The organism is Catellatospora aurea (genome assembly GCF_042663325.1).
Lineage (GTDB): Bacteria > Actinomycetota > Actinomycetes > Mycobacteriales > Micromonosporaceae > Catellatospora > Catellatospora aurea.
In genome coordinates this window covers 111,946-223,434 of the sequence record NZ_JBHTAC010000005.1, presented here as the reverse complement: position 1 = coordinate 223,434, position 111,489 = coordinate 111,946, and the positions used below count along the sequence as shown (strand labels likewise).

The 111,489-nt window shown below is 72.4% G+C and carries 108 protein-coding genes, 1 pseudogene and 1 riboswitch (2 of these 110 cut by a window edge); of the genes and pseudogenes, 54 read left to right on the top strand and 55 right to left on the bottom strand.

Annotation, left to right across the window (positions count from 1 at the left end):
• Together ACFQO7_RS07565 and ACFQO7_RS07560 are read right to left on the bottom strand one after the other, a co-directional pair.
• Positions 1-1,434, bottom strand: the 5' portion of a protein-coding gene (locus ACFQO7_RS07565) for a S8 family peptidase (protein ID WP_376805740.1). The gene continues 525 nt to the left of window position 1, outside the view; 1,434 of the gene's 1,959 nt are visible here — the first part of the coding sequence; its start codon is at positions 1,432-1,434; its stop codon lies beyond the left edge, outside the window.
• A gap of 305 nt (positions 1,435-1,739) precedes the next feature.
• Entirely contained in the window at positions 1,740-1,970 is a 231-nt protein-coding gene (locus tag ACFQO7_RS07560) for a hypothetical protein (RefSeq protein WP_376805739.1), read from the bottom strand.
• A gap of 231 nt (positions 1,971-2,201) precedes the next feature.
• Here ACFQO7_RS07560 and ACFQO7_RS07555 point away from each other — a divergent pair, with 231 nt between their 5' ends.
• From ACFQO7_RS07555 to ACFQO7_RS07535, 5 genes and pseudogenes are all read left to right on the top strand, one after another.
• Positions 2,202-2,426 carry a winged helix-turn-helix domain-containing protein gene (locus tag ACFQO7_RS07555; protein WP_376805738.1) on the top strand — a complete coding sequence of 75 codons (225 nt, stop codon included), beginning with the start codon at positions 2,202-2,204 and terminating at the stop codon, positions 2,424-2,426.
• A 123-nt stretch (positions 2,427-2,549) separates the two neighbouring features.
• A complete protein-coding gene (locus ACFQO7_RS07550; RefSeq protein ID WP_376805737.1) occupies positions 2,550-3,455 on the top strand; it encodes a helix-hairpin-helix domain-containing protein in 906 nt (301 codons plus the stop codon).
• A complete protein-coding gene (locus ACFQO7_RS07545) occupies positions 3,455-5,917 on the top strand; it encodes a ComEC/Rec2 family competence protein (RefSeq protein WP_376805736.1) in 2,463 nt (820 codons plus the stop codon). Before ACFQO7_RS07550 ends, ACFQO7_RS07545 begins: the two co-directional genes overlap by 1 nt.
• 43 nt (positions 5,918-5,960) lie before the next feature.
• Positions 5,961-6,944, top strand: a complete 984-nt coding sequence (gene holA, locus ACFQO7_RS07540; protein ID WP_376805771.1) for a DNA polymerase III subunit delta — start codon at positions 5,961-5,963, stop codon at positions 6,942-6,944.
• Positions 6,941-7,204: pseudogene (locus ACFQO7_RS07535) on the top strand (hypothetical protein); the annotation flags it as partial. The gene holA and the pseudogene ACFQO7_RS07535, both read left to right, overlap by 4 nt.
• Positions 7,205-7,956: 752 nt before the next feature.
• Here the strand turns inward: ACFQO7_RS07535 and rpsT are convergent.
• The gene (rpsT, locus tag ACFQO7_RS07530; protein ID WP_360533534.1) at positions 7,957-8,223 is read right to left on the bottom strand and encodes a 30S ribosomal protein S20; all 267 of its coding nucleotides are present in this window, start codon (positions 8,221-8,223) and stop codon (positions 7,957-7,959) included.
• A 361-nt stretch (positions 8,224-8,584) separates the two neighbouring features.
• Here rpsT and ACFQO7_RS07525 point away from each other — a divergent pair, with 361 nt between their 5' ends.
• The 5 genes from ACFQO7_RS07525 to ACFQO7_RS07505 all read left to right on the top strand — a co-directional run bounded on the left by ACFQO7_RS07525 (position 8,585) and on the right by ACFQO7_RS07505 (position 14,327).
• The gene (locus tag ACFQO7_RS07525) at positions 8,585-9,151 is read left to right on the top strand and encodes a DUF4240 domain-containing protein (protein WP_376805735.1); all 567 of its coding nucleotides are present in this window, start codon (positions 8,585-8,587) and stop codon (positions 9,149-9,151) included.
• Between the two features lie 162 nt (positions 9,152-9,313).
• A complete protein-coding gene (gene lepA, locus ACFQO7_RS07520) occupies positions 9,314-11,185 on the top strand; it encodes a translation elongation factor 4 (RefSeq protein WP_360533528.1) in 1,872 nt (623 codons plus the stop codon).
• On the top strand, positions 11,182-11,688 hold the full coding sequence (locus ACFQO7_RS07515; protein WP_376805734.1) for an NUDIX hydrolase: 507 nt from the start codon (positions 11,182-11,184) through the stop codon (positions 11,686-11,688). Before lepA ends, ACFQO7_RS07515 begins: the two co-directional genes overlap by 4 nt.
• A 437-nt stretch (positions 11,689-12,125) precedes the next feature.
• On the top strand, positions 12,126-13,277 hold the full coding sequence (locus ACFQO7_RS07510; protein ID WP_376805733.1) for a hypothetical protein: 1,152 nt from the start codon (positions 12,126-12,128) through the stop codon (positions 13,275-13,277).
• Positions 13,278-13,418: 141 nt separating this feature from the next.
• On the top strand, positions 13,419-14,327 hold the full coding sequence (locus ACFQO7_RS07505) for a hypothetical protein (protein WP_376805732.1): 909 nt from the start codon (positions 13,419-13,421) through the stop codon (positions 14,325-14,327).
• 69 nt (positions 14,328-14,396) lie between these two features.
• Here the strand turns inward: ACFQO7_RS07505 and ACFQO7_RS07500 are convergent, their stop codons facing one another.
• The 3 genes from ACFQO7_RS07500 to ACFQO7_RS07490 all read right to left on the bottom strand — a co-directional run bounded on the left by ACFQO7_RS07500 (position 14,397) and on the right by ACFQO7_RS07490 (position 17,276).
• On the bottom strand, positions 14,397-15,323 hold the full coding sequence (locus tag ACFQO7_RS07500; protein ID WP_376805731.1) for a phytanoyl-CoA dioxygenase family protein: 927 nt from the start codon (positions 15,321-15,323) through the stop codon (positions 14,397-14,399).
• A gap of 173 nt (positions 15,324-15,496) precedes the next feature.
• A complete protein-coding gene (locus ACFQO7_RS07495) occupies positions 15,497-16,369 on the bottom strand; it encodes a hypothetical protein (protein WP_376805730.1) in 873 nt (290 codons plus the stop codon).
• Between the two features lie 88 nt (positions 16,370-16,457).
• Complete coding sequence (locus ACFQO7_RS07490) at positions 16,458-17,276, bottom strand: enoyl-CoA hydratase-related protein (protein ID WP_376805729.1); 819 nt, start codon at positions 17,274-17,276, stop codon at positions 16,458-16,460.
• 17 nt (positions 17,277-17,293) lie between these two features.
• Here ACFQO7_RS07490 and hemW point away from each other — a divergent pair, with 17 nt between their 5' ends.
• Entirely contained in the window at positions 17,294-18,508 is a 1,215-nt protein-coding gene (hemW, locus tag ACFQO7_RS07485; protein ID WP_376805728.1) for a radical SAM family heme chaperone HemW, read from the top strand.
• Between the two features lie 6 nt (positions 18,509-18,514).
• Here the strand turns inward: hemW and ACFQO7_RS07480 are convergent, their stop codons facing one another.
• The gene (locus ACFQO7_RS07480; protein ID WP_361051585.1) at positions 18,515-19,015 is read right to left on the bottom strand and encodes a DUF4870 domain-containing protein; all 501 of its coding nucleotides are present in this window, start codon (positions 19,013-19,015) and stop codon (positions 18,515-18,517) included.
• A 229-nt stretch (positions 19,016-19,244) separates the two neighbouring features.
• Between ACFQO7_RS07480 and hrcA the strand changes: the two genes are divergently transcribed.
• From hrcA to ACFQO7_RS07465, 3 genes are all read left to right on the top strand, one after another.
• Positions 19,245-20,267 carry a heat-inducible transcriptional repressor HrcA gene (gene hrcA, locus ACFQO7_RS07475; RefSeq protein ID WP_360533501.1) on the top strand — a complete coding sequence of 341 codons (1,023 nt, stop codon included), beginning with the start codon at positions 19,245-19,247 and terminating at the stop codon, positions 20,265-20,267.
• Between the two features lie 42 nt (positions 20,268-20,309).
• A complete protein-coding gene (dnaJ, locus tag ACFQO7_RS07470; protein WP_360533498.1) occupies positions 20,310-21,440 on the top strand; it encodes a molecular chaperone DnaJ in 1,131 nt (376 codons plus the stop codon).
• 90 nt (positions 21,441-21,530) lie between these two features.
• On the top strand, positions 21,531-22,265 hold the full coding sequence (locus tag ACFQO7_RS07465; RefSeq protein ID WP_376805727.1) for a 16S rRNA (uracil(1498)-N(3))-methyltransferase: 735 nt from the start codon (positions 21,531-21,533) through the stop codon (positions 22,263-22,265).
• A 117-nt stretch (positions 22,266-22,382) separates the two neighbouring features.
• Here the strand turns inward: ACFQO7_RS07465 and ACFQO7_RS07460 are convergent, their stop codons facing one another.
• Positions 22,383-23,147, bottom strand: a complete 765-nt coding sequence (locus tag ACFQO7_RS07460) for an SDR family NAD(P)-dependent oxidoreductase (protein ID WP_376805726.1) — start codon at positions 23,145-23,147, stop codon at positions 22,383-22,385.
• Between the two features lie 23 nt (positions 23,148-23,170).
• Between ACFQO7_RS07460 and ACFQO7_RS07455 the strand changes: the two genes are divergently transcribed.
• From ACFQO7_RS07455 to ACFQO7_RS07430, 6 genes are all read left to right on the top strand, one after another.
• Positions 23,171-23,524, top strand: coding sequence for a histidine triad nucleotide-binding protein (locus ACFQO7_RS07455; protein ID WP_376805725.1), 354 nt, complete (start codon positions 23,171-23,173; stop codon positions 23,522-23,524).
• Between the two features lie 10 nt (positions 23,525-23,534).
• On the top strand, positions 23,535-24,908 hold the full coding sequence (locus ACFQO7_RS07450) for a serine hydrolase domain-containing protein (protein WP_376805724.1): 1,374 nt from the start codon (positions 23,535-23,537) through the stop codon (positions 24,906-24,908).
• Between the two features lie 142 nt (positions 24,909-25,050).
• Positions 25,051-26,094, top strand: a complete 1,044-nt coding sequence (locus tag ACFQO7_RS07445; RefSeq protein ID WP_376805723.1) for a PhoH family protein — start codon at positions 25,051-25,053, stop codon at positions 26,092-26,094.
• Positions 26,095-26,111: 17 nt separating this feature from the next.
• Positions 26,112-26,663: an rRNA maturation RNase YbeY gene (gene ybeY, locus ACFQO7_RS07440; RefSeq protein WP_203692514.1), complete on the top strand. Its 552-nt coding sequence runs from the start codon at positions 26,112-26,114 to the stop codon at positions 26,661-26,663.
• 40 nt (positions 26,664-26,703) lie between these two features.
• A complete protein-coding gene (locus tag ACFQO7_RS07435) occupies positions 26,704-28,020 on the top strand; it encodes a hemolysin family protein (RefSeq protein ID WP_360533479.1) in 1,317 nt (438 codons plus the stop codon).
• Complete coding sequence (locus tag ACFQO7_RS07430) at positions 28,013-28,366, top strand: cytidine deaminase (RefSeq protein WP_360533476.1); 354 nt, start codon at positions 28,013-28,015, stop codon at positions 28,364-28,366. The genes ACFQO7_RS07435 and ACFQO7_RS07430 overlap by 8 nt, the downstream gene beginning before the upstream one ends.
• Before the next feature lie 63 nt (positions 28,367-28,429).
• Here ACFQO7_RS07430 and ACFQO7_RS07425 read toward each other — a convergent pair whose 3' ends face one another.
• Genes ACFQO7_RS07425 through ACFQO7_RS07415 form a run of 3 tightly spaced genes read right to left on the bottom strand, consistent with a single transcriptional unit; the run spans position 28,430 to position 31,448 of the window.
• Entirely contained in the window at positions 28,430-29,239 is an 810-nt protein-coding gene (locus ACFQO7_RS07425) for a sugar phosphate isomerase/epimerase family protein (RefSeq protein WP_376805722.1), read from the bottom strand.
• Positions 29,236-30,306 (bottom strand): dihydrodipicolinate synthase family protein, encoded by a 1,071-nt coding sequence (locus ACFQO7_RS07420; protein WP_376805721.1) that lies wholly within the window; start codon positions 30,304-30,306, stop codon positions 29,236-29,238. The genes ACFQO7_RS07425 and ACFQO7_RS07420 overlap by 4 nt, the downstream gene beginning before the upstream one ends.
• Positions 30,303-31,448, bottom strand: a complete 1,146-nt coding sequence (locus ACFQO7_RS07415) for a Gfo/Idh/MocA family protein (protein ID WP_376805720.1) — start codon at positions 31,446-31,448, stop codon at positions 30,303-30,305. The genes ACFQO7_RS07420 and ACFQO7_RS07415 overlap by 4 nt, the downstream gene beginning before the upstream one ends.
• Before the next feature lie 133 nt (positions 31,449-31,581).
• Between ACFQO7_RS07415 and ACFQO7_RS07410 the strand changes: the two genes are divergently transcribed.
• The gene (locus ACFQO7_RS07410; protein ID WP_376805719.1) at positions 31,582-32,607 is read left to right on the top strand and encodes a LacI family DNA-binding transcriptional regulator; all 1,026 of its coding nucleotides are present in this window, start codon (positions 31,582-31,584) and stop codon (positions 32,605-32,607) included.
• Between the two features lie 93 nt (positions 32,608-32,700).
• The gene (locus ACFQO7_RS07405) at positions 32,701-33,999 is read left to right on the top strand and encodes a hypothetical protein (RefSeq protein WP_376805718.1); all 1,299 of its coding nucleotides are present in this window, start codon (positions 32,701-32,703) and stop codon (positions 33,997-33,999) included.
• Positions 34,000-34,086: 87 nt separating this feature from the next.
• Here ACFQO7_RS07405 and ACFQO7_RS07400 read toward each other — a convergent pair whose 3' ends face one another.
• From ACFQO7_RS07400 to ACFQO7_RS07385, 4 genes are all read right to left on the bottom strand, one after another.
• On the bottom strand, positions 34,087-35,376 hold the full coding sequence (locus tag ACFQO7_RS07400) for a PKD domain containing protein (RefSeq protein ID WP_376805717.1): 1,290 nt from the start codon (positions 35,374-35,376) through the stop codon (positions 34,087-34,089).
• Positions 35,377-35,445: 69 nt separating this feature from the next.
• Positions 35,446-35,832, bottom strand: a complete 387-nt coding sequence (locus tag ACFQO7_RS07395; protein WP_376805716.1) for a hypothetical protein — start codon at positions 35,830-35,832, stop codon at positions 35,446-35,448.
• Positions 35,829-36,017 (bottom strand): hypothetical protein, encoded by a 189-nt coding sequence (locus tag ACFQO7_RS07390; protein WP_360533452.1) that lies wholly within the window; start codon positions 36,015-36,017, stop codon positions 35,829-35,831. The genes ACFQO7_RS07395 and ACFQO7_RS07390 overlap by 4 nt, the downstream gene beginning before the upstream one ends.
• Before the next feature lie 47 nt (positions 36,018-36,064).
• Positions 36,065-36,898 (bottom strand): phosphoribosylaminoimidazolesuccinocarboxamide synthase, encoded by an 834-nt coding sequence (locus ACFQO7_RS07385; RefSeq protein ID WP_376805715.1) that lies wholly within the window; start codon positions 36,896-36,898, stop codon positions 36,065-36,067.
• Positions 36,899-37,008: 110 nt separating this feature from the next.
• Between ACFQO7_RS07385 and ACFQO7_RS07380 the strand changes: the two genes are divergently transcribed.
• The 4 genes from ACFQO7_RS07380 to ACFQO7_RS07365 all read left to right on the top strand — a co-directional run bounded on the left by ACFQO7_RS07380 (position 37,009) and on the right by ACFQO7_RS07365 (position 40,870).
• Positions 37,009-38,211 carry an ImmA/IrrE family metallo-endopeptidase gene (locus ACFQO7_RS07380; protein ID WP_376805714.1) on the top strand — a complete coding sequence of 401 codons (1,203 nt, stop codon included), beginning with the start codon at positions 37,009-37,011 and terminating at the stop codon, positions 38,209-38,211.
• A gap of 15 nt (positions 38,212-38,226) precedes the next feature.
• Positions 38,227-39,114, top strand: a complete 888-nt coding sequence (era, locus tag ACFQO7_RS07375; RefSeq protein ID WP_203692503.1) for a GTPase Era — start codon at positions 38,227-38,229, stop codon at positions 39,112-39,114.
• A 130-nt stretch (positions 39,115-39,244) separates the two neighbouring features.
• Positions 39,245-40,000: a DNA repair protein RecO gene (gene recO / locus ACFQO7_RS07370; protein WP_360533442.1), complete on the top strand. Its 756-nt coding sequence runs from the start codon at positions 39,245-39,247 to the stop codon at positions 39,998-40,000.
• Positions 40,001-40,054: 54 nt separating this feature from the next.
• The gene (locus ACFQO7_RS07365; protein WP_361051636.1) at positions 40,055-40,870 is read left to right on the top strand and encodes an isoprenyl transferase; all 816 of its coding nucleotides are present in this window, start codon (positions 40,055-40,057) and stop codon (positions 40,868-40,870) included.
• Between the two features lie 91 nt (positions 40,871-40,961).
• Here ACFQO7_RS07365 and ACFQO7_RS07360 read toward each other — a convergent pair whose 3' ends face one another.
• From ACFQO7_RS07360 to ACFQO7_RS07350, 3 genes are all read right to left on the bottom strand, one after another.
• Positions 40,962-41,735 (bottom strand): energy-coupling factor transporter transmembrane component T family protein, encoded by a 774-nt coding sequence (locus tag ACFQO7_RS07360; protein WP_376805770.1) that lies wholly within the window; start codon positions 41,733-41,735, stop codon positions 40,962-40,964.
• 94 nt (positions 41,736-41,829) lie between these two features.
• Positions 41,830-43,170, bottom strand: a complete 1,341-nt coding sequence (locus tag ACFQO7_RS07355) for an ABC transporter ATP-binding protein (protein WP_376805713.1) — start codon at positions 43,168-43,170, stop codon at positions 41,830-41,832.
• Positions 43,170-43,754 (bottom strand): ECF transporter S component, encoded by a 585-nt coding sequence (locus tag ACFQO7_RS07350; RefSeq protein ID WP_376805712.1) that lies wholly within the window; start codon positions 43,752-43,754, stop codon positions 43,170-43,172. The genes ACFQO7_RS07355 and ACFQO7_RS07350 overlap by 1 nt, the downstream gene beginning before the upstream one ends.
• Positions 43,755-43,852: 98 nt before the next feature.
• Positions 43,853-43,958: riboswitch (TPP riboswitch) on the bottom strand.
• Positions 43,959-44,067: 109 nt separating this feature from the next.
• Here ACFQO7_RS07350 and ACFQO7_RS07345 point away from each other — a divergent pair.
• The 3 genes from ACFQO7_RS07345 (at position 44,068) to ACFQO7_RS07335 (ending at position 47,981) form a co-directional block, all read left to right on the top strand.
• On the top strand, positions 44,068-45,093 hold the full coding sequence (locus ACFQO7_RS07345; protein WP_376805711.1) for a permease: 1,026 nt from the start codon (positions 44,068-44,070) through the stop codon (positions 45,091-45,093).
• Positions 45,090-45,929: a TIGR03943 family putative permease subunit gene (locus ACFQO7_RS07340; protein WP_376805710.1), complete on the top strand. Its 840-nt coding sequence runs from the start codon at positions 45,090-45,092 to the stop codon at positions 45,927-45,929. The genes ACFQO7_RS07345 and ACFQO7_RS07340 overlap by 4 nt, the downstream gene beginning before the upstream one ends.
• Before the next feature lie 153 nt (positions 45,930-46,082).
• Positions 46,083-47,981 carry an acyl-CoA dehydrogenase family protein gene (locus ACFQO7_RS07335; RefSeq protein ID WP_376805709.1) on the top strand — a complete coding sequence of 633 codons (1,899 nt, stop codon included), beginning with the start codon at positions 46,083-46,085 and terminating at the stop codon, positions 47,979-47,981.
• An 88-nt stretch (positions 47,982-48,069) separates the two neighbouring features.
• On the opposite strand, the gene ACFQO7_RS07330 is transcribed toward ACFQO7_RS07335, so the two are convergent.
• The 7 genes from ACFQO7_RS07330 to ACFQO7_RS07300 form a co-directional block, all read right to left on the bottom strand.
• A complete protein-coding gene (locus ACFQO7_RS07330) occupies positions 48,070-48,681 on the bottom strand; it encodes a hypothetical protein (RefSeq protein ID WP_360533424.1) in 612 nt (203 codons plus the stop codon).
• A gap of 43 nt (positions 48,682-48,724) precedes the next feature.
• On the bottom strand, positions 48,725-49,135 hold the full coding sequence (locus tag ACFQO7_RS07325) for a Fur family transcriptional regulator (protein ID WP_360533421.1): 411 nt from the start codon (positions 49,133-49,135) through the stop codon (positions 48,725-48,727).
• A gap of 22 nt (positions 49,136-49,157) precedes the next feature.
• Positions 49,158-49,496, bottom strand: coding sequence for an ArsR/SmtB family transcription factor (locus ACFQO7_RS07320; RefSeq protein WP_155374867.1), 339 nt, complete (start codon positions 49,494-49,496; stop codon positions 49,158-49,160).
• Positions 49,493-50,362, bottom strand: coding sequence for a metal ABC transporter permease (locus ACFQO7_RS07315; RefSeq protein ID WP_360533640.1), 870 nt, complete (start codon positions 50,360-50,362; stop codon positions 49,493-49,495). Before ACFQO7_RS07315 ends, ACFQO7_RS07320 begins: the two co-directional genes overlap by 4 nt.
• A gap of 11 nt (positions 50,363-50,373) precedes the next feature.
• Entirely contained in the window at positions 50,374-51,135 is a 762-nt protein-coding gene (locus tag ACFQO7_RS07310; protein WP_376805708.1) for a metal ABC transporter ATP-binding protein, read from the bottom strand.
• A gap of 37 nt (positions 51,136-51,172) precedes the next feature.
• On the bottom strand, positions 51,173-52,096 hold the full coding sequence (locus ACFQO7_RS07305) for a metal ABC transporter substrate-binding protein (protein ID WP_376805707.1): 924 nt from the start codon (positions 52,094-52,096) through the stop codon (positions 51,173-51,175).
• A 273-nt stretch (positions 52,097-52,369) separates the two neighbouring features.
• Positions 52,370-52,633 carry a hypothetical protein gene (locus tag ACFQO7_RS07300; protein ID WP_376805706.1) on the bottom strand — a complete coding sequence of 88 codons (264 nt, stop codon included), beginning with the start codon at positions 52,631-52,633 and terminating at the stop codon, positions 52,370-52,372.
• Positions 52,634-52,719: 86 nt separating this feature from the next.
• Here ACFQO7_RS07300 and ACFQO7_RS07295 point away from each other — a divergent pair, with 86 nt between their 5' ends.
• The 7 genes from ACFQO7_RS07295 to ACFQO7_RS07265 all read left to right on the top strand — a co-directional run bounded on the left by ACFQO7_RS07295 (position 52,720) and on the right by ACFQO7_RS07265 (position 58,667).
• Positions 52,720-53,043, top strand: a complete 324-nt coding sequence (locus ACFQO7_RS07295; RefSeq protein ID WP_120316467.1) for an antibiotic biosynthesis monooxygenase family protein — start codon at positions 52,720-52,722, stop codon at positions 53,041-53,043.
• 82 nt (positions 53,044-53,125) lie between these two features.
• Positions 53,126-53,629, top strand: a complete 504-nt coding sequence (locus tag ACFQO7_RS07290; protein WP_376805705.1) for a hypothetical protein — start codon at positions 53,126-53,128, stop codon at positions 53,627-53,629.
• A gap of 172 nt (positions 53,630-53,801) precedes the next feature.
• Positions 53,802-55,181, top strand: a complete 1,380-nt coding sequence (locus ACFQO7_RS07285; RefSeq protein WP_376805704.1) for a glycine--tRNA ligase — start codon at positions 53,802-53,804, stop codon at positions 55,179-55,181.
• A gap of 112 nt (positions 55,182-55,293) precedes the next feature.
• Positions 55,294-56,253, top strand: coding sequence for an endonuclease/exonuclease/phosphatase family protein (locus tag ACFQO7_RS07280; protein ID WP_376805703.1), 960 nt, complete (start codon positions 55,294-55,296; stop codon positions 56,251-56,253).
• A gap of 220 nt (positions 56,254-56,473) precedes the next feature.
• Positions 56,474-57,292 (top strand): SigB/SigF/SigG family RNA polymerase sigma factor, encoded by an 819-nt coding sequence (locus ACFQO7_RS07275; protein WP_376805702.1) that lies wholly within the window; start codon positions 56,474-56,476, stop codon positions 57,290-57,292.
• Positions 57,293-57,347: 55 nt separating this feature from the next.
• The gene (locus ACFQO7_RS07270) at positions 57,348-57,491 is read left to right on the top strand and encodes a GPGG-motif small membrane protein (RefSeq protein WP_170213016.1); all 144 of its coding nucleotides are present in this window, start codon (positions 57,348-57,350) and stop codon (positions 57,489-57,491) included.
• A gap of 108 nt (positions 57,492-57,599) precedes the next feature.
• Positions 57,600-58,667 (top strand): NADH:flavin oxidoreductase/NADH oxidase, encoded by a 1,068-nt coding sequence (locus ACFQO7_RS07265; protein ID WP_376805701.1) that lies wholly within the window; start codon positions 57,600-57,602, stop codon positions 58,665-58,667.
• 41 nt (positions 58,668-58,708) lie between these two features.
• Here ACFQO7_RS07265 and ACFQO7_RS07260 read toward each other — a convergent pair whose 3' ends face one another.
• Positions 58,709-58,915, bottom strand: coding sequence for a DivIVA domain-containing protein (locus ACFQO7_RS07260; protein WP_376805700.1), 207 nt, complete (start codon positions 58,913-58,915; stop codon positions 58,709-58,711).
• Positions 58,916-59,124: 209 nt separating this feature from the next.
• Here ACFQO7_RS07260 and ACFQO7_RS07255 point away from each other — a divergent pair, with 209 nt between their 5' ends.
• Positions 59,125-61,458, top strand: coding sequence for a polyprenyl synthetase family protein (locus ACFQO7_RS07255; protein WP_376805699.1), 2,334 nt, complete (start codon positions 59,125-59,127; stop codon positions 61,456-61,458).
• A gap of 58 nt (positions 61,459-61,516) precedes the next feature.
• Here the strand turns inward: ACFQO7_RS07255 and ACFQO7_RS07250 are convergent, their stop codons facing one another.
• Positions 61,517-62,215, bottom strand: a complete 699-nt coding sequence (locus tag ACFQO7_RS07250; protein WP_376805698.1) for a hypothetical protein — start codon at positions 62,213-62,215, stop codon at positions 61,517-61,519.
• Between the two features lie 233 nt (positions 62,216-62,448).
• On the opposite strand from ACFQO7_RS07250, the gene ACFQO7_RS07245 reads away from it, so the two are divergent.
• Positions 62,449-63,108, top strand: a complete 660-nt coding sequence (locus ACFQO7_RS07245) for a hypothetical protein (protein WP_376805697.1) — start codon at positions 62,449-62,451, stop codon at positions 63,106-63,108.
• 133 nt (positions 63,109-63,241) lie between these two features.
• Here ACFQO7_RS07245 and dusB read toward each other — a convergent pair whose 3' ends face one another.
• From dusB to ACFQO7_RS07230, 3 genes are all read right to left on the bottom strand, one after another.
• Positions 63,242-64,369, bottom strand: coding sequence for a tRNA dihydrouridine synthase DusB (gene dusB, locus ACFQO7_RS07240; RefSeq protein WP_376805696.1), 1,128 nt, complete (start codon positions 64,367-64,369; stop codon positions 63,242-63,244).
• Positions 64,370-64,524: 155 nt separating this feature from the next.
• Positions 64,525-64,791: a DUF6158 family protein gene (locus ACFQO7_RS07235; protein WP_376805695.1), complete on the bottom strand. Its 267-nt coding sequence runs from the start codon at positions 64,789-64,791 to the stop codon at positions 64,525-64,527.
• Between the two features lie 68 nt (positions 64,792-64,859).
• Positions 64,860-65,537: a hypothetical protein gene (locus ACFQO7_RS07230; protein ID WP_376805694.1), complete on the bottom strand. Its 678-nt coding sequence runs from the start codon at positions 65,535-65,537 to the stop codon at positions 64,860-64,862.
• Positions 65,538-65,654: 117 nt separating this feature from the next.
• On the opposite strand from ACFQO7_RS07230, the gene ACFQO7_RS07225 reads away from it, so the two are divergent.
• Complete coding sequence (locus tag ACFQO7_RS07225) at positions 65,655-67,028, top strand: FAD-dependent oxidoreductase (protein ID WP_376805693.1); 1,374 nt, start codon at positions 65,655-65,657, stop codon at positions 67,026-67,028.
• Positions 67,029-67,119: 91 nt separating this feature from the next.
• Here ACFQO7_RS07225 and ACFQO7_RS07220 read toward each other — a convergent pair whose 3' ends face one another.
• On the bottom strand, positions 67,120-68,079 hold the full coding sequence (locus ACFQO7_RS07220; RefSeq protein ID WP_376805692.1) for a TIGR03557 family F420-dependent LLM class oxidoreductase: 960 nt from the start codon (positions 68,077-68,079) through the stop codon (positions 67,120-67,122).
• 87 nt (positions 68,080-68,166) lie between these two features.
• Between ACFQO7_RS07220 and ACFQO7_RS07215 the strand changes: the two genes are divergently transcribed.
• On the top strand, positions 68,167-70,302 hold the full coding sequence (locus tag ACFQO7_RS07215; RefSeq protein ID WP_376805691.1) for a RecQ family ATP-dependent DNA helicase: 2,136 nt from the start codon (positions 68,167-68,169) through the stop codon (positions 70,300-70,302).
• An 81-nt stretch (positions 70,303-70,383) separates the two neighbouring features.
• Here ACFQO7_RS07215 and ACFQO7_RS07210 read toward each other — a convergent pair whose 3' ends face one another.
• Positions 70,384-70,659: a DUF1876 domain-containing protein gene (locus ACFQO7_RS07210; RefSeq protein ID WP_376805690.1), complete on the bottom strand. Its 276-nt coding sequence runs from the start codon at positions 70,657-70,659 to the stop codon at positions 70,384-70,386.
• 94 nt (positions 70,660-70,753) lie between these two features.
• Here ACFQO7_RS07210 and ACFQO7_RS07205 point away from each other — a divergent pair, with 94 nt between their 5' ends.
• A complete protein-coding gene (locus ACFQO7_RS07205; protein ID WP_376805689.1) occupies positions 70,754-71,725 on the top strand; it encodes a quinone oxidoreductase family protein in 972 nt (323 codons plus the stop codon).
• 1 nt (position 71,726) lies between these two features.
• Here the strand turns inward: ACFQO7_RS07205 and ACFQO7_RS07200 are convergent, their stop codons facing one another.
• Positions 71,727-72,479 carry a carbohydrate-binding protein gene (locus ACFQO7_RS07200; RefSeq protein WP_376805688.1) on the bottom strand — a complete coding sequence of 251 codons (753 nt, stop codon included), beginning with the start codon at positions 72,477-72,479 and terminating at the stop codon, positions 71,727-71,729.
• Positions 72,480-72,683: 204 nt separating this feature from the next.
• Between ACFQO7_RS07200 and ACFQO7_RS07195 the strand changes: the two genes are divergently transcribed.
• Complete coding sequence (locus tag ACFQO7_RS07195; RefSeq protein ID WP_376805687.1) at positions 72,684-73,907, top strand: YncE family protein; 1,224 nt, start codon at positions 72,684-72,686, stop codon at positions 73,905-73,907.
• On the opposite strand, the gene ACFQO7_RS07190 is transcribed toward ACFQO7_RS07195, so the two are convergent.
• Positions 73,882-75,282, bottom strand: coding sequence for a hypothetical protein (locus ACFQO7_RS07190; RefSeq protein WP_376805686.1), 1,401 nt, complete (start codon positions 75,280-75,282; stop codon positions 73,882-73,884). The genes ACFQO7_RS07195 and ACFQO7_RS07190 overlap by 26 nt on opposite strands.
• 59 nt (positions 75,283-75,341) lie before the next feature.
• Here ACFQO7_RS07190 and ACFQO7_RS07185 point away from each other — a divergent pair, with 59 nt between their 5' ends.
• Together ACFQO7_RS07185 and ACFQO7_RS07180 are read left to right on the top strand one after the other, a co-directional pair.
• The gene (locus tag ACFQO7_RS07185) at positions 75,342-77,006 is read left to right on the top strand and encodes a hypothetical protein (RefSeq protein WP_376805685.1); all 1,665 of its coding nucleotides are present in this window, start codon (positions 75,342-75,344) and stop codon (positions 77,004-77,006) included.
• A gap of 182 nt (positions 77,007-77,188) precedes the next feature.
• Positions 77,189-78,739, top strand: a complete 1,551-nt coding sequence (locus ACFQO7_RS07180) for an AMP-binding protein (RefSeq protein ID WP_376805684.1) — start codon at positions 77,189-77,191, stop codon at positions 78,737-78,739.
• A 147-nt stretch (positions 78,740-78,886) separates the two neighbouring features.
• Here ACFQO7_RS07180 and ACFQO7_RS07175 read toward each other — a convergent pair whose 3' ends face one another.
• Positions 78,887-80,065: a macrolide family glycosyltransferase gene (locus tag ACFQO7_RS07175; protein ID WP_376805683.1), complete on the bottom strand. Its 1,179-nt coding sequence runs from the start codon at positions 80,063-80,065 to the stop codon at positions 78,887-78,889.
• An 82-nt stretch (positions 80,066-80,147) separates the two neighbouring features.
• On the bottom strand, positions 80,148-80,756 hold the full coding sequence (locus tag ACFQO7_RS07170) for a GNAT family N-acetyltransferase (protein WP_376805682.1): 609 nt from the start codon (positions 80,754-80,756) through the stop codon (positions 80,148-80,150).
• A gap of 90 nt (positions 80,757-80,846) precedes the next feature.
• On the opposite strand from ACFQO7_RS07170, the gene ACFQO7_RS07165 reads away from it, so the two are divergent.
• The 4 genes from ACFQO7_RS07165 (at position 80,847) to ACFQO7_RS07150 (ending at position 83,731) form a co-directional block, all read left to right on the top strand.
• Positions 80,847-82,226 carry a pyridoxal phosphate-dependent decarboxylase family protein gene (locus ACFQO7_RS07165; RefSeq protein ID WP_376805681.1) on the top strand — a complete coding sequence of 460 codons (1,380 nt, stop codon included), beginning with the start codon at positions 80,847-80,849 and terminating at the stop codon, positions 82,224-82,226.
• 151 nt (positions 82,227-82,377) lie between these two features.
• Positions 82,378-83,130: a polyphosphate--glucose phosphotransferase gene (gene ppgK / locus ACFQO7_RS07160; protein WP_360533330.1), complete on the top strand. Its 753-nt coding sequence runs from the start codon at positions 82,378-82,380 to the stop codon at positions 83,128-83,130.
• Positions 83,131-83,193: 63 nt separating this feature from the next.
• The gene (locus ACFQO7_RS07155; RefSeq protein ID WP_360533327.1) at positions 83,194-83,316 is read left to right on the top strand and encodes a hypothetical protein; all 123 of its coding nucleotides are present in this window, start codon (positions 83,194-83,196) and stop codon (positions 83,314-83,316) included.
• Positions 83,317-83,329: 13 nt separating this feature from the next.
• Positions 83,330-83,731 (top strand): hypothetical protein, encoded by a 402-nt coding sequence (locus ACFQO7_RS07150; RefSeq protein WP_376805680.1) that lies wholly within the window; start codon positions 83,330-83,332, stop codon positions 83,729-83,731.
• Positions 83,732-83,743: 12 nt separating this feature from the next.
• Here ACFQO7_RS07150 and ACFQO7_RS07145 read toward each other — a convergent pair whose 3' ends face one another.
• Together ACFQO7_RS07145 and ACFQO7_RS07140 are read right to left on the bottom strand one after the other, a co-directional pair.
• The gene (locus tag ACFQO7_RS07145) at positions 83,744-84,970 is read right to left on the bottom strand and encodes a cytochrome P450 (RefSeq protein ID WP_376805679.1); all 1,227 of its coding nucleotides are present in this window, start codon (positions 84,968-84,970) and stop codon (positions 83,744-83,746) included.
• Between the two features lies 1 nt (position 84,971).
• Entirely contained in the window at positions 84,972-86,270 is a 1,299-nt protein-coding gene (locus ACFQO7_RS07140; RefSeq protein ID WP_376805678.1) for an SGNH/GDSL hydrolase family protein, read from the bottom strand.
• A 356-nt stretch (positions 86,271-86,626) separates the two neighbouring features.
• On the opposite strand from ACFQO7_RS07140, the gene ACFQO7_RS07135 reads away from it, so the two are divergent.
• From ACFQO7_RS07135 to ACFQO7_RS07125, 3 genes are read left to right on the top strand one after another with little or no spacing between them, the layout of a single operon-like run.
• Positions 86,627-88,201 (top strand): AMP-binding protein, encoded by a 1,575-nt coding sequence (locus tag ACFQO7_RS07135; RefSeq protein ID WP_376805677.1) that lies wholly within the window; start codon positions 86,627-86,629, stop codon positions 88,199-88,201.
• On the top strand, positions 88,201-90,126 hold the full coding sequence (locus tag ACFQO7_RS07130; RefSeq protein ID WP_376805676.1) for an MFS transporter: 1,926 nt from the start codon (positions 88,201-88,203) through the stop codon (positions 90,124-90,126). The genes ACFQO7_RS07135 and ACFQO7_RS07130 overlap by 1 nt, the downstream gene beginning before the upstream one ends.
• Positions 90,119-90,814 carry an SGNH/GDSL hydrolase family protein gene (locus tag ACFQO7_RS07125; protein WP_376805675.1) on the top strand — a complete coding sequence of 232 codons (696 nt, stop codon included), beginning with the start codon at positions 90,119-90,121 and terminating at the stop codon, positions 90,812-90,814. Before ACFQO7_RS07130 ends, ACFQO7_RS07125 begins: the two co-directional genes overlap by 8 nt.
• A gap of 107 nt (positions 90,815-90,921) precedes the next feature.
• Here ACFQO7_RS07125 and ACFQO7_RS07120 read toward each other — a convergent pair whose 3' ends face one another.
• Positions 90,922-91,410, bottom strand: coding sequence for an isochorismatase family protein (locus tag ACFQO7_RS07120; protein ID WP_376805674.1), 489 nt, complete (start codon positions 91,408-91,410; stop codon positions 90,922-90,924).
• Between the two features lie 227 nt (positions 91,411-91,637).
• Here ACFQO7_RS07120 and ACFQO7_RS07115 point away from each other — a divergent pair, with 227 nt between their 5' ends.
• Complete coding sequence (locus ACFQO7_RS07115) at positions 91,638-92,693, top strand: S1 family peptidase (protein WP_376805673.1); 1,056 nt, start codon at positions 91,638-91,640, stop codon at positions 92,691-92,693.
• A 59-nt stretch (positions 92,694-92,752) separates the two neighbouring features.
• Here ACFQO7_RS07115 and ACFQO7_RS07110 read toward each other — a convergent pair whose 3' ends face one another.
• The 14 genes from ACFQO7_RS07110 to ACFQO7_RS07045 form a co-directional block, all read right to left on the bottom strand.
• Complete coding sequence (locus tag ACFQO7_RS07110; protein ID WP_376805672.1) at positions 92,753-93,727, bottom strand: alpha-ketoacid dehydrogenase subunit beta; 975 nt, start codon at positions 93,725-93,727, stop codon at positions 92,753-92,755.
• Positions 93,727-94,713 carry a thiamine pyrophosphate-dependent dehydrogenase E1 component subunit alpha gene (locus ACFQO7_RS07105; protein WP_376805671.1) on the bottom strand — a complete coding sequence of 329 codons (987 nt, stop codon included), beginning with the start codon at positions 94,711-94,713 and terminating at the stop codon, positions 93,727-93,729. The genes ACFQO7_RS07110 and ACFQO7_RS07105 overlap by 1 nt, the downstream gene beginning before the upstream one ends.
• The gene (locus ACFQO7_RS07100) at positions 94,710-95,702 is read right to left on the bottom strand and encodes a methyltransferase (protein WP_376805670.1); all 993 of its coding nucleotides are present in this window, start codon (positions 95,700-95,702) and stop codon (positions 94,710-94,712) included. The genes ACFQO7_RS07105 and ACFQO7_RS07100 overlap by 4 nt, the downstream gene beginning before the upstream one ends.
• Positions 95,703-95,850: 148 nt before the next feature.
• Positions 95,851-96,639, bottom strand: a complete 789-nt coding sequence (locus ACFQO7_RS07095; protein ID WP_376805669.1) for a DUF3050 domain-containing protein — start codon at positions 96,637-96,639, stop codon at positions 95,851-95,853.
• Positions 96,640-96,668: 29 nt separating this feature from the next.
• On the bottom strand, positions 96,669-97,580 hold the full coding sequence (locus tag ACFQO7_RS07090) for a phytanoyl-CoA dioxygenase family protein (RefSeq protein ID WP_376805668.1): 912 nt from the start codon (positions 97,578-97,580) through the stop codon (positions 96,669-96,671).
• A gap of 58 nt (positions 97,581-97,638) precedes the next feature.
• Positions 97,639-98,760: a 4-hydroxyphenylpyruvate dioxygenase gene (gene hppD / locus ACFQO7_RS07085; RefSeq protein WP_376805667.1), complete on the bottom strand. Its 1,122-nt coding sequence runs from the start codon at positions 98,758-98,760 to the stop codon at positions 97,639-97,641.
• A gap of 334 nt (positions 98,761-99,094) precedes the next feature.
• Positions 99,095-100,363, bottom strand: a complete 1,269-nt coding sequence (locus tag ACFQO7_RS07080; RefSeq protein ID WP_376805666.1) for a beta-ketoacyl-[acyl-carrier-protein] synthase family protein — start codon at positions 100,361-100,363, stop codon at positions 99,095-99,097.
• Positions 100,360-101,976: a class I adenylate-forming enzyme family protein gene (locus tag ACFQO7_RS07075; RefSeq protein ID WP_376805665.1), complete on the bottom strand. Its 1,617-nt coding sequence runs from the start codon at positions 101,974-101,976 to the stop codon at positions 100,360-100,362. Before ACFQO7_RS07075 ends, ACFQO7_RS07080 begins: the two co-directional genes overlap by 4 nt.
• A gap of 5 nt (positions 101,977-101,981) precedes the next feature.
• On the bottom strand, positions 101,982-102,530 hold the full coding sequence (locus ACFQO7_RS07070; protein ID WP_376805664.1) for a beta-ketoacyl synthase chain length factor: 549 nt from the start codon (positions 102,528-102,530) through the stop codon (positions 101,982-101,984).
• A 115-nt stretch (positions 102,531-102,645) separates the two neighbouring features.
• Complete coding sequence (locus ACFQO7_RS07065; RefSeq protein WP_376805663.1) at positions 102,646-103,800, bottom strand: beta-ketoacyl-[acyl-carrier-protein] synthase family protein; 1,155 nt, start codon at positions 103,798-103,800, stop codon at positions 102,646-102,648.
• On the bottom strand, positions 103,793-104,089 hold the full coding sequence (locus ACFQO7_RS07060) for a hypothetical protein (protein WP_376805662.1): 297 nt from the start codon (positions 104,087-104,089) through the stop codon (positions 103,793-103,795). Before ACFQO7_RS07060 ends, ACFQO7_RS07065 begins: the two co-directional genes overlap by 8 nt.
• A complete protein-coding gene (locus tag ACFQO7_RS07055) occupies positions 104,089-104,346 on the bottom strand; it encodes an acyl carrier protein (protein WP_120316423.1) in 258 nt (85 codons plus the stop codon). Before ACFQO7_RS07055 ends, ACFQO7_RS07060 begins: the two co-directional genes overlap by 1 nt.
• 75 nt (positions 104,347-104,421) lie before the next feature.
• Positions 104,422-105,834: a class I adenylate-forming enzyme family protein gene (locus ACFQO7_RS07050; protein WP_376805661.1), complete on the bottom strand. Its 1,413-nt coding sequence runs from the start codon at positions 105,832-105,834 to the stop codon at positions 104,422-104,424.
• Positions 105,835-105,989: 155 nt separating this feature from the next.
• Complete coding sequence (locus ACFQO7_RS07045; RefSeq protein WP_376805660.1) at positions 105,990-107,582, bottom strand: MFS transporter; 1,593 nt, start codon at positions 107,580-107,582, stop codon at positions 105,990-105,992.
• A 168-nt stretch (positions 107,583-107,750) separates the two neighbouring features.
• On the opposite strand from ACFQO7_RS07045, the gene ACFQO7_RS07040 reads away from it, so the two are divergent.
• Together ACFQO7_RS07040 and ACFQO7_RS07035 are read left to right on the top strand one after the other, a co-directional pair.
• On the top strand, positions 107,751-109,049 hold the full coding sequence (locus tag ACFQO7_RS07040; protein WP_376805659.1) for an ATP-grasp domain-containing protein: 1,299 nt from the start codon (positions 107,751-107,753) through the stop codon (positions 109,047-109,049).
• A 65-nt stretch (positions 109,050-109,114) separates the two neighbouring features.
• A complete protein-coding gene (locus ACFQO7_RS07035; protein ID WP_376805658.1) occupies positions 109,115-110,050 on the top strand; it encodes an alpha/beta hydrolase in 936 nt (311 codons plus the stop codon).
• A gap of 103 nt (positions 110,051-110,153) precedes the next feature.
• Here the strand turns inward: ACFQO7_RS07035 and ACFQO7_RS07030 are convergent, their stop codons facing one another.
• Together ACFQO7_RS07030 and ACFQO7_RS07025 are read right to left on the bottom strand one after the other, a co-directional pair.
• Entirely contained in the window at positions 110,154-110,867 is a 714-nt protein-coding gene (locus ACFQO7_RS07030) for an SRPBCC family protein (protein ID WP_376805657.1), read from the bottom strand.
• 4 nt (positions 110,868-110,871) lie between these two features.
• Positions 110,872-111,489, bottom strand: the 3' portion of a protein-coding gene (locus tag ACFQO7_RS07025) for an ArsR/SmtB family transcription factor (protein ID WP_376805656.1). 12 nt of this gene lie beyond the right edge of the window; only the last 618 of its 630 coding nucleotides appear in the window; its start codon lies beyond the right edge, outside the window; its stop codon occupies positions 110,872-110,874.

The following is a 111,489-nucleotide window of genomic DNA, read 5'->3' as shown; positions in this document are numbered from 1 at the left end:
GACCGTCACCGTGACGTTCGAGGTGCCCGCGGTGGTCGGGGTGCCCGAGATCAGGCCGCTCGACGAGCTGATCGACAGCCCGGCCGGCAGACCCGACGCGCTCCAGGTGTACGGCGACGTGCCGCCGCTGGCCTGCATCTGCAGGCTGGCCGCCTGCCCGACGACGCCGCTGCGGTTACCCGGGTTGGTGACCGACGGGTTGTCGGGGTTCGTCCCGCCGTTCATGAAGCCCGTGTAGAGCAGCCGGTTCGGCGAACCCGAACCCGGCGAGGTGACCTTGCCGGTGGTGGCGTTGTTGACCAGCGCGTCGCGCACCTGGGCGGGGGTGGCGTTGGGGTTCAGGCCCAGGTACACCGCGGCGGCGCCGGCCGTGTGCGGCGAGGCCATCGAGGTGCCCGTCATCGTGGCGCTGCCGTTGTTGCTGGAGTACGACGCCGACACGATGCTCGTGCCCGGGGCGAAGATGTCCAGGCAGGAGCCGTAGTTGCTGCTGCTGTTGCGGGCGTCGGAGCTGTTGGTGTTGCCGACGGTGACCGCCGCCGCGACGGCCTGCGGGCTGTAGTAGCAGGCGTCGTCGGACGAGTTGCCGGCCGCCTGGACGAACTGCACACCCGACGAGATCAGGCTCGACACGGCGCTGTCCATGGCCTGGCTGGTGCACCGGCTCTGGCAGCCGATGCTGTAGTTCACCACGGCCGGCTTCTGGGCGTTGGTGCGCACCCAGTTGATACCCGCGATCAGGTCGTCGTTGGTGCCGCTGCCCTGGCAGTTCAGCACCCGGACGGCCACGACGGAGGCCTTCTTGGCCACGCCGTAGCTGGTGCCCACGGCGGTGCCGGCCACGTGGGTGCCGTGTCCGTGGCAGTCCGTCGGCGAGCTGTCGTCGTCCACCATGTCCGTGCCCTGCTTGACGCGGCCGGTGAACTCGACGTGGCTGGCGTTGATGCCGGTGTCGAGCACATAGACCGTCACCCCCTGACCCGGGTTGGTGGGGTACGTGTAAGCCTGGTTCAGCGGCAGGTTCGCCTGGTCGATCCGGTCGTCACCCCAGTTCGGGGGGTTGTTCTGGGTGTCCAGCACGCCGATGCGCTGCACCGCCTCGACCGAGGCGACCGCGGGGTCGGCGGCCAGCTTGCGCGCCTGCGCCGCGGTCATGCCGACCGAGAAGCCGCGCAGACCGGCGGTGTAGACGTGGCGCGCCTTGCCGCCGAAGCGGCCGGCCAGGTCACGGGCCTTGGTGCCGACGGTGCTCGCGGGCACCGCGGAGTCCTTGAAGACCACGATGTAGCGGTCGGCGACAGCGCTCGGGCTGTCGGCGTACATGATGCTGCCTTCGGCCCCGGCGGGAGCGGCGTTGGCCGTCCCACCCGCGCCGAGCGCCCCGGCGAACGCGACGATGATCGCGAAGCCGAGAGCGGAGACTCGATGCCGCAAGGTTCTCTCCTCCCAGAGATCCCCACTGCGCGGCCGGGTCCCGATGACACCGACCGCGTAGGGGTGACGCAGAACCTAGGAGCGGATGAATCCGTTGCGGCAGAGTCGTTAACAGCGATCGATGATTCGTAACGTCAAAACTGTTTATAGAACGTGCGCCATGTCGTCGGTCGTGATCGGACGATCGGTGCGATGCGCTGAGGCGGTTACACCGCCTGGGTCGTGATCAGGTCGTTGTCCGGCACCGGCCCGCCGTCGGGAGACAAGAGAATTGAGGGTGTACGCCTGTGCGGTCCCGGCGTGCGTCAGCGGCGTCGGCGCAGTTGCCGGACGATCCTCCAGTGCCGGGCATGCGGCTGTGTGGCGTCGCGCCCGGCCATGGCCAGTTCCGCCGTCGCCTGCCGGGCTGCCGAGCAGTCCGCGTGTGAGCAGACACGACAGCGGCCCGTCCGCTTCCTGTTTCGGTGGCGGTGCAACTCCTTGTAGAGGAAAGCCGCCCGCTTGTCGGTGATCGGCTCGATGTACGAGGTACGCACGGCACCACCCCAAACGATGAAGCCCCGCCGCACGGAGTCAGCTGTCACGTACGGCGGGGCACCCCTGGACGAGACGGATTGGGGTGCGATGCCAGCCCGTCACGCGAGCCCTGGATATGCCGACCCGGGACTCCTCTGCAACCTACTGTAAGAGGTTGAAGAGGTTCAAGACCTAGTTGCTTTAAATCAACCAGGCGTGATCGACTCGGAGAGCCGACCCGAGGAAGAGTCATGCCAGCCATCCCGATGTCGTCCACGCAGATCGCGCAGGACATCACCGCCCGCATCCAGTCCGGGGAGTACCCGCCCGGTTCCCAGCTGCCTACCATCGCTGCGCTGGCGGACCTCTACAACGTCAGTGACGGGACCATCTCCCGCGTGATGATCGTGCTACGCACACAGGGCACCGTGATTGGCGTGCCAGGACGCGGCACGTTCGTGCCAGACAAGGAATGATCCCGGGCGTCCGCCATAGCACGCAGGAGGCTTGATCAGGCGGTTGTCCACAAGCGGCGCGCTGTCCACAGGCAAGAGATTTGAGGCGTACGCCCACTGCCTGCCCGCCCCTAGCGTGGCCGCGTGCCGTCCTCCCGCAAGCCGCCGCCCGTCGAGGCCGACCTCGACCGGCTGCATCGCGTGCTCGCCCAGTCCCCATCGCCGGCCCGGCTGCCGCTCGCGCCCCCGCCCTGGTCGGACGCTCTCGACGCGCCATTTCTCGACGTGCTGCCGGACTTCGCACTGTCGCGGACCATTCCGAAGACGTCGCCGTCGGACCCGAGCGTCTTACGAGACGCTCATGTGTATGCGGCCGTGCCATCGGGCACCGCAGCACCGGACGCCGATGGGTTGCCGACCACGGACACCCCGCCGAGCGCGCTGCCCGGCCGTGCGGCGTTCGATCCGGGGCGGCGCGGACTGCGGGCGCTGGCGGTGGTGGCCGCGCTGGTGGTAGCCGTCGCGGCATACCTGGCCTGGCAGACGCGTCCGTCCGTGGAGCCCGCACCTGAACCGGTGACGGTGCCCGTCGCGGAATCGAGACGGCCGGCTGCCTCAACTTCGGCGGCGACGCTGGTCGTGGCGGTCACCGGGCGGGTACGCAAGCCGGGCCTGGTTCGGCTACCGCCCGGCGCTCGGGTCGCGGACGCCATCGAGGCCGCAGGTGGGGTGCTGCCCGACACCGACCTGTCCGCAGTCAACCTTGCCCGCAAGGTCACCGACGGCGAGCTGATCGCGATCGGGGTGCCGGGCATGGCCGGTGCGGAGGCTCCGGCCGCTGGGGCGGGACCAGGTGCGGGTCCGGTGAACCTCAACACCGCGACGCTCGCCCAACTGGACGCCCTGCCCGGGGTCGGCCCGGTGCTGGCGCAGCGCATCCTCGACCACCGGGCCCGGCACGGCGACTTCCGCAGCGTCGGCGACCTGCGCCAGGTCGAGGGCATTGGCGAGTCGAAGTTTGCCCAGCTCAAAGATCTGGTGACGGTCTGATGGAGGGCCTCGCCGGACCGGCGCACCGAAACTCGGACGGCCCCGATCTGCGGCTGGCTCCGTTCGCGCTGGGCTGCTGGGCGGCTTCACTCGCTGCGCTCTTCACGGGGCTGGGCGTCACCCTCGTGCTCGGCGCAGCGGGCGCGCTCGGAGCGACGCTGGCTGCGGCCGGTCGGACCGGTTCACGCCGGGTGGCGCGTTCGCTGAACGGGTGGTCGGGGGTGCCGCTGCCGGTCTGGTGGTCAGGAATGTGGCCGCGCGGCCGTGAGCCTAGGCGGTGGATGGTTCGGCGGCAGGCCGGGGGAGCGAGGCAGGGCTCGTGGCGGTGGATCGTGGCGGGGGCCTTCCTCGGGGTGGTGTGCGGGGCGGCGGCGACCGGGGCGCGGCTGGCGGCGAGAGATGCCGAGGAGATCACCGCTCTGGTGGTCGGGCGGGTATCGGTGACGGTGACGCTGGTCGTGCGTGATGATCCGCGCCAGTCGCCCGGAATCGTCGGCCGTCCGGCGACCTGGGTGGTGGCGGCGGACCTGGAGCAGGCCGGTGACCTGCGGGCCGACGTCGGGGTGCTGGTGCTGGCGAGCGGCGACGGCTGGGCGGGGCTGCTGCCGGGGCAGCGGGTGCGGGTGCCCGCCCGGTTCGGCCCGTCCCGGGGCGGCGACCTGCGGGCCGCAGTGCTGTCCACGGAACGGCCACCGGAGCTGCTGGGAAAGGCGTCGTGGGCGCAGCGGGCGGCGGGCGGCCTGCGCGCGGGTCTGCAACGGGCCTGCGCACCGCTGGACGCCGCCACCGGCGGCCTTCTCCCGGGACTCGTCGTGGGCGACACCAGTCGCCTGGATCCGGCGGTCGAGCAGTCGTTCCGCGACACCGGGATGACTCACCTGACGGCCGTCTCGGGCAGCAACGTCGCCATCGTCACCGGCGCGGTGCTGCTGCTGGCCCGGCGGACCAGGGCCGGGCCGCGGCTGACCGCCGTGGTGTGCGCGGTGTCCGTGGTCGGGTTCGTGATCCTGGCCCGGCCGTCGCCGAGCGTGCTGCGGGCCGCGGTGATGGGCGGGATCGCGCTGCTGGCGCTCGCCTCGGGCCGGTCCCGGGCGGCGCTGCCCGCGCTGTCGGCGGGTGCGGCGGTGCTGCTGATGGTCGATCCCGAGCTGGCCGCCGACGCGGGCTTCGCGCTGTCGGTGCTGGCCACGGCCGGGCTGCTGCTGCTCGCGCCGCCGATGCGCGACGCGCTGCGCCGCCGGGGAATGCCGGGCGGGGCCGCCGAGGCGCTGGCCGTGCCCGCCGCGGCGCAGGTGGCCTGCGCCCCGGTGGTCGCGGGCATCAGCGGCACGCTGAGCCTGGTCGCCGTACCCGCGAATCTGGTCGCCGTGCCCGCGATCGCGCCCGCGACCGTCACCGGAGTCGCCGCCGCGCTGCTGTCGCCGGTGTGGCCGGGCGGCGCCGAGTTCGCGGCCTGGCTCGGCAGTTGGCCCGCGTGGTGGCTGGTCACCGTGGCCAGGGTCGGTGCGCAGGTGCCGGCCGGGGTGTTGCCGTGGCCAGGCGGGCCGCCGGGCGCGCTGCTGTTGGCCGGGTTGACCGTGCTGCTCATGGTCGGTTTCCGGCGGCCCGCGGTGCGTCGGCTGGCGGCCGTCGTGGCGCTCGCCGGCGTCCTGGGCGCGCTGCCGGTGCGCGTGCTCACCGGCGGGTGGCCGCCCGACGGCTGGCTGGTCGTGGCCTGCGACGTGGGCCAGGGCGACGCCACCGTGCTCAACGCGGGCGGCGGTGCGGCCGTGGTCGTCGACGCCGGGCCCAAGCCCCGCGACGTGGACCGCTGCCTGCGCGAGCTGGACGTGGACGAGGTGCCGTTGCTGCTGGTCAGCCACTTCCACGTGGACCACATCGGCGGCCTCGACGGGGTGCTCGCCGGGCGGCGGGTCGGTGCTCTGGTCAGCACGCCCTGGCCGGAACCCGCCACCGGTCGGGAGGCGGTGACCCGGGCCGCCGCCGCGCACCGGGTGCCGGTGTCGGACGCCCCGGAGTCCGGTGGCTGGACCGTCGGCGACGTACGGCTGGAGGTGCTGCCCGCGCCGCCCGAACGCGGCACCCGCAGCGACCCGAACAACAACTCCCTGATGCTCGTCGCGACGGTACGCGGGGTGCGGGTGCTGCTGACCGGTGACGCCGAGACCGAGCGGCAGCAGGCGCTGCTGGCGGCGGGCGTGGACGTGTCGGCGGCCGTGCTGAAGGTCGCCCACCATGGCAGCGCCTTCCAGGAACCGTCCTTCCTGGACGCTGTCGCACCGAGGATCGCCCTGGTCAGCGTGGGGGAGGGCAACGACTACGGGCATCCGAGCGGCTCCGTGCTCGCCCGGCTGTCGGGGCGGGGCGCGCGGGTGCAGCGCACCGACGTCAGCGGCGACCTCGCGGTGGTGCTCGACGCGGGCAAGCTTTCCGTCGTGCTCCCGACGCGCCCGTTGGAGTGACGGTGGGCGGGTGCCAGTTCGCACGTGCGACGATAGCGAGGTGGTGAGCCAGGTTCCGTCCCCCGTCCTGACACCCGTGGTCCTCGTGCTGGGCGACGAGGAGCTTCTGGTGGCGCGCGCGATCGCCGACGCGGCCGCGCAGGCGCGTGCCGCCGATCCGGCGGCCGAGGTCCGCGAGGTGGAGGCGGGCACGATGCTCGTCGGCGAGCTCGCCGAGTTGCTCAGCCCGTCGCTGTTCGGCGGGGTCCGGGTGGTGGTGCTGCGCGCCGCGCAGGACGCCAAGAAGGACGTGTCGGCGGTGCTGCTCGACTACGCGAAGTCGCCCGACCCGGACGTGAGCCTGGTCGTCGCGCACGCGGGCGGCGCGAAGAACAAGGCGCTGGCGGACTCGCTGGCCAAGGCGGGCGCGTCCGTGGTGTCCGCGGCGAAGCTGAGCAAGCACCGCGACCGGGTGGACTTCGTCACCGGCGAGGTGCGCCGGCTCGGTGGGCGCTGCGCGACCGACGCCGCCGAGACGCTGATCGAGGCCGTCGGCAACGACCTGCGTGAACTCGCGGCGGCCTGTTCGCAGTTGATGGCCGACACCGGCGGGCGGATCGACCAGGCGACGGTGGCGCGTTACTACCGGGGCAAGGCCGAGGTGAGCGGGTTCGCCGTCGCCGACGCCGCGGTCGCCGGGGACGTGCCGGCGGCGCTGGAGGCGCTGCGCTGGGCCCGGCACAGCGGCGTGGACCCGGTGCCGATCGCGGACGCGCTGGCCGACGGCGTGCGCACCGTGGCGCGGGTCGCCTCGGCGGGGCGCGGCAACGCGTACCAGCTGGCTTCGACGCTCGGCATGCCCGCCTGGAAGATCGAGAAGGCGCAGCGGCAGGCGCGCGGCTGGACCCCGGACGCGCTGGTGCTCGCGATGCGGGCGGCTGCCGACTGCAACGCCGCCGTGAAGGGCGGCGAGGAAGACCGCGACTACGCGCTGGAACGCGCCATCGTGGCGTTCGCGCAGGCCAAGCAGGCGGGAGGTGGGCGATGACAGCGGGTGTCCGATCCCGGCGCGCCGGCATCAGTCCCGAGGAGGCGCGCAACCGGCCGCTGTACGCCCGGGTCCTGGGCCTGCAGTACGTACGCCCGAGCAGCCTGCTGTGCTTCCTGTACTTCGAGGGCACCGTGGCGCTGGCCGTCCTGCTGTCCCTGGCCGAGCTCACCGGCTGGTGGGCGGTGGCCGTGCTGCCCGCCTCGGTGGCGGTGATGGTGAAACTCAACGACGTCATCGCGGGTGCGACGACCCGGTCGGGCGGTGCGGCGACCCGGTCCGGTGGCCAGGCGACCCGGCCGAAGTCCGCCACGCGACGGGCCCTCGCCCAGCCGACCGTGCGGCTGCGGGTGGCCGCCCCGGCCGAGGACACCCAGCCGCCCCGGCGCGATGACCGACTCACGGATGACGAGCGTGACCCATTCCCGAGCGCTGCCGGGTACCACGACCCGTCGCCGGAAAGCCGTCCAGGCAACGGCTTCCAGGACCCCTACCCGAGCCGTACCACCGCCGGGGAACAGGGCATTCGGGGCTACGCCGACCACACCGTGTACGGCGGACAAGGCATCCACGCCTCCGACGCGTATGCCGACCAGCCGACGTACGCCGGGCTGCCTGATCACGGTGCGCCGGCACAGCCCGCGTCGACCGGTCCGGACGCCGACGAGCCCTGGCTCAGCACGGCGGAACAGCGCGCCCGCCAGTCCGCCGCTCACCGCTACGAGTAGCTCGCCCCGCCACGCGCAGCGCCGCGTTGATCATGAACCTATGGCACGGCTCGACGGCGAGTCGTGTCCACAAACTCATGGTCACCTGACACGCGGTCCGCGTGCGTCATCGATCATGAAGTTGTGCCACCGACACGCCGCTGAGCCGTGCCATAGGTTCATGATCAGCGCGGCGCGGCGCGGGCCCGGCGGGGGAGGGCGGTGGAAACACCGATGCCCGGTCTCCCCTGGGGAGCCGGGCATCAGGTGATGTCTTGGCGGTGCCGGAGGGCACGCTGCGACGATCAGGCAGAGAGCGAAGCCAGCTTCTTGGCGATCGACGACTTGCGGTTCGCCGCCTGGTTCTTGTGGATCACGCCCTTGCTGACGGCCTTGTCCAGCTTGCGCGAGGCGTCGCGCAGCAGCGCGGTGGCGTTCTCGACGTCACCGGCGGCGCTCGCCTCGTGGAACTTGCGGACAGCGGTCTTCAGCGACGACTTGACCGACTTGTTGCGCAGCCGGGCCTTCTCGTTCTGCCGGTTGCGCTTGATCTGGGACTTGATGTTCGCCACGCGACAGCCTCGTCCTGCTCGTTTCGGTTGACTGGTTCGGATGGGCCGGCGCAACGAAGCACCAGCCGCGACGTGCCAGGTTACCAGGTGGCCTGGGCATCGGCCAAAACAGGCCGAGGTGACACCCGTCGCGGTGCCCGACCCGGACAGCCTACCGCCCCGCCTTCACCGCCTCTGCGGGGCGGTTGATGATCGTCGTTTCGGGGCGAAAAGTGAAGTCGCACCGCACTTTCCGACCGCAAACAACGATCATGCGCGCCGCCGGGTGGCGGCCGGGCCGGGTGACCTTTCCGGGTGATGGGACGCGACACCCGCTCGTAGATCGAGGGCGGGCGGGGTCCGGGTGGCAGACTGTGCTGTCGTGGACATCGAGCGGTTCTGGGCTCTGATCGAGCAGGCGCGTACGGACGTCGAGGGTGACATCGGCGAGGACGGCACCGGGCTGGCGAAGGCGCTGACCGCGCGGCTGTCGGCGCTGAGCCTGGCGGACATCGCCGGGTTCGCGACGCGGTTCGAACAGCTGCGTGCCGCGGCCGACCGCTACGACCTGTGGGGGGCCGCGCACCTGATCGGGGGCGGCTGCTCCGACGACGCGTTCGTCGACTTCCGCAGCGGGCTGATCGCGGCGGGCCGCAAGTGGTACGAGGCTGCGCTGGCCGACCCGGACGCGCTGGCCGGGCACCCGTCCGTGGTCGAGGCCGTGGAGTGGGACGACGACAGCGCGATCTTCGCCGAACTGGTCGGGTACGCGGCCGCCGACGCGTTCCGGGAGGTCGCCGGGGCGGAGCTGGTGCTGCCCGAGACGGCGAAGGCGCCGATCGCGGGCGAGGACTGGGACTTCGAGGACGACGACCAGATGCGCCACCGGCTGCCCCGGCTGAGCGCGCTGGTGCTGGGCTGGCCCGCGAACGAGGGCTGCCGCTGCTGAGCGAGCCCGCCGCCGGAGCGCCTGCGGCGGTAACGTTGAAGCCCGCTTCGGCACGGTCGGCGGGCGTGGGATCATAGGGGCGGCAATAACCGCCTCACGCCGAACGCGGCCCGTCGCCAGCGACCCGCTTTCCGCGCCTCACGCCCTATAGAACGGATCACCGTGCCTCCGCTGCTCGGATCGAACAAGCCCGGCGACACTGACCCGGCCGCCATCCGCAACTTCTGCATCATCGCCCACATCGACCACGGCAAGTCGACGCTGGCCGACCGCATGCTGCAGATCACCGAGGTGGTGGACCCGCGGCAGATGCGGGCGCAGTACCTCGACCGGATGGACATCGAGCGCGAGCGCGGCATCACCATCAAGAGCCAGGCGGTACGCCTGCCGTGGACCGTGCGCGAGGGCGAGCGGGCCGGCGAGCAGGTCGTCCTCAACATGATCGACACGCCTGGCCACGTCGACTTCACCTACGAGGTGTCGCGCAGCCTGGCCGCCTGCGAGGGCGCGATCCTGCTGGTGGACGCCGCCCAGGGCATCGAGGCGCAGACGCTGGCCAACCTGTACCTGGCGATGGAGAACAACCTCACCATCATCCCGGTGCTCAACAAGATCGACCTGCCCGCGGCGCAGCCGGAGAAGTACGCCGAGGAGCTCGCGCACCTGATCGGCTGCGAGCCGGAGGACTGCCTGCGGGTGTCCGGCAAGACCGGTGACGGCGTGTCCCACCTGCTCGACGAGATCGTCCGGCAGCTGCCCGCTCCGACCGGCGGCGACCCGAAGGCCCCGGCCCGCGCCATGATCTTCGACTCGGTGTACGACGTCTACCGCGGCGTCGTCACCTACATCCGCGTGATCGACGGCCGCCTGGACGCCCGCGACCGGATCAAGATGATGTCCACCGGCGCGGTGCACGAGCTGCTGGAGATCGGTGTCATCTCCCCGGAGCCGATCAAGTCGCCGTCGCTCAGCGTCGGCGAGGTCGGTTACCTGATCACCGGTGTGAAGGACGTGCGGCAGTCCCGGGTCGGCGACACGGTCACCCTGAACGCCAAGCCGGCCACCGAGCCGCTCGGCGGCTACAAGGACCCCAAGCCGATGGTGTACTCCGGCCTCTACCCGCTGGACGGCTCGGACTACCCGGAGCTGCGCGACGCCCTCGACAAGCTGAAGCTCAACGACGCGTCCCTGGTGTACGAGCCGGAGACGTCGGCGGCGCTGGGCTTCGGCTTCCGCTGCGGCTTCCTCGGCCTGCTGCACCTGGAGATCATCCAGGAGCGGCTGGAGCGCGAGTTCGGCCTCGACCTGATCGCCACCGCGCCGAACGTGGTGTACCGCGTGGTCACCGACGACGGCAAGGAGATCACGGTCACCAACCCGAGCGAGTACCCGCACGGCAAGGTCGCCGAGGTGTACGAGCCGGTGGCGCGCGCCACGGTGCTGACGCCCAACGACTACGTCGGCGCGGTGATGGAGCTGTGCCAGGGCCGTCGCGGCGTGCTGCAGGGCATGGACTACCTGTCGGCCGACCGCGTCGAGCTGCGTTACACGCTGCCGCTCGGTGAGATCATCTTCGACTTCTTCGACCAGCTGAAGTCGCGTACCAAGGGTTACGCCAGCCTGGACTACGAGCCCAGCGGCGAGCAGGCCTCCGATCTGGTCAAGGTGGACATCCTGCTGCAGGGCGAGCCGGTCGACGCGTTCAGCGCGATCGTGCACAAGGACAAGGCGTACACGTACGGCACGACGATCGCCTCCAAGCTGCAGAAGCTGATCCCGCGCCAGCAGTTCGAGGTGCCGATCCAGGCGGCCATCGGCTCCCGGGTCATCGCCCGCGAGACGATCCGCGCGATCCGCAAGGACGTGCTGGCCAAGTGCTACGGCGGTGACATCAGCCGCAAGCGCAAGCTGCTGGAGAAGCAGAAGGAAGGCAAGAAGCGCATGAAGATGGTCGGCCGGGTCGAGGTGCCCCAGGAGGCCTTCATCGCCGCGCTGTCCACCTCGGAGGCACCCGAGGGCGGCAAGAAGAAGTGACGTTCGCGGGACACTGCTTCCGCTGCGGCGCGGCCCTTCCGGCCGCGCCGCCGTCCGTCTGCGGGACCTGCGGGTACGAGCAGTACCTCAACGCCCGCCCGACGGCCAGCCTGATCGTGCTCGACGGCGCCGGGCGCTTCCTGGCGCTGCGCCGCTCGCGGCCGCCCCGCGAAGGGCTGTGGGAGACGCCGGGCGGCTTCTGCGACGCCTGGGAAGAACCCGCCGACGCGGCCCGCCGGGAGGCCCGCGAGGAGCTGGGCGTCGACGTCGAGCTGGGCGCGTTCGTCGGCATGTACGTCGGCGACTACGAGTTCCAGGGCGAGCGCCTGCCCGTGCTCGACTGCTTCTTCCTCGCTACCCTGCCGGCCGGCGCCCACCTGCGCCTGGACCCCGACGAGTCCTCCGAGTCCGCCTGGCTCCCGCTGGCCGACCCGCCCGTCATGGCCTTCACCACGATGGACCGCGCCCTCCGCGACGCTGCCACCCTCCTCCCTACCCGCTGACCCGCCCCCGCCGCAGACACGGTCCTGCGGCGGCCACCGGCCTGCAGTTTCAAGGAAAGTGCAGGAATCCAGCCTACGGTTCGTGCAGTTTCCAGGAACCTGCACCGTGGCGCTGCTCGCTGCGGCGGTCGCGGCCCTGCCCGAGCCAAGATCGCCCGACTTGCCAGGCAGGTGGGCGACCGGCGGGCCAAGATACGCGCGTTTTCCGGGCAAGTCGGGCGATCATGGAGGTGGTCTCCGGCGGGGATGCGCCGTCGCTCGTGTGGGTTATGGCTGTTCGGTTGGCGGGGGTGCACGGTCGGCCAAAGATCTGCCGACAAAAGGCCTGGAGCCGTAGTAACTGGGCAATCTACCCATCGTTACCCCAAGTGCAGTGTTTTGCCGCTTTCGCCCGATATGAGGGCATAGCAGGTTCCAAAGTCGCACAAGGAGTGACGATGCAGATGAAGAAGGCCGGAGCCGTCGCCACGGGCGCTCTCGCTACGATGGCGATCATGGGGGCTCCTGCCGCTGCGGCGCCCAGCACGGACGCCTCTGCGCTGACCCAGGCCGGTGCCTCCACCACCGAGGGCAAGACCACCTCGATGCGCCAGGTCGGGGCCAACCAGCTGAAGCTCGCCCGCGGCGGCGGCTTCGACAACAACGGCTGGGACGCGCCGTGGGACATCGACTCGGCGTCGGTCGTCGCGCTGCTCAACGGTACGGTCGTCAACGTGGCCGCCCTCCAGCAGTGTGGCTCCACCAGCGGCAACGTGGTGGGCATCTCGGTGCCGATCACCTCGCCGAACACCGTGGTCTCGGGCTTCGGTCACGACGACGGCTACGGCCACAAGAACGACATCGCGTGCGCCAACGCCAACGTCAAGATCAAGCAGACCGACAAGCAGGCGGCGATCCTCGGCGTCGGCAACGACTCGGCGGTCAACATCGCGTCGATTCAGTCCTGCGGCTCGACGGACGCAAACGTCATCGCCCTCGCGGTGCCGATCACCTCGCCGAACACGGTCATCGGTGACTGCCAGAACAGCAACATCGAGATCAACGGCAACGACGAGTGGGACAACGACGACCACTGGCAGGAGTCGGCTCGCACCGAGGCCATGCCGATGGGTCAGTCCCTGGCGATGGACAAGGCCCGGCAGGCCCTGGTCAAGAAGGTCAGCGCGCTGAAGAACCGCAGCGCGTGGGCCAACCGCGCCAACGCCCGCGTCGCCCCGCAGGCGCGCGGTGGCGGCTGGGACGCGCCGTGGGACCAGGACTCGGTCAGCCTGATCTCCGCGCTGAACGGCACCGCCGTGCAGCTGATCACGGCCCAGGCCTGTGGTTCCACCTCGCCCGACGGTCTGGCGATCGCGATCCCGATCACCTCGCCGAACACCGTCATCGGTGACTGCAAGAACGCCAACGTGAAGATCAGCAAGGACGACCCCAAGGGTGTCATCTCCGCCCTGGACAACACCTCGCTGAACGTGCTCCCGCTGCAGTCCTGCGGCTCCACGAGCGCGAACATCATCGCCGCGGCGGTTCCGATCACCTCGCCCAACACGGTCATCGGCAGCTGCTACAACGCCAACACGGTCATCGACTAGTCGCTGAACCGGCACGGCGGACGGGGCGGGTCGCGCCAGCGCGACTCGCCCCTTCGAATGCTCGCCAACGACAACTCATGCCGCGCTGACGTGTGCCTGCGACTCGGGCGCCGGCGGCCAGAAATCCTACAAGGAGTGACGATGCAGATAGGAAAGGCCGGGGTCGTCGCGGCCGGAGCGCTCGCTACGGTGGCGGTGATGGGTTCGGCGGCGACCGCCGCGCCCGCGGCCGGACCGGCGCACGTGGATCCCGTCAGGACCGCCGCGACCACCTTGAAGCAGGCGGCGGTGCAGCAGGCCGCGGGACAGGCGCTCGCTGCCGTGAAGACCGTCAAGGACGTCGCCCGCGGCCCCCAGCGGGAGGTGCGCCAGCCGCTGATCTCCATCGCCAACGGCAGCGCGCTGACCACCGGTGCGTGGCAGGCATGTGGTTCCGCATCGGCTCAGGTCGTATCGGCCGCGGTCGCCCTCCGCTCCCCGAACACCGTGCTGGGCGACTGTGCCAACGGCAACGTTCTGATCCGGCAGAACCAGGTGCAGGGGGTCATCTCGATCCTGGACGACACCTCGGTGAACGCGCTGCCGATCCAGGTCTGCGGCTCGAACGCGGCCATCGCCGGCGTCACGGCCGCGATCGCCTCACCCGCCACCGTGGTGGGCGACTGCTCCAACGCCAACACGTTCATCGCCGCGCCCAAGGACAGCGCGCAGGAAGGGCCGCAGAGCCTGGTGTCGCTGCTCAGCGGCTCGGTCGTGAACGCCGCGGCGGTTCAGGTCTGTGGTTCGACCGCATCGATCGTCGGGGTGTCCGCGGCCGTGACGTCGCCGACCACCGTGCTGGGTGACTGCTACAACAGCAACAGCACCATCCAGAAGCGCAAGAACCCAGCAGTGCTCCCGCTGCTCAGCAACCAGGTCCTGGACATCGTGCCGCTGCAGACCTGCGCGTCGTCCGGCCTGCTCGGCCAGCTCGGCCCGGCGCTGCCGATCAGCAGCTCGGCGTTCGTCGCCGGCCAGTGCGTCACCGGCGGGCAGAAGATCCTGGACTGACCGCCCGTCAGCAGCAGTGAGGCCGGGCCGCGAGATGCGGCCCGGCCTCACTGTCGGTTCATGCGCTGGTCAGCGCAGCCAGGGGACGTTGCGGTCCAGCAGGCCGCGCTCCTTCAGTTCGGCGCGCAGCGGGATCGTGTCGTCGATCCAGCCGCCCTCGCCGACACCCCACATGTTCTGCACCTTCAGGTTGCCGAACGCCTCGCCGATGAGCTGGCGCTGCACCGGGGTGAGGCCGGCGTACCACGCGGACTCGCGGTCGATCGGCATGTCGTCGACCGGGCGGATCCAGCGGTAGGTGTAGCTCATGAAGAGCATCTTGCGCGTCACGTCCGAGCGGTTGCGCGAGCGCGAGTGCCACAGGCGGCGGTCGAAGATGAACGCGTCACCGGGCTTGGCCAGCCACGGCACGGCGCCCTCCGGACCCTTGGCGATCTCGGCCGGGTCGGTCGGCCGGTACATGTGGTTGTTCAGGTGCGAGCCCGGGATGCACAGGGTCTGGCCCCGGCCCGGCTCCGAGATGTCGCTGAGCACGATGGCGACCTTGATCGACAGCATCGGCCGCGGGATGTCGCCGTAGTACGGGGCGTAGTACTCCGCGTCGGAGTTCTGCCGCCAGCCGTCCTGGTGCCACTCCCAGCGCGGGGTCTCGTCCTCCTCGTACGGCGGGTTGACGTCGAGGTGGTTGTGCTGGGAGTAGATGTTCCAGCCGGCCAGACCCCAGACCCAGCGGAAGGTCGGGGAGTAGTCGAGCATCCGGGCGAAGGCCGAGCTGTGGCTGACGGCGCCGAGCAGGTGCAGCGAACCGGTCTTGTCGATGTGACCGGTGTCCTTGTTCGCGGCGTACAGGCGGTCGGCCTCGGCCTGGAGTTCGGCCACGATCTCGGGGCTGACGACACCGGGGAGGTGCTTGTACCCGTTCTCGTGGAATTCCTTGCGCTCGGCGTCGGTGAGCGGCGCGTAGTCCGTCGCCGGCTCCTGAGAGGTGATGGTCATGTCCTCCCCTTGCGTCCTTCCAGACTTGGGCACAGTCGAAGGCAGGATCGGGGCGCGCGACTTGGGGGGTGGCGTGCCGGGATGAGCAACCTTCGCGAACGAGTGCCGATACTAACTCGCGTTCCCGAGTGACGTCGTCGCGCGGGGACCGTCAGCGCGGCCTGCCACCAGGGTCACCCGCCCGCGACGACCTCGGCCACCACCTGTTCGGCCACTTTCTCGGCGCTCGACCACGCGGGGTCACCGGCGGACCACTGCTGGTCGGCGAAGGTCACCCGGGTGACCCCGGTGATCGGCGCCTGGGCCACCAGCCAGTGCGCGAACTGCCAGCCCGCCTTGCTGTTCGCGGCCGGTACGCGCAGCGCGGCGCCCTCGGCGGTGACGCCCTTGGCCTTGGCGGTGCCGAAGTCGGCCTTGATCCGGTCGGCCAGCGCCTTCGCGGTCGCGGCGTCGGCCGGCGGCTCGTCGCTGTACGTGTCGCAGGTCACACCGCCTGCCTGCTGCCCGGTCAGCACCTTGGCCAGCACGGTCGCCTCCTCGGCCCACTTCTCGTAGGCCTCGGGGTAGGCCGACCGCTGCACCCGCTGGGCGGCCTCGGTGACCCGCATCTTCTGCCACCCCTTGACCTTCAGCAGGCTGGTGTAGAAGCGCTTGGCGGCGTGCCGCGGATCCATGATCTGCTTCGCGGTGCCCCAGCCCTGGCTGGGCCGCTGCTGGAACAGGCCGAGCGAGTCGTGGTCGTTGCCCTCGCCGAGATGCTCCAGGTTGCGCAGCTTCGACTCCTGCAGGGCGGTGGCCAGCGCGACGATCACCGCGCGGTCGGGCACGTTGCGGCTGATCCCCACGGCGGCGATGGTCGCGGCGTTGGCCATCTGCTCCGGGTCCAGGCGCACCTCGCCGTCGGCGCGGGCCACGCACTCGGGCGCGCCGAGCCGGGGGAGCGGGATCTCCAGCTTGCCGTCGAACTGCTGCCGGGCGAGGTAGCCGCCGACGCCGAACACCACGGCGAGGATCACCAGGACGGTCAGCGCGTGCTTGCCCTTCACAGCGGCCTCCTCGACATGTGCGCGAGGGCGGGCGGCTTGTCGAAGTCCCCAAGCCGCCCGCCCCCGCCGCAGGCTCGTTCAGGCCACCCTACGGGGTGGCCGCCGCCACGGCACCGTCCTCGTCGGACCGCGGAACCCAAGCGGCATCCCGTTTCTCCCGGAATGCGGCGACTCCCTCGCGGCCCTCGGCGGAGCCGAAGAAGCGCAGCGAGATTTCCGACAGGTGGGCCAGCTCGGCGTCCAGGTCCGGCTCCGCGCGGCGGCGCAGCAGCTCCTTCGTCGTCGCCAGCGAGGCGGGCGCGCCCCGGACCAGGCTCTCGCACCAGCGCGCGGCGACCGCGTCCACGTCGTCGTCCGGCGCGGTCGCGGTGACCAGCCCGATCGCGGCGGCGCGGGGGCCGTCGAAGACGTCGCCGGTCAGGTACAGCTCCGCGGCGGCGCGCGGGGCGAGCCTGGGCAGCACCGTGGCGGAGATCAGCGCGGGCACCACCCCCAGCCGCACCTCGGTGAAGGCGAACGTGGCCCCCGCCGTGCACACCGCGAGGTCGGCGGCGGCGATCAGACCCAGCCCACCGGCGCGGGCCGGTCCCCGCACCACGGCCACCACGGGCTTGGCCGACCGGGCCACCGCGCCCAGCACGTCACCCAGCAGCGCGGCCGGCATCTGCCCGGACTTCGCCGCGGCGGCGGTCTCGGCCAGGTCGGCGCCGGAGCAGAAGACCGGGCCGGTGTGGTCGAGCACGATCACCCGTACCCGGTCGTCGGCGTTCGCCTCGGCCAGCGCCGCCAGCAGCTCGGTCATCAGCCGGTGCGACAGCGCGTTGCGGTTGTGCGGGCTGTCGAGGGTGATCGTCGTTACGCCGCGGGCGTGGGTGACCCGGACGAGGTGGGAGTCAGGTGAGGACATGAGGGCAGACTAGAGCCGTGGCCCAGCTTCCCGACGGTGAACCCGTACCCGACACCGGTGTCCTGCCCGAGTCCGCGCTGGCCGACGTCGGCGGGCGCGGCTTCGGCGTGTACCTGCACGTGCCGTTCTGCGCCAGCCGCTGCGGGTACTGCGACTTCAACACCTACACCGCCTCGGAGCTGGGCGGCGCGGACACCGAGGGCTACGTCGAGGCGGTGCTCGCCGAGCTGGCGCTGGCCGCGAAGGTGCTGCCCGCCCCGCCGCGCGTCGACACCGTCTTCGTCGGCGGTGGCACGCCCACCCTGCTCAAGCCGGCCCAGCTCGGCCGGATGCTGGAGGCGATCGACGGCACGTGGGGGCTCGCCGCCGGCGCGGAGGTGACCACCGAGGCCAACCCCGAGTCGGTCGACCCGGCGTCGCTGCGCGAGCTGCGCGCCGCCGGGTTCACCCGGATCTCGCTGGGCATGCAGTCGGCCGCGCCCGGGGTGCTGCGCATCCTGGACCGCAAGCACACCGCCGGGCGCGCCCCGGCCGCCGCGATCGAGGCGCGGGAGGCCGGGTTCGAGCACGTCAACCTGGACCTGATCTACGGCACGCCGGGGGAGACCGAGGACGACTTCGCCGCCTCGCTGGCCGCGGTGGTCGGCGCGGGCGTGGACCACGTCAGCGCGTACGCCCTGATCGTGGAGGACGGCACCCGCCTGTCGGCCCGCATCCGGCGCGGCGAGCTGGCGTCCCCGGACGACGACGTGGCGGCCGACCGCTACCTGGCGGCCGAGGCGGCGCTCTCCGCCGCCGGGCTGGGCTGGTACGAGGTCTCCAACTGGGCCGCCGACCAGGCCGCCCGCTGCGCGCACAACCTGCTCTACTGGCGCGGCGGCGACTGGTGGGGCCTCGGGCCCGGCGCGCACAGCCACGTCGGCGGCGTGCGCTGGTGGAACGTCAAGCACCCGGCGAAGTACGCGGCCCGGCTGGGCGAAGGGCTCTCCCCGGGCCTGGGCCGGGAGGTGCTGACCGAAGAGCAGCGCCACACCGAGGACGTGCTGCTACGGCTGCGTCTGAGCGAGGGCCTGCCACTGGACGTGCTGGACGAGGCCGGGCGTGCCGCCGCGGGGCAGGCGCTGGCCGACGGGCTGCTCGAGCCCTCCGCGTACGCAGAAGGCCGCGCAGCGCTGACGCTGCGCGGCCGTCTCCTCGCGGACGCGGTGGTCCACTCCTTGCTGGCCTGGTGACCCGACTTACTTGATCAGGCTCATGGTCAGCGGGTACTTCGGCAGCTCGCCGTTGTTGGCCTTGACACCGGCCATGACGCCCATGATCAGCGGGAACAGCGGCACGAAGAACAGCACCATGGGCAGGATCAGCCAGCTCAGGCAGCTGCCGACGCAGAGGCTCACGATGCTGATGACGCCCCAGAGGATCTGGAAGTTCAGCGCGGCGGTCGCGTGCGCCTTGACCGTGGGCGACTCGTTGCCCTTGACGAGCAGGGCGACCAGCGGAGCGACGAACCAGGTCAGCGCGCCACCGAAGTGGGCGACCAGGGCCCAGGTCTTGTCGTCCGGGTTGGCGTAGCCGACCGGGGCGGGGCCGCCGACCGACGGCGGAGGGGTGTAGCCGCCGGGTGCGGACGGCGGGGGAGACGCGGGGGCCGACGGCGGCGCTGCCGGGGCCGGCGGCTCGTAAGAGGGGGCCGAAGGAACCGGCGGCTCCGAGGAGCCGGGCGGGGTGGGTTCACTCATGCCCGACAGGCTAGGTCTGTGGATCAATCGGCGCCAGTCAACACCCGTGACCGATAGGCGACACACTGCGAGCCGATCGGCCGAGTTTACCCGCTGTCCACTTTGCCGATGTCCGCGCTGGGTGTCGGATGCCGCGTGGTGTCGACCCCGTCACCACGCCTATGCCGTCCGGGTGACGGCCCACGTAGACTGGCACTCACTCACGACGAGTGCCAGCCGGGAGGTGCGTATGGGTCTGGATGACCGCAAACTCGAAGTGCTGCGTGCCATCGTCGAGGACTACGTCGCGACGCAGGAGCCGGTGGGGAGCAAGGCGCTGGTCGAGCGGCACGCCCTGGGGGTGTCGCCGGCGACCGTGCGCAACGACATGGCCGTGCTGGAGGAGGAGGGTTTCATCCGCCAGCCGCACACGTCGGCCGGCCGGGTGCCCACCGACCGGGGTTACCGCCTGTTCGTCGACCGGCTGTCGCGGGTCAAGCCGCTCTCCCCGGCGGAGCGCCGGGCGATCGAGCGTTTCCTGGTCGGCGCGGTCGACCTCGACGACGTGGTGCACCGCGCGGTCCGGCTGCTCGCCCAGCTCACCCGCCAGGTCGCCGTGGTGCAGTACCCGAGCCTGACCCGCTCCTCCGTACGCCATCTGGAACTGGTCCCGGTCTCCACCACCCGGCTGCTGCTCGTCATGATCACCGACACCGGCCGGGTCGAGCAGCGGGTCGTCGAGCTGCCCGGCCCCGTGGAGCCGGACGAGATCACCGAACTGCGCCGCACCCTCAACGCGACCCTGGTCGGCGTGAAGCTGGTGGACACCCCGCCGCTGGTGCAGGGCCTGGTCGAGCGGGCCGAGCCGCAGGGCAAGGCAACCATGAGCACGCTGGTCAGCGTCCTGCTGGAGACCCTCGTCGAGCGGCACGAGGAACGGCTGGCCCTGGCCGGCACGTCGAACCTGGCCCGGATGGGCCCGCTGGACCTGACCACCGGCGCGCTGCGGCCGATCCTGGAGGCGCTGGAGGAGGAGGTCATCCTGCTCAAGCTCTTCGACGAGGTGAAGTCGGGCGCGGCCCGGGTGCGCATCGGCGACGAGAACGAGGTCGTCGACCTGCGGGCCACCTCGGTGGTCAGCACGGGCTACGGTCCGGGCGCGACCGTCGTCGGCGGGATGGGCATCGTCGGCCCGACCCGCATGGACTACCCCGGCACCATCGCCACCGTTCGCGCCGTGGCGCGTTACGTGGGCGAGATGCTGGGACATTGATTCCGAATTTCCTGTTGTTGCTGAACGAGGCTTGAGGACAGCGTGGCCAAGGACTACTACGGCATTCTCGGCGTTCCCAAGGACGCCGACGCCGACGACATCAAGCGGGCTTACCGCAAGCTCGCCCGTCAGTACCACCCGGACGTCAATCCGGACCCGGCCGCGGCGGAGAAGTTCAAGGACATCAACAACGCGTACGAGGTCCTCTCCGACGACCAGAAGCGGCGCATGGTGGACCTGGGCGGCGACCCGCTCGCGCCGGGCGGAGGCGGCGCGGGTCCGGGCGGCCCCGGCGGCGGCCCGTTCGTCGGCTTCCAGGACATCATGGACGCCTTCTTCGGCGGCAGCGGCTCGCGCGGCCCGCGCCCGCGCACCCGGCCGGGTGCCGACGCGATCCTGCGGCTTGACCTCGACTTGTTCGAGACCGCGTTCGGCGTCGAGGCCCCGATCACCGTGGACACGGCCGTGCTGTGCACCACCTGCTCCGGCGCCGGCACCGCGGCGGGCACCCATCCGCAGACCTGCGACACGTGTGGCGGGCGCGGCGAGGTGCAGTCAGTGCAGCGCACCTTCCTGGGCCAGGTCGTGTCGTCGCGTCCGTGCAACGCCTGCCAGGGCTTCGGCACCACCATCCCGCACCCGTGCCCGACCTGCGCCGGCGACGGCCGCGTCCGCACCCGGCGCAGCCTGACCGTGAAGATCCCGGCCGGCGTCGAGGACGGCATGCGGATCCGGCTGGCCAACCAGGGCGAGGTCGGCCCCGGCGGCGGCCCGTCCGGCGACCTGTACGTGGAGATCCACGAGCGGGCCCACGACGTGTACGCGCGCAAGGGCGACGACCTGCACTGCAAGGTCACCGTCCCGATGACCGCCGCCGCCCTGGGCACCCGCCTGACCATCAAGACCCTGGACTCCGAGGAGCAGGTCGAGGTCAAACCCGGCACCCAGCCGAACTCGACCCTGCGCATCCGCGCCAAGGGCGTCCCGCACCTGCGCGGCACCGGCCGCGGCGACCTGTTCGTGCACCTCGACGTCCGCACCCCCACCCGCCTCGACGGCGAGCAGGAGCGCATGCTCCGCGAGTTCGCCCGCGCCCGCGGCGAGGAGGTCGCTGAACTCTCCAAGCAGGGCGGCTTCTTCTCCCGAGTCCGCGACGCCTTCAACGGCCACTGACCGTTTTCCCGCGTTGATCATGAACTTATGGCACGGTTCGACGGTGTGTCGGTGCCATAAGTTCATGATCGCCATTGGAGGGTGTCTGCCGTGAGCGCGCCGCTGTTTCTTGTCGACGAGCTGCCCTCGGGGCGGCTTTACACACTCGGCGGGGCGGAGGGCCACCATGCCGCGACCGTGCAGCGGCTGCGGGTGGGTGAGGCGCTGCTGCTCGCCGACGGGCGCGGCGGCATGGCGTCCGCGGTGGTCGCGGCCGTCGGCAAGGGCACGCTCGACCTCATCGTGACCGAGCTGCGGTACGCCCACGCGCCCGACCCGCGCCTGGTCGTCGCCCAGGGCATCGCCAAGGGCGACCGGGGTGAGCTGGCCGTGCAGGCGATGACCGAGGTCGGCGTCGACGAGATCCTGCCCTGGGCCGCGGCGCGCAGCGTGGCCCAGTGGCGCGGCGATCGGGGCGCGAAATCCCGAGAGAAGTGGGCGGCGGTCGCCCGCGAGGCCGCCAAGCAGGCCCGCCGCACCTTCCTGCCCATGGTCGGCGGCGACCCCGACCTGTCCACGAAACAGCTCGTCCAGCGCCTCGCGACGGCCTCGGCCGCGTACGTGCTGCACGAGGAGGCGACCGAGCGGCTGTCCCAGGTCGAGCTGCCCGCCGCCGGGGAGATCGTGCTGGTCGTCGGCCCCGAGGGCGGCATCGACGATGCCGAGCTGAAGACGTTCACCGCGGCCGGCGCGCTTCCGGTACGCCTCGGCGACAACGTGCTCCGCACCTCGACCGCCGGCGTCGCCGCCCTCAGCGTCCTCGCCACCCGCCTCGCCCGCTGGTAACCCCACCCCCGCCCCGCGCGCCGGGGGGGTCGCAACTCTGAAGGAGTTGCGGCCTCACGCGCGGGTCGATGGCGCGAGGTGTTAAGAGTTGCGGCAGAAGGGGGGTGGGCGAGGTGGTCAGCGGAGGTGGGAGGCGCCGTTGAGGTCTAGGACGGCGCCGGAGGCCCATTCGGCGGCGGGGTCGGCGAGCCAGAGGACGGCGGCGGCGATCTCCTCGGGGCGGGCGACCCGGCCGAACGGGCTCTGCGCGGCGTGTTCGGCGCCGCGGGGGACCTTGTAGGCGGCGTTGGTCTCGTCCTCCTGGACGTAGCCGGGGGCGACGGTGGCGACGGCGATGCGGTACGGGGCCAGCGCGACGGCCAGGGACTGACCCATGGCGTGCAAGCCGGCCTTGGCGGCGCCATACGCAGGCTGGCCGGGCTCGCCGCGGTAGGCCCCGCGCGAGCCGACGTTGATCACGCGGGCGGCCGGGGAGCCCGGGGGACGGGCCAGCATGTGCCGGACCGCGCAGTAGGTGGCGTTCGCCGGGCCGGTCAGGTTCACCGCGAGCGTGCGCGTCCACAGCTCCTGCCACTGCTCGTAGGTGACCCCGGTGATCGGGTGCGGGTAGGCCTGCCCGGCGTTGTTGACCAGCACGTCGAGCCCACCCAGCGCCTGCGCGGCGGCGTCGACCATCGTGGCGACGGCGGCCGGGTCGGCGAGGTCCGCGCGTACCACCGCGTGCCCTTGACCGGGCAGCGATGCCCGCAGCGACTCGGCGAGGTCGGCGGAGTCGCGGTGGTGGATGGCGACGCGGTCGCCGCGGGCGGCGAACGCGGCCGCGACGGCCCGGCCGACGCCGCGCGACGCCCCGGTGACCAGCACCGCTCGTGAATCGGACATGGAGGCAGCCTACGATCTGTCTCGTGACCGTTGCCGACTGCCTGTTCTGCCGCATCGTGGCGGGGGAGATCCCCGCGACCGTGGTCGCCGAGACCGAGCGCACCCTCGCCTTCCGGGACATCGCGCCGAAGGCCCCCACGCACGTGCTGGTGATCCCGAAGGAGCACTACGCCGACGTCGCGACGCTGGCCGTGGGCGATTTCGCGCTGGCCGGCGAGGTGCTGGCCACCGTCGCCGACGTGGCCGCCGCCGAGGGCCTGGACGGCACGGGCTTCCGGGTGATCTTCAATACCGGCGCGTCGGTGGGGCAGACCGTGTTCCACGCGCACGCGCACGTGCTCGGCGGCGTCGACATGGACGGCGATCTCACCGGGTAGTCTCGCCGCCGTGGCAGACCTGAACCGCACTCTCGAACGCCTGGTCCGCGCCGTACAGGCCGAGGCCCGGGTGCCCGCCCTCAGCGTGGCGCTGCGCCGCGACGACCGTCCGCTGTGGACTTTCCAGGTGGGCGGGTCCGGCAACCCCGGCGCGCCCCTGGACGCCGACACCCCGTTCCGGATCGGGTCGATCACGAAGACCTTCACGGCGGTCCTGGTGCTGCAGTGCCGCGACGCGGGCCTGCTGGACCTCGACGACCCGATCGGCGCCCATCTCGACGTGCCCGCGCACGGCGGGCTGACCATCCGGCGGCTGCTGTCGCACACCGCGGGCCTGCAGCGTGAGCCGGTCGGCGACGTGTGGGACACGCTGAGCCCGCCGGACCTGCCCGGCCTGCTCGACGACCTGACCCGCACCGAGGCGATCCACCCGCCCGCGCGCCGCTTCCACTACTCGAACCTGGGCTTCGCGCTGCTGGGGCACCTGGCCGCGCGGCGGCTCGGCGGCGACTGGTGGGACCTGGTGGAGGAGCGCATCTGCCGCCCGCTGAACCTGTCCGCCACCACGTACGCCGTGCCCGCGCACGCCGCGACCGGTTACCTGGTCGACGAGTACTCCGACCACGCCCGGCCGGAGCCGCCGACCGACTTCGGCGCGGTCAGCCCGGCCGCGCAGCTGTGGAGCACCGCCGCCGACCAGGCCCGCTGGGCGGCGTTCCTGACCGACCCGGCCTCGGTGGACCCGGACGGCGCGGTGCTGTCCGCGGACACCCTCGCCGAGGCCCGCTGGCCGCTCACGCCGCGCAACGAGACGCTCTGGGGCTCGGGCGTCGGCCTGGGCCTGATGCTGTGGCCCCGCGAGGGCCGCGTGCTGCACGTCGGTCACAACGGCGCGATGCCCGGCTTCCTGGCCGCGGCGTGCGGCCGCCACGGCGGCCCCGGCAATCCAGGGGGTATGGCCGCAGCCGTGCTGGCCTCGTCCGGCACCGCCTCGGCGATCATCGACCTGCCGCACCGGCTGATCGAGGAGGCGCTCGCCGCCGACCCGGTCGACGTCGCGCCGTGGACCCCGGGCGAGCCCGCCCCCGAGCACCTGCGCAGCGTGCTGGGCCGCTGGTGGGGCGAGGGCTACGAGTACGTGTTCCGCTGGGAGGGCGGCGTGCTGACCGGCCGTGGTGCCGACGACCCGGCCGACGCGGCCCCGGCCGTCTTCGCGGCGCTGCCGGGCGAGCCGGACGTGCTGCGTACCGTGTCGGGCCGCGAGGTGGGCGAGCGCCTGCGGCTGACCCGCGACGCCGCCGGCGAGGTGGTCCGCATGCACTGGGCCACCTACCGCTTCACCCGCCGCCAGGAGACCTTCGACGGCGTATGGGTGAGTGAGTGACCCGGGGTCCGGATTCGGGCACGCCGTCATAACCACTGGCGGCGATGGTGGGATCGGTGACTACGATGGGACCAGCGGGCGGCGACCTGAGCCGGTCCGGTGAGTGCGGAGAGCAGGTGGCGGAAGGCCGGTCGGCCGACTTATGAGCGTTGGTTCTTCTTCGAACGCGGTGCAGACCAAGATCACCGTGTCCGACCCGAGTGTCATGGTCCAGTTGCTGGGCACCGGCGATCGCGTGCTCAAGCTCATCGAGAAGGCCCTGTCCAGCGACATCCTGGTGCGGGGCAACGAGATCACCATCACCGGCCCGGCGGCCGAGAACGCGCTTGCCGAGCGCGTCTTCGGTGAGCTGCTGGAGCTTATCGAGAAGGGCGAGACGCTGACCGAGGACGCCGTCCGACGCACCGTCGGCATGCTGACCGATGAGGGCACCACCGAACGGCCTGCCGAGGTGCTCACCCTCAACATCCTCTCCCGCCGCGGGCGCACCATCCGCCCCAAGACCCTCGGCCAGAAGAAGTACGTGGACGCGATCGACGCGAACACGATCGTCTTCGGCATCGGCCCGGCGGGCACCGGCAAGACCTACCTGGCCATGGCCAAGGCGGTCCAGGCCCTGCAGGCCAAGCAGGTCACCCGGATCATCCTGACCCGGCCCGCGGTCGAGGCGGGCGAGCGGCTGGGCTTCCTGCCCGGCACGCTCAACGAGAAGATCGACCCATACCTGCGCCCGCTCTACGACGCGCTGCACGACATGATGGACCCCGAGTCGATCCCGCGCCTGATGACGCAGGGCACGATCGAGGTGGCTCCGCTGGCGTACATGCGCGGCCGCACGCTCAACGACGCCTTCATCATCCTGGACGAGGCCCAGAACACCACGCCCGAGCAGATGAAGATGTTCCTGACCCGCCTCGGCTTCAACTCCAAGGTCGTGGTCACCGGTGACGTGACCCAGGTCGACCTGCCGGGCGACCAGCGCAGCGGCCTGCGGGTCGTGCAGGAGATCCTGGACGGCCTGGAGGACGTGCACTTCTCCCGGCTCACCAGTGCCGACGTGGTGCGGCACCGGCTGGTCGGCGAGATCGTCGACGCATACGAGAAGTGGGACAACGACCAGCAGCGTGAGACGCTGCCGGCGAACGTCCACTCCGTGCCGCGACGCGGCGCGGGGCGACGCCGCTGACGACCAAGGAATAAAAAGTGTCTATCGAGATCGCCAACGAGTCCGGAATCGACGTCGACGCGGACAACATCGTCGCCGTCGCCCGGCACGCCCTGGTCCAGATGGGGGTCAACCCGCTCGCCGAGCTGTCGGTGCTGCTGGTCGACTCCGACTACATGGCGGAGCTGAACCACCGCTGGATGGACAAGGACGGCCCCACGGACGTGCTGGCCTTCCCGATGGACGAGGACACCATCGACCACGGCCCGTCGGAGTCCTCCGGCGGGCAGCCGTCGCTGCTCGGCGACATCGTGCTGTGCCCGGAGGTGGCCGCGGCGCAGGCGCTGCGGTACGGCTCCGCCGACCCGCGCATGCGCACCGGTGATAGCGTGCCGGATGCGCCCGCCCCCGGGCTGCACGGTGACTACAGCACCGCGGACGAGCTGAGCATGCTCACCATCCACGGCGTGCTGCATCTGCTCGGCTACGACCACGCCGAGCCAGAGGAGGAGCGGGAGATGTTCGCCCTGCAGGGCAAACTCCTGGACAGCTGGCAGGCTCGGGCAGCGGGCGGGGCGAGCGGATCATGAATCCTGCCCATACCGTCCCGGCTCCGGGCGGAGCATTACGGTGACCGAGCTGGGCGGACTGCCCGACGTGCCGCTGCTGTGGTCGGCGGCCGGTCTGGTGGTGCTGGCGGGGCTGTTCGCGATGACCGAATCGGCCCTCGCCGTGATCTCTCCCGCCCGCGCGGCGGAGCTCAACCGGGAAGGCCAACGCGGCGCGGCGGCGCTGCAGGCGGTGGCGGCCGACGCGGTACGCCACATCAACCTGCTCCTGCTGCTGCGGCTGCTGTGCGAACTGACCGCCACCACGCTGGTGGCCCTGGTCGCCGTGGACACGTTCGGGCCCGGCTGGACGGCCGCGCTGGTCACCGCCGGCGCGATGAGCGTGATCAGCTTCGTGGTGGTGGGCGTGGCCCCGCGCACGATAGGCCGCCAGCACGCGTACGAGGTGGGCCGCTACACCGCCCCCGTGCTGCGCTGGCTCGGCCGGGTGCTCGGCCCGCTGGCCAGCCTGCTGATCATCATCGGTAACGCGGTCACCCCCGGCAAGGGCTTCCGCGAGGGGCCGTTCGCCAGCACCCAGGTGGAGCTGCGCGAGCTGGTCGACCTCGCCGAGCAGCGCGGTGTGGTCGAGCACGGCGAGCGCGAGATGATCCACTCCGTGTTCGCGCTGGGCGACACCATCGCCCGCGAGGTCATGGTGCCCCGCACCGAGATGGTCTGGGTCGAGTCCACCAAGACCGCCGAGCAGGCGCTGGCGCTGGCCTTGCGCTCGGGCTTCTCCCGGGTGCCGGTCATCGGCGAGTCCGTCGACGACGTACTCGGCGTGGTGTACCTCAAGGACATGGCCCGCCAGGTGCAGGAGGGCGGCGCGGCGACGCCGGTCGAGCACCTGATGCGGGTCGCGGCGTTCGTGCCGGAGTTCAAGCCCGTCGACGACCTGCTGTCGGAGATGCAGGCCGCCCGCACCCACCTCGCCATCGTCATCGACGAGTACGGCGGCACCGCCGGCCTGATCACCATCGAGGACATCCTCGAGGAGATCGTCGGCGAGATCACCGACGAATACGACGTCGAGCGGCCCCCGGTGGAGCGCCTGGAGGACGGCGCGGTCCGGGTGACCGGCCGGCTGCCCATCGAGGACCTCGGCGAGCTGTTCGACGTCGAGCTGCCCGCCGACGAGGTGGAGACCGTCGCCGGCCTGCTCGCCCAGGCGCTGGGCCGGGTGCCGATCCCCGGCGCGCGGGTGTCGGTGGGCGGGCTGACCCTGGTCGCCGAGGGCACCACCGGCCGCCGCAACCACATCGACACGGTGCTCGTGAAGCGCGAGGAGCCGGCCGACGAGACGACCCCCTCCGAAAGGCACATGGCAGATGTCTGACGTCACCGGAGAGTCCGTCTCCGCCGAGGACCGCAAGCTGCTCACCATGGCCCGCTCGGCCCGCGCCCGGATCGGCGCGATCGAGGGCGCGGCGGTGCGCGACGGCGACGGGCGCACGTACACCGGCGTGAGCATCAACCTGCCCTCGTTCTCGGTGTCGGCGCTGCGGCTCGCGGTGGCCTCTGCGGTCGCCGCGGGTGCGAGCACGCTGGAGGCGGCCCTCGTGGTCACCGAGGCGTCGAAGGTCGACGGCCAGGACCTCGCCGCCGTCCGCGACGTCACCACCGGCATCCCCGTCTACCTGGCCACCCCCGACGGCAGCATCGCCGCCGCAGGCACCGCCTGACAGCCGAAAGGAAGGGCGCCTTCCACAACGCATGGCGTTGTGAAAGGCGCCCTTCCTTCGTTCTCAGACGGGGCCGAGGTGGGTGAGGTGGCGGTCGACGACCGTTTTCACGGTGTCGGCGGGGTCGGTGTCCCAGATCGCCTGGTTGAAGATCTCGACCTCGACGTGGCCGGTGTAGCCGGCGCGGCGGACCGCGTCGGTGATCGGGGCGAAGTCGATGTGGCCGTCGCCGACGTGGCCCCGGCCGAGCAGCATGTCCGCGGGCAGCGGGACGACCCAGTCGCAGACCTGGTACGCCGAGATGCGGCCCTCGGCGCGGCTGATCTGCGCGAACAGCTGCGGGTCCCACCACACGTGGTAGGTGTCGACGACGACACCGACCTCGTGCGGGGCGAACGGCTCTGCCAGGTCCAGGGCCTGGCCGAGGGTGGAGACCACCGCCCGGTCGGCGCAGAACATCGGGTGCAGCGGCTCGATCGCCAGGCGTACGCCGAGGCCGCTCGCATACGGCACGAGCTGCTCCAGGGCGCGGGCCACGTTGGCGCGGGCCGCGGGCAGGTCCTTGGAGCCCTCGGCCAGACCGCCGACGACCAGCACCAGCTCGGCGGTGCCGAGGTCGGCGGCCTCCTCGACGGCGCGCCGGTTGTCGTCGAGCGACGCGGCCGAGCCGGTGGTGACGAAGCCGCCCCGGCACAGGCTGGTGACGGTCAGCCCGTGCTGGTCGAGCAGCAGTCGGGCGGCCTTCGCCCCGCCCGCCGCCTCGACCACGTCCCGCCACGGGCCGATGCCGGTGATGCCGTTCTCGGAGCACAGCCGGGCGGCCTGCGCCAGCGTCGCCTTCTTGATCGTGGCGGTGTTCAGCGACAGCCTCATGCGGTGCCGTCCAGGTAGCGCGCGAGCCGGTCGGCGGCCAGGTCGGGGTCGTCGAGCACGCCCGCCTCACCGGCCAGGCGGTGCAGCTCCAGCAGGTGGTCCCGGGAGCGGGAGTGCTCCTGGCCGCCGACCATGACGAAGCGGTCCTGGTGGCCGTTGAGCCAGGCCAGGAACACGATGCCGGTCTTGTAGTGGTAGGTCGGCGTGCCGAAGATGTGCTTGGCCAGCGGCACGGTCGGGTCGAGGACCGCGCGGAACCCGGCGGTGTCGCCCGCGTCCAGCAGCTCCAGCGCCTTCGCGGCGGGGACCGCGATCGCGTCGAAGATGCCCAGCAGCGCGTCCGAGTAGCCGACCTCGTCGCCCGCGATCAGCTGCGGGTAGTTGAAGTCGTCGCCGGTGTAGAGGCGTACGCCCGCGGGCAGCCGCCGCCGGATCGCCACCTCGCGGGCCTCGTCGAGCAGCGACACCTTGATACCGTCGATCTTGCCCGCGTTGGCGTGGATCAGCTCCAGCGCGCTCTCGGTCGCCGCGTCCAGGTCGGCCGCGCCCCAGTAGCCGGCCAGCGCCGGGTCGAACATGTCGCCCAGCCAGTGCAGGATCACCGGCTGCTCGGCCTGCGCCAGCAGCTTGCCGTAGACGGCGTGGTAGTCGGCCGGACCGGTGGCGGCCGCGGCCAGCGCCCGCGACGCCATAAGGATGACCTTCGCACCGGACTCCTGCACGACGTCGAGCTGCTCGGCGTACGCCGCCTCGATGGCGGCCAGGCTGTGCGCGCCGGGCGCGAGCTGGTCGGTGCCCGCGCCGCAGGCCAGCCGACCGCCGACGGACCTTGCCTCCGCGCCGCTGCGGCGGATCAGTTCCGTGGTCGCGGCCCAGTCCAGGCCCATGCCGCGCTGCGCGGTGTCCATCGCGTCGGCGATGCCCAGCCCCAGCGACCAGAGGTGGTGCCGGAACCGCATGGTGGCGTCCCAGTCGACGACCGCTGGGCGGCCCGCCCCGTTGTCGGCGTTCGGGTCGGCGACGACGTGCGCCGCCGCGTAGAAGACCCGGCTGCGGGTGGCGCTCACAGGTCACCGACCACGATCTTGCGGCCCTCGCGGGCCGACTGGAGACCGAGCTCGGCCAGCTGCACGCCGCGGGCGCCGGCGTACAGGTCGTGGTCGTACGGCGCGTCGGCGACCACGTACGCCAGGAACTCCTCCCACTGGCGCTTGAAGCCGTTGTCGTACACGTCGTTCTCCGGCAGCTCGCTCCACTGGTCGCGGAAGTCGTGGCTGACCGGCAGGTCCGGGTTCCAGACCGGCTTCGGGGTGGTGGCCCGGTGCTGGATGCGGCAGTTGCGCAGGCCCGCGACGGCGCTGCCCTCGGTGCCGTCGACGTGGAAGGTGACCAGCTCGGTGCGGTCCACGCGGGTGGTCCAGGAGCTGTTGACCGAGGCGACGATGCCACCTTCCAGCTCCAGCACGGCGTACGCGGCGTCGTCGGCGGTGGCCGGGTAGGCGTTGCCCTGCTCGTCCCAGCGCTGCGGGATGTGCGTGGCCATCTGGGCGTAGACCGAGCGCACCGGGGCGATCACGTGGTCGAGCACGTACCGCCAGTGCGGGAACATGTCGAGGATGATGCCGCCGCCGTCGGAGGACCGGTAGTTCCAGCTCGGACGCTGCGCGGCCTGCCAGTCGCCCTCGAACACCCAGTAGCCGAACTCGACCCGCACCGACAGAATGCGGCCGAAGAAGCCCGACTCGACCAGGCGGCGCAGCTTGAGCAGGCCCGGCAGGTAGAGCTTGTCGGCGACGACGCCGTGCTTGATGCCCGCAGCCCGCGCCTCGTCGGCCAGCGCGACGGCGTCGGCCAGCGACTCGGCGGTCGGCTTCTCGGTGTAGACGTGCTTGCCGGCGGCGATGGCCTGGCGCAGCGCGGCGACGCGGGCGGTGGTCACCTGCGCGTCGAAGTAGATCTCGTTGCTGTCGTCGGCCAGCGCCGCGGCCAGGTCGGTCGTGTAGCGGGTGAGCCCGTGCAGCTCGGCGAGCTGCTCCAGCTTCGCGGCGCTGCGGCCGACGAGCACCGGCTCCGGCCACACCACCGTGCCGTCGGCGAGGGTGAGGCCGCCCTGCTCGCGGATGGCCAGGATGGACCGCACCAGGTGCTGGCGGTAGCCCATCCGGCCGGTGACACCGTTCATGACGATGCCGACAGTTCTGCGGTCCATGCTCGTACCTCTCGGTCTGGCAGGTCGTGACGCGCGCACGACCTGTCGGGATCGGGGGCCGCCTCTCGGGAGGAGTTGCGGCGAGGGCGGGGGTGGAAAGCGCTTTCCGCCTGCGAGGCGGTACCCTACGCCCATGCCTCGAACCTCGTCAACCAGAGCGCCCGGCGGCGCCGTCACGCTGCAGCAGGTCGCCACGGCGGCCGGTGTCTCGCTGGCCACCGCGTCCCGCGTGCTGCACGGCAGCGGCGGGCGCAGAGTCGCCGAGGCGCTCGCCGAGCGGGTCACCACCGCGGCCGCCGAGCTGCGTTATGTCGCGCACGCCCCGGCGCAGTCGCTGGCCCGCTCACGCAGCACGGTCGTCGGGGTGCTGGTGCACGACATCGCCGACCCGTACTTCGCCGCGATCGCGGCCGGCGCGATGGACGTGGCTCGCGAGCACGACCTGATGGTGCTGGTGGCCAACACCTTCCGTGATCCGGGTCTGGAACGCGATTATCTGGCCCGGCTGCGCGCGCAGCGGGCCCGCGCGGTGCTGCTGGCGGGTTCGGCGTTCGTCGGCGAGCCGTTCGCCGAGGAGGTGGCGGCGTTCGCGGAGTCGGGCGGGCGGGTGGCCGCGATCGGCGCGCACGGCGCGGGCATCGACACCGTCGAACCCGACCAGTACGGCGGCGGCCGCCTCATCGCCGAGCACCTGGTCGGGCTGGGGCACCGCGAGATCGGGGTGATCACCGGTCCGGCCGGCCTGGCCACGGTCGCCCAGCGGCTCGCGGGGTTCACCTCGGTGGTGGCCGAGCCGCCGCTGGTCCACGCCGACTTCACCCGCGAAGGCGGCCGCACCGCGACCCGTGAGCTGCTGACCCGCCACCCCCGGCTGACCGCGATCTTCGCGCTGAACGACCTGATGGCGGCCGGCGCCCTGGCCGCCCTGCGCGAGTTGGGCCGCCCTGTGCCGGAGCAGATCTCCGTGGCGGGCTTCGACGACCTGCCGGTCGCGACCGACCTCACTCCGGCGCTGACCACGGTGCGGTTGCAGCTGGCCGACATCGGCGCGCGGGCCATGCGGCTGCTGCTCGACGACGAGCCGGGCGGACGGCTGGTGCCCGCCCCTGCTGAGCTGGTGGTACGGGACAGCACCGGGCGGGCCAGCACGGTGCACTGATCTCCCATTTTTCCCAAAAAACCTGATTAGTCCGGTTTGAGGCAAATCGGCATGGGTAGTCCCTGGGCTGCGTCGAGCTCAGTGGAGGTATGCATGCGACGTCTCAACTTCCGACTCATCCGGCCTGGACACCGGCCACTCGCCGCCTGCGGGATGGCGGTGCTGACCTTCGGGATGGCGCTGGTGTTCGCGGGGACCGACCTCGGCGGGCAGCCCGCGAAGGCGTGGGCGAACGCACCCGTCGACATCCTGCCGGCCAGCCTCGGCTTCACCGCCGCGGCGTTCGAGAACCACGTCTGCGATCCGGCATTCGGCGGCGGGCCGCTGTCCGGTCAGGACGTCTGGGTGTTCAAGCTGCCCGGCGACCACGCGAAGACCGGCGACTTCGTCAGCGTCACGGCCACGTTCGGCACCCCCGAGGGCACCGAGGCCACCGCGGTGGTGCCCACCGAGGGCGGCGGCATCGTGCTGCGGGCGAACACCAGCAAGGCGTGGATCGCGGTGCCGGAGGGCTGGACGCTCACCGGAGCGAAGGCCGAGATCACCGGCACCGCGCCGCTGTTCGTGCTGGCCCGCACCTGCCCGGCCGAGGGCACGGTCCTGCCGCCGGTCGCCCCGGACCCGTCCGACTCGCCTACCCCGGACCCGTCCGCGTCAGCCGCCCCGGATCCGTCCGCTTCACCGGACCCGTCCGCTTCGGTGGACCCCGGTGCCGCCGGCCCCGGGCCCTCGGCATCGGCCGACCCGGACCCGTCGGGTTCGGCTTCCGCGTCGCCGGACCCCTCGGGGCCACCGTCCGACGGACCCTCCGCACCTCCGTCCGACGGGCCTTCCGCGGCACCGTCGGTGGCACCGGAGCCGTCGGGCCCGCCCTCGGCGGAGGCCAAGCCCGCCAAGGGCACCGGGCTGCGGGTGAAGGCCTTGACGCCGACCGCGGAGCCGTCGCCGGACCCGGTGGAGCCGCCGATCGTGGACCCGTCGGCACCGCCGGTGGACCCGTTCACCCCGCCTGTCGATCCGATCACGGATCCGTCCGCGCCGCCGGTCGAGCCCATCGTGGATCCGTCTGCGGGTCCGGTGGACCCGATCGTCGACCCGTCCGCGCCGCCCACCGACCCGATCGTGGACCCGTCCGCGGGACCGGTGGACCCGTCCGCGCCGCCGGTGGACCCTATCGTGGATCCGTCTGCGGGTCCGGTGGACCCGATCGTCGACCCGTCGGCACCGCCGGTGGACCCGATCGCGGACCCCTCCGCGCCGCCGGTCGAGCCCTCGCCGGAGCCGGAGCCGCCGGTCGGCCCGGGGCACCGGCCGCGTCCCGCCGAGCCCGGTCCGTCCTTCGTGAGTGCCCTGATCGGCCTCTGGGATGACATCGCCAACGCGTTCCGCTGAGGTGGTGCGGCACTGAGGTGCGCGAACTCGGGGCCCCGTGCCCGCCGACCCACGCGGCGGAAACGGGGCCCCGTCCCGTCGAGCGGGTCAGGCGGGCGCGGACAGCGTCGGGTACGGGAACAGGCCGACACGGGCGTGGTACTCGCGGGCCAGTTCGTCGGTGTCGGAGCCGACCAGCAGGCCCTGCGGGCAGGTCACGAAGGCGCGTACGCCCTGGCCGCGGCTGCGGGTGGGGTTCCAGTCCAGGGCCCGGCCGGTCACCGGGTCGAGCGCGGCGATGCCGGGCCGGTCCACCGCGCCGGGGCCCTTCGTCTTCTGCCCGTACGTGTTGTCCTGCCACAACTGGTGACCACCGACGTAGACGGCCGGACCGGTGGCCGCCACGGCGTACAGGGAGTGGCCGCCGGTGTGGTTGATCCAGGTCGGGACGTGCTCGCCGCCGCCGGCGGTCTCGAACCGCGCGGCCGTGGTGCAGGGCAGGTCCGGTCCGGAGTCGTGGCCGGTGGTGACCACCACGAAGTAGGAGCCGTCGGGCGAGTGGTCGATGCCGCGCACGTAGCTGTCGAAACGGGCGTCGCAGCGGTCGACGCCGTAGAAGGCGGTCGACCAGTCGCTGACCACGGCCTGCGGGCCGGTGATGTCCAGGCTGACCAGTTGCTGGCGGTCCAGGCCCTGCACCCGGGCGAAGTTTCCGATCACGACGAGCCGGGTGCCGTCCGGGGACAGGCTCATCGCCTCCGCGCGGGGATGGTTCTCCACCCCTTCGGCCAGGCCCGCGTCGAAGCCCTCGTCGAGGCGGCCGGACAGCGCGTCGACCCGGGCCAGCCCGGCGCGGGGCACGCCGTTGACGGAGCGGTAGTAGCCGCCGACGTACAGCTCGCCGCCCAGTACGGCCAGGGTGCGCACGTCGCCGTCGACCGGCGCGTAGAAGCTGCGGTGCAGCCGGCCGGTGGCCAGGTCGAGGCGGGCCAGCGAGCGGCGGTGCCGACCGTTGACCGTGGTGAAGTCGCCGCCCACGAGCAGGCTGCCGTCGGGGCCTTCGGCCAGCGCGTAGACCGGCCCGTCGAGTTCCGGGCCGAAGTCGGTGATCTGGCCGTCGGACAGGCGGAACGCCATCAGGTGGCGGCGATTCACCGTGGCCTGGCGGCGGGCGTCGGCGGTGCTGGTGAAGTCGCCGCCCACCACGACCGTGTCGCCGATCAGGGCCATGGCCCAGACCTGCCCGTCGGTGACGTGCGGGGTCCAGTCCACCGGGTCCGCGGACACGACCCGCGGCATCGGTGGCCCCACGCCCGCATCGGCGCCGGCCGTAGCGGGCGCGGGCACGCCGAGCAGGACGGATGACATGACAAGCGACACGCCGAACAGAGAACGCATGTATCTATGATCGGTGTGATATAGCGCTAATGTGAAGAAATGCGACAAAAGCTGAAAACCCGTTCGGGTTCACACCTCGCGCAGCAGGTCCGCACCGAGGATCTTGCCGGCCAGCGCCGGTTCCGTGGTCATCAGCGGCACCCGCAGCACCGCCGCCAGCAGGCACGCGTGCGACATCCCGAGGGTGCCCAGGTGGTGGGCCAGCCCGCCGACGGCCTGCGCGTCCCCGGCGCTGAGCGGGACGACCTCGACCTGCGGCAGCGTGCGCAACACGTCCAGCATCGGCTCGTCGGCGCGGTCGGCCATCCAGTACGCCTCGCTCAGGCACAGCGCGGGCACCAGTGCCGTGAACCCGCCGGCCTCCAGGCCCGCCAGCGCCGCGCTGACGGTCAGGCTGTCCGCGGCCGCGTAGCGCCGGATCGCGCCCGTGTCCAGGACACGGCCGGCCGGTCTCACCGGGCCTTCCGCTGCAGCCGCGCCAGCACGGCCTCGTAGTTGGCCTCCTGCTCGGCGATCCACTCCGGATCGTTGCGGCGCTGCTCCTCCAGCTCCAGCTGGGCGCGGAACTCGTCGAGCAGCTCCTGCGGGATCTCGGGCAGGCCGAGCCGCCGCCGGGTCTCCAGGTAGGTCTCGCGGGCCATATGGCCAGGCTAGCCCGGCCCGCGCGGGCCGGGCAACGACCGTCGGGTCAGGACCAGGCCAGGCCGGTGAGCCGCTCGTACGCCTCGATGTAGCGCGCCCGGGTGGCCGCGATGATGTCCTCGGGCACCTCGGGTGCGGGCGGCGTCTTGTCCCAGCCGGTGCCGACCGCCCAGTCGCGGACGAACTGCTTGTCGAAGCTCGGCTGCACCCGGCCGGGCGCGTAGCCGTCGGCGGGCCAGAACCGCGAGGAGTCGGGGGTGAGCACCTCGTCGCCCAGCATCAGCGTGCCGTCGGCCGCCCAGCCCAGCTCGATCTTCGTGTCGGCCAGGATGATGCCCCGCTCGGCGGCGATGTCCCGCCCCCGGGCGTACACGGCGAGCGTGATGTCGCGCAGCCGCTCCGCGGTCTCCGCGCCGACCTTGTCGACCACCTCGGCGTACGGCATCGGCATGTCCTTCTCGCCGACCGGAGCCTTGGTGGACGGGGTGAACACCGGCTCGTCCAGCTTCGACGCCTCGGTCAGCCCGGCCGGCAGCGCGACCCCGGACACCGACCCGCTCGCCTGATACTCCTTGAGCCCGCCGCCGGTCAGGTAACCCCGCGCCACGCACTCCACCGGCACCATGCTCAGCGAGCGGCAGCGCACCGCGCGCCCGGCGAACTCGGCGGGCACGTCGTCGCCGGAGATGACATGGTTCGGCACGATGTCCTTGAGCTGCTCGAACCACCACAGCGAGAGCTGGGTCAGCACCCGGCCCTTGTCCGGCACCGGCGTCGGCAGGATCACGTCGTAGACCGAGAGCCGGTCCGACGCCACCAGAATGATGTCATCGCCGTCGCGGTAGACGTCCCTGACCTTGCCCGAGTGCAGCAGCTCCACGCGGATCACCGTACCGGAGCCGGGGTGCGCGCCCGTGACCGCGGGCGGGTGTGTGTCAACCGTCCTGACGGCCGTTGCGATTATCGCGACCCCTCATTACGGTGATGGCCATGGATGAAGGCGTGATCGACCGCGTCCGTTCGGTGATCACCCGGGTGTCGCCGAGCCAGGCCGCCTTCAGCGAGCTGGTCGGCATCGGCGCCGACAAGCTGTCCAAGTCGCTCAACGCGGTGCGCCGCTTCACCTCACTGGAGCTGGCCCTCATCGCCGACGCGGGCGACGTCAGCGTGGACTGGCTGCTCACCGGCCGCACCCGCGAACCCGCCCTGCCCGGGGCTGAGCCGAGCGCCGGGGACGAGATCCGCGCGCTGGTCGACCGCTACGCCACGGCGTACGAGCGGCTGCGCCTGCTGGGCCGGCGTCCGGCGCTGCCGCCCCTGCCCGAGCCGCCCGCGGGACCGCCCGCGGTCGCGGGCCGCGCCCTGGCGGAACAGGCCGTCGCCGCGGTGCGCGACAGCGGCATGCCGAGCCTGGGCACGCTGCCCACCGCCGAGCTGGCGGCCGTCGTCGAGCAGGTCTTCGCGGTTGACGTGGCGTTCACTCCGTTGCCCGGTGGCGCGGACGCCCTGGCCTGGCAGAGCCCTTACGGCCGGTTGGTGCTGGCCAACGTCACCAGCCAGTTCACCCGGCAGCGCTTCGCGCTCGCACACGCCCTCGGCCACGTGCTGGCCGGGGACGCCACGCAGCCGCTGCTCGACCAGCGCCTCGCGCCCGGACGCCAGCGGGCCGCGCTGGAGCAGCGTGCCGACGCCTTCGCCGCGGCGTTCCTGATGCCTGCCGCCGAGCTGCAGGCGGTGGCCGCCATGCCGCCTGCCGACCCCGCGTGCACCGAGCCGCACAGCACCCCGGCTGCCGACCCCGCCACCCTGCGGGCTCCGGTGACCGACGGCGTGTTCGCCGAGCTGGTCGGGGTGTTCGGCGTCTCGGCCGGGGCGATGGCGGCCCGGCTGCGCGGGCTCGGGCTGCTCGACGCGGCCCGCCAGGCCGAGCTGAGCCTGTGGACGGCGGCTCGCTGCCAGCATGGCCCCACCGGCAGGCGGGCGCTGCTGGCCCGGCTGAGCGCGGCGCAGGCTCCGCGGCAGCCCGCCCGGCTGGTGGCCGAGCTGTTCGGGGCGTACGCGGACGGCGCGACGACCCTGGTCCCGCTGGCCGACCTGCTGCAGACCCCGGTCGACGACCTGTTCGCCGCGCTCGTCGCCGAGCAGCCCGCCGCTCGCCGGGGGTACGCCGATGAGCCTGCCTTCCTGCCCTGACGGTAGGTTGAGCAGGTGGCGGATAACTCATACCGTGCCGGGTTCGCCTGCTTTGTCGGGCGGCCGAACGCGGGCAAGTCGACTCTGACGAACGCGATCGTCGGGCAGAAGATCGCGATCACGTCGAACAAACCGCAGACCACGCGGCACGTCATCCGCGCCGTGCTGCACCGCCCCGAGGCGCAGCTGGTGCTCGTGGACACCCCCGGGCTGCACCGCCCGCGCACCCTGCTGGGCGAGCGCCTCAACGACCTGGTCCGCGCGACCTGGAGCGAGGTCGACGTGATCGGCCTGTGCATCCCCGCCAACGAGCCGGTCGGCAAGGGCGACACCTTCATCGCCGGGGAGATCGCCGGGCTCAAGGCGACCGTGGTCGCGGTGGTCACCAAGACCGACCTGGTGGACAAGAAGACCCTGGCCGAGCAGCTGCTCGCGGTCAACGCACTCGGCGAGTTCGCCGACGTGGTGCCGGTCAGCGCGGTCGCCAACTCCCAGCTCGACACGCTGGTCGACGTGATGGTCGGGCACCTGCCGAAGTCGCCGCAGCTCTACCCGGACAGCATGCTCACCGACGAGCCCGAGCACGTGCTGATCGCCGAGATGATCCGCGAGGCGGCCCTGGAAGGCGTGCGCGACGAGCTGCCCCACTCGATCGCCGTGCTGGTCGAGGAGATCATCCCCGAGGACGGCCTGACCAAGGTGTACGCCGACGTGTACGTCGAGCGGCAGTCCCAGAAGGCCATCATGATCGGCGCCCGCGGCTCCCGCCTCAAGGAGGTCGGCACCAAGGCCCGCGCCGACATCCAGGAACTCCTCGGCACCAAGATCTACCTAGACCTCCACGTCCGCGTCGCCAAAGACTGGCAACGCGACCCCCGCCAACTCCGCCGCCTCGGCTTCTGACCCCCACCCCGCCGCCACCCCGTGCCGCAACTCTTAAAGAGTCGCGGCATCGGGGGGCCTGGATTGGCGCAAGTCTTTAAGAGTTGCGGCAGGGGGTGGGTCGTCGGCGGGGGGCGGTAGGGTCGTCGGCATGCCGGGGATGCGCCGACCGCTGTATCGCGATGACGCGATCGTGCTGCGGGTGCAGAAACTCGGCGAGGCCGACCGGATCGTGACGCTGCTGACCCGCCAGCACGGGCGGGTGCGCGCGGTCGCCAAGGGGGTGCGCCGCACCACGTCGCGCTTCGGGGCGCGGCTGGAGCCGTTCGGGCACGTGGACGTGCAGTGCAGCGAGGGCAGCTCGCTGGACACCGTCACCCAGGTCGAAGGCCGTGACCTGTTCGGCCGCCGCTTCCTGACCGACTACCCCCGCTACACGGCGGCCAGCGCGATCGTGGAACTGGCCGAGCGGCTGACCCCGGTCGAGCGGGAACCCGCGCTGCGGCTCTACCAGCTCACCCTGGGCGCGCTGCGGGCGCTCGCGGAGGGGCTCCGGCCCGGCCCGCTGGTGCTCGACGCCTACCTGCTGCGGGCCATGGCGCAGGCCGGCTGGGCCCCGGCGCTGCGAGACTGCGCGGTGTGCGGGGAGGCGGGGCCACACCGGGCGTTCTCCGTACCCGCCGGTGGGGTCACCTGCCTGAACTGCCGCCCACCCGGGGCCGCCCATCCCGACCCGGCCACCCTGGATCTGATGTCGGCCCTGCTGGAAGGGGACTGGCCCGCGGCGGAGAAATCCGAGCCGCCGGTGCAGCGCGAGTGTGCGGGTTTCGTGGCGGCGCATTTGCAGTGGCACCTGGAGCGGCAGCTACGCTCTCTGCCGTTGGTTGATCGCCGGGAGCCGGGCTGAGCCCCGGACCTGGCCGGATCGCCGGTGGCGACCGTGAACAGACAGGGGAGCGCCTTGATCAGAATCCGGCAGGCTCGGGAGCCGAAGGCGCCGACGCCGCACCCGTCCGGCGCGACCCCGCCCAAGCTGCCCGGTGAGGCGCTGCCCAAGCACATCGCCATCGTCATGGACGGCAACGGCCGCTGGGCCAAGGAGCGCGGGCTGCCCCGCACCGAGGGCCACAAGCGCGGCGAGTTCTCCCTGTTCGACACGATCGAGGGGGCGCTGGAGATCGGCGTGCCGTACCTGTCGGCGTACGCGTTCTCGACAGAGAACTGGAAGCGCTCGCCCGAGGAGGTCCGCTTCCTGATGGGCTTCAACCGCGACGTCATCCGCCGCCGCCGCGACATGCTCAACGACCTGGGCGTACGCATCGTGTGGTCGGGCCGGCGCGGGCGGCTGTGGAAGAGCGTCATCGACGAGCTGGAGACGGCCGAGCAGATGAGCCGCCACAACACCAAGCTCACCCTGCAGTTCTGCGTGAACTACGGCGGCCAGGCGGAGATCGCCGATGCGGCGGCCGCGATCGCCCGGGACGTGGCCGAGGGCCGGCTCAAGGCCGACAAGATCAATGAGAAGACGTTCGCGAAGTACCTCTACCACCCCGAGGTGCCGGACGTGGACCTGTTCCTGCGCCCGTCGGGCGAGCAGCGCACCAGCAACTACCTGATCTGGCAGTCCGCCTACGCCGAGCACGTCTACCTGGACACATTGTGGCCCGACTTCGACCGCCGCCACCTCTGGTACGCCTGCGAGCTCTACGCCCAGCGCGACCGCCGCTTCGGCGGCGCCCTGCCCAACCCGGTCGCCCCACCCGCCCCCGCGGCCTGACCCCGTCCCAGCCGCAACTCTTAAAGACTTGCGGCCTCCGGCCTGCGCGGAGACCGCGAGTCTTTAAGAGTTGCGCCAGGAGGGGCGGGGGTCAGTGGTGGGCGATGAGTTGGATGGCCAGGGCCAGCAGCGCGCCGGCCGTGATCAGGAGCCAGTCGGCGAAACGCCAGGGCATCGGGCGGGCGACGGTGCGGGGTAGGCCGGAGTCGAAGCCGCGGGCGTCCATCGCGACGGCCAGCCGGGTGCCGCGCCGGATCGCGCCGACCAGCAGGCCGAACGCGGTCCCGGCGAACAGTCTCAGCCAGCGCAGCGGGTTGTGCCCGGCGTCGATGCCGCGGGCCCGGCGCGCCATCGCGATCATCTGCCACTCCTCGCCGAGCAGGCCGACCAGCCGGAACGCGGCCAGCGCGCCGATCGCGAAGCGTGGCGAGACCCGGGCGTGCTGGATCAGCGAGTCGGCCAGGTCGGTCGGGTCGGTGGTGCTGAACACCAGGATGCTGGGCAGTGCGATGGCCAGCAGCCGCAGCGCCAGCGACAGCGCGTTGCCGAGCACCGTCGTGGTGATGACGACCGGCCCGAAGTCCACCAGCACGGTGCCGGACCGGTCCGCGGCGAACAGCGCCAGCGACAGCACCACGGTCGCCGCGCCGAGCAGCGCCGGCCAGCCGCGCCGCAGCAGCCCCCACGGCGTGATCCCGAACAGCGGCGCGGCCAGGAACGTCACCACCAGCGCGAAACCCAGCGCGGCCACGTCCCGGGTGAACAGCGCGGCGGTGGTGAACAGCGCCAACGCGACGATCTTCGCGACCGGTGTGCGGCGCGCCAGCAGCGCGTCGCTGCGCTGCAGCGCGGTGGCGGCGGGCAGGGTCACGGTTTGCTTCGATCCGGGCTGACCGCCCTGGCGCCGGTGCTGCGGCAGACGCCGCCGCGGAGTCGCCGGATGGTGACGTTCCGGACGGTCATGAGCGCTCTCCCAGGTCGAGGGCGCGGTCGGCGAGGGCGGTGACCACGTCGGGGTCGTGGGTGACGGTGACGATGCCGTGGCCGTCGTCGCGGAGTGCGGCGAGCAGGTCGACCAGCTCGATCCAGGTGCGGCGGTCCTGGCCGAAGGTCGGTTCGTCCAGGATCAGCAGGCGGGGCCGGGCGGCCAGCGCGGTCGCCACGGACAGCCGCCGCGCCTCGCCGCCGGAGAGGGTGAACGGGTTCGCCCCGGCCAGGTGGTCCAGCCGCAGCCGGGTCAGCAGCTCGTCGACCCGGCCCGGGGCGGTGCCGCCGAGCGCCAGCTCGTCGCGCACGGTGGCGGTCACGAACTGCTGCTCCGGGTTCTGGAACACCGAGCCGATCCGGCCCGCCAGGGCGCGGGCCCGCCACCGGTGCGGCGACCCGTCCGGGCAACGCACCTCGCCCGCGGCGGGTTTGAGCAGGCCGCCCAGGGCCAGCGCGAGGGTGGACTTGCCGCAGCCGTTGGGGCCGGTCACCGCGAGCGCCTCCCCGGCGCGGACCGTCACGTCGGGGTAGGACAGGTGCCGTACCCGCAGGTCGTGTGTGGTGAGCAGGACGTCGCCGGGCGGGTTCGCGGCGGGCCGAGGGGGAGCGGGGTGGCCGGGCACCCAGACCCCGGCGGCGGCCAGTTCCGCGCCGAGGGGGCCGGCCAGCAGGTGAGGTGGCACGTCGTCGCGCACCCCGCCGCCGGGCTCCAGGACGACCACCCGGGTGACCAGGTCCAGCACCTCGGCGATGCGGTGTTCGATGAGCACGACGGTGGTGTCGGCGGCGACGGCGTCCCGCAGCGCCCGGCGGACCAGCGCCGCCCCGGCCGGGTCCAGGTTGGCCGTGGGCTCGTCGAGCAGCAGCAGTTCAGGACGCGGGGCCAGCGCCCCGGCCAGCACCAGGCGCTGCTGCTCGCCGCCGGACAGGGCGTCGGTGGCCCGGTCGCGCGGGTAGCCGAAGCCGACCTCGCGCAGCACCTCGTCGACCCGGGGCCACACCCGGTCGGCGGGCCAGGCGAGGTTCTCCAGGCCGAACGCGACCTCGTCGCCCGCCCGCGACATCACCAGCTGCGACTGCGGGTCCTGGAAGACGATGCCGATCCGGTCGGCGTCGACCTTGCACGCGCCCTCGGCCTCGCCCGAGTCCTCGGGCAGCAGCCCGGCCAGCGCGTGCAGCAGCGTGGACTTGCCCGCGCCCGAGGGGCCGAGCAGCAGCACCCGCTCGCCGCGCTCGATGCGCAGGTCGACCCCGCGCACCGCCCACGCGCGGCGGCCGGCGTGCCGCCACCCGTACCCCTCGAGCTCGATCATCAGACCAGGTCGCGGCTGCGGCCGGACGGGAACCGGTCCAGCGCGCCGGTGCCGGCCAGGGACTTGGTCAGGTAGTAGCCGCCGACGCCCGCGAACAGCAGCGTGCTGGCCACGACGATGGCGACGTAGGCGACCTTCCAGTCGAAGGTCCAGTCGCCGTAGTAGTAGTACAGGTCGAGCCCGGCCGCGGTGGCTCCCGCGAAAGCGGCCGCGACCAGCGACTGGCCGAGGTTCCAGCGGCGGTACGCGCCGAGCAGGAAGCCCAGCTCGCCGGCCGCGCCCTGGGCGAGGCCGTACCAGAGCACGCTGATGCCCCACGAGGTGCCGAGCAGCGCCGACACGATCGCGGCGACCAGCTCGGTGTAGATCGCCGCGCCCGGCTTGCGGATGATCAGCGGGGCGAGCACGGCGGGCAGCAGCCATACGCCGTAGATGGCGGCCGCGGCCGGCGGGAACGTCGAGCCGAAGATCGCCCCGGCCGGTCCGTTCCACAGCAGGCCCCAGGCCCAGAAGACGACGCCGAAGGCGACGGCGAGGATCGAGGCGACGACGATGTCGACCGTCCGCCAGCGATAGCTTGTCATGAATAACTCCAGGTCCGTTGAGGGTACGAACGAGGAGAAGTGCACACGCCGCCCCCGTGACATCCCTTTTCGGGGGTATCACGAAAGCAGGCGTGGCGGTGAGGTGTTGACCGAACTCCCTGCGCTGGCATTACCCAGATCAGGTTCGAGGGTCTGCGGCCGTGTGCCGCACTCTCAGCGCTGTGCGCTCCCCTGTCGTTACTTGTTCATATGAGGCCGCTGGACAGCAGCGCTTGTGCCGGAAAGGCTAACACCGAACGCACGCCCGGTAACCTGTGCCGGTCGGCACACCCCGATACCGCGAAGGATCCGTGTGACCTCCGTCGATCAGCGCCCGCCCGCGGCGCCCCCGTCGCCGCCCGCCGGGCCCGGCCGCACGCCGCTGTTCGGCGGCCGGATCGGCTCCGTCGAGGTGCTGGCGGCACTGCTCATCGCACTGCTGATCTTCCGTGAGCCGATCGCCGCCGCGATCTCCACTCCGCTGCTGCAGACCTGGACCACCGTGTTCGTATCGGTGATGGTGCAGGCCATGCCGTTCCTGGTGTTCGGCGTCGCGCTCTCGGCGGTGATCGCGGTCTTCGTGCCGCGCTCGTTCTGGTCGAAGGCGCTGCCCAAGCACCCGGCGCTCGCCGTGCCGGTGGCCAGCGCCGCCGGGGTGGTGCTGCCCGGCTGCGAGTGCGGCTCGGTGCCGATCGCCGGCTCGCTGATCCGCCGCGGCGTCACGCCCGCCGCCGCCCTCGCCTTCCTGCTGGCCGCGCCCGCGATCAACCCGATCGTGCTGACCGCCACCGCGGTCGCCTTCCCGAACAACCCGGAGATGGTGGTCGCCCGTGGCGTGGCCAGCATCATCGTGGCGATGGTGATGGGCTGGCTCTGGCTGCGCCTGGGCAAGCAGGAGTGGATCCGGCTGCCGCACCGGCCCGAGCTGGACGACCTGTCCCGCTGGCGGGCGTTCTGGGCGGCCTGCCGTCACGACATCGTGCACGCGGGAGGCTTCCTGGTGCTCGGCGCGATGGCCGCGGCCACCATCAACGTGCTGGTGCCCGAATCGGTGCTGCAAGCCGTCGCCGACCAGCCGGTGCTGTCCGTGCTGGCCCTCGCCGCGCTCGCCGTGCTGTTGTCGATCTGCTCTGAGGCCGACGCGTTCGTCGCCGCGTCACTGAGCCAGTTCTCGCTCACCGCGCGCCTGGCGTTCCTGGTCGTCGGCCCGATGGTCGACCTGAAACTGATCTCCATGCAGGCCGGGGTGTTCGGCCGCCGCTTCGCGATGCGCTTCGCCCCGGCCACGTTCGTGATGGCGGTCGGAGTCGCCGCCGTAGTCGGGATGGTGCTGCTGTGAACCGTCAAGCCCAGGGCGTGGTGATGCTGCTGCTCGGCGGCGCGATCCTCAAGGCCAGCCTCACCGACATGTACCTGCGCTACGTCAAGGCGGGACTGCAGCCGTTCCTGATCGGCGCGGGCGCGCTGCTGGTGCTCGCGGCCGTGATGACCCTCTGGTACGACATCCGCCACGGCTCGGCCGTGGACACCGAGTGCGCCGAGCACCCGGAACCGGTCGGAGCGGCGGTCGGCGGCCGCGACCTCGGCCGGCCGGGCGATGACCACCGCGCCGGCACCGACCAGGGGCACGGCGGGCATGGGCACAGCGGCCGGGACGGCGACCACGGCCACGGGCACCGGGAACCGCGGGTCGGCTGGCTGCTGATCGCGCCGGTGCTGGGCCTGCTCCTGGTGGCCCCGCCCGCGCTCGGCTCCTACGCCGCCGGGCAGGCCGGTTCGGCGCTCTCGGCGCAGCAGGTCTCCGACTTCCCGGCGCTGCCCGACGGGGACCCCGCCGAGATCAGCGTGCTCGACTACGCCACCCGGGCGATCTTCGACAAGGGACTGTCCATCGGCGAGCGCCGGGTCCGGGTCACCGGTTTCCTGTCCGACAACCCCGAGGGCGGGCAGCTGCTCACCCGCATGATCCTGTCCTGCTGCGCGGCCGACGCCCGCCCGATCAAGGTCGGCATGAACGGCAGCGTGCCGACGGGGCTGCCCGCCGACAGCTGGGTGGAGATCACCGGACAGTACACCGACCAGCAGGGCACCGACCCGGTCAACGGCGACAGCATCCCGTTCATCGAGGTGCTGGAGTGGCGGCCGGTGCAGGCTCCCGCGGAGCAGTACGAATAGCCGGTGTCGGCCGGTTTGCCAACCGCTACCGCTCGGTAGTACTGCGGAGTAGCGTGATTTCAGGGCGCAAACCACCGAACACGGCTCGTCGCGGCGCGCTCATGAGGCGGCCCCGGCGACCCCGCGTTCGACCGGACGACAGGGGTGTCGACGATGACGACGGTGCAGCGTGAGGTGAGCGCGGAGCAGGCCCGGCAGGTCGCCGAGGCCGCCCGCGAGAGCGAATGGCGCAAGCCCAGTTTCGGCAAGCAGTTGTTCCTGGGACGGCTGCGGATGGACCTGATCCACCCGTGGCCCCAGCCCGCCCCGAACCCCGACGCCGAGCAGTTCCTGGCGAAGCTGGGGGAGTACGTCAGCACCGAGGTCGACGGGGCCGCCATCGAGCGCGACGCCCGCATCCCGGACGAGGTCTTCCACGGCCTGGCCGAACTCGGCGCGTTCGGCATGAAGATCGATCCCGCGTACGGCGGGCTCGGCCTGTCCCATCTCGACTACTGCCGAGCGCTGACGCTGGCCGGCTCGGTCAGCCCGGCGATCGGCGCGCTGCTGTCGGCGCACCAGTCCATCGGCGTGCCGCAGCCGCTCAAGCTGTTCGGCACCAAGGAGCAGAAGCAGCGCTTCCTGCCGCGGCTGGCCGCGGGCGAGGTGTCGGCGTTCCTGCTCACCGAGCCCGACGTCGGCTCCGACCCGGCCCGCATGGGCGCGACCGCCACCCCGGTCGAGGGCGGCTACCGCCTGAACGGGGTCAAGCTGTGGGCCACCAACGGCACCGTGGCGACGCTGCTCGTGGTCATGGCGATGGTGCCGAAGGCCGAGGGCCGCCGCGGCGGCATCACCGCGTTCGTGGTCGAGGGCGACGCCGAGGGCGTCACCGTCGAGAACCGCAACGCCTTCCTCGGCCTGCGCGGCCTGGAGAACAGCGTCACCCGCTTCCACGACGTGTTCGTGCCCGCCGAGAACGTCATCGGCGGTGAGGGCCAGGGCCTGAAGATCGCGCTGAGCACCCTCAACACCGGCCGCCTCTCGCTGCCCGCGATGTGCGTCGGCGCGGCCAAGTGGTCGCTGAGCGTCGCCCGGCAGTGGTCCCAGCAGCGCGTGCAGTGGGGTCGGGCGGTCGGCCAGCACGAGGCCGTCGCCACGAAGATCGCGTTCATCGCGGCCACCGCGTACGGCATGGAGTCCATGCTCGACCTGTGCTGCATGCTCGCCGACGACGACCGCAACGACTTCCGCATCGAGGCCGCGCTGGTCAAACTGTACGGCTCCGAGCTGGCCTGGCAGGTCGCCGACGAACTGGTGCAGATCCGGGGCGGGCGCGGATACGAGAGTGCCGACTCGCTGGCGGCCCGCGGCGAGAAGGCGATCGGCGTCGAGCAGCTCCTACGCGACCTGCGCATCAACCGCATCTTCGAGGGCTCCACCGAGATCATGCACCTGTTCATCGCCCGCGAGGCCGTCGACCAGCACCTGTCCGTCGCCGGGGCGCTCATCGACCCGAAGTCCCCGCTCGGCGCGAAGGGCAAGGCCCTGCTCCGCGCCACCGGCTTCTACGCCCGCTGGCTGCCCACCCTCGCCGTCGGCCGGGGCACCTTCGGCGGCTACCGCAAGTTCGGCCCACTCGCCAAGCACGTGCGCTGGGCCGAGCGCGCATCCCGCCGCCTGGCTCGCAACACCTTCCAGGGCATGGCCCGCTGGCAGGGCAAACTGGAGCACCGGCAGGGCTTCCTGGGCCGGGTCGTCGACATCGGCGCGGAACTGTTCGCCATCGCCGCCGTCTGCTCCCGCGCCACCGCCTCCGGCCGCCCCGAGGAGATCGAACTCGCCGACCTCTTCTGCCACCAGTCCCGAGGCCGCATCGCCATCCTCGAACACGCCCTCTGGAACAACACCGACGCCGCCGACGTCGCCCTGGCCCGCAAGGTCCTGGCCGGCGAGCACACCGCCCTGGAGTCGGGCATCATCGCACCCCCCGACCAGGGCGAATGGGTCTCCACCTGGACCCCCGGCCCGTCCACCGCCACCGACGCCCGCCGCCGCATCCCACCCCGCTGAACCCCAAGGAAGGGCACCTTCTTAACGCTCCGCGTTATAGAAGGTGCCCTTATTGACGGCGACCAGGCGGTGAGCTGGGCGCGAGACGTCAGCGGCGAGGGCTGCCGCGCAGACCGAGGCGGCGCAGTTCCAGCGCGGCCAGCTGCTCCACCGCCTCCGGATCACCGGTACGCCATCCCGCCACGACCCCGCTGTCCAGCGAAGCGAGCCGCCGCAGCGGCGCCGTGGCCAGCGCCCGCAGCGCGAGCAGCTCACCCCCGCCCGGATACCGGCGCACCTTCGCCGCGACGCTGGCCGCGCGGATCCACGACAGCCGCAGCGGCAGCCACAGCGCCAGCGCCATCAGCACCGGGATGCCCGCGGTCAGCCAGGCCAGCACCGTCGCCAGGTTCGCGATGGCGTCCTGCTGGTCGCGCCCCGCCTCGGCGATCGAGTTCGCCGCGTTGGCGGCGCTGCCGAACGGCGCGCCCACCTCGTCACCGACCAGCGGGATGCGCCCCGCGCGCGCCTGTGCCTCGGCCATGTCGGCGGCCAGGTTGGTGCCGGCGCTCTCCAGCTTCTGGCCGGGCACCGCCAGCTTCTGGACCAGCTCGTACAGTGTGATCGCGGCCCAGATCCAGATCGCGCTCCACACCAGTGCGGTGACATCGGCGATGATCTGCCGAGTGAACCGCCACGGCTTCTCCGCATAGAGCTTCATGAGAGCATTGTGATCGACGCGGGCGATCGATAAACGCCCCGCGTCACACCCGGGGCGCCGCGCAGCCCTGGCAGGTGCCGAAGATCTCCAGCGTATGGCTGACGTCGACGAACCCGTGCTGCGCCGCCACCCGGTCGGCCCAGGACTCCACGGCCGGTCCCGCCACCTCGACGGTACGGCCGCAGGTGCGGCACACCAGATGGTGGTGGTGCCCGTTGGAGCACCGCCGGAACAGCTGCTCGCCGCCCGGCGGGCGCATCACGTCGATGTCCCCGCCGTCGGCGAGCGCCTGCAGCGTCCGGTACACGGTGGTCAGGCCGACCCGCTCGCCCCGGTCGCGCAGCATGGCGTGCAGCTCCTGCGCGCTGTGGAAGCCCTCCACCTCGGACAGCAACGTCGCCACCGCGGACCGCTGCCGCGTGTTCCGCGCCGCGGTTCCCTGTGGGCTGGTCATGCCATCTCCTCGTAACACCTGTTCATGGGCGCTGCTCCGCGGCGTGGGTGACGGCGTCGGCGACGATGTGCGCGACGTGTTCGTCCACCAGGGAGTATGCGATCTCGCGGCCGTGCCGTTCGGCGCGGACCACACCGGCCGCCCGGAGCACCCGCAGGTGCTGGGAGACCAGCGGCTGGGCCACTCGCAGCCGTTCCACCAGCTCGTGCACGTGGCGTTCGCCGTTCGCCGCCAGCTCGGTCACGATCGCGATCCGGACGGGCGCGGCGAGCGCCCGCAGCAGCTCTCCGGCTCGGGCGTAGGACTGCGTCTGGCTCACATCGACCACCGTAGCCCCGCGTGTCGGTGCATACCCAATCATGAGTCCAGGACGCACTCGGGCGGCTCACACACCGCCGCCGGCCCCGTGTCGGCGCGCCGCCGCCGACGCAGCACCGCGCCCACCGCCGCGACCAGCATGAACAGTGCGATGGCGGCGAGCACGATGGTCGCGCCGGGCGCGGTGTCGTACCCGGCGGACATGAGGATGCCGGCCCCGGCGCTGATCACGCCGCCGAGCATGGCCAGGGTCATGGTGCCGCCGAAGCCGCGCGAGACCAGCTGCGCGGCCGCGACGGGCACCACCATCAGGGCGCTGACCAGCAGCAGGCCGACCGAGCGCATGGCCACGGTGACGGTCACCGCGGTCATCACGGCGAGCAGCAGGTTCAGGGTGCGCACGGGCAGGCCGGAGACCTTGGCGTACTCCTCGTCCTGGCAGATCGCGAACAGCCAGGGCCGCAGCCCGACGGTGACCGCGAGCACGCACGCGCCGAGGATCGCGATCGTGATCAGATCCGTGGCCGACGTCGTGAGCAGCGAGCCGAACAGGTACGACGTCAGGTTCGCGCTGCCCTTGCCCGGGGCGAGCCCGACCAGGAAGACGCCGCCCGCGATGCCGCCGTAGAACAGGATGGCCAGCGCGATGTCGCCCGAGGTGCGGCCGCGCTCGCGGATCAACTCCACCGCGACCGCGCCCAGCGCCGACACGATGATCGCGGTGAGCACCGGCGAGGTGCCGGTGAGCAGGCCGACGCCGACGCCGGTCAGGGCGATGTGGCCGATGCCGTCGCCGATCAGCGACATGCGCCGCTGCACCAGGTAGATGCCCAGCGAGGGGGCGATCAGGCCGGTGATCAGCGCGCCCAGCAGCGCCCGCTGCATGAACGGCAGGGACATGATCTCGATCAGGTTCACGTTCATTCGCGTCCCCAGATGCTCGGCGGGTCCTGCGGGGCGTGCGGGTGCACGTGGTCGTGGCCGGGCTCGGCGTGGTGGCCGGCCGGGTGGGGCACCGCGCCGTCGTGCGCGATGACCCCGTCGTGCACGACCACGGCCCGGGTGATGACCGGCTGCAGCGGGCCCAGCTCGTGCGCGACCAGCAGCACCGTGCCGCCGTGCCGGACGAAGTCGCGCAGCGCCTGCGCGAACGCTTCCTGCGACTTGGCGTCCACGCCCGCCGTGGGCTCGTCCAGCACCAGCAGGTCGGGTTCGCCGGCCAGTGCCCGCGCGATCAGGGCGCGCTGCTGCTGGCCGCCGGACAGGGAGGCGACCGGGTCGTGCACGCGGTCGGTCAGGTCGACGGCGGCCAGGGCCCGCGACACGGCCTGCCGGTCACCGGCGCGCAGCAGCCCGGGGAAGCCGCGTCGGGCCAGCCGGCCCGAGGAGACGACCTCGCCGACGGTGGCGGGCACACCGCCGCCCGCGCCCAGCCGCTGCGGCACGTACCCGATGCGCCGCCAGTCGCGGAAGCGCCGCAGCGGGACGCCGAACAGCTCGACCTGGCCGTCGGCCAGCGGCACCAGGCCGAGCCCGGCCCGGATCATGGTGGACTTGCCGCTGCCGTTCGCGCCCAGCACGGCGACGACCTCGCCGCCGCGTACGGTCAGGTTGACGTCGCGGAGCACGGGACGGTCGTAGGCGACCGCCCCGTGCTTGATTTCGAGAACCGGGGAGTTCACGTCTGCTCCTAGTCCCGTTCGTCGGCGGCGCGTGCGCTCATGAACAGCCCAACGCGGTGCGCAGCGTAGCGAGATTGGCCCGCATGACCGAGAAGTAGTCACCCGTCCCGCCCTCGGCGAGCCCCTCCAGCGGGTCGAGCACGGCGGTCTTCGCGCCGACCTGCTCGGCCAGCGTCTGGGCGACCTTCGGCGAGACCAGCGTCTCGAAGAAGATGGTCGTCGCGCCGTACTGGCGAGCTTCGGCGGCGACGGCGGCGACCTGCTGCGGGGTGGGCTCGGTGTCCGGGGTCAGCCCGGACAGCGCGATCTGCTTGAGCTTGTACCGGTCGGCGAGGTAGCCGAACGCGGCGTGGCTGGTCACGATCTCGTGGCGTTGGCAGTTCGCCAGCCCGGCGGTGAACTCGGCGTCCAGCTTGGTCAACTCGGCGACCAGGGCGTCGCCGCGCTCGGTGTAGGCCGCCGCGTGCGCCGGGTCGCGTTCGGCCAGCTTCTTCGCGACGTCCTTGGCGACCACGGCCAGGCGGGTCGGGTCCAGCCAGAAGTGCGGGTCGGGGGCGTTGCCGCCCTCCTCGTTCGCGCCCTGGTGGTTGGGGCCGCCGACGAGCGGGGTGACCGCCGCGACGTCGAACGCGCGATCGGCGGCGTTCTGCGTGACGGCCTCGTCGAGCTGCGGCTGGAAGCCCTTGAGGTAGACCACCAGCCCCGCGTTGGCGACCTGCGCGACCTGGGCCGGGGACAGCTCCATGTCGTGCGGCTCGGCGCCCGGCTGGGCGAGGTTGACCACGTCGACGTCGGGGCCGCCGACCTTCTCGGTGACGAACTGCAGGGGGTAGAAGCCGGTCACGACGGTGGTGCGGCCGGTGCTGTCGGTGGAGGAGTCGGAGCAGGCGGTGAGGGTGCCCAGGGCCAGCAGCGCGGCGACGCCGGCGACGGCGGCGCGCTGGAGAGATCGGCTCAGCATGGCGTCAACTCTCCCTGAAAATGAGAACGATTGTCAAAAACGCATAGGTGCATATCCCTGCCCTGCGTACACCCCTCCCGCCTCCATGATCCACCGCCCACGACAAAGGAAGGGCACCTTCTTAACGCTCTGCGTAGAGGAAGGGCACCTTGTTAACAGTTGAGGTGCACAGGCGCAGGTCAGCCCGGTGCGAGGCGAGGCTCGCGGACCGTGCGCGATCCACCAACGGCCCTTGTCGTTGCCGGTGACCGCCTCATCGCCGCAGCGGTGGAGTCAGAACAGGCGGGTCAGGGCCGCGGCGGTGAGCAGGGTGAGGACGATCACGCGCAGGGCTCGGGTAGCCGGGGGCTGGACCGGCCAGGTGGTGACCAGCAGCGCGGCCAGGGCGGCGGCCAGCGCCAGGAGAAGGACTCCGCTGTACGGGTTCGGCAGCAGCACCGCCACCAGCAGCAGCGCCAGCGTGCCCAGCAGCGCGGTGGTCTTGGGGATCCGGGCGAGCCGGCGCAGCAGGGGGTTGTTCGCGACATCCTGGGGCACGGCGGCGGTCCTCTCCGGCAAGCGTTAAGAAGGGCACCCTTTACCCCGTAAAACGATAAGAAGGTGCCCCTCCTTACTGTAGTGAGGTGCTGATGCTCAATCGATTCGTGATCGCCGCCAACGAGGAGGCGTTCGTCGAGCGCGCCCACGCGGCGCTGGCGGCCCTGGCGGCCCGCCCCGGTTACCTGCGCGGGGAGCTGACCCGGTCGCTCGACGAACCGGAGCACTGGTGCCTGCTCACCGAGTGGGAGAGCGTCGGGGCGTACCGGCGGGCGCTGGGCGGTTTCGACGTGAAGATGACCGCGACGCCCCTGCTGGCCGAATCGCTGATGGAGCCGTGCGCGTTCGAGACCCTCGCCGAGGCCGAGCCGGGCGGCGAGGTGCAGACCCGGGCCAGCGACCGGGCCTGATCCGACGACCCGGGACGTGGGCGGTCCGCCCGGTTTCGGGCACGGCGGCGGCGGGTGGGAAGAACGCAATATGATCGCGGCCATGACCCATGCGCCCGCGCCCTCGCCCGTGCCGCCCGGTCCGGGCGCCGCGCCGCCGTTCCCGGCCGCGCCGTCGGAGGGCGGCGGGACCCGGTTGGGCTGGGCGCTCGGCATCGCGGGCGGCCTGATCGCGCTGTGCTGCGGCGGCGGCCTGGTGGCCGGGGTCGGCCTGGCCGTCACCGGGGTCCAGGCGATCAACGAGCGGGCCCACGTGGCGGTGGGCACCTACCTCGACGCGCTCAAGGAGAAGAAGTACGACCAGGCCTATGAGCTGCTCTGCGAGGACGAGCAGCGGCGCCTGGACCTGGAGCGCTTCACCAGCCAGGAGCAGTCCCGGCCGGAGCGCATCCAGTCGTACGAACTGGGCGAGGTCGAACTGCAGGGCACGTCGGGGATCACCCTGCCGGTCACCGAGCGCTACACCGACGGGGACACCGAGCAGGTCGTGTACCGCCTCGCGCAGGACCCGAAGACGACCGACCTCGAAGTCTGCGGGCGCGAGTAGCCGGGGTGTCGGCGCGGCGCACCGGCGGACTCACCACGTTGCGTGTGCAGTAGCGTTTAACCGCATGCGGGTTGCGCGAGTGGCCCGTACCGTATCCACGTCGTGCGGATCTTCCGCCGACCTCCGCCGACAGCCAGCCGGCGGCAACCTCCAACGGAATGGAGACCTGATCATGCCCGCGGACCGCATCGACTCCGTCGTCAGCCTGGCCAAGCGCCGGGGCTTCGTCTACCCGTCGAGTGAGATCTACGGTGGCACCCGTTCGGCCTGGGACTACGGCCCGCTGGGCGTGGAGCTCAAGGACAACGTCCGCCGGCAGTGGTGGAAGACGATGGTCCAGCAGCGCGACGACATCGTCGGCCTGGACTCCGCGGTGATCCTGGCCCGCCAGGTGTGGGAGGCCTCCGGCCACATCGAGGCGTTCGTCGACCCGCTGACCGAGTGCACCAGCTGCCACAAGCGCTTCCGGGCCGACCACCTGGAGGAGGCGTTCCTGGAGAAGAAGCCCGGCGCCACCTTCGTGCTGTCCGAGCTGAACTGCCCCAACTGCGGCAACAAGGGCACCTTCACCGAGCCGCGCATGTTCAACGGCCTGATGAAGACCTTCCTCGGCCCGGTCGAGAGCGCCGAGGGCGTGCACTACCTGCGGCCGGAGACGGCCCAGGGCATCTTCGTGAACTACGCCAACGTCGCCACCACCGCGCGCAAGAAGCCGCCGTTCGGCATCGCGCAGGTCGGCAAGAGCTTCCGCAACGAGATCACGCCGGGCAACTTCATCTTCCGTACGCGGGAGTTCGAGCAGATGGAGATGGAGTTCTTCGTCGAGCCCGGCACCGACGAGACCTGGCACGAGTACTGGCTGAACGAGCGCTGGAACTGGTACCTCGACCTGGGCATCTCGGCCGAGAACCTGCGCTTCTTCGAGCACCCGCAGGAGAAGCTGTCGCACTACTCCAAGCGCACGGTCGACATCGAGTACCGCTTCCGGTTCGGCGGCACCGAGTTCTCCGAGCTGGAGGGCATCGCCAACCGCACCGACTTCGACCTGACCACGCACAGCAAGCACTCGGGCACCGACCTGTCGTACTTCGACCAGGAGAAGAACGAGCGCTGGGTGCCGTACGTCATCGAGCCGGCGGCGGGTCTGACCCGGGCCGTGCTGGCGTTCATGCTGGAGGCGTACGACGAGGACGAGGCCCCCAACACCAAGGGCGGCGTCGACAAGCGCACCGTGATGCGCTTCGACAAGCGCCTGGCCCCGGTGAAGGTGGCCGTGCTCCCGCTGTCGCGTAACGAGCAGCTCTCGCCGAAGGCTCGTGGCCTGGCCGCGGACCTGCGCAAGCGCTGGGTGGTCGACTTCGACGACGCCCAGGCGATCGGCCGCCGCTACCGCCGCCAGGACGAGATCGGCACGCCGTACTGCGTCACGGTCGACTTCGACACCTTGGAAGACAACGCGGTGACCGTGCGTGATCGTGATTCGATGGTCCAGGAGCGCGTCTCGCTGGACCAGGTGGAGCGCTACCTGAGCGAGCGCCTGCCCGGCTGCTGAGAACGGTTGACGTGCGTGAAGTCCCCCGAACCGGTGGTTCGGGGGACTTCGCACACGGGTAGTGCGACGTTTGCCGAGTTTGATTCGGGTCCTCCCCGGTAACATACGGACAGTGACCACCATCGAGCTGAAGAAGACGCCCGGAGGCCCGGCCGAGCCGCCGCCCCGGCGCCCGGCCTGGCGTGCGGGGCTGGTCATCGCGGCCGCCCTGCTGCTGGCGGCCGTGCTCGCGGGTCACCGGCTCCTCCCCAACGTGCACGGCATCGGCAGCGTGCTCGACACCATCGCCCCGCTGTTCGGCCTCGCCGTGCCGGTGCTCGCCGTCGCCGCGCTGCTGGCCAGATCGGGCAAAGCGCTGCTGGTGGTGCTGCTGCCGGCGGTGATCTGGGCGGCGATGTTCGGCCGGGCCCTGCTGCCGTCCCCGGGCGGGCCGGTGCAGCTGAGCGTGGTCACGCAGAACCTGTACGCCGACAATCCCGACCCGCAGACCACGGTCGAAGCGCTGGCCGCGGGCGGCCCCGACCTGATCGCACTGCAGGAGGCCTCCGGCGGGACCATCGAGACGGTCGCCGAGCGGCTGGCGAAGACCTACCCGCACTACGCGGTCCGCTCCACGGTCGGGCTGCTCAGCCGGTATCCGATCACGGGTGTGACCGGGGTGGACACCGGTCTGGACTGGACCCGCGCGCTGCGTGCCGTGGTGAAGACCCCGCAGGGCGACGTCGCGGTGTACGTCGTGCACCTCGGCTCGGCCCGGATCAACGACACGGCTGTCCGGGACCACACCATCGACATGCTGGCCCAGGCGGTGCGCGAGGACGAGGCGCAGCGCGTGCTGGTGCTGGGCGACCTCAACACCGCCGCCACCGACCGGGCCATCGCGCCGCTGTCGGCGCTGCTGAGCGACGCGCAGGCCGACGCCGGCTGGGGTTGGGGCTTCACCTGGCCGTCCTCGCTGCCGGTGATGCGACCCGATCACGTGCTGTACCGAGGGCTGACCGCGACGCAGGCCGGGGTGGTGCGTACCCCCGGCACCGACCATCGGGCCGTGACCTCGGGTTTCTCGTTCTGAGTCCACCGGCTCAACCCCGTAACGTGTACGTTCCTCTTCTTGGACTAGTACTTTCGGTCAGCCTCTTGTAAGGTCTTCAGTGCTCGGCTTGCCGAGTCGGCTGCCTAGCCGTCTGCAGCGCTCAAGAAACGGGTGCTGTGACCGTCACAGGCGAACCGTGTCCGAGGGCGACCCCCGTCGCTCCGGGTTCACACGCGGTTCACTGCGCCGGAGGCCTGCAATGACTGCAACACTGGTTCGCGAGACCGAAGCGTCCGCGTCCCCCTCGTCCCTGACCGACACCCTCGACGCGACTGCCGGCGATCTGCTGCTGCGCCGTCTCGGCGAGCTGAGCGAGCAAGACCCCGCACATGAGGACGTGCGGCAGGAGGCTATCTGCGCCTGGCTGCCGCTGGCCGAACGCCTGGCCCGCCGCTTCCGCCACCGCGGCGTGGACGGCGACGACCTCGTGCAGGTGGCGACCATCGGCCTGATCCAGGCCGTGGACCGTTTCGACCCCGCCCGCGGCAGTGCCTTCGTGCACTTCGCGGTGCCGACGATCGTCGGCGAACTCAAGCGCTATTTCCGCGACCGGGGCTGGAGCATGCGGGTCAGTCGCCGCATGCAGGAGCTGTACCTGGACATCAACCGGGTGTCCCCGCAGCTCTGCCAGGACCTCGGCCGGTGGCCGAGTGCCGAGGACCTCGCCGGGCATCTCAACGTCACCGTCGAGGACGTGGTGGCCGGGATGCACTGCGCGCAGGCCTACCGCATCAACTCCCTCAACGTCGCGGTGAGCGGCGAGGACGGCGATGTGGAGCTCGGTGAGCTGATCGGCGAGACCGACAATGTGCTGGAGTCCATTCCGGACGTGCACGCGGTCCGGCAGTACGTCAAGGAGCTGCCGGAACGTGAGCAGAAGATCCTGATGCTGCGCTTCGTCCAGGGCCACAACCAGGCCCAGATCGCGGAGCAGATCGGGGTCTCCCAGATGCACGTGTCTCGCCTGCTCAGCCGGTGCCTCGCGCAGCTGCGCGAGCGCATGCTGGCCGAGGACTGAATCAGCAGCGGACAGTAGCGGTTTCGTCACCGAGTTCGTGGGGCAGGAAGGAACCATGGAGCTTTTACTGTGGATCCTCGCCGTGGTCCTGGTCGTTTCCGGGATCGTCTCGCTGGCACGTCGTCAGATCCTGTGGGGCATCGTGCTGATCGTGATCGGTCTGCTGGTCGGACCTGGAGGCGTGAGCATCTTCTCGTAGGACGTCACGCAGAAGCCGAAGGACCGCGAAGACCTGGTCTTCGCGGTCCTTCGCCGTGTGCGACCCGCGTCACAGGACGACGCCCGCGGCCGGCCGTACTGTTGCGCCGTGACGGTACTCGGCCAGCCCCTCGAACTGCGCGGCGTGACGCTGCCCAACCGCATCGCGATGTCGCCGATGTGCCAGTACTCCGCAGGCCCGGACGGGCTGCCCGGCGACTGGCACCTGAACCACCTGGGCGCCCGCGCGGTCGGCGGGGCCGGGCTGGTCATCGCCGAAGCCAGCGCGGTGCTGCCGGAAGGCCGGATCTCGCCGCGCGACGCCGGCATCTGGTCGTCGGCGCACGTGGACGCCTGGCGGCCGGTCACCGCGTTCGTCGCCGCGCAGGGGGCGGTGCCCGCGATCCAGTTGGCCCACGCCGGGTTCAAGGCCTCCACGTACTGGCCGTTCGCGCAGGAGCGGGGCGGGGTGCCCGACACCGACGGCGGCTGGCAGCCGGTCGGGCCGGGCACGGAGCCGTTCGTGCCGGCGTACCGCACGCCGAAGGCCCTCGACGAGGCCGGCATCGCCGCGGTGATCGCCGCGTTCGCGCAGGCCGCGGTGTACGCGGTCGACGCCGGCTTCCAGGCTGTGGAGATCCACGCCGCGCACGGCTACCTGCTGCACGAGTTCTACTCGCCGCTGACCAACCAGCGCACCGACGGCTGGGGCGGCGATCATGCCGGGCGTACCCGACTGGCGGTGGCCGTCGCGGCGGCGGTGCGCGACGCCGTCGGCCCCGACGTGCCCGTGCTGGCCAGGGTGTCCGCCACCGACTGGGTCGACGGCGGCTGGGCCGTGGCCGACACCGTGGAGCTGGCCCGCGCCCTGTTCGCGGCCGGTGTCGACCTGATCGACTGCTCCTCGGGCGGGGCGGTCGCCCACGCCGACATCCCGGTCGGCCCCGGCTACCAGGCCCCGCTCGCCGAGCGGGTCCGCCGGGACGTCGGTGTGCCCACCGGCGCGGTCGGCCTGATCACCGAGCCGGAGCAGGCCGAGCGCATCGTCGAGGACGGGCAGGCCGATTTGGTGCTGATCGGGCGGGAGCTGCTGCGCGACCCGTACTGGCCGCGGCGGGCACTGGCCAAGCTCGGCGGGCAGCCGCACTGGCCGGACCAGTACGCCCGCGCCTTCTGAGCCTCAGCGGCCCTCGGCCCGCAGCCGGGTCACGACCGCGCTCAGCCGTCGGCCGCGTGCTGCGCGGCGAGCAGGCCCAGGTACGCGTGGACCTGCTCGCGGTCGTAGCCGCGCAGCACGACGGTGAAGTCGATCCGGGGATTGTCGGCGAGGCTCAGCTCGCCCCGGTCCACCTGGGCGAGCAGGGCGTCGACCTCGGTGCGCTCGAAGCCGCGCAGGACGACCGTGAAGTCAGGGTGGGGCTGCATGGCGGACATCCTGGCAGATCAAGGCAAGGGCGAGGTCATCACGGGGGAGAGCGCCCGGTGGCGCGGCTGTCCGGTTAGGAAGGGCACCTTCTACAACGCGGAGCGATGTGAAGGTGCCCTTCCTTTCTGTCCGGGCGGGGCGTGGCGCGGGGGTGGGATCATGGGGTCGCGGGGTCGTCAGGGGATCCCGCGGGGAGGTGGTCGGCCTCATGAGTGTCGCTACGGAGCTGCTGGGGCCGTTCCCGTTCCGGCAGGAGGACCTCGAACACGGCAGGCTTGAGCAGGGTGTGCGGCAGACGCTGGCGCACTACGCCGGTTGGCGGGACACGAATCCGGCGGCGATCGGCTCGCATGTGGACCGGTACACCGAGCGGCTGCGGTCGATCGCCGGGCGGCACACCCCGGCGGCGACGCTGCTGCGCGGGGTGTACGCGCCGCGGCGGCGGCGGGAGCTGCGCGAGCAGGCGCTGCTGGAGCTGAACTACTTCGGCGTCTACAACCTCAGCGAGGTGCCCGACCCGGCCGACGTGGCCCGGGGTGAGGTGCTCGCGCGGGCGCACGCCCGTACGGTGCGTGAGGTCGTCGAGGGCATCGAGCGCGGGCGCGGCGTGGCGGGTGTCGTGGAGTCGCTGGAGCGGCGCTTCCCGGCGCTGCGCGGCATCGCCGAGACCCGCTGGCTGGCCGAGCGGCTCGACCGGCTGCACCGCACGCTGCCGGAGACGGTGGTGCAGGCGGGGGCGATGGGCAAGGTGGTCCGCACGCTGGTGGGAGTGCTGGCCATCGGGGGGTACGACACCCGCGACGCGGGCCGGGCCGCGGTGCGCGAACACCTCACCCGGATCCTGCCCGGCGCGTACGCGTACGGGGCCGCGTACGCCGTCATCGACGACAGCTTCCAGGACCTGCCCGGCGAGCACATGCTGCCGCGCGAGCGGGACCGGCTGCACCGGCTGATCCTGCGCGGCCTGTCCACCGGCGGCGCGATCGACGCCAGGCAGGTGCCCGACCACCCGCTCGCCGAGGAGATGCACGAGCTGTACGGCATCGCGCTGCAGGTCTACCCGTTCGGCACGCACCGGCACCTCTACCACGCGGCCGAGTCGATGTACCTGGCCCAGCACCGCGACGCGAGCCGTGGGGCGGACGAGCCGCTGGAGTCGGCGTACCCGGACATCTTCCTCAAGGCCGGGCTGAGCCGGGTGGTGGCCAACATCCTCGGCCGGCGCAGTCTCGACGAGGGCTTCTACGCCCGCTGCCTCAACACGATCTTCCTGAGCCAGTTCAAGGACGACCTCGCCGACCGCGACGAGGACCGCCGCGCGGGGCGGATGACCCCGTTCACGCATCCCGGCGACGGCCGCACCAACCCGCTGCTCGACCTGTTCGCCTACGACGCGTACGTGGTGGACCAGGTGTACGGCGGCGACCCGGTGGCCCGCGACGCGCTGACCGGCGTCGGCGCGATCAAGCTGGGCATTCACCTGTGCGCCGACCCGGAGAACACGCTGCGGCTGCTCGACCAGTACCCGGTCACCCCGGAGATCGCCACGTTCCTGCGTACGGCGGCCGGGGTGCCGCGCCGGGTGCTGCCCCAGCTGACCACCGGCGACCTGCGGCTGAAGCGGGAGGCGGCGGCGGTGATGGGCCGCCGAGACCCGAACAGCGTCGACGCGCGCACGTTCGTGCTCGACCGGCTGCCGCGCATCAACGAGATCGTGCACAACTGCCACGCCGAGGTCAACGCCGCCGAGCTGGCGCCGATCCTGGCGTACACGATGGACGGTCCGGCCAAGCGGCTGCGGCCCGCGCTGACGCTGATGCTGGCCGAGGGGCTCGGCGTGCGCGGGGACATGCCCGAGTCGCTGCTCGGCGCGATCGAGCTGTTCCACACCGCCAGTCTCATCTTCGACGACCTGCCCGCCCAGGACGACGCCACGCTGCGCCGGGGCCGCCCGGCCGCGCACACCGTGTTCGACGAGGGCAGCGTGCAGCTCGCCGCGATCTCGATGCTGTCCTCCGGGTTCGGCATGCTGGCCCGGCTCGACCGGCACTACCCGGCGCACCGGGTCACCGACGTCGTCGCGTACGTCGGCACGGTGCTGGGCCCGCAGCGGCTGTGCCGGGGGCAGTACCTGGATCTGCGCTACGCGCGCGACGCATCGCCGGTCACCGGCGAGGACATCCTGGAGATGTACCGGCTGAAGACGTCGACCATGGTCGAGGCCGCGCTGGTGCCGCTGCTGATGCTGCTGGACCGGCCCCGGGTCGAGATCGAGCTGATCACTCGGTACGCCGACCACGCGGGCATCGTGTTCCAGGCCCGCGACGACATCCTCGACGCGACCGCGTCGGCCGAGCAGCTCGGCAAGGACTCCGGCAACGACGTGGGCAAGGCCAACCTGGTCCGGGTGTACGGGCTCGCGCAGGCGCGCCGGCTCATGGAGCAGCACCGCGACGCGGCGGTGGACAGCTGCGCCGCGCTGCCCTTCGACACCCGCCTGCTACAGGGCATCGTCGAGCACTTCGCCGCCCGCGGCCGCTGACGGTGCGGAGGCGGCGGGGCAGGTGGCCGTCCACCGGCCCCGCCGCTCCGACGGGCGGTCAGGACGGAACTTCCCAGGCCTTCAGCTGGAGGGTCACCTTGGCGTTGCTCGACAGTGCGGCCACCTTGAGGACCACGATGCGCTGGGGCTGACCGATGGCGCGGGCCTGCTCCGGCGATGTCGCGACGCACATCATCAGCTCCCGCTGGGCTGCGGTCTCGGCGCGCTGCGGCACCGGGCTCTTGCGGATGAGGTCCGCGCAGTCCTCGGGCTGCGGGTCGGACATGGTCTTCGGGACCACGGCGCCCTCGACCCCGTCCAGCAGGATGATCACCGGCACGGTGCTGTTGTAGGGCAGTTCCAGACGGACATCGTCCTTGTCGCTGCCTTGCTGGACCACGCGCGGCTCGTTGAGGTCCAGGTAGGCGCTGGCCTGGCTGGTCACCTGCGGAATCAGTTCCTGGTCCTTGTACGCCGGGGAGAACACCGCCTGCGGGTTGAGCACGCCGAGCACGGCGGTCGGCGACGGCTGCGCCTGCGCTTCGGTGGTCGCCGGAGCGGCGGGCGCGTCGGCGCCGGCAGAGGCCGGAGCGCTGTTGGCGGCTCCTGGCGCGGCCGTGGTGTCCGGAGTGTCCTCACCGGAGCGGACCAGCGCCACCCCGGCCACGCCGACCGCGACCAGGGCCACGACGAGGCTCACCGCGGCGACGAGCAGCGCGAGGCGAGCCGTGCCCTTGCCGGGAGGTGCCGCTGCCACCGGCCGCAGGGTGGCGGTCTGGGCAGAAGAGCTGGTGGAGGCGGGTCCGGTGGGCGGTTCGGGCGCAGCGGGGGGCGTGGAGAGGGTATCGGCCATGAAAGGGCATTCTGCCCTCGGGGAACACCAAGGCAGATCCCCGATGTTGTCGGATATCAGTTCCGCTGGGCCGATTCTCATCTATCCGACCCCGTGCGAAAATCGTCGTTCCTCCCCTTGACTTCCTCAGGAGCAGCGTGTCCACCCCTATCGAGCCCCCTGGACCGCGCAAGATCCGGTGGGCGACCATCGGCGCGTTCGCCGTCGGCGCCGTGACCATCATCGGCACGTTGACGCAGACCTGGACTCTCCTCTTTCCCGCCGGCGCGGCCCCGCAGTCGCCGCAGCCCGCTGCCGGGACGAGCCCGATCGCCGTGTCCGCAGCGCCTGCGCCCACGACCCGAGCGCCCGCGCCCGTCCAGGGCGGCACCTATCTGGACACCCTCCCCGCGGTGACCGGGTCGAGCCTGCTGGTCCCGTTGCCGAAGGACCTGGCCGGGCTGCCTGAGTACGCCCACGCGCTCGCGGTGAAGTGCCCGCCGAACACGACCGGCAACACCATGGCGGAGGTCGCCTACGTGATCCCCCGCAACCTGACCACGTTCACCGCGACCCTGACGGCGCACCAGACGTCGGTGCCGACCAACCAGCTCGTCCAGCTGAGCGTGTTCCCGGCCCCGAAGGATCTGCTGCCCAACGGAGGCAACGAAGGCAAGCCCGCCATCGTGCAGGCGGAGATCGGCGCGAAGACGACGGTCAAGGCCGATCTCACCGACGCCTTCCACGTGCGGCTGCGCATCCAGTGCAACCTGCCCGGGGCGGTCGCGGTGATCGTCGACCCGCTGCTGCGACCCTGATCGGGACCCCGGTTGTCGGGGGTGGCGGCGAAGATCGCTGTCTGCGGTCATGAGCTGCGGTGGGACCGCAGGTTCTGACCGCAGACAGCGATCTTCGCGCCGAGGCGGCGCGGATGGTTCGCGCGGGCCGGGGTCAGCCGCCGGAGTCGTCGTGTTCGGCGTCTTCGGGGACGGTTTCGGAGTCGCGATCGTCGAGCCAGCCGTAGGGGAGCACGACCCTGGCGGGGGAGTTGGTGCGGCCGCGCGGCTGGCCCAGGTTCGCCACCGGGAACGGTGCGGCATGGTCCAGCTTGCCGAGCAGGTCGTCGAGTTCCATCAGCGACGACGCCATGGCCATCGAGCGGCGCAGCTCCGAGCCGACGGGGAAGCCCTTGAGATACCAGGCGACGTGCTTGCGGAAGTCGGTGACGGCTTCGCGCTCGGCGCCCCACCAGTGCACGAGCAGTTCGGCGTGCCGGCGCATGACCTGCGCGACCTCGCCCAGGTCGGGCATGACCCGCTCGGGGCGGCCGGCGAACGCGGCGGCCAGGTCGGCGAACAGCCACGGCCGGCCCAGGCAGCCCCGGCCGACCACGACGCCGTCGCAGCCGGTCTCGGCCACCATGCGCAGCGCGTCGTCGGCCTCCCAGATGTCGCCGTTGCCGAGCACCGGCACATCCAGGGCCTGCTTGAGGATGGCGATGGACTCCCAGTCGGCCTCGCCGGAGTAGCGCTGGGCGGCGGTGCGCGCGTGCAGCGCCACCCATTTCGCCCCGGCCTCCTGCGCGATGAGACCGGCCTCGACGTACGTCAGATGGTCGTCGTCGATGCCCTTGCGCATCTTGATGGTGACCGGGATGCCCGCCGGCGCGGCCGCGTCGACGGCCGCCTTGATGATCGAGCCGAACAGGCGGCGCTTCCACGGGATCGCCGACCCGCCGCCCTTGCTCGTGATCTTCTTGACGCTGCACCCGAAGTTGAGGTCGATGTGATCGGCCAGGTTCTCGTCGACCACCCGCCGCACCGCCTTGGCGGTGATGTCCGGGTCGACGCCGTACAGCTGCATGCTGCGGGGGTTCTCGTCCGGCCCGAACTCGATCATCTTGTCGGTCTTGGGGTTGCGCACCGCCAGAGCGACCGTCGTGATCATCTCGCAGACGTAGATCCCGGCCCCCTGCTCCCGGCAGAGCTGCCGGAAGGCGACATTGGTGATGCCCGCCATCGGCGCGAGCACCACGGGCGGGTCGACGGGGTATCGCCCCAGCAGCAAGGTCGCAGTCACGCCCCCAAGAATCTCACGCCCCACCCCACCGCCCCGCCTCCCCGTAACCCGCCCCACATCCGCGCCGCCCATGATCACGAGGATCTTGCGGGAACTGTTGCCTTTATGGGTGATTTGGGCGTGTCGTCGGCACCGTTCGCGCAAGATCGTCGTGATCAGGCGGCGGGGCGGAGGCGGGTGGGGGAGATTTCGCGCGTGGGGTGGCGGCGGAGGTAGTCGGCTTCTAGTTCGATCATGCGGGCGGTGTGGTGGGAGAGGGACTGGTCGGAGCCGTGGCGCAGGGTGTCGTGGCGGGTGCGGTGGATCGCGGCGAGTTCGCGGAGCAGGTCTTCGTCGGGGAGGTCGCGGGCGGGCACGCCGCCGGTCGGCTCGGGCTGCTGCCAGGCGTAGACGATCTCCACCACTTCGTCGTAGTCGCGCATGGGGGAGGGGTACCCGGGGTTCGGGTGGTTCAACCGTCCCGCCCTGGTTTGTCGCTGTTGTGCGGTGGTCAGCGGCGGCCGTCGCGGAGGACGGTCTGGACGGCCTGGGCCTCGTAGGCGGCGTCGGCGGCTTCCTGGGTGAGGGCGTGGGAGGAGACGCGGGCGACCTCGGCGGCGCGGCGGGCGTTGCGGGCCCGGGAGGCGGCCACGTGGTAGAGGCGGGCCGCTTCGGCGTCCTCGGCGCGCAGGCGGGACAGCTCGTGCGAGCGGTCCTGGCGGGACTGGTCCCAGCCGTCGACCTTCGACCAGATGGCGCGCAGCTGTTCCATGGTCAGGTCGCCGCGTTTGTAGGCCGCCCGTGCGGCCAGGGCGACCTCGCGCAGGGTCTCCGTGGAGGCGGTGACCTCGGCCGGTTCGGGCGGCAGCGTCTCGGCCGCGTCCTCCAGCAGCTGTGCCGCCGCCAGGTGGGCCTGCCAGGCGGCGTCCCGGTCGGCCTCGGCCGCCGTCAGTTCGGTCGCGGTGCGCTCGGCCAGCAGCACGGCGGCGCGGGCCGCCTCCAGCACGTCGGCGGCGACCTCCTCCAGCTCGCGGGCCTCGGCGGTGAGCTGCGCGCGGTCGGTCGCGCTGAGCCGTCCGCGGCGCACGCCGTCGCGCCGGGACTGCGCCTGGGCCAGCAGTCCCAGGAACAGCACCGCGAGCAGCGTGAACGGCAGCCCGCCCAGCAACACCACCGCGGAATTGGACACACCAGCACCCTAGTATCGATCCCCGTTGATCGTTAGGGCTGGCGGGAATTAGTCACATCGGCGGCGTGGACCGGGCCCGGGTCGGCGATCTTGGGTGGCCGCGTCGAAGATGGACGGATGACCGAGATCGTCCCGCCCGTGCCCGCGTCCACCGCCGTCGTGATCGGAGCCGGTATCGCCGGACTGTGCGCCGCCCGGGTGCTGGCCGACCGGTACGCCCGCGTGGTCGTGCTGGACCGGGACCACCTGCCGCCGGACGCGTCGCCGCGGCGCGGCGTGCCGCAGGGCAACCACGGGGCGGTGCTGCTGGCGGCCGGTCAGCGGGCACTCGGCGAGTTGTTCGACGGGCTGGTCGACGAGCTGGTCGCGGCAGGGGCGACCCCGTTCGAGCCGGGCACCCAGATGATCTTCTACCGGTACGGCAGCGTCTGGCCGAAGTCGCCGACCGGTATCGACCTGCTCTCGTTCAGCCGCCCGCTGCTGGAGCACGCCGTACGCGGCCGGGTGGCGGCGCTGCCGAACGTCGAGTTCCGGGCCGGGGTCGCGGCCGCCGGGCTGGCGGGCGCGGACGGCGTCGTCAGCGGCGTGGTGCTCGACGACGGCGAGACGCTGCCGTGCGCGCTGGTGGTCGACTGCTCGGGCCGGGGCAGCCGCTCCGACCGCTGGCTCGCCGAGCTGGGCTTCGCCGCACCGGCGGTCACCGAGGTCAAGGTCGGCGTCGGGTACACCACCCGGCTGTTCCGGCGCGGGCCGGCCGACCTGCCCGACGCCACCGCGGTGTTCGTGCTGCCCGCCCCGCCGCACGAGACCCGGGTCGGGCTGGCCCTGCCCATCGAGGACGACCGCTGGCTGATCTCGCTGGGCGGCTGGCACGGCGACTTCCCGGCCGCCGGCGACCCGCACGCCTTCGGCGCGCACGCCCGCAGCCTGCCCCACCCCGGCATCGCGGACCTCATCGAGCGGTGCGCGCCGGTGACCGAGGCGGTCTCGTTCACCTTCCCGTCCAACCGCCGCCGCCACTTCGAGGACCTGCCCGCCCACCCCGCCGGCTACCTGGCCCTCGGCGACGCCGTCTGCAGCTTCAACCCCATCTACGGCCAGGGCATGACCTGCGCCGCCCTGGAGTCCCAGGCCCTGGGCAGGCAGCTCGACGCGCACGGCGCACCCACCGCCGCCCTGGCCGCCGACTTCTATCAGGAGACGGCGCACATCCTCGCCACCCCCTGGGGCTTCGCCGCCGGCGGCGACTTCGCCTACCCGCAGACCCAGGGCGAACGGCCACGCGGCATCGCCCTGCGCAACCGCTACTCCCGCCGCATTCAGCTCGCCGCACAGGCCGACCCCGAGATCCGGCGCATCTTCACCGCCGTCCAGCACCTGCTCATCCCACCCGGCATCCTCCGCAAACCGGCCATGGTCCTCCGCATCCTCCGCCTCTCCCGCCAAGCCCCCGGCGCGAAAGGAAGGGCACCTTCACAACGCTCCGCGTAGCGGAAGGGCACCTTCTTAACGCGGCGGGTGCGCGCGGGCTGCTCAGGAAGGCGGGCCGCGGCTGGTGAGGGGCCGGGGCCTGGTCCGCAGGTCAGGCGGCGGCCAGCGCCGGGAGGAGCTGCTTCTCGGCGAAGTCGAGGAAGTCGCGCTGGCTGTCGCCGCCGATCTGGATCACGGCGACGTCGGTGAATCCGGCGTCGGCGAACTGCTTCACGGCGGCCACGTGCTTGTCCAGGTCGGGGCCACAGGAGATCTTCGCGGCGACCATCTCGGGTGTCATCGCGGTGGTCGCCGCGGCGAACGAGCGCGGGTGCGGCAGCTCCGCATTGACCGCCCAGCCCAGGTCGAACCAGCGCAACTGGTCGTGGGCGATCCGGGCGCACTCGTCGGCGTCCGGTCCCCAGCAGATCGCCACCTGCCCGTAGCGGGGGCCGCTGCCACCGGCGTCGGCGTACTGCTCGATCAGCGAGCGTTTCGGCTCGACCGCGATCAGCGCCGCGTCGTGGCGGGCGGCCAGCCGGATCGAGGACGGCCCGGACACCGCCACGGCGATCGGCACCCGCTCGTCCGGCAGGTCCCACAGGCGTGCCTCGGGCACCTCGAAGTACTCGCCAAGGTGGTGCACGACCTCACCGGCCAGCAGCGGCTGGATGATCTCCATGGCCTCGGACAGCATCGCGTGCCGCTGCACCGCCTGCGGGTACGCCCCCACCACGTGCTCGTTGAGGTTCTCCCCGGCGCCCAGGCCGAGGGTGAACCGCCCCTGTGACATGACGCCCACCGTCGCCGCCATCTGCGCCACGACCGTCGGGTGGTAGCGCATGGTGGGGCAGGTGACGAACGAGACCAGCGGGAGGCGCTCGGTGGCGTGGGCGGCCGCGCCCAGCACCGACCAGGCGAACGGGGCGTGCCCCTGCTCGGCCAGCCACGGGTAGTAGTGGTCGGAGCAGACCGCGAAGCCGAACCCGGCCGCCTCGGCGCGTACCGCGTCGTCGACCAGTTCGCGGGGCCCGCGCTGCTCGGTCATGAGCGTGTACCCGATATTCGTCATTCGCCCTGATTACCCGCGGGCGCGACGGCTGACACCCCCGTCGCCGCCGACCCGGCGGATGACACCCCCGGCTGGTAGAACTGCGGGATGGCGGACGACAGGACACAACTGCGCGAACGTGCCGAAACGGTGCTCCGGCGGCTCGCGGGCGAGCACGCCGAGCTGCGGCCGGACCAGTGGCGGGCGATCGAGGCGCTGGTCGCCGACGCCCGGCGGGTGCTGTGCGTGCAGCGCACCGGCTGGGGCAAGTCAGCCGTGTACTTCGTCGCCACCGCCCTGCTGCGCGAGCGCGGCCACGGCCCGACGGTGATCGTGTCCCCGCTGCTGGCGCTCATGCGCAACCAGGTCGACGCGGCGGCCCGTGCGGGCATCCACGCCCGCACGATCAACTCGGCGAACCTGGAGGACTGGGACCAGATCACCACGGAGATCGCCGACGGCGCGGTCGACGTGCTGCTGATCAGCCCGGAGCGGCTCAACAACCCCGACTTCCGCGACACCGTGCTGCCCCGGCTGGCCGCCACCACCGGGCTGCTCGTCGTCGACGAGGCGCACTGCGTCTCCGACTGGGGCCACGACTTCCGCCCCGACTACCGGCGGCTGCGCACCATGCTCGCCGAGCTGCCCGTGGGCACGCCGGTGCTGGCCACCACCGCGACGGCCAACGAGCGGGTCACCACCGACGTGGCCGAGCAGCTCGGCGGGGGACAGGCCGCCGACCACGAGCCGCTGGTGCTGCGCGGCCCGCTGGACCGGGAGTCGCTGCGGCTGGCCGCGCTGGAGCTGCCCAGCCCGGCGCACCGGCTGGCCTGGCTCGCCGACCACCTCGACCAGATCCCCGGCTCCGGCATCGTCTACACGCTGACCGTCGCCGCCGCGCACGAGACCGCCCAGTTCCTGGCCGGCCGGGGGTACGCCGTGGCCGCGTACACCGGCCAGGCCGAGGACGCCGACCGGCGCTCCGCCGAGCAGGACCTGCTCGACAACAAGCTCAAGGCGCTGGTGGCCACCTCCGCCCTGGGCATGGGCTTCGACAAGCCCGACCTCGGGTTCGTCGTGCACCTCGGCGCGCCTGCCTCGCCGATCGCCTACTACCAGCAGGTCGGCCGCGCGGGCCGGGCCGTGGCCGGGGCGGACGTGATGCTGCTGCCCGGCCCGGAGGACGCCGCGATCTGGCGGTACTTCGCCTCGCTGGCGTTCCCGCCGGAGGACCAGGTGCGCCGGGTGCTCGACGTGCTCGACACCGCCGGGCGCCCCGTGTCGACGCAGGCCCTGGAGGTGCAGGTCGACCTGCGGCGCAACCGGCTGGAGATGATGCTCAAGGTCCTCGACGTCGACGGCGCGGTCAAGCGCGTGCGCGGCGGCTGGGAGGCCACCGGCCTGCCCTGGGTGTACGACACCGAGCGCTACGAGCGCATCGCCAAGGCCCGCCAGGCCGAGCAGGACGCCATGCGCGACTACACCGGCACCACCCGGTGCCGCATGGAGTTCCTCCGGCACACCCTCGACGATCCCGAGGCGCGCCGCTGCGGCCGCTGCGACAACTGCGCCGGTCCCGCCTACGGCAAGGACGTCTCCGCCGAGGCCCTGCAGGCCGCGCACGTCTTCCTCGGCCGCCCCGGCGTCCAGATCGAACCCCGCAAGATGTGGCCTACCGGGCTCGCCGCCGCGGGTGTGCCGCTCTCCGGGAAGATCCCCCCGGCCGAGCAGACGCTGCCCGGCCGCGCCGTGGGCCGCCTGTCCGACCTCGGCTGGGGCACCCGCCTGCGAGAACTGCTCGCGGAGGGCGCTCCCGACACGGCTGCGCCTGCCGACCTGCTCGCGGTGCTCGTCGAGGTCCTCAAGGACTGGTCGCACGGCGCCGACCCTTGGCCCGCCCGCCCCGTCGCCGTGGTGGCGATCAACTCCCGGACCCGCCCGCGCCTGATCACCGGCGTGGCCGAACACGTGGCCCGCGTCGGCCGACTGGATCTCCTCGGCACGGTCGCGGGCGGCCCGCCCGCCGACCAGCCCCGCGCCAACAGCGCCCAGCGCGTCAAAGCCCTGCACGACGCCTTCACCGTCCCCGAGGCCATGGCCGACCGACTCCGCGCCCTCTCCGGCCCCGTCCTGCTGGTCGACGACCAACTCGACTCCGGCTGGACCATGGCCGTCGTAGCCCGCCAACTCCTCCAGGCAGGCGCGCCGGGGGTGCTCCCCCTCACCCTCGCCACCACGTCCTGAACACGCCTCGGCCGTGCAGTTTCGGAGAAACTGCACGAATCGCGGGCCGGATTCCGCCACTTTCCCGGAAACTGCAGGCCGCTAGATCGCGGGGTCGCCTCCGTGGACGTTCGATTCGACCTCGTCGGCGGCGGCCTCCAGGAGGCGGTGTGCCAACCCTGAGAGCGCTCGCGCTCCGGCCATCTCCTCGCCGATCGAGGCCCGAGGGCGGTCGACCGGATTGCGCCGGGCCTGGCCCTCGGCGGTCAGCAGCCGCCCCGACGGCAGCCGCATGGACGCGGTCGCCCTGGTCAGGTCCGCGTCCTCCTCGTACCGCAGTTCCACCATCCAGGTCTTGGTCATCGTCGCGGTGGTCATGGCGCGCCTCCCGTTCCTGCGATGCTGCTCTCATTGTCCCTCCGCAGGCGTGCCCCGGACCCCGCATCGGGCCCCGATGAGGCAGGCTCGGACCATGCAGGCAGTTCAGATCACGCAGTACGGCGGCCCCGAGGTGCTCACCCCCGTCGAGGTGGAGCCGCCCGTGGCGGGACCGGGCCAGGCGGTCGTGGAGATCGCCGCGACCGGGGTCAACTTTATCGACGTGTACCACCGCCAGGGCCGTTACCCGACCCCGCTGCCGTTCATACCCGGCGTGGAGGCGGCGGGCCGGGTGGCCGCGGTGGGGCCGGACGTGACCGGGGTGTCGGTCGGCGACCGGGTCGGCTGGGTCCTGGCGCCCGGGGCGTACGCGCAGGCCGCGGCGGTGCCCGTGGACCGGCTGGTGCCGCTGCCCGACGGGGTGTCCGACGAGACCGCCGCGGCGGTGCTGCTGCAGGGCATGACCGCGCACTTCCTGACCCACGACGTGCACCCGGTGCGGGCCGGTGACACGGTGCTGGTGCACGCCGCGGCGGGCGGCATGGGGCTGCTGCTGACGCAGCTGGTCACGCACCTGGGTGGCCGGGTGGTCGGCACGGTCTCCACGGACGAGAAGGAGCAGCTCGCCCGGGGCGCGGGAGCGGCCGAGGTGATCCGCTACGACCAGGTCGACGACCTGGCCGGGCAGGTGCGGGCGCTGACCGGCGGCGAAGGCGTGGCCGCGGTGTACGACGGGGTCGGCGCGTCCACCTTCGACGCCAGCCTGGCCTCGCTGCGCCGCCGCGGCGTGCTGGCGCTGTACGGCGCGGCCAGCGGCCCGGTGCCGCCGGTGGACCCGCTGCGGCTGATGCAGGCCGGTTCGGCGGTGCTGACCCGGCCGACGCTCAACGACTTCGTGGTCTCCCGCCAGGAGTTGCTGGAACGGGCCACCGACGTGCTGGGCTGGGTCGCCTCGGGCGCCCTGCGGGTGACGGTCGGCGGCCGGTATCCGCTGGCCGAGGCGGCACGCGCGCACGACGACCTGACGTCACGGCGCACCACGGGCAAGCTGCTGCTCATTCCGTGAGCTACTGGACGACCTCGAGGTAGTCGATGTTCGGGCCGCCCTCACGGCTGGTGGCGGTGGCCCGGACGGTGTTCGTGCCGGCGGTCAGGGTGACCGTCACGGTGACCGTGTTCCAGTCGTCCCAGCTGCGCATCGGGTCGAAACGCACGTCACGCAGGACGGTGCTGCCGTTGACGCTGATGTCCATCGCACGGTTGCAGCAGCTGGCGTTGGCGAACCGCAGCCGCAGCGTGGCCGTCCCGGCTGCGCCCGGCACGCTCCACTGCAGATATCCGCCGGAGACGTTGTCGTAGTCGACGAAGCCCGAGCCGCTGAAGCCGTTGTGGTCGTTGGCGGTGCGGGCCTGGGACCGGCTCGCCGACTCGGCCTCGAAACGCGCGGTGCGCGGCGGTGCGGGCGGCGGGGCCACCGGTGACGGCGAGGCGGCCGCCGACGGCGACGTGCCCTCGGCCGACGGGGCCGGCGAGGCCGCCGCCGACGTGCTCGTCGAGGGCCGGGCGGCGGGCGTACGCGGCACCGGGCTGTTCGCCACCGGGGCGTCCGGGTAGACCGGCGCGGCGATGGGCTCGGCGCTCGGCTCGGGGTCCCACGGCAGCGCGTCGTTCCAGGTCGCCGGCCGGTGGATGGTGGTGAGGATGAGCAGGATCAGCGCGGCGGTGAACACCGTGGTGGCCACCAGCGGCAGGCCGCGCAGCCGCTCCAGCATGGGAATACGGAGCCGCCGGCGGCCCTCGTACCCGAAATCGTCCTCCACCGCCGAAGCCCGCCGTCTCTCGTCTGCCGCCTGTCACGGTTACGAGCGAGAAACGTAGTGGGCGCGTGCCGGTCGCGCACCGGCCGCTCGGTCAGCAAATCCGGAGCCGACGGTCACCCCGGGCCACCGGTGCGGCGGCCGGGCCAGTCCATATCGATCGCCGCCGTGCGGGAACCGGCGCGGGTCGCGGCGACTCGACCGGGCATGACGACGAGACGTGACGTGCTGACCCTGCTCGGTGTGGGTGCGGCGGCCGCCCTGACCGGATGCCGTGCCGATACGCCGGCCGTGCCCACGGCCGCGCCGGACCTGGTGCTGGTGCGGGGCGATAGCGGACTGACCGTGCTGCGACCGTCCGGAATGGAGCAGCTGGGAGCCGGTCTGGCCACCCCGGACGGCAGCACCGTGTACGCCGCCGCCCCCGCGGGCGTGCACACCGAGCTGACCGCGATCGAGACCCGGACCGGGCGGCGCACCGCGGGGCCGCGGTTGGCCGGGGCGTGGGTGCCGCGGGTCGCCTCGGCGGACGGGCGGCTGGTGGCGCTGGCCGCGCCCGGCGCCGGCGAGGTCACCCACGTGCCGTCGGGCCGGGCGCGCACCCCGCTGGTGGTCGCGGACACGGCCCGCGAGGTGGCGCGCCTGGAACTGGCCGGCAACATCGTGCCCGACGCGTTCACGGCCGGCGGCGAGGGCCTGTTCGTGCTGGACTGGCTGCCCGCGACCGCGCCGGACCGGTACCGGGTGCGCCAGGTCGAGGTGGCCACCGGCCGGAGTTCGGCGCTACTGACTCGGGTGAAGACCGCGGTGCCGCCGGGGGCCGAGGAGGAGATGAGCGGCGAGGGCCGGATGGCGGTGTACGCGCCGAACCGGCAGGTCCTGTACACCCTCTACACGCACCAGCCGGACCACCGGCACACCCGTGACCTGATCGCGGGCCGCCCCGGCAACGTGCACGCCTTCGTGCACACGCTGCACCTGGCCGAGCAGTGGGCGTACTGCGTCGACCTGCCCGCGCCGTTCGGGGAGGGCCCGGGAGCCGGCCACGCCCTGGCGATCAACCCGGAGGGCTCCGAGTTCTACGTCGTCGACGTGACCAGCGGGCGGTTCGCGGTCGTCGACACGCGGGAGCTGGCCATCCGGGAGACCGTCGACGGCCCGAAGGGGACCGGCACGGCGTACGCCGCGGCGACGTTCCGCCAGGTGCTCGTGGCGGTCGGCAGCTCGGTGCATGTGCTGCCCCGCGACGCCGCGCCGGTCTGGCGCAGCTGGGACGCCGGGGCACCGGTGCGCGGCCTGGCTGCGAGCCCCGACGGCAAGCGGGTGTACGCCGCCCTGCCCGACACCGTGGCCTGGTTCGACGCCGAGACCGGGCAGCGCCTCGGCGCGCTGGCCGTTCCCGGCGTCAGCGCCCTGGATCGGGTTCTCTGACCGGAGGTCTCGGTGCTCCGGCGCCGGCTTTGCGATCAGCCGATTCGCCGGCCGGCCGGGGCGCGGCGTCGTCCGGGCCTGAGGGTGTGCTGCCGTGACCCGGCCCCACGCCGTGGCGTGGCTGCCGCGCCCGGCCGAACGGGGCGATCCCGGCGGCGACCAGCGCCAGCAGCCACGCCGGGGCCAGCAGCGCGGTCAGCCCGGCGTACCAGGGCAGCCGCCAGGTCCACGACGGGCCGGTGGCGGCGGTGACGTCGCCGCCGGTCCACGGCCGCGCGGCCAGCGACCAGGCCAGGAACGCGTCGCCGACGGGCAGCGCGCCGCCCAGGTAGCGCCGCTCGCCGTCCCACTGCACGGCGAGCCCGGCGGCCTCGGCCAGGCCGGTGAGCGCGGCCGCCGCCGCGCGGTCGCCGTAGACGACGGCACCGCCGAGCGCGACCGCGCTCGCCGACGTGCTCAGCCCCCGGATCAGCGGCCCGGAGTCGACGTCGCCGGCCAGGTCCACGCCCTGCGGATGCTCCCGCACGCCGGGCGCGCCCGGCACGGTCGAGGCGAAGCGCTCCCGGAAGACCGCCCAGTCGCGTGCGCCGATCGCCGGGTCCACCTCGCGCAGGAAGCGCAGCACCATCACCTGCGAGGTGGCGCGGGCGCCGCTGGTCGGCTGCCCGGTCGACGGGTCCACGGTGTGCGGCAGCAGCCCGGTAGCGGGGTCGCGGCGGGTGTCCGCGGCGGCCAGCCAGTCGCGGACCAGGCCCGCGCGGTCGGTGCCGGTCAGCGTGCCCGCCAGCCGCACCGCGGCGATGCCGACGGCGCTGTCACAGGGCCAGGCCTGCCCCGGGTACGCGGTGAGGAACGGCGACCCGGTCGCGCCGAGCTGCCGCCGGAACGCCCCGGCCAGCGCTTCGGCATCGGCGGCCAGCCGTTCCCGCTCGGGCGCGCCCGGCCCGGCGAGCGCGACGACGCCGCCCCGCAGCCAGGTCGCCCAGCCCCGATAGAACACGCCGTACGCCGGTTCGAGGGAGGGGTCGAAGACCGCGCGGCCCTCGTCGGAGTCCACGTGCGACAGCGCCCAGCGCGCCTCGGCCAGCGCCCGGTCCTTCAGCTGCGCACTGCGTGCGCCGACGTCGAGCCAGGTCAGGCCGTAGAGCGTGTAGCTGAAGAACCAGCCCTCGGGGAACAGCTGCTGCATCCGCACGGCGCTGCCGCCGTCGAGCGCCGCGCGCTGGAAGGCCAGCCGCGGCAGCGCATCCGCGACGATCTCCGCGTCGGTGCGCGCCAGCGGGCTCGACGTGTGCAGCCGCGACACCTCGATCACCGCGAGGCTGGTGAACACCAGCACGAGCAACACCGTCAACGACCGCACCAGCCTGCGCATCGGGAGATCGTAGACGGGCTTGCATGCGTAGCGTCGTCCCGCAGGCCTACTATCAGCCGGTGACCCAGGGTGTGGAACCAGTGGACCTGTTGCGGCTCATCGGATCCGCGGCGCACGACTACGACAGCATGGACGCGCTGGAGCAGGTGCTGCTGCCCGCCGACGGCCTGCATCCGCTGGCCGCGCAGCTGGTCGCGCCGATCCTGGCGTTCGCCGCGGACCCCAAGACGCGGCTGCCCGATCAGCTGCTGATGCTGGTCGGCGAGCTGGCCGCGCATCCGGACGGCGAGCCGGTGCGCCAGGCACTGCGCGCCTTCACCGTGACGCTGCGTAACCTGTCCGATCTCGACGACCACAGTGTCGTGGAGGAGTCCACCGCCCTGCTCGGCTGGTGCGGCCCCGATCCGCGGCTGTCCGCGGTGCTGCTGACCAGGGCGCGGGAGTACGCCGACGACTACCGCCGGGTCACCCCGCTGGTGGCCGCCGCCCAGCTCGATCCGGCCGCCGCCGCGGGCTGGCTGCCGGAGTTCCTCGACCCGTCCCGCTCGTCCACGGTCCGGGTCGCGGCCGTGCTGGCGATGCGGGAGGCCGGGCTCGCACCCACGGCGCAGGCGGGCGCGGCGCTGGCCGCGGGCTGGTCCGCCGACCCGGACGCGCTGCGCTGGACCACCCGCCGCGGCAAGCTGGCCGACCTGGTCGAGTACGCCGCCGGCGGCGACGCCCGCCGGGATGCCGAGCTGCTCGCCGCGATCGCGCGAGACGGGCAGGCGCAGGCCCGCCGGGACGTCGCGCAGACACTGGCCGACCGGGCCGCGCGGCAGGAGCTGCCGGTGGAGTCGCAGGCCCTGCTCTGCTCGTTCCTGGACGACCCCGAGGAGCGGGTGCGCCGGTGCGCGTACCGCGCGGTGGTCGCCGACGACACGCTCACCCGCCGCCAGGCCGACTGGCTCGCCGACGCGGTGGCCCGCGGGGCCCGGATGCGCCGCTCGGCGCTGGACGCGCTGATCCGCGTCGGCGACCCGCGCTGGCGCGAGCACGCCGAGGCCGCGCTGCGCGAGGGCTGGACGCCGCCCCGGCTGCCCGGCGCGCTGGCCGGCCTGCCCGCGCCGGACGAGTCGCTGCGGGAGGCGATACTCGGCCGCGTGGTGGACCTGGCGACCACGATCGATGTGAATCGCTCACCCAAGACCACGGCCAAGGAGCAGCGCGAACTGGTGGGGCTGCTGCGGGTGCTCGGCGACGCACCGGACCCGGTGGTCGGCGTGCTCGCCCGGCACCTGGCCCAGATGACCTGGCCGGCGCGGCTGTGGGTGGCCGAGTTCCTGGCCGAGGCGGGCCGCGGCAACCCCGAGGTGATCGAGGCGATCGGTGCGATGGCCAACGGCGAGGTGATCTACCTGCGCCTGCTGTGGCTGGCCGGGGGCGACGACGCCCCGCTGCGGGCCGCGATCGCGGTCGCCCCGCGCCGGGACGTGCTGGCGGCGGTCGCCGCTGCCGAGGTGTTCGGCGACGCCGACCCTGACGTCGCGGCCCGGCTGCGCGAGATCCGCGACGGCGACGCCGACCTCAAGGACCGGTTCGCGGCCGCGGGCGCGCTGTGGGAGCTGACCGGCGAACCGGCGGAGGCCGCGGCGACGGTCCGGGAGGCGCTGGACGCGCCGTGGCTGCGTACCCGGCAGCGGGCTCGGGAACTGGCCGACCAGCTCGGACTTGAGCAGGCCTGACCGGGAAAGCGCTCCATAGCACAGTTGCCGCCGTGTGGCGTCCACTGAGGAGACATATGCATCTCGATTGTCGACGAATGGTTGCGATCTCGTAACGGGCGTTATGGTGCCGGTTCGGAAGAGCGCCATGTCGACGTCGCCAGCGCGCCCAGTGATCGGTCGAGCCACGGGAGTGCCCGGCGATGGACCAGCGCGACCAGGAAAACTATGCGGCCCAGGCGCTCGCCGTCTTCGAGGGATACGGCTCGGCGGAGGCGATCGTGCACGGCGCGCGGCGGCTGACGTACGCCGACCTGGCCGCCGGGATCAGGGACATGGCCGCGACGCTGTACGACAACGGCGTGCGCTCCTCCTCGGCGGTCGGCATCCTGGCCGGCAACCCGCCCGAGTCGATCCAGGTGCAGTTCGCCCTGCACCTGCTGGGCTGCCGGTCGGTGTGGCTGGCCCCGAACGCGCCCCCGCAGTTGTGCGCCGACTACCTGTCCCTGGCCGACGTCGACGCGTTCGCCTACGACGCGCGCACCCACGCCACGCTGGGCGAGCAGCTCGCGCAGGGGGCCGGGGACCTGACGGTGTTCTGTTTCGGCGCGGGCGCGGGCATCGACCTGGCCGCGCCGCGGCGCTCCGGCGCGGCACAGCTCGGGCTGCCGCACTCGGTGCGCGAGCCGCAGTCGCTGTTCCAGACCGGCGGCACCACCGGGCGGCCGAAGCTGGTGCACCACCGGCACGCCTTCTTCAAGGCGGTGCAGGCGGTCGCGGCCAGCTACCAGGTCACCGACGGCCGCCCGCTGCGGCACCTGGCGGTGGCCGGGTTCTGGCACTCCAGCCAGCAGGTCGCCGCCATGATCACCCTGTTCACCGGCGGGGTGCTGGTGCTGCACGACCGCTTCACCGCCGAGGACTTCCTGGCCACCGTGGAGCAGGAGCGCATCACCAGCGCGGTGCTGCCGCCGCCGATGCTCTACCAGGTGCTCGACCACCCGCGGCTGGCCAAGACGGACACGAGCAGCCTGGTCACGCTGTCCTGCGCGGGCAGCGCCGCCGCCCCGACCCGCCTGGCCGAAGCCGTGGCGCGCTTCGGTCCGGTGCTGCGCCCGGTGTACGGCATGAGCGAGGCCACCTTCATCGCCGCGTATCCGAACCTCGAACCGGACCCGGTGCACCCGGAGCGGCTCGGCTCGTGCGGGCGGCCGTATCCCGGGGTGCGGGTCGAGATCCGGGACGGCCACGGCACGGTCGTCGGGCCCGGGGAGATCGGCGAGGTGTGGGTGTCCGCCGCGCTGATGACCTCCGGCTACTGGGGCCAGGCCGAACTCACCAGCCGCACCATCGTGGACGGCTGGCTGCGCACCGGCGACCTGGGCCGGGTCGACGCCGACGGTTACCTGTTCCTGGTCGACCGGCTCAAGGACATGATCGTCACCGGCGCGACCTCGACCAACGTGTACTCCCGCACGGTCGAGGACGCCCTGCTGCGTCACCCGCAGGTGCGCGCCGCCGCGGTGATCGGCGTGCCGCATCAGAGCATGGGCGAGGCGGTCTACGCCTTCGTCGTGCCCGCCCCCGACGCCGAGATCACCGCCGCCGAGCTGCGCGAATGGGCCGTCACCGAACTCAACGAACTCTGGGCCCCCTACGCCGTCGAGTTCCTCCGCGACCTCCCCCTCACCGACGTCGGCAAGGTCGACAAAAAAGCCCTCCGCGCCCGCCGCGTCGCCCCCACCACCGCCTGAAGGAAGGGCACCTTCCCATCGCCATACGTAGAAGAAGGTGCCCTTCCCAACCTCCACCCCCGGAGCGGGCCACGCCGAGCCGCGCCGAGCCGCCGAGCCGCCGAGCCGCGCCGAGCCGAGCCCAGCCGCCGAGGCGGGCGGGCCGGGTCAGGGGAGGGCGGACTCGATGACGTCGGCGGCCAGCGGGGCACCACCGTAGGTGCCCAGGTCGGCTTGGAGGCGCGTGAGCGCGTCGCGTACACCCTGGTCGGTGGTCAGGGTTTCGACGGCGCTGCGCAGCTCGGCCGCGGTCGGCGCGGCCGGGTCCAGCGGGCGGCCGACCCCGAGTTCAGCCACGCGCAAAGCGTTGACCTCCTGCTCGGGGGTCTGCGGCACGGTCAGCATGGGCACCCCGGCGCGGATCGCCTCCAGGATGCCGCCCATGCCCGCGTGCGTGACGAACACGGCCGCGTGCGCCAGCACGTCGAGCTGCGGAACGCTCGCCGCCACGGTCACGTTGCCGGGCACCGGCCCGAGTTCGGCGGGATCGGTGCGCTCGCCCACCGCCAGCACGACCTGCCACGGGCTGTCCCCGAACGCCGCCACGCAGGTGCGGTAGAAGCCGGGCAGGCGGTTGTAGACGGTGCCGAGCGAGACCAGCACGACCGGCCGCCTGGGATCGGGCGGCGTCCACCGCGCCTGGAACGGCCGCGGACCGGTGCACGGCCCGGTGAAATGGTGGCGCTCGCCGAACGTCTCCGCCCGGAACTGCATGAACCGGGGATAGAGCAGCAGCTGTGCCAGGGGCTGGAAGGCCCGCACCGCGTCCGGGTCGATGCCCTGCTCGGCAACGTACGTGTCGAGCTGCACCTGGTGTTCGGGCAGGCCGGGCCGCGGCGTGACGGTCAGCCCCAGGTGACGGGCGATGGACCAGTGCTCGTTGGCGGCCTGGAAGCTCTGGAACTGCACCGCGGGCAGGCCGTCCCGGACGGCGATGAGCCGCCCGGCGAGGCTCTGCATGCCGAACACCATCAGGTCGGGACGGTCGTCCCGGAAGTACGGCGCGAGCTGCGGCAGGGTGGCGCGGGCCTCGCCGAGGAAACCCTCGCGCACGGTCGTGATGTAGTCGGCGCGCTCGGGCCGTCGCAGGTCGCGGTCGCTCTCGGCGGGCAGGCCGGAGGTGTACGGCACCACCAGCGCCCCCGTCGCCGCCACCGCCTCGGCGCGGGCCGTCACGGTCGCGTAACTAACCCGGTGGCCGCGCCGGACCAGCTCCGCCACGATCGGCAGGGTCGGATAGACCTCGCCGACCGTGGGCGCGTTGACGAAAGCGATGTGTCGACCCATCCGCACAGCGTCGGGGCGCCGGCGGCCCCGCTCAAGCCACCATCGGACCGTCTACTGTGGCGTAACGGTCGATGGACGTCGATCAGATCCGGCGGCCGAGGTAGGTCACCGGCCCCGCGTCGGGCACGTCGATGTCGTGCAGGCCGGTCCGGCGGTAGAAGGCGAGCGCGGCGGTGTTCGCGGTGGCGACGCCGAGGTGCAAGGCGGGCACGCCGGCTTCCTGCAGGGCGATGACGAGGCGGCCCAGCAGGGCCCGGCCGTGGCCCTGCCGCCGGTGTTCGGGCAGCATGCCCATGTGCAGGTGCGCCGGGTAGGGCGCGAGCGCGGGCACGAGCATGTGCTCGGGGGAGTGCAGCAGGCGGCGCAGGGCCTCGTCGCCGTCGCGGGGGTCGGTGCCGTCCGGCGCGGGGTAGCGGCCGCTGACCCTGGGCAGCCACTCGTCGCGGAAGCGGGCCGCGAAAGCGGCGGTGTCGCCGGTGGCGAGCACGTATCCGACCGCACGGTCGTCGGCGTCGGCGAGCACGAAGGCGAGCTGCGGCTCCAGGCGCGTGTAGGGCAGGGCGAAGATCTCCGGGAGGATGCCGGGGTCGCGGAAGTGGGGCCGGGCGTCTCCGCCGCGGTGGGCGGTGCGCAGGCAGATGTCGTGCACCGCGGCGTGGTCGATCGGTCGGTACGGACGAATGATCGTCATGCGTGGCAGGATACCTGGAAGCGCTCCCACGTGCGCGCCCGTCAAGCGCCGTCCCACCCGCCGGGCGGTCCGATGTAGCAGAGTGCAGATATGACCGCACGCCCCGAGGACTACGCGCCCGCGCTGGATCACGCCGTCGCCCATACCCTCGCCTGGCTGGCCTCGCTGCCCGACCGCCCGGTGCGGCCCCGCGCCGATGCCGACGGGCTGGCGGCCGTGTTCGGCGGCCCGCTGCCGGACGGCCCCACCGACGCCGCCGAGGTCGTCGACGAGCTCGCGCGCCGGGCCGAGCCCGGCCTGATGGCGATGCCGTCGGGCCGCTTCTTCGGCTGGGTCATCGGCGGCACGCTGCCCGCCGCCCTCGCTGCGGACTGGCTGGTCAGCGCCTGGGACCAGAACGCGACCTTGCGCTACGCCACCCCGGCCGTCGCCGCGATCGAGGAGGCCGCCGCGGCCTGGGTGCTCGACCTGCTGGGCCTGCCCGGACACGCCGACGTCGGCTTCGTCACCGGCGCGACGATGGCCAACTTCACCGGCCTGGCCGCCGGCCGCCAGCACGTGCTGGCCCAGTTCGGCTGGGACCTCGACACGCTCGGCCTGACCGGTGCGCCCCGGATACGCGTGCTCGCCGGGGCGGAACGCCACGCCACCCTCGACCAGGCACTGCGCTACCTCGGCCTCGGCGCGCCGACCCCGGTCCCCGCCGACGACCAGGGCCGTATCCGCCTCGACGCGCTCGCCGAGGAACTGGCCCGCGGCGCCGGGCCGACGATCCTGTGCCTGCAGGCAGGCAACATCCACTCCGGGGCGTACGACGACATCGGCGCGGCCTGCGCGCTCGCCCGGCAGCACGGCGCGTGGGTGCACGTGGACGGCGCGTTCGGCCTCTGGGCCGCCGCCGCCCCGGCCACCCGGCACCTGCTCACCGGGCACGAACTCGCCGACTCCTGGGCCACCGACGCGCACAAGACCCTCAACGTGCCCTACGACTGCGGCATCGTCGTGGTCGCGCACTCTGCCGCGCTGCGGGCCGCGATGGGCACCCAGGCCAGCTATCTGGTACGCGCCGAAGCCGGCCCCGCCGACCCGCAGGACAAGGTCCCCGAGCTGTCCCGCCGTGCGCGCAGCGTGCCGGTGTGGGCGGCGCTGCGCTCGCTCGGCCGCTCCGGCGTCGCCGACCTGGTGGAACGGCTCACCCGGCACGCCCGCGCGCTCGCCGACGGCATCGGCGCGATCGAGGGCGCGACGATCCGCAACGACGTCGTGTTCACGCAGGTCTGCGCCACGTTCGGCGACGACGCCCGGACCCGCGAGGTCACCGCCCGGCTGCTCGCCGACGGCACCGCCTGGATGTCCGGCTCCCGCTGGCAGGGCCGCGACGTGCTGCGGGTGTCGGTCAGCAACTGGTCCACCGACGACGCCGACGTGGCCGCCTCCGTCGCGGCGGTGCGCCGGGCCGCCGCCGGATGACCGCACCGCCTGGACACCCGAACACGCCCGCGCCGAGGGCCGGACTGCCCGACCGCGCCGGCGGGCATCGCCCGCGCGGTCCGCTGACCGGGCGCGAGGTGTGGTCGCTTGTGGGGCGTGGCCGGGTCCGTGTGCGGCCTAGACTGAGGAAATGGCGATTCTGGGCATCGACATCGGCGGCTCCGGCATCAAGGGCGCCCCGGTGGACGTCACCAACGGCACCCTGGTCGAGGAGCGGTTCCGGGTGGAGACGCCGCAACCGTCCGACGTGACCAGCGTGGTGGCCGCGGTCGCCCAGGTGGCGGCCCACTTCGACGCGACCGAGCGGATCGGGGTCACCTTCCCCGGCGTGGTCCTGCACGGGGTGACCCGTACGGCCGCGAACGTCGACAAGTCCTGGCTCGGCGCGCCCGCCCGTGACCTGTTCAGCCAGGCTGTCGGCGTGCCGGTGACCGTGCTCAACGACGCCGACGCGGCCGGCGTGGCCGAGATGACCTTCGGCGCGGGCCGGGGCCGCAAGGGCGTCACCATCATGCTCACGCTGGGCACCGGCATCGGCAGCGCGGTCTTCATCGACGACCGGCTCGTGCCCAACACCGAGTTCGGGCACCTGAAGATCAAGGGTGAGGACGCCGAGGAGCGGGCGTCGGCGCACGCGCGCGAGGTGGACAAGCTCGGCTGGGCCAAGTGGGCCAAGCACGTCGAGGAATACCTGCGCGAGATGGAGAACCTGTTCAATCCCGACCTGTTCATCATCGGCGGCGGCATCAGCAAGAAGTCCGAGAAGTTCCTCCCGCTGATCGACATCCGCACGCCCACGGTTCCCGCGGTCCTGCTCAACGAGGCCGGCATCGTCGGCGCCGCGCTCGCCGCCACGGGAGCCGAGCCCGCCGGCGAGGCCTGACCGCGAATGCCCGCCGCGGCGGGCGCCGGCGGGGGATGATGGCCCGGGAGGGGGCGGTTGCGGATGCGGATCGGCAACACCGAGATCAGGCCGCTGGGCGGGGCGTGGGGCTGCCTGGCCATGATCGCCGTATCGATCCTGCTCTCGCTCTTCTGCACGATCGGGCTCAACCTGATCGCCCGGTGACCGAGGAGTCGCGATGGCGTTTTCCGATCGCATGACCCTACGCAACATGTACCTGTACCTGGTCTGCCTGATCACCCTGGTGATCTCGATCTTCGCCGCGGTGAACCTGGTCCGCAGCACGGTCGAGCTGCTCTACCCCGACCCGGGCTACTACGGTTACGTGCCGCGCTGCGCCGAGAGCAAGCCCGGCCAGGTCTGCACGCCCGCCGAGGAGGCGGCGTTCGCCGTGGAGCAGAAGCGCATCGAGAAGCTGACCCGGGACTCGCAGCGACGCCAGGCGGTGCTGAGCATCGTGGGATCGGCCACCACGCTGGCCATCGCGGTGCCGGTCTACATCTACCACTGGCGGCGTATCCAGGACGAACTCCCACCGCGCACCCCGGTCACCGGCGGCGAGCCGCCGCCACCGGCCTGACCCGAGCGCGGATCAGCGCAGGGTGAGCCAGAGCTGCTCGTGGCCGCGCAGCATGAGCTGGCGCGGGGTGCCGGGCTGTTCGGCGAGCCGGATGTCGGCGAACCGCTCCAGTAGCATGTCCAGCCCACGCCGCCCCTCCAGCCGGGCCAGCGCGGCGCCCAGGCAGTAGTGCGCCCCCGCGCCGAAGCTGAGGGTGGAGGTCTCGCCCCGGTCGGGGTCGAACACGTCCGGGTGGGCGAACCGGTCCGGGTCGCGGTTGGCGGCCGCCAGCAGCACCAGCACCCAGCAGCCGGCCGGGATCGGCACCCCGGCGACCTCGGTGTCCTCCGCCACGAAGCGCACCGAGAAGTGCGTGGGCACCTCGTGGCGCAGGATCTCCTCGACGAACCGCGGGGTCAGCGACCGGTCGGCGCGCAGCCGGGCCAGCTGGTCGGGCCGCTCCAGCAGCAGGGTCAGCCCGTTGCCGAGCAGGTGGGTGGTGGTGACGAAACCGGCGTTGAACACCACGATCAGGTTCGCGACCAGCTCCTCGTCGGACAGCTGCCCGCCGTCGGACTCCAGCGCCTGCACCAGCGCCGTGACCATGTCGTCGCGCGGGTCCACCCGCCGCCGCGCCGCCAGCTCGGCGAAGTACGGCGTGATCTCCTCGGCGGCGGTGTTCGCGGCGGCGACGTTGTCGGGTGTCGCGCCGCCCAGTTCCAGGATCGCGCCGAGGGCCAGGGCCCGGGGGCGGTACCAGGCCCGGTCGGCCTCGGGCACGCCGAGCAGCTCGCCCAGCACGTTGGCGGGCAGCGGGAAGGCGAACTCGCTCATGAAGTCGACCTTCGCGCCGCCCGCGGCCTGCTCGGCGAGGCGGTCGAGCAGGTCCGCGGTGAGCCGCTCGATCGCGGGGTCGAGTGCGTTGACCCGGCGCGGGGTGAACGCCTGGTTGAACATCTTGCGCATCCGGGTGTGCCGGGGCGCGTTGGTGAAGAACACCGAGTTCATGAACACGGCGTGCGCCCGGTTGCCCTCCCAGCTGGGCTTCGCGCCGAGCAGGGTCTCGTCCATCACCTTGAAGGTCGCCGAGTCGCGCAGCACCTGCATCGAGGCCTCGTACCCGTGCACGACGTAGCTGTACCGGTCGCCGGTCGCGACCTTGCAGACCGGGCCGAGGGCGTGCAGCCGCGCGTAGAACGGGTACGGATCGCGGCGCACCTCGTCGGTGTGCAGCGACGCCAGCGAGACCTCGGCGACCACGTCAGTCCTCGTCGGAGTCGTCGGCGAGGAGCAGGTCGAGCGGGATCGCCTTGGCCATCGCCTCGTTGCCCGCGTCGTTGGGGTGGATGTGGTCGCCGCTGTCCCACTCGGGCCGCAGCTTGGTCGGGTTGGCCGGGTCGCGCAGGGCGGCGTCGAAGTCGATGACCCCGTCGAAGTCGGTGCTGGTGCGGATGTACGAGTTCACCTGCAGCCGCACCGAGTCCAGGATCGGGGTGTACGCCACCACGCCCGGGGCGGACTCGAAGGCGTTCCAGGGGCTCAGCGTACAAACGATGATCTTCAAGCCGGACTGCCTGGCCACCGACGCCATCTGCTGGATGCGCGCGATGATGTTGTCGGCGGTGTCCTGGCTCAGCCAGACGTCGTTGATGCCCAGCGCCAGGATGACCGTGCGCACCCCGGTCTGCCCGAGCACGTCGAAGTGGAACCGGGACGCGCCGTTCATGCCCAGCTCGTTGACGCCGAGGTCGGCGCCGTTGAGGGTGAGCCGGTTACCGGACAGGCCCGCGTTGAGGATGCCCGGAGCCCTGCCGTCGGGGGCCTCCTGGACCAGCCGCGCGCCGAGGTAGTCGGTCCACCGGCGGTCGGCGTTGACGGTGGTCTTCAGCCCGTCGGTGATCGAGTCGCCGAGCACCACGATCGAGCCCTGCCCGCTGCGGTTGAGCACGTCGAGCCCGGCCAGGTAGTACCAGTTGTTGCGGGTCTCGGCGAGCTTCGCGCCGCTGGCCTCGCTCGCGTGGTCGCCCGTGCCGATGTAGGCGGTCTCCCGGGCGTACAGGTGCCAGGTGGCGGGGTTCGGCTTGGGCTGCGCCGGCACGTAGAGACTCACCGCGACGTCCTGCGACGCGGGGATCTCCATCGGCACGGGATCGCTCACCGCGCTGCCGCCGGACGGGATGGTGACCTGCTTCTGCCCGTTGAACGTGGCGTCGACGACCGAGCCGGGCTTCAGATCGCCGGGGCCGGCCTCGGGCCACGGCAGGGCGAGCGTGGCGCGGCCGATGGTCAGCGGCGCGGTGCCGTACCGGTTGGACAGCCGGATGCGGGCCTGCGTGCCGCCGACCGAGGTGTGCACGAACATCCGGATGGTCTGGTCGGAGAAGCCGTCCTTGGACTTGCCTGCCCCGGCCGGGGTCAGTGCCGCGGACCAGGAGCCGACCCAGGCCTCCGGCTCGGGGGCGACGGCCTGGCTGTTCGCGGTGGCGACCAGCAGGGTCGAGCCCACGGTCACCACGGTGACCAGGGCCATCAGGAATTGCCGTTGCCGGGGGCTGTTCATCGGGGTGGGGCTCCTCGGTCGCGGAGGGGTGTGTCGACCATCGGTCACCGGAACCCGGGCGTCGGCCGGCGCGCCGCGTGCGCGGCGTGCGCCGGGCTCCGTGGTGTCAGGTCGGCAGTCTAAGCCGATCGGAGCGCGCTTGGCACCATCGGAATCGATGGGCCGTCCGCTCAAGACGTCTGCATACGCAAATGTCCCGATTGGAAAATGATGAGTGTACGAATCGACGACCCTAGGTGGTGGATGATTCACCTCCACGGCGGTAACCTCCTGCGCGTAGGCCGCTGCCACACACCCGGAATCGGCCTGCCACCAGCGAATCCGCTGCCTTCTGACCAAACTGGGGTGACTCGACCGTGGGCGATCGATCGTACGATCCGGCAGACAACTACGCCGCCAAGGCATTGACGCTCTTCGCCGGATTCGGTGACGCCGAAGCGCTCGTCGCGGTCGACGGACGGCGCTACTCCTACGCCGAGGTGCGCGCCGAGGTGATCGCGATGGCCGGGGCGCTGTGGGCGCACGGCATCCGTCCCGGACAGGCGCTGGGCGTGCTCGCCCGCAACCCCGCCGAGTCGATCTTCCTGCAGCTGGCGGCCGGGCTGATGGGCTGCCGCACCGCCTGGATCGCCAACAACGCCCCGCCCCGTTTCCGGCGCGGCTTCCTCGACCTCGCCGAGGTCGACGCGTTCGTCTACGACGCCGGCAAGCTGCCCGAGATGGGCGCGGAACTGGCCGCACTGGCCGCGCCGCGTCCGGTGTTCTGCTTCGGGCCCGGCGGCAAGGGGCCCGACCTCACCGCCGGGACACCCGCGATCACGCTGCCGTTCGACCCGGCCGGTGTCACCCAGGAGCCGTCCTCGCTGTTCCAGACCGGCGGCACCACGGGCTCGCCGAAGCTGGTGCACCACGACCACGGCTTCTTCGCCGCGCTGCACGCCCTGTCGGAGTACTACCTGCACAGCGGCCAGCCCACCCTGCGGCACCTGCTGATCGCCGGCACCTGGCACGTCAGCGCGCAGACCGCGGTGTTCATGACGCTGTTCACCGGCGGCACCGCGTTCCTGCACGACGGTCTGGACTACCCGCTGTTCTACGACACCGTCGAGCGCGAGCGCATCAACAGCACGCTGCTCGCCCCGCCGCTGCTCTCCGTCCTGCTGGACGACCCGAAGTCGGCCGGGGTCGACTTCAGCAGCCTGCACACGCTGACCGTGTCCGGCGCGGCGGCCTCGCCGAGCCGGCTCACCCAGGCCATCGAACGCTTCGGCCCGGTGCTGCGCATCGTGTACGGCATGAGCGAGTCCCCGTTCATCTCGGCGCTGCCCGGACTCGACCACGACCCGGCGCACCCCGAGCGGCTGTCCTCGTGCGGCATCCCGTACGGCGACGTGCGCGTCCAGATCCGCGACTCCGACGGTCAGGTGCTGCCGCCCGGCACCGTCGGCGAAGTGTGGGTCACCGGTTCGCTGCTGATGCGCGGCTACTGGGGCATGCCGGAGCTGACCGCGCAGACGCTGGTGGACGGGTGGCTGCGCACCGGCGACGTGGGCCGGCTGGACGACGACGGCTACCTGTACCTGCTGGACCGCGTCAAGGACATGATCGTGACCGGGCTGAGCAGCACCAACGTCTTCTGCCGCCCGGTCGAGGACGCGCTGGCCGCCCACCCCGAGGTGCAGGCCGCGGCGGTCATCGGCGTCCCGCACGAGCTGGAGGGCGAGGCGGTGTACGCGTACGTCGTGCGTACGCCCGACGGCACCGTCACCGGGGCGGAGCTGATCCGGCTCGCCACCGCCGAACTCAACGCGATGTGGGCCCCGCAGCAGGTCGAGTTCATCGAGGCGTTCCCGCTGACCGAGTTCGGCAAGGTCGACAAGAAGGCGCTGCGGGAGCGGTACGCCGCCCGCACCGGTTCTGGAGGACAGTGATGACGATCCACGCCGCACCCGTGGTCGGTGACCCGGCACCGGAGCAGGCCGAGCAGGCCGCGGCGCTGCCGGTGCTGGCCGCCGCGGCGGTGTCGACACTGGCCACCCGGATGTCGCTGCTGGTGGTGCCGTGGCTGCTGCTGACCGGGGACGCCGCCTGGCAGACGGTCGGGCAGGTCTCGGCGGCCCAGGTGCTGGCCTATCTGCTGGCCGGGCCGCTGGGGGTGGCGCTGGCCGACCGGCTGCGCCCGGTCCGCCTGGCGGTGACGGCCGACCTGCTCAGCGCGCCCGCGCTGGCAGGGGTCGCGTACTTCGCGCTGCCCGACTCGGCGCTGGCCGCGAAGTCGGATCTACTCGGTGCGGTCGGGCTGGGGGTGCTGGCGGCCCTGGCCGGCGCGCTGCGGTCGATCGGCGACCGGGCCAGGGACGCGGTACGCCGCGACGCCGCCGACGACGGTGCGCGGCCGCCCGGATCCGGCCTGGTCCGCACACTGCAGGTGCTCGTGGTGCTGGCCGGGGGAGCGGCGGCCGGAGTGCTGGCGGTGCGCCTCGGCCTCGCCGGGGTGCTGTGGCTGGACGCGGTGCTGTGCCTGCTCGGCGCGGCGATGCTGGTGCAGGCGGTCACCGTGCGGCCGCGTCCCGAGGCCGCGACGCCGCAGTCCGAAGTGCTCAGCGGCGAGGTGCTGCCCGCCGAATCAGGCTCGGCTCCCGCTGTGGACGACCTGCGTGAGGCCCATCCGGCCCGGTCCGAGGACGATGCCTCGACGGAGGCCGCGGAGTCCACCGTCGCCGCCGCGACCCAGGTTCCGAGCGATCCGCCGCTCAACGGCAGGGTCACGGCCACCACTGCGGAATCAGCGGGCGACGGTCCGGCTGCACGTGGGCGGCACGCCGCGGAGGAACCCGGTCCGGCGGGTGACGGGCGGCAGGCGCTGCCGATCGCCCGTACCCAGGCCCGTGACCTGCGGCGTAGTGCGATGGCGGAGTTGCGGGCCGACGGGCTGGTGCGCCGCCTGGCGGCGGTGCTGTTCGTGACGAACCTGCTGGTGCAGGCCGGTGCGGTGCTGTTGGTGGCGGCCTGGGTGGAGCACGTGCTGGGGGAGCCGGACCTGCTCGGTCTGGTCGGCGGGGCGTTCGCGCTCGGCGCGGTCACCGGGTCGGTCGTGCTGACCGGGCTGACCCGGGTGCCGTCCCGGCACCTGCTGCTCGCGCTGGCCTTCCTCGCCGGGAGCGGGGCGGCCGCGGTCGTCGGCGGGCTGCCGCCGGTGCAGCTGATCGTCGCGGTGGTGGCCGCCGTGTGCGGGGCGACCATGTCATCGGTGACGCCGCCGCTGGGCATGCTGCTGTCGCAGCGGGTGCCGGTGCCGGTGCGCAGCCGGGTCGGCGCGTTCGCCGCCGGGGTGGCCTACCTGGGCGTGCCGCTCGGCACGGCCGCCGCGGCGTGGGCGCTGCCCCGGTTGGAGCTGCGCTGGGCGCTGGCCGCTGCGGCCGGGGCCTACCTGGTGGCGCTGCTCGCGCCGGTGTTCGCGTACCGCACCTGGCGGCAGCTCAGCGCCGGTGCGCCGGCCGTGCTCACCGGTGCGGCCAAGCTGCCCGCCCGCCTGTCCGTGACGTTGGCGTACGCCAACGGCCAGTGGCTGGTGGAGGTGCGCAAGGGCCGCGCGCTGCTGGGCTCGCGGCACCTGGTGAAGAGCGCCGAGGCGCTGAACATGCTGGCCCTGCTGGACGTCCCGGGCGTACGCCGCAGCGTCGAGGAGGCGCTCACCGTCGACCAGACCGAGGCCACCCGGCAGGCCGAGCGCATGCGCAGCGAGCTGGCCGAGCTGGAGGCGAAGCTGGCCGGACTGTCGGAGATGGCCGAGCTGAGCGAGGTCCGGCTGCCGGTGCAGCAGACGCCGAACAGCAAGGCGGCCAGCCATGGCTGACGGGTACGCCGCCATGCCGGAGGCGGCCGACCCGTACTGCCTGCGCCCCGGCGAGGCGGGCGCGCTGCTGGCCGGGCACCCGTGGAAACGCTTCGTGGTGCTGGGCGACAGCGTCGCCTCGGGGGTGGGCGACCCGGTGCCCGGATACGTGGAGCAGGCCTGGTGCGACCGCATCCGCAGCGAGCTGGCCGAGCAGCAGCCCGACCTGAGCTACCGCAACCTGGGTGTGCGCGAACTGCGCGCGGCGGAGATCCGTGAGCAGCAGCTGGACCGCGCGCTGGAGTTCGCGCCGGACCTGGCGCTGATCTCGGCGGGCGGCAACGACGCGATGCGGCGCTCGTACCAGCCGGACGCGGTGGACGCGGAGCTGGCCGCGATGATCACCGCGCTGCGCGCGGCGGGCGCGGACGTCATCACCGTCGGCATGTTCGACGTCTCCTTCGCCCCGTCGTTTCCCGAGCCGGTGAAGCAGCAGGTGGGGGAGCGGATGCGGATGCTGTCGGCGCGCACCGCGGCGCTCGCGGCCCGGCTCGGCGCGATCCACGTCAACTGCACCGGCCACCCCGCCGAGCGCGACCCGGCCAGCTACAGCGCCGACGGCGTACACGGCAACCTGCGCAGCCACAGCATCTGCGCCGCCCTCACCGTCCGCCGCCTAGGCCTCCACCTGGGCCGCCCTACCCCCTGACCCCCACCTCCCTGCCGCAACTCTTAAAGAGTCACGCCATCAGCCACGCTCCATGGCCGCGACTCTTCAAGAGTTGCGCGAGGGGGCGGGCGGGACGGGGTGGGTGGTCAGAGGTAGTCGGCGGTGGTGCGGACGCGGCCGAAGCGGGGGAAGGTGCGGCGCACGGCCATCTCGTGTTCGTCGGTGGCCAGGCCGGACATGGCATCCTCGACGAATTCGAGGTCGTAGCCGAGGTCGCTCGCGGCGCGGGCGGTGGACTCGACGCCCATGGTGGTGACCAGGCCCGCGAGCACGAGGGTGGTCACGCCCAGCTGCCGCAGCCGCTCGTGCAGGTCGGTGCCGTGGAACGCGCCGATGGTGCGCTTGACCACCAGCACGTCGCCGGGCTGCGCCAGGCCCTCCACCAGGTCGCTGCCGGGCGGCTGGGTGGGCACGTTCGGCCGGTCGACGCGCACTAGCACCACCGGGCGGTCCGCCGCCCGGAACGCGGTCGCCAGCTGGGTGCACCGCCGCAGCACGTCGTCGCCGGAGTGCGGCTCCACGGGCAGCGCCACGATGCGGGGCATCAGGTCGATCAGTACGAGAGCCGTCGCCATGAAATCGATCTTACTCCGTCGAGCGCTGCCTCGATCATCTGCCGCGGCCGGACGTTCCCTGCGCCGTCGAGGTTGCACGCTCGGCGTTGTTGGCACATATATTTAGCAAGCTAAATATTGAAGATTCTTGCAAGGTTTGGCATCGTGTTCCACGACTGAGCGCCTCATCCGGGCAACTCGGTCACCTCCGGCATGTCACCACATGCCACAACCCCGAGGAGGAACCCATGCTCCACACGAGCTCCACGACCCGGCGCACGGCCGTACGCGCGGCCGCCGCCGCCCTGCTCGCCGCGGGTCTGCTGGTCCCGGCGACGGCCCAGGCCGCCCCGGCCACCGAGCCCGTTCTGACCGTCGACGCGGCAACCGCTCTTGCGGCCCAGATCGACTCGGCCGGCGTCTACCAGGACAACGCCGGCAAGATCGTCGTCACGGTCACCGACGAGGCCGCCGCCACCCGGGTCCGCGCCGCAGGCGGTGTCGCCCGCCTCGTCACCCGCAGCGCCGCACAGCTCAGCGGCGCGACCGCCGAACTCGACCGGCTCGCCCGCATCTCCGGCACCTCCTGGTACACCGACCCGATCAGCAACCAGGTCGTGGTCACCGCCGACAGCACCGTCACCGGGTCGAAGCTGGCCAAGCTGAAGGCCGTCACCGACCGCCTGGGCGACAGCGTCCGGGTGGAGACCGTGGCGGGCACGCTCAGCCCGACCATCTCCGGCGGCAACGCCATTTACGGCGGCGGCTCGCGCTGCTCGCTCGGCTTCAACGTGCGCAGCGCCAGCGGCGTGTACTACTTCCTCACCGCCGGCCACTGCACCAACCTGGCGTCGAGCTGGTACGCCAACTCGGCGCGCACCCAGCTGATCGGTACCCGTGTGGGCAGCAGCTTCCCCGGCAACGACTACGGCATCGTGCGCTACGACAGCACGATCTCCCACCCGGGCGACGTCTACCTGTACAACGGCAGCTACCAGGACATCACCAGCGCCGCCAACGCCGTGGTCAACCAGACCGTGTACCGCAGCGGCAGCACCACCGGCCTGCGCAGCGGCCGCGTGCTCGGCACCGGCGCGACCGTCAACTACCCGCAGGGCACCGTCACCGGCCTGATCCGCACCAACGTGTGCGCCGAGGGCGGCGACAGCGGCGGCTCGCTGTTCGCGGGCACCGTCGCGCTCGGCCTGACCTCAGGCGGCAGCGGTAACTGCAGCACCGGTGGCACGACCTACTTCCAGCCGGTCACCGAGCCGCTCAGCGTCTACGGCGTGAGCGTCTACTGAGCACTCCTCCTCAGGTGAGGCAGCCGCCGGGGTTCCCCCCACCCGGCGGCTGCCGCCGTTCAGCGGCTGGACTTGTAGACCTCCTGCACGGCGGTGAGCAGCTGGTCCTGCTGGGGCTGGACGGCCAGGTCGAGTTCGCTCGCGAACGGCAGCACCGCGCCGTCGGGCCGGGTGACCCGCTTCGGCGGCACCGTCAGCCGCATCTCCTCGGCGGCGGTGGCCAGGATCTCCCCGGCGATGCCGCACATCCGGTTCGAGTCGTCGACGACGACCAGCCGCCCGGTCTTGTTCACCGACGCCGCCAGCCCCGCCCAGTCGAACGGGTACAGCGAGCGCGGGTCGAACACCTCCACCGAGATCTGGTCGGCGAGCTGCTCGGCGACGCCCAGCGCGGCCTGCACCAGGTGCCCGACCGCGACGACGGTCACGTCCGTGCCCTCGCGGTGCACCCGGCCGACGCCCAGCGGCACCGGCCCGAGCCCGTCCATGTCCACGTCGCCGCGCACCCCGAGCGAGCCTGCGGGCGCGAACAGCACCACCGGGTCGTCGTCGCGGATCGCCGTCAGGAACAGCCCGTACGCGTCCTCCGGCGTCGCCGGCACCACCGTCTTCACACCCACGTGGGCGAACAGCCCGTACGGGTGGTCGGAGTGCTGGCCGGCCCAGCCGCTGCGCGAGCCTGAACCGGGCACGAAGTAGGTCACCGGCACCTTCGCCTGCCCGCCGGTCATCAGCGAGAACTTGTGCGCCTGGTTGGCGATCTGCTCGAAGACCAGGAACAGCAGCGATGGGATCTGGAACTCGATGACCGGGCGCAGCCCCGCCAGCGCCGCGCCGGTCGCGAAGCTGGTGAACGCCTGCTCGGACAGCGGGGTGTCGACGACGCGGGCCGGGCCGTGCTTGGCCAGCAGGCCGGTGGTGACGTTGTTGACGGCCACGCCGATGTCCTCGCCGAGCACGCAGACGCTCTCGTCGCGCGCCATCTCGTCGGCCAGCGCCCGTTGCAGGGCCTTGAGGTAGGAGAGTCTCGCCATCACCGCACCGCCGTGTCGAGTAGTCCGATTCCGTTGCGCCCCCGCATGCCGGTGGCGTAGAGGTGGTCGAGCGCGCCCGCCGGGTCGGGCCGCGGGCTGTCCAGGGCGAACGCGACCGCCTCGGCCATCAGCGCCTCGACCTCGGCGTCGATCCCGGCCCGGGTCTGCTCGTCCAGGCGGGAGCCGTGCACGTCCAGGGGGTCGCGGGACCGGCCGGCCGCCACCTCCTCGTCGCTGCGGTAGCGCACCCGGGCCTTGTGCTCCCAGGTGTGGTGGGCGTCGAAGCGGTACGCGGTCGCCTCGATGAAGCTCGGGCCGCCCCCGGCACGGCCGCGGGCCACGGCGTCGCGGGCCGCGTCGAGCACCGCCGCCGCGTCGGCCCCGTCCACGCCGACCGCGGGGATGCCGAACGCCTCGGCCCGACCGGTGATGGACCCGGCGACCGAATTCTCCACCGTGAGGGTGGTGGCGTACCCGTTGTTCTCGCAGACGAACAGCACCGGCAGCCGCCACAGGGCGGCCAGGTTGAACGTCTCCAGCAGCACGCCCTGGCTGACCGCGCCGTCGCCGAAGAAGCTGACCGCGACCCGGTCGCTGCCCTCCTTGACCGCGGCCCAGGCCGCGCCGGTGGCGATGGCCCCGCCCGCGCCGACGATGCCGTTCGCGCCGTAGATGCCCTTGCCGAAGTCCGCGGCGTGCATCGAACCGCCCCGGCCCCGATTGAGGCCGGTGGCCCGGCCGGTCAGCTCGGCGAGCATGCGCACCGGGTCGGCGCCCTTGGCCAGCACGTGCCCGTGCCCGCGGTGGGTGCTGGTGATGACGTCATCGGCGCGCAGGGCCGCGCACACGCCCGCGGCGATGGCCTCCTGCCCGATGTACGGATGGATTCCGCCGACGATCTCCCCGGCGTGCACCAGCTCGATTGCCCGCTCCTCGAACCTGCGGATCAGCCGCATGGTCCGGTACAGGTTCTCCACGGCACTCATGCGACCCGCGCCTCCAGCACTCCCGCGCGGGCCGCGACGATCTCGAAGCCCGCCTTGCCCAGCAGTTCCCGGTACTCGTTCTCGGTGCGGTCGTGGCCCTCCAGGGTGACCAGCATGAGCAGGTCGACGAGCCCGGCCGCGGAGCGGCCCGCCGGGTCGGCCTCCTCGGGCAGGAACTCCTCCAGCACGATCACCCGCCCGTGCGGCGGCAGCGCCGCGTGCACCCGGCGCAGGATCGCGATCGCGTTGTCGTCATTCCAGTTGTGCAGCACCCGGGCCAGTGTGTAGACGTCGCCGCCGTCGGGCACCCCGTCGAAGAAGCTGCCCTCCACGCACGCCGAGCGCCCCGCGAGCCCGGCCTCGGCCAGCTTGGCGCGGGCGGCGGCGGCCGCGTCGGGCAGCTCCAGCAGCACGCCCTGCAGGTCCGGGTGCCGTTGCAGCAGCTCGACGAGCAGGCTGCCGTTGCCGCCGCCGACGTCGACGACGATGCGGGCGCCGCTCAGGTCGCAGGTGGCCAGCGCCTCCGGCGGGCGCTGGTCGCCCATGGACTCGTTGAACACCGCCGCGGCCTCGGGGTTGTCGCCGAGGTAGTCGTAGAACGGGCGGCCGTACACCGCCTCGAAGGCCGGGCGGCCGGTGCGCAGCGTGTGCATGATCTCGGCGAACGAGCGGAACACCTCGTCGCCCTGCATCAGCGCGTTCAGCCGCACCGAGCCGGGCACGTCGGCGCGCAGCAGTTCGGTGGTGGGGGTGAGCCCGTAGGTGTCGGGAGCGGGCCGCGTGAACAGGCCCATCAGCGCGAGCGCCCGCAGCAGCCGGCCGAGCGCGCGGGGGTCCGCGCAGCACCGGTGGGCCAGGTCGCCGACGTGCACCGGACCGTCCGCCATCAGGTCCGGCACGCCGAGCCGGACCAGCGCGTACACCCCCTGCGCGACCCAGCTTCCGGACAGGATGCCGAGGAGTTTCCGTCGGGCCAGTGCTTCGTTCATGGTGCTCTCCGAGCCGTGGTGAGGGTGCGCCGGGGCCTCGGCTCACAGGCGTGCGAGACGGCTTGTGAGCCAGGCTGCAGATGCCGAGACCGTGGCTCACAATCCGGCGGATCCGGTTGTGAGCCACGGTCGAAAAAAGAGAGGGTGCTCAGCCCGCCTGGATGGCGGAGTGGATGCCGGTCCACAGCTTCTGGCGGGCGGCCAGCGCCGCGTTGACCGTCTGCGCCGCCTGCGCCCACTTCTCGTCGTCGTCGCCGCACAGGTCGGTGACCATCTGCATGGCCATCGGGGTGTGGAACTCGCCGTCGACCTCGATGTGGCGGGCCAGGTAGTCGACGAACGTGTCGAGCTTGCCGCCCTCCTGGTTGACCTTGATGACCTGCTGGAACATGTCCGGGATCAGGTCCTCGCGGCCGAACGCGAACGCCGCCGCCTGGCAGTGGATCGGCAGCGTGTCGATGAAGCGGAAGGTGGTGCGCACGAAGTCCGCCGAGACCGGGTTGACGTTCGCCCCGGTGAGCGCCTGCTCCACGGTGCTGCCCTCGCCCAGCATCTTGATCAGGTGGTTGATCGCGGTGGTGTCCGCACCGGCCTGGTCCATGCCGCCGACGTACAGCTCGAAGTGGCTGATGAAGCCGCCCTGCAGCTCGTCGCTCTCCTCGACCAGCACGATGTCGTTGATCAGGCGCCGGCTGCCGGTCGGGCCGCTGGGGATCCACGGCACGGTGACGCTGGTCAGGTGGCGCTGCAGCGACTTCAGCAGGGACATGAAGTCCCACACCGCGAAGACGTGGTGCTCCATGAACGTGACGATGGCCTGGTGGTTGTCCAGCGCGGCGTACAGCGGGTGGGTGACGACGGCGTTGCGGGCCTCGCTCACCGCCTCTTCGAGCCGGGTGATGCCCGGATGCGTCTGGCCCCAGTCGTAACGCGACATTGCTCTCTCCTTGTCGATCGGGTGGTCGTTCAGTGCTGAGCCGAGGTCCAGAGCACCGGGCAGTAGTCGGGGTCGGCGTAGTCGGGGCGGCCGTCAGGGGTGCGGCGGACCAGCTCGTCGTGGTTGTAGCCGACGACGGTGCCGTCGCTGAGGGCGTACGGGCGGTACTGGTTCTCGCCGTCCTGCAGGTGGAGGGAGATCGCGCGGCGGGGACGGTCGCTGCGATTGCCCGCACTGCCGTGGTACGTGCGGCAGTGGTGGAAGCTCATGTGGCCCTTGGGGATGATCATCGGCACCTTGGTGACGGTGGTGCCGTTGAACTCCGCGTTGCGGGCCAGCAGGACCTCCAGGTCCTCCTTGTCACGCTCGGCGAAGTGCTTGGCGGTGGAGTCGTCGTTGCCGGTCTCCCGCCAGGCGTGGCTGCCGTCGACCATCGTGATGGTGCCCATCTCCTCGCCGCAGTCGTGGAAGGGGATGAACGCGGTGAGCATGCGCTCCGAGGTCGACGACGCCCAGTAGTGCCGGTCGAAGTGCCACGGCACGATGTTGGTCGGCTCCTCCGGGCGCGGCGGCTTGAAGATCAGCGTCGACTGGAAGATGCGGATCTCGTCGGCCTGGGCCAGCCGGGCCGCGACCGCGCCGATCAGCGGCTTGCGCAGCAGCTTGGCCAGGCCGTCGTGCTCGTAGTGCACGTAGTCGTTGTGCCGCTGCACGTCGCCGTGCTGCGGCTCCCAGTACGCCAGCCGGCGCGGGCGCAGCGGCAGGGAGCGGCTGCGCTCCCCGGCGTAGAAGCGCTCGCTGGCCTCGACCAGCTCGTCGACCTCCGCGTCGGTGAACAGCTTCTTTGTCAGGTACCAGCCATGCGCGGCGTAGAACGCGACGTCCTCGTCGGACGGGAGCAGTTCCAGCTCCTCGTCGGTCAGGTTGAACTGCTCAGCCATGGGGGTAGCTCCTCGCCTGGGTGTGGTGGGTGTTGTGGTGCACGGGGGTGTCCCGGTCTCAGGCGGCGGCCAGGCCGGCGGGGCGGGCGTCCGGCGCTGCCGCCTGTGCCGCCTCGGCGGGGCCCGCCAGCTCGCGCTCCTTGGCCTCGTACAGCGCCTTGATGTTGCTGCTGCCGAAGGTCAGCGCGCCGTGCCGCTCGATCAGCTCCAGGAACAGCGTCCGGCGCACGTGCATCGACTGCGTGAAGATCTGGTACAGCTCGCCGTAGTGGTCGGTGTCGACCAGCACCCCGAGCTGCCGCAGCTCCCCGATCGGCAGGTCGACGCTGCCCAGCCGCTTCTCCAGCGCGTCGAAGTAGGTCTGCGGCGTGCTGAGGAAGCCCACCCCACGCTCGGCGAACGTGCGCACCGCGGTGACGATGTCGTTGGTGCGGAACGCCACGTGCTGCACCCCCGCCCCGGCGTGCCAGGACAGGAAGTCGTCGATCTGCCCCGGGCGGCGCGACAGGTCCGGCTCGATCAGCGTGAAGGTGACCTGGCGGGACGGGCTCTGCACCACCTTGGAGTCCATGCCCTGGCCGCCGACCTCGATGTACTCCTCGAAGATCTCGGCGAAGCCGAAGACGTCCTGGTAGTAGCGCGAGGTGGCGGCGATCTCCCCGGCCGGCACGCAGATGGCGAGGTGGTCGATGACCTGGAGCAGGTCGTCGGTGAACGACTGCTCGTCGGCGGTCATCTCGATGGTGGCGGGCAGGAACTCCCAGCGGGAGCCGTGCCGCTCGACCAGCCGGTGGGTGACGTCGCCGAAGCCGGAGACGCTCGCGGTCACGACGCGCCCGGCCGCGTTCTCGTGCACGGTGGGCGTCTCCAGGGCGGTCGCGCCCCGGCCGACCACGGTGTCGTACACGCCGGCGGCGTCGTCGGTCTCGAAGGCGATGACGGCGACGCCGTCGCCGTGGCGGCCGACGTACAGCGTGGCCGGGTGGTCGGCGACCAGGCCCGAGGTCAGCACGATGCGGATGTCGCCGTGCTGCAGCAGCAGCGAGCGCTGCCCGGCCAGGCCCGTCTGCGGCCCGCCCTGCCCGCAGATCCGGAACCCGAATGCCGTGCACAGATAGTAGGCCGTCTGGCGGGCGTCACCGACGTAGAACTCCAGGTGGTCGATGCCGAGAATGTTCATTTGCTACCTACCCCTTGGCGTACGATGTCCTGTTTTGCACTGACTGCTAGGACTCGCTCCGCGCCAGGTGGATGGGCGTGGAACGGGTCACGGACCGTGGCTCGCCCGGTGCCGCCGCTGTCGCGGCGCACGCCGAATGAACCCACCACGCTCCGATTGGCCGTCGTGCCCCTGTGACGTCCGTTGTTCGCGACCCATCCGCCGGAGCTGAGCGCTCCGGCGAGGGCCGTCTGACTGTCACGCTAGCCGGTGGTGCTGATGTCCCTCAATACCTAACTACGCAAATATTTAATTGCGACAGTATGTTGCGTACGGCAAACGATTCGGTGACACCTCACTCAGCAAAACGGCTGAGTCTCGTGGTGGGTCGACCCAGGACAAGGCTCACATTATGTCCGCCGAATCCGAATGAATTGGACAGTGCAAAACCGATGGGACTTTGCCGAGCCTTGCCGCGAATATGGTCGAGATCGCAGGCGGGATCGGGATCCTCAAGGTTCACCGTCGGCGGCAGCAGCCCGTGCCCGAGCGCCATCACCGTCGCCGCGGCCTCGATCACCCCGGACGCGCCGAGCATGTGCCCGGTGACGCCCTTGTTCGAGCTGACCGGCGGCATGGCGGCGGCGAACACCGTGTTGACCGCCAGCGACTCGGCCACGTCGCCCAGCTTGGTGCTGGTGGCGTGCGCGTTGAGGTAGCCGATGTCGGCCGGCGACAGCCCCGCGTCGGCCAGCGCCCGCCGCATGCATTCGGCCTGCCCGTCACCGTCAGGCCGCGGTGTGGTCGGGTGGTGGGCGTCGGTGGTCGCGCCCCAGCCGTGCAGCGTCGCGTACGCCGGGCGGCCCCGCGCGTCCGCGTCCGCGGTTCGCTCCAGCACGAACACCCCCGCCCCCTCGGCGAGCACCAGCCCGTTGCGCCTGGTGTCGAACGGGCGGCTGGCCGCGGTCGGATCCTCGGCCCAGCCCTTGGCCAGCGCCCGGGTGTTGCCGAAGGTGTCGGCCAGGGTGGGGAACAGCGGCGCCTCGCCGCAGCCGACCAGGACCACGTCCGCCTCGTCGTTACGCAGGATGCGCATGCCCTCGGCGATCGACTGCGCCCCGGCCGCGCAGGCCGTGCCGATGGAGGAGCTGTAGCCGCGCAGGCCGTACTTGATGGCGATGCGCGCGGTGGCCATGTTCGGCAGCATCCCCGGCAGCAGGTACGGGCTCACCCCGAGCCGGCCCTTCTGGGTGCGCGTGATGACCTGCGCCTCCAGCGTGGCCAGCCCGCCCGTGCCGGACACCACGGTCGCGGCCCGGTACGGGTCCACGTCGCGGCCCACCACCAGGTCGGCGTCGGCCACCGCCTGGGCCGCGGCGACCAGCGCGTGCACGATGTACCGGTCCAGCGTGCGGGCCTCCGGACCGGGCAGCACGCTGGCCGCCTCGATGTCCGGGCCCTTGCCCATCACCTCCAGCGACCCCTGCCCGGGGTGCCCCTCGGGGGTGACCACGATTCCGGACCGGCCGGTGCACAGCGCGTCGAAGATCCCGTCGAGGTCCTGCCCGACCGGGGTGACCAGCCCGATGCCCGTGACGACGATGTCAGGACGGTTGCGGCTCATCGCGACGCACCCGCCAGGGCGCGCTCGCGCAGCACCAGCTTGCGCACCTTGCCGGTGGCGCCGGTGGGGATGTCCTCGTCGTGCACCGCGTTGACGTCGCGCAGTGTCGGCGCGGCGTGCTCACCGAGCGCCGCGAGCACCGCGTCGCGGCGGTCCGCCCCGGCGTCGGCCCCGGCCTTGAGCACCAGCAGCACGTCGGTGACCACCTTGCCGTCCTCGCGCACCGCGACCACGGTGCAGTCGAGCACGTCGGGGCAGCTCGCCAGTATCTTCTCCTCGGTCAGCGAGGTGTGCAGCCACTGGCCGCCGTCCAGCACGACCGAGTCCACCGCCCGGTCCACGTGGTAGTAGTAGCCGTCCTCGTCGTAGTAGACGAGGTCGCCGGTCAGGTAGTAGCCCGACTGCCGGGTGCGGTACTCGGTGACCGAGTCGTTCCAGTACATCAGCTTCACCGTCGGCGACTTGAGGCCCAGGTGCCCGACCACGCCCGCGGCCACCGGCTCGCCGGCGTCGTCGAGCACCGCCACGTCGGCGAACACGTGCGGGCGGCCGATGCAGCGGTCGTAGCGCTCGGTGTCGACCCGGTGGGTGATGTGGAACGCGGAGTGGCCCATCTCGGTGGAGCCGATGCCGTCGATGAACATCGAGCCCTTCACCCGGGTCACACCCTCCCTGGTGACCGTGTTGTGGCTGCCCACCGCGACCAGCGGGCGGATGTGCGCCTCGTGCGCGCAGTCACCGGTGTTGAACCAGATCGCCACCGAGTCCACGTCCCGCTTGCTCAGGTCGTGGCGGGCCATGTCGGCCCAGGTCACCGCGAAGCCGAAGACGCCCGTCGGCCGGAACCGCTCGATCGCGTCGAGCACGTAGTCGCCCCGCTGCGAGGACAGGAACACCAGCTCGGCGCGGTTGCACAGGGCCTGGTTGATGGACAGGATGCCCGCGGTGTGCGCCGACGGCAGCGCGCAGACGACCCGCTCGGTGCCCTGCGCCCGCGGGCCGGACAGCCGGATCTTGCGGGTGGCCGCGAACAGCGTGGTGTGCGAGTGCACGATCGCCTTGGGCAGGCCGGTCGTGCCCGAGGAGTGCGTGATCGAGATCGGGTCGTCCGGGTGGTGCCGGTACGGCGGGGGAGCGGCCGCCGGGTCGGCCGAGCCCATCTCGGTGATGTCGCCGAGCAGGCGCGAGCCGAAGTCGCGGCCCTCCAGCAGCGCGGCGTGCCTCGGGTCGGTCAGCACCGCCTCGGCCCGCAGCCGCCGGATGTACTCGGCCGCGATCTCGCCGCTGAGGTTGCCGTTGAGCAGTGCCGGGATCGCCCCGATCCGGTTGAGCGCGAGGAACGACAGGATGACGTCGGCGGACGTGCTGGCGTACACCGCGACCGGGTCGCGCCAGCCGATGCCGCGCTGGTGCAGCCACGCGGCGCGGGCCGCGACCCGCTCGTCGAGCTGCCCCAGGGTGAGCGGCTCCCACGCCGGGTGGCCGTCGACGTCGACGTCGAAGGTCAGCCCCGGCCCGGCGGGGTCGGCCCCGTGCGCCAGCAGCCGGGTGATGACGTTGCCCGCGCCGAGGTCGGCGTCGGCGGCGAGGATCGCCCGCAGATTGGTTCCCATCGCTGCTACTCCTTCGGTCGGTTCACTGCGCTGTCACGCACGAGCACGGCCAGCGCGCGGTCGCGCTCGCCGTCGGTCAGGGCCTGCTCGGCCACCACGATCAGGGCCTCGTCGGCGTCGCCGTCGCGGATCAGCAGCGACGCCATGGCCAGGCCCTCGGCCAGGGACTCCGCGACGGGATCGGCGCCGCCGCCGGGGCTCAGCGAGACCACGGGCCCGCCCAGCTCCCACCGCGCCGCCACGTACCCGGCCACCGCGTTGGGCACGGCCTGGAAGAACAGCAGCGGCCCCAGCCGCCGCCCGCCGTCCACGGCCCGCGCCACCTCGGCCGCCGTCGCGGCGTCCCCGGTCGCCGAAGAGATGATCACCGCGGTACGCCGCCCGCGCTCGGCGGCGACCGGCGGCTGCCCGTACGCCCGGCTCAGGCACCGCCGCGCCGCCTCCGCCACCAGCGGACTGAACGACGACATCACGAACCCCGCCAACACCGGCGGCTCGACATCCCCACCGGACTCCGGCCACGCCCCCCGCGCCACCTCCACCAGCGCACTCATGCGCCCACCTCGGAGATCAACTTGGCGCAACTCTTAAAGACTCGCGGCATAAAGGCCGCTCTGTGGCCGCAAGTCTTTAAGAGTTGCGGCAGGTGATGGCGGGTGGCGGGGGCGGTCATGGGGTGCCGATCAGGAGGGCGGTGTTGGCGCCGCCGAAGGCGGCGTTGAGGCTGAGGGCGTACTGCGGGCGGGCTGCCGCCGTTTCGGTGAGCACGTGGAGCGGGCAGTCGGGGTCGGGGCCGAGGTAGCCCGCGTTCACCGGCAGGAAGCCCTCACGCAGGGACAGGACTGTCGCGACCAGCTCCAGCAGTGGCGAGGCTTCGAGGGCCTGGCCGTGCAGCGACTTGGTCGAGCTGATCGGGACCGTGGACGCGTGTCCCCCCAGGGCGCGTCGCAGCGCGGCGGACTCGGCGGCGTCGCTCTGCGCCGAACCCGAGCCGTGCGCGTTGATGTAGCCGATCTGCTCTGGGGCCAGCCGCGCCCGGCCGAGCGCGGCTTCGATCGCCCTGGCCAGGCCCGCGCCGTCGGGTCGCGGCTGCACCACGTGGTAGCCGTCGCCGGCCCGGCCCCAGCCGTGCAGCCGGGCCAGCGGTGTCGCGCCCCGCGCCTGGGCGGCGCGGGCCGACTCCACCACGACCGCGGCCACCCCGTCGCCGAGCAGCAGGCCCTTGCGGTCCGCGCTGAACGGGCGCACCGCGCCGTCGGCGGCCAGCGCCCGGCCCGCGTCGAACAGCGCGAACTGGTCGGGCTCGACCAGGTAACCGGCGGCCACCACCAGACGCTCGGCGTCACCGGCGGCCACCGCCGCGGCCGCGTCGGCGACCGCGGTGCTGGCCGCGACACAGGCACTGGTGTACGTGCGCACGCTGCCGGACAACCCCGCCTTCTCGGCGACGGTCCGGCCGAACGCGCCGGTGCGGCCGGGCCGGTCCGGCAGGCCGCGGGACCCGTCGGGCTCCCCGTGCACGGCCAGCAGCAGGGCGGTCGCGGCCCGGTCCGCCGCGGACAACCCGGCCGCCGCGGCCGCCTCGTCCACCACCGTGAGCAGCTCGTCGAGCAGCACCGGCGCGCCGGGCAGCAGCGCCCCGACGCCCACCCGCCGGGCGCTCACGTCGAAACGGGTGACCGGCGCGAACGCCGGCCGCCCCGAGCGCAGGCCCGCCGACAGCGCCGCGGCGCCCCGGCCGTACGCGCTGACCGCCGACAACCCGGTGACCACGACCGGCACGCGGTCGGGCCGCGGGGCCGGGGCGGGGCGCGGATCAGTCACCGGCAGGCTCCGCCAGCACCTCGGCCAGCACCTCGACCGCGCCGGTCACCGTGGTCATCCGGACGAGCACGTCGTCGTCGAGGTCGAGCATCCGCCCGTGACGCTGCTCGACCTGGTGCACCAGCCAGGCCAGCTCCAGCGAGTCGATGCGCTCGCGCACCTGCTCCGGGCTGCGCTCGCCGTAGCTGGCCAGCATCGCGACGACCTCGTCCCGGTTCGGGGACTCCGGTTCGCCGGCACGCTGGCGCGGAACGCCGAGAGACCCGGCGGCCGCGACGGGGGTGTCCATCACGCGCTCGCCAGGTTGCCGCGCTCGCGGATCGCCTCGGCGAACTCGCCGACGGTCATGGCCGCCATCTGCTCGGCCTCCTCGTCGCTGAACTTCACGCCGTAGGTGTCCTCCACCCGCACCGCGAGCTCGGCGACGGCCAGCGACTCCAGGTCCACGCCCGCCGAGCCCAGCGGAGTGTCGGCGTCGACGTCGTCGATCGGGTAGTTCATGTCCGCGATCGCGTCGATGATGAACTGGCGTACGTCGGTGCTCATGTTGACTTCCTTCCATGGTGGACGGCCCAACGGGCCCGGATCGGGATGGCAGTCGGGGGACGGGCGGCGCGTCGGCTACGGAGCCGCCGTCGGGTCCGCGGTACGCAGCACCGCGCGGTCGCGGACGAGCTTGCCCGTCGCGGTGCGGGGCAGCTGCTCGACGATGTGCAGCACCCGCGGCCGCTTGTAGGGCGCCAGCCGGATCGCCAGCTCCCCCTCCAGGGCCGCGGCCGCGTCCGGGTCGGGCACCACGGCGAACGCTTCGATGCCGCCGTCGTAGACGACCACCGCGCTCTCCACGCCGGGCAGGGCCGCCAGCGTGTGCTCGACCTCGGTCAGGTCCACCTTGAGGCCGCCGACCGAGACCTGCGAGTCGAGCCGGCCCAGCACCGTCATCAGGCCGGTCGCCGGGTCGACCCGGCCCGCGTCCTTGGTGTGCAGCCAGCCGTCGACCCAGCGGGTCGGGTCCGACAGCCCGACGTACGGGCTCTCCGGCGTCGCGATGAGCAGCTCGCCGTCGGACTCCCGGACGGTGATGCCGGGCGCGGGCATCAGCGAGGGGCGGTGCTCGCCGAACAGGTCGGTGGCGATGACCCCGACCTCGGTCATGCCGTACATGTTGCCCAGCACGATGCCGTAGCGCTCGGTGAAGCGCTGGGCGACCTCGGCGCGCACCAGCTCGCCGCCGGTGGTCATGCGCTTGAGCTGCGGCAGCTTCGGCGGGTTCGGGTTGGAGGCCAGCAGCTCGGTGTGGAACGGCACGCCCAGCAGCGTGGTCGGCGCGTCCCCGGCCTCGACGGCGCGCAGGATGGCGTCCACGGTCAGCCGCTCCGGCAGCACCAGCTCGACGCCCGCGTGCAGGCAGTAGAGCAGGCCGCCGACCAGGCCGAGCACGTGCACCACGGAGGCCAGCAGCACCACCCGCTCGCCGGGCAGCGGCACGCCGTCGATCCGGGTGTACCGGTCCACCTCGGCGACCAGCTGCTCCGCGGTCCGGGCGATGACCTTGGACGGGCCGGTGGAGCCGGAGCTGAGCTGCACCACGGCGTGCCCGGTCTCGGCGGGTCGGCCGTCGCGGGCCTCGGCGACGTCGGTGACCTCGTAGAAGGCGCGCAGCCCGCCCGGCAGGGTGCCGCTGAAGCTCACCACGACCTGCGGCTGCAGCCGGTCCAGGGCACGGTCGGTCTCGTACGCGGTCAGCCGGTGGTCCAGCAGCGCGACCTGCGCCCCGATCCGCCACGCGGCCAGCAGGTTCGCCACGTACGCCAGGGACGGCGGCAGCCGCAGGGCGATCGAGCCGCCCCGGGTCAGGCCGAGCCGGCGCAGCGTGTCGGCGCGGTCGGCGACGGCGTGGCGCAGCGCCGCGCGGTCGACGGGGGAGCCGAAGTGGAGGCAGACGTCGCGGTCGTCTCCGGCGAGCAGGAGCTCGTCCACCCAGTCGGGGGTCGCCGCCAAGGGCGCGCCGGTCGCCCATCCCGTATTGCTCATGATTGCTCCGCCAGGTGTCGCAAGTGTGCTGGAACCTGGGCCGTGCGCCCCCGACGGACCCGGTGAATCCGGAGACTAGCAAGGAGATCGATGCACTTGCAATGCTCGCTTTAAGTCTGTCGATACGTGAATGGACCAGCCAAAATTCGGCCTTTTCATGGCAGATGAGTGGGCCGCAATCCGACATTTATCTGACTCATCGCGAATTCCATCCGGGCGAGATCGGCGCGCAGCCGGGCCGCCTCGCGCCCCGCCCCGTCGTGCTCGTGCCGCGCCAGTTCGCGCACGGCTTCGTGCACGGCCGGTGCGTCGAGCTGCGCCAGCGCGTGCGCCGCCGTCTTGGCGCGCAGCACCCGTCGCGGGGCCAGCCGGCGCAGCCCCGACCTGGCATGCAGCGTCCACTCACCGTCGGTGTAGCGCAGGGTGACCCGGGGGCCGAGCGCGGTCGCCGCCAGGGCATACCCCCGCGGCAGTGCCACCGCCGGGTCGGCGGTCGGCCCGCGCGCCCCGGCGTCGTTGAGTTCGCGCCAGACCCGGTGCCGGATGACCGGAGTGAGGGTGACCGCGAAGTACAGCAGCGAGGACAGCAGCACCCCGTTGACGAAGCCCAGCCGCTCCACGACCAGGCCGGCCAGCACGCCGCCGAGCGGGATGCCGGCCATCGCCACGGCCATGATGATGCCGCCCGCCCTGGCCAGCATCGGGCCGGGCACCCGCTGGTAGATGACCGCGCCGACGGTCGGGTTCACCGAGCACATCACCATGCCGCTGATGAACGTCACCGCGACGATCACGGTCAGGTTGTCGCTGAGCGCGAAGACCAGGAAACGCGGCGCGCCGCCCACGAAGTAGCCGAAGACCAGCGCGCTGTAGCGCGGCAGGTACGGCGCCAGAGTCGCGAACACGACACTGCCCACGATCATTCCGATGGCGTACGCGGCCGCGACCGACCCCAGCGCGACCGGCGAGTCCAGCACCGTCAGCACCCACATCGGCACGAACACCACGGCGCTGGCCTGGTTGAACAGGTTGGTGAAGAACAGCATCCCGGTCACCGCCCGCAGCAGCGGCTCCTGGGTGAAATACGTGAACCCGCCGCGCAGCGCGGTCAGGTAGGGCTCGGCCGGGGCGGGTTTCTTCGGCTCGCCGTCCTTGCGGGCCGGGTCCGGCACGAAGAAGGCGACCAGCGCCGCGCCGATCAGGAAGCTCGCCGCGTCGACCCAGATCGCCCCGATCGCGCCGAACGCGGCGATGGCGACCCCGCCCACCGAGGCCCCGATCAGCCCGGACGTGCGCAGCACGCCCTCGCGGGCCGCCGAGACCCGGGTGAAGTCCGTGCCCGCGGCGTCCATCAGCGGCTTGAGCAGGTTGTTCTTGGACCGGTCGGCCTGCGCCCGCAGCGCCCCGGCCAGGCTCGACAGCACGATCAGCACGCCGAAGCCGAGCTGCCCGGTCAGCGCGATCGCGCCCATCACCACCGCACTGCCGACATCGGACAGCAGCGAGGTCGCCCGTGCGCCGATCCGGTCCTGCAGCGGCGCGGCGAGCACCCCGCTCAGCACGTACGCCAGCGTCTCCGCGCCCGCCACGACGCCGACCTTGACCGGGCTGCCCGTGGTGACCAGCACCAGCCAGGGGATCGCGAGGAAGGACATCCGGCCGCCGATGACCGAGATCGCCTCCGCGGCGACCAGGCCGGGGATGGCTGCTCGGGTGCGCCAGGGCGACGGCGGTGTCGCGATGGACAACGGAACTCCCTCTCAAGCCGGTCGGGTTCTTTGTACCAGCAAGGAACGCGGGCATTGAAGTATCCGTAGGTATCGAGTGGCGGTGCTCTGGACACCCACCGTCGCCGTCGATACGGTGACCTTCGATCCGCGGGCGGTGGGCCGCGGGCGGGGAGAGGCGGTCGGCCGATGCGGTTGCTGATGGTGGGTGCGGACCTGCCCGCCCTGGCCGCGCTCGACCCCGGCGTCGACGCCACCGTGCTGCTCGGCGCGACCACCAAGGACGGCTGGCTGCCGCTGCCCGCCGGGGTGCGCACCGTGTTCGTCGACGACCACAAGAGCCTCGACGCCGCCGTCAACGGCCTGCTGCGGGCGGGCCTCGGCCCCGGTGAGTTCGACGCGGTCTACGCCTACGACGACCCCGCGCTGATGACCGCCGCCGCGCTGGCCGCCATGCTCGGCGCGCGGGGCGTCCCGCCGGGCACGGTGGCCCTGTTCCGCGACAAGTACCTGCAGAAGCGGGCGCTGCGCGAGGCCGGGCTGCCGGTGACCGCGTGCGAGGTCATCGAGGACATCCGCGAGCTGCCTGCCGGCTACCGGCTGCCGTTCTCGAAAGCCGTCGTCAAGCCGGTGGCCGGGATGGCGACGCAGTCGACGTTCGTGGTGGAGGGCGACGGCGACCTGGCCCGGATCAGCGCACAGTGCCGTGCGAACAACACCGCCGCGCGCACCTTCGTGGTCGAGGAGTTCGTCGCGGGCGAGGAGTGGTTCGCCGACGGACTGCTGTCCGACGGGGAGCTGCGTTTCCTCAGCCTGGGCCGATACGCCCAGCCGTGCCTGAGCGCGGTGCTGGAGAAGGCGCCGGTGCAGACCTACTGCCTCGACCCGGTCGCCGACAAGCAGGCGTACGACCTGGCCACGCCGCTGATCACCGGAGCCCTGCGGGTGCTGGGCCTGGCCGACGGCGTCTTCCACATGGAACTGTTCCACCGGCCCGAGACCGGCGACCTGGTGTTCAGCGAGTGCGCGGCGCGCCGCGCGGGCGGCCCGATCAGCGACCAGATCCGCTACAAGTACGGCGTCGACCTGGCCGCCGCGGGTGTGCGCGCCCTGCTGGGGCCGGTCGGCGAGCCGGAGGTGCGGGTCCGCGACGGTGTCGTCGCCTCCACGTTCCTGCCGCTGCGGCCAGGGGTCGTGCTCGGCTGCCCGACCGTGGCGGAGGTGCTGGCGCAGCCCGACGTCGTGCACGCCCGGCTCTTCGTGCCCAAGGGCATGCGGGTGCAGGGCGGTGCGGCGAACACGTTCGCCCGCATGGGCGAGGTCACCGTGCACACCGCCGACGCCGCGACCGCCCAGCGGCGGCTCACCGAGCTGGCCGACTGGTTCCGGCAGCACATCGAGGTGCTGCCGCTGGCCCCGACGCTGCGGGAGCTGTTCGCCGACCCCCGCAACGCCGACTTCGTCCACGCCGCCGCCGCGGACGGCTGAGCGCAGGTCCGCGGCCCGCCGAGCCGCGTCCGGCGCACCGGCCCCAGCAGGATCAGGAGACTCCGATGCCACTGCACCCGCAGGTCCAGGCGATGCGTGCGCGTCGCGAAGCCAGCGACACCCCGCAGCTCTACACCCTGTCCGTGGACGAGGCGCGCGCCGCCGACCTCGCCTCGATCCAGGCCTCCGGCGGCGACCCGGAGAAGGTCGCCGAGGTGGTCGACCGTGAGATCGACGGCCCCGGCGGGCCGCTGCCGATCCGGATCTACCGCCCGGTGCTCGGCGGCGACCTGCCGGTGCTGGTGTACTTCTTCGGCGGCGGCTGGACCCTGGGCACCATCGACACCTCCGACGCCGTGTGCCGCAACCTCGCCAACGCGGCCGGCTGCCTGGTCGTCGCCGCGGGCTACCGGCTCGCCCCGGAGCACAAGTTCCCCGCCGCGGTCCACGACTGCCACGCCGCCGTGCGCTGGGTCGCCGCGAACGCCGCGGAGATCGGCGCGGACCCGGCCCGCATCGCCGTCGGCGGCGACAGCGCGGGCGGCAACCTGGCCGCCGCGGTCACCCTGCTGGCCCGCGAGGACGGCGACCTGGCCTTGGCCGGGCAGCTGCTGGTGTATCCGAACACCGACCACCGCTCGCACACCGCCTCGCTACGCGAGAGCACCGACCCGTACCTGTTCAACGCCACCTCGGTCGCCTGGTACTGGGCGAACTACCTGGCCACGCCCGAGGACGGGCTGAACCCGCTGGCCTCGCCGCTGCGCGCGGACAGCCTGGCCGGCCTGCCCCCGGCCCTGGTCGTCACCGCCGAGTACGACCCGCTGCGCGACCAGGCCGAGGAGTACGCCCGCCGGCTCGGGCGCGAGGGCGTGCCGGTGACGCTCACCCGCTACGACGGCATGGTCCACGGCTTCTTCTGCATGAGCGGCGACCTCGACGCCGGCCGCCGCGCCCTCACCCAGGCCGCCACCCAGCTCCGCAAATGGTTCACCACCTGACCCGGCCCTGGCCCCTTCTCTGCGACAACTCTTAAAGACTTGCGGCCTCCGAAGCACTCGGAGGCCGCAAGTCTTTAAGAGTTGCGAACCCGGGGTGGGAGGGTCAGGCGTAGACGGAGTGGAGCCAGTCCTCGAGGGCCTTCTGCTCGGCGGCGGCGTCGGCGGTCGCGTCGAAGTGGTGCACGGCCACGCCGACCGGCGCGCCGAACGCGTTGCGGCCGAAGAAGCGATACAGCGCGTCCTGCGTACGCAGGCCGACGAAGTTCGGGTGCAGGTAGTCCACGACCGCCTCGGTCTCGCCGCCCGGCAGCGCCGTCCGGATCGTGTCGTCCTGCTTCGTCGCGCCGGTCAGGCCGAGCGCGCCGCGCAGCGTGGTGAAGCCGTCGGGCGAGTTCGACGACGCGGGCGCGTCGGTCGACAGGTAGACGACCGGGCGGCGGCTGAAGTGGGCCAGGTACTGCCCGAGGGTGTGCAGGTAGAAGTCGGTGTGCTGGTCGGCGCCGTCGTACTGGTTGTCCCAGTCGTCGGTGAACACGCCGCTGTGCACGTACCGGAACCAGGTCTTGCCGCCGTCGCGGCCCTCGACGGTGTGCTCGACCTGGTTGAACCAGCCGTTGTCGCCGTCCATCCGGGACGCGAGCCGGTGCGGCGGGTCCCATTCGGTGACGGTGCCGCCGAACGCGGCTGCCCCGCCGACGCGCGGCTCGAACTCCATCGGCCACAGCCAGCCGCCGTTGCCGGTGGTGACGGCGTCCCAGTACTCCTCCGGGGTGGTCCGCAGCTCGCCCTCGCGCACGATCTCGAACTTCTTGCCCATGGTCCTACTCCTTCTCGGTGTCTTGCTCAGTCAGGTGGCCGCCGTCGGCGCGCGGCAGCAGCAGGCTCGGGTGCAGTCCGACAACCAGCCGGTGTCGCCGGCCGCCGGTGGCGTTCCCGTCGTGATAACGGCTGACCAGGGCGGCCAGCGTCTCGGTGAGTTCGGCGGCGAACGCGGCCCGGTCGCCCGCCGAGGCGAAGCGGATCTCGCTGTCCACCGCGAACGTCGCGAGCGGCCGGCGCGCGGCCCGCGCCCCGGTGATCAGCTCGCCGACTTCGCGCACCAGCCGCGACGCCAGCGCCAGCAACCACCGCGCCGACTGCTGGTCGGGCGAGCGCTCCGGATCGGGCGCGACCGCCGCGAACGCCGCCGGCGAGATCACGTATGACGCCGCGGTGGCCCGCAGCACCCGCTCCGTGCAGTTGCCCTTGCGCCGCTCCTCGACCAGCTCGATGAGCCCGTGGCTCTCCAGCGTGCGCAGGTGGTGGTTGACCTTCTGCCGGGTCAGCCCCGCCTGCGCGGCCAGCGTGGTCGCCGACCCCGGCTCCGCCAACGCGGCCAGCAATCGGGCCCGCACCGGATCGAGCGACACCTCGGCGACCGCCGCATCCTCGATCACTCC

What these genes read in the sequence shown, in the direction of transcription:
- ACFQO7_RS07555 (WP_376805738.1), top strand. Translation starts at nt 2,202, where the DNA reads ATGCCAGCCATCCCGATGTCGTCCACGCAGATCGCGCAGGACATCACC.
- ACFQO7_RS07545 (WP_376805736.1), top strand. Translation starts at nt 3,455, where the DNA reads ATGGAGGGCCTCGCCGGACCGGCGCACCGAAACTCGGACGGCCCCGAT.
- ACFQO7_RS07510 (WP_376805733.1), top strand. Translation starts at nt 12,126, where the DNA reads ATGCAGATGAAGAAGGCCGGAGCCGTCGCCACGGGCGCTCTCGCTACG.
- ACFQO7_RS07505 (WP_376805732.1), top strand. Translation starts at nt 13,419, where the DNA reads ATGCAGATAGGAAAGGCCGGGGTCGTCGCGGCCGGAGCGCTCGCTACG.
- ACFQO7_RS07500 (WP_376805731.1), bottom strand. Translation starts at nt 15,323, where the DNA reads ATGACCATCACCTCTCAGGAGCCGGCGACGGACTACGCGCCGCTCACC.
- ACFQO7_RS07490 (WP_376805729.1), bottom strand. Translation starts at nt 17,276, where the DNA reads ATGTCCTCACCTGACTCCCACCTCGTCCGGGTCACCCACGCCCGCGGC.
- ACFQO7_RS07480 (WP_361051585.1), bottom strand. Translation starts at nt 19,015, where the DNA reads ATGAGTGAACCCACCCCGCCCGGCTCCTCGGAGCCGCCGGTTCCTTCG.
- hrcA (WP_360533501.1), top strand. Translation starts at nt 19,245, where the DNA reads ATGGGTCTGGATGACCGCAAACTCGAAGTGCTGCGTGCCATCGTCGAG.
- ACFQO7_RS07460 (WP_376805726.1), bottom strand. Translation starts at nt 23,147, where the DNA reads ATGTCCGATTCACGAGCGGTGCTGGTCACCGGGGCGTCGCGCGGCGTC.
- ACFQO7_RS07445 (WP_376805723.1), top strand. Translation starts at nt 25,051, where the DNA reads ATGAGCGTTGGTTCTTCTTCGAACGCGGTGCAGACCAAGATCACCGTG.
- ACFQO7_RS07430 (WP_360533476.1), top strand. Translation starts at nt 28,013, where the DNA reads ATGTCTGACGTCACCGGAGAGTCCGTCTCCGCCGAGGACCGCAAGCTG.
- ACFQO7_RS07425 (WP_376805722.1), bottom strand. Translation starts at nt 29,239, where the DNA reads ATGAGGCTGTCGCTGAACACCGCCACGATCAAGAAGGCGACGCTGGCG.
- ACFQO7_RS07415 (WP_376805720.1), bottom strand. Translation starts at nt 31,448, where the DNA reads ATGGACCGCAGAACTGTCGGCATCGTCATGAACGGTGTCACCGGCCGG.
- ACFQO7_RS07410 (WP_376805719.1), top strand. Translation starts at nt 31,582, where the DNA reads ATGCCTCGAACCTCGTCAACCAGAGCGCCCGGCGGCGCCGTCACGCTG.
- ACFQO7_RS07405 (WP_376805718.1), top strand. Translation starts at nt 32,701, where the DNA reads ATGCGACGTCTCAACTTCCGACTCATCCGGCCTGGACACCGGCCACTC.
- ACFQO7_RS07400 (WP_376805717.1), bottom strand. Translation starts at nt 35,376, where the DNA reads ATGCGTTCTCTGTTCGGCGTGTCGCTTGTCATGTCATCCGTCCTGCTC.
- ACFQO7_RS07390 (WP_360533452.1), bottom strand. Translation starts at nt 36,017, where the DNA reads ATGGCCCGCGAGACCTACCTGGAGACCCGGCGGCGGCTCGGCCTGCCC.
- ACFQO7_RS07380 (WP_376805714.1), top strand. Translation starts at nt 37,009, where the DNA reads ATGGATGAAGGCGTGATCGACCGCGTCCGTTCGGTGATCACCCGGGTG.
- recO (WP_360533442.1), top strand. Translation starts at nt 39,245, where the DNA reads ATGCCGGGGATGCGCCGACCGCTGTATCGCGATGACGCGATCGTGCTG.
- ACFQO7_RS07355 (WP_376805713.1), bottom strand. Translation starts at nt 43,170, where the DNA reads ATGATCGAGCTCGAGGGGTACGGGTGGCGGCACGCCGGCCGCCGCGCG.
- ACFQO7_RS07350 (WP_376805712.1), bottom strand. Translation starts at nt 43,754, where the DNA reads ATGACAAGCTATCGCTGGCGGACGGTCGACATCGTCGTCGCCTCGATC.
- ACFQO7_RS07335 (WP_376805709.1), top strand. Translation starts at nt 46,083, where the DNA reads ATGACGACGGTGCAGCGTGAGGTGAGCGCGGAGCAGGCCCGGCAGGTC.
- ACFQO7_RS07330 (WP_360533424.1), bottom strand. Translation starts at nt 48,681, where the DNA reads ATGAAGCTCTATGCGGAGAAGCCGTGGCGGTTCACTCGGCAGATCATC.
- ACFQO7_RS07325 (WP_360533421.1), bottom strand. Translation starts at nt 49,135, where the DNA reads ATGACCAGCCCACAGGGAACCGCGGCGCGGAACACGCGGCAGCGGTCC.
- ACFQO7_RS07320 (WP_155374867.1), bottom strand. Translation starts at nt 49,496, where the DNA reads ATGATTGGGTATGCACCGACACGCGGGGCTACGGTGGTCGATGTGAGC.
- ACFQO7_RS07305 (WP_376805707.1), bottom strand. Translation starts at nt 52,096, where the DNA reads ATGCTGAGCCGATCTCTCCAGCGCGCCGCCGTCGCCGGCGTCGCCGCG.
- ACFQO7_RS07290 (WP_376805705.1), top strand. Translation starts at nt 53,126, where the DNA reads ATGACCCATGCGCCCGCGCCCTCGCCCGTGCCGCCCGGTCCGGGCGCC.
- ACFQO7_RS07285 (WP_376805704.1), top strand. Translation starts at nt 53,802, where the DNA reads ATGCCCGCGGACCGCATCGACTCCGTCGTCAGCCTGGCCAAGCGCCGG.
- ACFQO7_RS07275 (WP_376805702.1), top strand. Translation starts at nt 56,474, where the DNA reads ATGACTGCAACACTGGTTCGCGAGACCGAAGCGTCCGCGTCCCCCTCG.
- ACFQO7_RS07270 (WP_170213016.1), top strand. Translation starts at nt 57,348, where the DNA reads ATGGAGCTTTTACTGTGGATCCTCGCCGTGGTCCTGGTCGTTTCCGGG.
- ACFQO7_RS07260 (WP_376805700.1), bottom strand. Translation starts at nt 58,915, where the DNA reads ATGCAGCCCCACCCTGACTTCACGGTCGTCCTGCGCGGCTTCGAGCGC.
- ACFQO7_RS07255 (WP_376805699.1), top strand. Translation starts at nt 59,125, where the DNA reads ATGAGTGTCGCTACGGAGCTGCTGGGGCCGTTCCCGTTCCGGCAGGAG.
- ACFQO7_RS07235 (WP_376805695.1), bottom strand. Translation starts at nt 64,791, where the DNA reads ATGCGCGACTACGACGAAGTGGTGGAGATCGTCTACGCCTGGCAGCAG.
- ACFQO7_RS07225 (WP_376805693.1), top strand. Translation starts at nt 65,655, where the DNA reads ATGACCGAGATCGTCCCGCCCGTGCCCGCGTCCACCGCCGTCGTGATC.
- ACFQO7_RS07220 (WP_376805692.1), bottom strand. Translation starts at nt 68,079, where the DNA reads ATGACGAATATCGGGTACACGCTCATGACCGAGCAGCGCGGGCCCCGC.
- ACFQO7_RS07215 (WP_376805691.1), top strand. Translation starts at nt 68,167, where the DNA reads ATGGCGGACGACAGGACACAACTGCGCGAACGTGCCGAAACGGTGCTC.
- ACFQO7_RS07210 (WP_376805690.1), bottom strand. Translation starts at nt 70,659, where the DNA reads ATGACCACCGCGACGATGACCAAGACCTGGATGGTGGAACTGCGGTAC.
- ACFQO7_RS07205 (WP_376805689.1), top strand. Translation starts at nt 70,754, where the DNA reads ATGCAGGCAGTTCAGATCACGCAGTACGGCGGCCCCGAGGTGCTCACC.
- ACFQO7_RS07195 (WP_376805687.1), top strand. Translation starts at nt 72,684, where the DNA reads ATGACGACGAGACGTGACGTGCTGACCCTGCTCGGTGTGGGTGCGGCG.
- ACFQO7_RS07190 (WP_376805686.1), bottom strand. Translation starts at nt 75,282, where the DNA reads ATGCGCAGGCTGGTGCGGTCGTTGACGGTGTTGCTCGTGCTGGTGTTC.
- ACFQO7_RS07180 (WP_376805684.1), top strand. Translation starts at nt 77,189, where the DNA reads ATGGACCAGCGCGACCAGGAAAACTATGCGGCCCAGGCGCTCGCCGTC.
- ACFQO7_RS07175 (WP_376805683.1), bottom strand. Translation starts at nt 80,065, where the DNA reads ATGGGTCGACACATCGCTTTCGTCAACGCGCCCACGGTCGGCGAGGTC.
- ACFQO7_RS07170 (WP_376805682.1), bottom strand. Translation starts at nt 80,756, where the DNA reads ATGACGATCATTCGTCCGTACCGACCGATCGACCACGCCGCGGTGCAC.
- ACFQO7_RS07165 (WP_376805681.1), top strand. Translation starts at nt 80,847, where the DNA reads ATGACCGCACGCCCCGAGGACTACGCGCCCGCGCTGGATCACGCCGTC.
- ppgK (WP_360533330.1), top strand. Translation starts at nt 82,378, where the DNA reads ATGGCGATTCTGGGCATCGACATCGGCGGCTCCGGCATCAAGGGCGCC.
- ACFQO7_RS07155 (WP_360533327.1), top strand. Translation starts at nt 83,194, where the DNA reads ATGCGGATCGGCAACACCGAGATCAGGCCGCTGGGCGGGGCGTGGGGC.
- ACFQO7_RS07150 (WP_376805680.1), top strand. Translation starts at nt 83,330, where the DNA reads ATGGCGTTTTCCGATCGCATGACCCTACGCAACATGTACCTGTACCTG.
- ACFQO7_RS07140 (WP_376805678.1), bottom strand. Translation starts at nt 86,270, where the DNA reads ATGAACAGCCCCCGGCAACGGCAATTCCTGATGGCCCTGGTCACCGTG.
- ACFQO7_RS07130 (WP_376805676.1), top strand. Translation starts at nt 88,201, where the DNA reads ATGACGATCCACGCCGCACCCGTGGTCGGTGACCCGGCACCGGAGCAG.
- ACFQO7_RS07125 (WP_376805675.1), top strand. Translation starts at nt 90,119, where the DNA reads ATGGCTGACGGGTACGCCGCCATGCCGGAGGCGGCCGACCCGTACTGC.
- ACFQO7_RS07120 (WP_376805674.1), bottom strand. Translation starts at nt 91,410, where the DNA reads ATGGCGACGGCTCTCGTACTGATCGACCTGATGCCCCGCATCGTGGCG.
- ACFQO7_RS07115 (WP_376805673.1), top strand. Translation starts at nt 91,638, where the DNA reads ATGCTCCACACGAGCTCCACGACCCGGCGCACGGCCGTACGCGCGGCC.
- ACFQO7_RS07110 (WP_376805672.1), bottom strand. Translation starts at nt 93,727, where the DNA reads ATGGCGAGACTCTCCTACCTCAAGGCCCTGCAACGGGCGCTGGCCGAC.
- ACFQO7_RS07105 (WP_376805671.1), bottom strand. Translation starts at nt 94,713, where the DNA reads ATGAGTGCCGTGGAGAACCTGTACCGGACCATGCGGCTGATCCGCAGG.
- ACFQO7_RS07100 (WP_376805670.1), bottom strand. Translation starts at nt 95,702, where the DNA reads ATGAACGAAGCACTGGCCCGACGGAAACTCCTCGGCATCCTGTCCGGA.
- ACFQO7_RS07095 (WP_376805669.1), bottom strand. Translation starts at nt 96,639, where the DNA reads ATGTCGCGTTACGACTGGGGCCAGACGCATCCGGGCATCACCCGGCTC.
- ACFQO7_RS07090 (WP_376805668.1), bottom strand. Translation starts at nt 97,580, where the DNA reads ATGGCTGAGCAGTTCAACCTGACCGACGAGGAGCTGGAACTGCTCCCG.
- hppD (WP_376805667.1), bottom strand. Translation starts at nt 98,760, where the DNA reads ATGAACATTCTCGGCATCGACCACCTGGAGTTCTACGTCGGTGACGCC.
- ACFQO7_RS07080 (WP_376805666.1), bottom strand. Translation starts at nt 100,363, where the DNA reads ATGAGCCGCAACCGTCCTGACATCGTCGTCACGGGCATCGGGCTGGTC.
- ACFQO7_RS07075 (WP_376805665.1), bottom strand. Translation starts at nt 101,976, where the DNA reads ATGGGAACCAATCTGCGGGCGATCCTCGCCGCCGACGCCGACCTCGGC.
- ACFQO7_RS07070 (WP_376805664.1), bottom strand. Translation starts at nt 102,530, where the DNA reads ATGAGTGCGCTGGTGGAGGTGGCGCGGGGGGCGTGGCCGGAGTCCGGT.
- ACFQO7_RS07060 (WP_376805662.1), bottom strand. Translation starts at nt 104,089, where the DNA reads ATGGACACCCCCGTCGCGGCCGCCGGGTCTCTCGGCGTTCCGCGCCAG.
- ACFQO7_RS07055 (WP_120316423.1), bottom strand. Translation starts at nt 104,346, where the DNA reads ATGAGCACCGACGTACGCCAGTTCATCATCGACGCGATCGCGGACATG.
- ACFQO7_RS07050 (WP_376805661.1), bottom strand. Translation starts at nt 105,834, where the DNA reads ATGAGCAATACGGGATGGGCGACCGGCGCGCCCTTGGCGGCGACCCCC.
- ACFQO7_RS07040 (WP_376805659.1), top strand. Translation starts at nt 107,751, where the DNA reads ATGCGGTTGCTGATGGTGGGTGCGGACCTGCCCGCCCTGGCCGCGCTC.
- ACFQO7_RS07035 (WP_376805658.1), top strand. Translation starts at nt 109,115, where the DNA reads ATGCCACTGCACCCGCAGGTCCAGGCGATGCGTGCGCGTCGCGAAGCC.
- ACFQO7_RS07030 (WP_376805657.1), bottom strand. Translation starts at nt 110,867, where the DNA reads ATGGGCAAGAAGTTCGAGATCGTGCGCGAGGGCGAGCTGCGGACCACC.